The sequence below is a fragment of the Pseudomonas sp. NPDC088885 genome (assembly GCF_044750025.1).
Classification (GTDB): Bacteria; Pseudomonadota; Gammaproteobacteria; order Pseudomonadales; family Pseudomonadaceae; genus Aquipseudomonas; species Aquipseudomonas rustica.
On the sequence record NZ_JBIVJB010000001.1, the window covers coordinates 230,687 to 346,029 of the forward strand.

Annotated in this window: 85 protein-coding genes (2 of these 85 running past the window's edge); 48 read left to right on the forward strand and 37 right to left on the reverse strand. The window is 58.1% G+C overall.

Annotation, left to right across the window (positions count from 1 at the left end; translation table 11 throughout):
* The 12 genes from malQ to ACIP1X_RS00950 all read left to right on the forward strand — a co-directional run.
* Positions 1–1,565 carry the 3' portion of a 4-alpha-glucanotransferase gene (malQ, locus tag ACIP1X_RS00895; RefSeq protein WP_400748432.1) on the forward strand. It extends 514 nt beyond the left edge of the window, so 1,565 of the gene's 2,079 nt are visible here — the last part of the coding sequence; its start codon lies off the left edge, out of view; it ends in the stop codon at positions 1,563–1,565.
* Positions 1,562–4,330: a malto-oligosyltrehalose synthase gene (locus ACIP1X_RS00900; RefSeq protein ID WP_400748435.1), complete on the forward strand. Its 2,769-nt coding sequence runs from the start codon at positions 1,562–1,564 to the stop codon at positions 4,328–4,330. The genes malQ and ACIP1X_RS00900 overlap by 4 nt, the downstream gene beginning before the upstream one ends.
* Before the next feature lie 27 nt (positions 4,331–4,357).
* Complete coding sequence (locus ACIP1X_RS00905) at positions 4,358–4,672, forward strand: DUF2934 domain-containing protein (protein WP_053120574.1); 315 nt, start codon at positions 4,358–4,360, stop codon at positions 4,670–4,672.
* Positions 4,673–4,996: 324 nt separating this feature from the next.
* Positions 4,997–7,156, forward strand: coding sequence for a glycogen debranching protein GlgX (glgX, locus tag ACIP1X_RS00910; RefSeq protein WP_159812411.1), 2,160 nt, complete (start codon positions 4,997–4,999; stop codon positions 7,154–7,156).
* A gap of 1 nt (position 7,157) precedes the next feature.
* Positions 7,158–8,156: an acyl-CoA dehydrogenase gene (locus ACIP1X_RS00915; protein WP_400748439.1), complete on the forward strand. Its 999-nt coding sequence runs from the start codon at positions 7,158–7,160 to the stop codon at positions 8,154–8,156.
* Positions 8,153–8,911, forward strand: a complete 759-nt coding sequence (locus ACIP1X_RS00920; RefSeq protein WP_053120580.1) for a PIG-L deacetylase family protein — start codon at positions 8,153–8,155, stop codon at positions 8,909–8,911. The genes ACIP1X_RS00915 and ACIP1X_RS00920 overlap by 4 nt, the downstream gene beginning before the upstream one ends.
* Positions 8,908–9,507 carry an SAM-dependent methyltransferase gene (locus tag ACIP1X_RS00925; protein ID WP_400748441.1) on the forward strand — a complete coding sequence of 200 codons (600 nt, stop codon included), beginning with the start codon at positions 8,908–8,910 and terminating at the stop codon, positions 9,505–9,507. The genes ACIP1X_RS00920 and ACIP1X_RS00925 overlap by 4 nt, the downstream gene beginning before the upstream one ends.
* Complete coding sequence (locus ACIP1X_RS00930; RefSeq protein ID WP_400748444.1) at positions 9,504–10,163, forward strand: glycosyltransferase; 660 nt, start codon at positions 9,504–9,506, stop codon at positions 10,161–10,163. Before ACIP1X_RS00925 ends, ACIP1X_RS00930 begins: the two co-directional genes overlap by 4 nt.
* A gap of 180 nt (positions 10,164–10,343) precedes the next feature.
* On the forward strand, positions 10,344–11,102 hold the full coding sequence (locus tag ACIP1X_RS00935) for a PIG-L deacetylase family protein (protein WP_400748447.1): 759 nt from the start codon (positions 10,344–10,346) through the stop codon (positions 11,100–11,102).
* Between the two features lie 178 nt (positions 11,103–11,280).
* A complete protein-coding gene (locus tag ACIP1X_RS00940) occupies positions 11,281–12,138 on the forward strand; it encodes an SDR family oxidoreductase (RefSeq protein WP_400748450.1) in 858 nt (285 codons plus the stop codon).
* Positions 12,139–12,300: 162 nt separating this feature from the next.
* Positions 12,301–13,644, forward strand: a complete 1,344-nt coding sequence (locus tag ACIP1X_RS00945; protein WP_400748453.1) for a cation:proton antiporter — start codon at positions 12,301–12,303, stop codon at positions 13,642–13,644.
* Between the two features lie 187 nt (positions 13,645–13,831).
* Positions 13,832–14,128: a hypothetical protein gene (locus ACIP1X_RS00950; RefSeq protein ID WP_053119990.1), complete on the forward strand. Its 297-nt coding sequence runs from the start codon at positions 13,832–13,834 to the stop codon at positions 14,126–14,128.
* Between the two features lie 254 nt (positions 14,129–14,382).
* Here ACIP1X_RS00950 and ACIP1X_RS00955 read toward each other — a convergent pair whose 3' ends face one another.
* The 5 genes from ACIP1X_RS00955 to ACIP1X_RS00975 all read right to left on the reverse strand — a co-directional run bounded on the left by ACIP1X_RS00955 (position 14,383) and on the right by ACIP1X_RS00975 (position 21,988).
* Entirely contained in the window at positions 14,383–14,919 is a 537-nt protein-coding gene (locus ACIP1X_RS00955; RefSeq protein WP_053119988.1) for a hypothetical protein, read from the reverse strand.
* Positions 14,920–14,993: 74 nt separating this feature from the next.
* A complete protein-coding gene (locus ACIP1X_RS00960) occupies positions 14,994–16,913 on the reverse strand; it encodes a PAS domain S-box protein (RefSeq protein ID WP_400748455.1) in 1,920 nt (639 codons plus the stop codon).
* Between the two features lie 89 nt (positions 16,914–17,002).
* Positions 17,003–17,911 (reverse strand): zeta toxin family protein, encoded by a 909-nt coding sequence (locus ACIP1X_RS00965; protein ID WP_400748457.1) that lies wholly within the window; start codon positions 17,909–17,911, stop codon positions 17,003–17,005.
* Between the two features lie 160 nt (positions 17,912–18,071).
* Complete coding sequence (locus tag ACIP1X_RS00970; RefSeq protein ID WP_400748460.1) at positions 18,072–20,339, reverse strand: ATP-dependent DNA helicase; 2,268 nt, start codon at positions 20,337–20,339, stop codon at positions 18,072–18,074.
* Complete coding sequence (locus tag ACIP1X_RS00975) at positions 20,336–21,988, reverse strand: VRR-NUC domain-containing protein (RefSeq protein WP_400748463.1); 1,653 nt, start codon at positions 21,986–21,988, stop codon at positions 20,336–20,338. The genes ACIP1X_RS00970 and ACIP1X_RS00975 overlap by 4 nt, the downstream gene beginning before the upstream one ends.
* Before the next feature lie 195 nt (positions 21,989–22,183).
* Between ACIP1X_RS00975 and ACIP1X_RS00980 the strand changes: the two genes are divergently transcribed.
* Complete coding sequence (locus ACIP1X_RS00980) at positions 22,184–22,408, forward strand: YgdI/YgdR family lipoprotein (protein ID WP_053119977.1); 225 nt, start codon at positions 22,184–22,186, stop codon at positions 22,406–22,408.
* Between the two features lie 115 nt (positions 22,409–22,523).
* Here ACIP1X_RS00980 and ACIP1X_RS00985 read toward each other — a convergent pair whose 3' ends face one another.
* The 15 genes from ACIP1X_RS00985 to ACIP1X_RS01055 all read right to left on the reverse strand — a co-directional run bounded on the left by ACIP1X_RS00985 (position 22,524) and on the right by ACIP1X_RS01055 (position 45,817).
* A complete protein-coding gene (locus ACIP1X_RS00985; protein WP_400748466.1) occupies positions 22,524–22,898 on the reverse strand; it encodes a hypothetical protein in 375 nt (124 codons plus the stop codon).
* 286 nt (positions 22,899–23,184) lie between these two features.
* On the reverse strand, positions 23,185–25,038 hold the full coding sequence (locus ACIP1X_RS00990) for a polyurethanase (protein ID WP_400748965.1): 1,854 nt from the start codon (positions 25,036–25,038) through the stop codon (positions 23,185–23,187).
* Between the two features lie 332 nt (positions 25,039–25,370).
* A complete protein-coding gene (locus ACIP1X_RS00995) occupies positions 25,371–27,059 on the reverse strand; it encodes a polyurethanase (protein ID WP_400748469.1) in 1,689 nt (562 codons plus the stop codon).
* 55 nt (positions 27,060–27,114) lie between these two features.
* Positions 27,115–30,201, reverse strand: a complete 3,087-nt coding sequence (locus tag ACIP1X_RS01000) for an autotransporter domain-containing protein (RefSeq protein ID WP_400748472.1) — start codon at positions 30,199–30,201, stop codon at positions 27,115–27,117.
* A 172-nt stretch (positions 30,202–30,373) separates the two neighbouring features.
* Complete coding sequence (locus tag ACIP1X_RS01005) at positions 30,374–33,325, reverse strand: autotransporter domain-containing protein (RefSeq protein WP_400748474.1); 2,952 nt, start codon at positions 33,323–33,325, stop codon at positions 30,374–30,376.
* Between the two features lie 693 nt (positions 33,326–34,018).
* Complete coding sequence (locus ACIP1X_RS01010; protein WP_400748477.1) at positions 34,019–35,389, reverse strand: TolC family outer membrane protein; 1,371 nt, start codon at positions 35,387–35,389, stop codon at positions 34,019–34,021.
* A gap of 2 nt (positions 35,390–35,391) precedes the next feature.
* Positions 35,392–36,741 (reverse strand): HlyD family type I secretion periplasmic adaptor subunit, encoded by a 1,350-nt coding sequence (locus ACIP1X_RS01015; RefSeq protein ID WP_400748479.1) that lies wholly within the window; start codon positions 36,739–36,741, stop codon positions 35,392–35,394.
* Complete coding sequence (locus tag ACIP1X_RS01020; RefSeq protein WP_400646807.1) at positions 36,738–38,513, reverse strand: type I secretion system permease/ATPase; 1,776 nt, start codon at positions 38,511–38,513, stop codon at positions 36,738–36,740. Before ACIP1X_RS01020 ends, ACIP1X_RS01015 begins: the two co-directional genes overlap by 4 nt.
* A gap of 202 nt (positions 38,514–38,715) precedes the next feature.
* On the reverse strand, positions 38,716–39,138 hold the full coding sequence (locus ACIP1X_RS01025; protein ID WP_400748482.1) for an AprI/Inh family metalloprotease inhibitor: 423 nt from the start codon (positions 39,136–39,138) through the stop codon (positions 38,716–38,718).
* A gap of 92 nt (positions 39,139–39,230) precedes the next feature.
* Positions 39,231–40,697, reverse strand: a complete 1,467-nt coding sequence (locus ACIP1X_RS01030; protein WP_400748485.1) for a serralysin family metalloprotease — start codon at positions 40,695–40,697, stop codon at positions 39,231–39,233.
* Positions 40,698–41,416: 719 nt separating this feature from the next.
* Entirely contained in the window at positions 41,417–41,854 is a 438-nt protein-coding gene (locus ACIP1X_RS01035) for a hypothetical protein (RefSeq protein WP_400748488.1), read from the reverse strand.
* A gap of 160 nt (positions 41,855–42,014) precedes the next feature.
* A complete protein-coding gene (locus ACIP1X_RS01040) occupies positions 42,015–43,100 on the reverse strand; it encodes a polyamine ABC transporter substrate-binding protein (protein WP_053119952.1) in 1,086 nt (361 codons plus the stop codon).
* Positions 43,101–43,155: 55 nt separating this feature from the next.
* Entirely contained in the window at positions 43,156–43,500 is a 345-nt protein-coding gene (locus ACIP1X_RS01045; protein ID WP_212549460.1) for a cupin domain-containing protein, read from the reverse strand.
* A 42-nt stretch (positions 43,501–43,542) separates the two neighbouring features.
* Positions 43,543–44,949 (reverse strand): NAD(P)/FAD-dependent oxidoreductase, encoded by a 1,407-nt coding sequence (locus ACIP1X_RS01050; RefSeq protein WP_400748491.1) that lies wholly within the window; start codon positions 44,947–44,949, stop codon positions 43,543–43,545.
* A 52-nt stretch (positions 44,950–45,001) separates the two neighbouring features.
* A complete protein-coding gene (locus ACIP1X_RS01055; RefSeq protein ID WP_400748494.1) occupies positions 45,002–45,817 on the reverse strand; it encodes a helix-turn-helix domain-containing protein in 816 nt (271 codons plus the stop codon).
* A gap of 264 nt (positions 45,818–46,081) precedes the next feature.
* On the opposite strand from ACIP1X_RS01055, the gene ACIP1X_RS01060 reads away from it, so the two are divergent.
* Positions 46,082–46,354 carry a DUF1652 domain-containing protein gene (locus ACIP1X_RS01060; protein ID WP_053120469.1) on the forward strand — a complete coding sequence of 91 codons (273 nt, stop codon included), beginning with the start codon at positions 46,082–46,084 and terminating at the stop codon, positions 46,352–46,354.
* Between the two features lie 58 nt (positions 46,355–46,412).
* Here the strand turns inward: ACIP1X_RS01060 and ACIP1X_RS01065 are convergent, their stop codons facing one another.
* Positions 46,413–48,887 carry a UvrD-helicase domain-containing protein gene (locus tag ACIP1X_RS01065; RefSeq protein ID WP_400748497.1) on the reverse strand — a complete coding sequence of 825 codons (2,475 nt, stop codon included), beginning with the start codon at positions 48,885–48,887 and terminating at the stop codon, positions 46,413–46,415.
* Positions 48,888–49,123: 236 nt separating this feature from the next.
* Between ACIP1X_RS01065 and ACIP1X_RS01070 the strand changes: the two genes are divergently transcribed.
* A complete protein-coding gene (locus tag ACIP1X_RS01070; protein WP_400748500.1) occupies positions 49,124–49,819 on the forward strand; it encodes a pirin family protein in 696 nt (231 codons plus the stop codon).
* Positions 49,820–50,102: 283 nt separating this feature from the next.
* Here the strand turns inward: ACIP1X_RS01070 and pgm are convergent, their stop codons facing one another.
* From pgm to ACIP1X_RS01090, 4 genes are all read right to left on the reverse strand, one after another.
* On the reverse strand, positions 50,103–51,749 hold the full coding sequence (pgm, locus tag ACIP1X_RS01075; protein ID WP_400748503.1) for a phosphoglucomutase (alpha-D-glucose-1,6-bisphosphate-dependent): 1,647 nt from the start codon (positions 51,747–51,749) through the stop codon (positions 50,103–50,105).
* Between the two features lie 105 nt (positions 51,750–51,854).
* Positions 51,855–53,255, reverse strand: coding sequence for a PLP-dependent aminotransferase family protein (locus tag ACIP1X_RS01080; protein WP_400748506.1), 1,401 nt, complete (start codon positions 53,253–53,255; stop codon positions 51,855–51,857).
* Between the two features lie 49 nt (positions 53,256–53,304).
* Entirely contained in the window at positions 53,305–54,768 is a 1,464-nt protein-coding gene (locus ACIP1X_RS01085) for a hypothetical protein (RefSeq protein ID WP_400748509.1), read from the reverse strand.
* A gap of 544 nt (positions 54,769–55,312) precedes the next feature.
* Positions 55,313–56,335 (reverse strand): zinc-dependent alcohol dehydrogenase family protein, encoded by a 1,023-nt coding sequence (locus tag ACIP1X_RS01090; RefSeq protein WP_053119934.1) that lies wholly within the window; start codon positions 56,333–56,335, stop codon positions 55,313–55,315.
* Positions 56,336–56,605: 270 nt separating this feature from the next.
* On the opposite strand from ACIP1X_RS01090, the gene ACIP1X_RS01095 reads away from it, so the two are divergent.
* The 7 genes from ACIP1X_RS01095 to ACIP1X_RS01125 all read left to right on the forward strand — a co-directional run bounded on the left by ACIP1X_RS01095 (position 56,606) and on the right by ACIP1X_RS01125 (position 67,779).
* Entirely contained in the window at positions 56,606–57,520 is a 915-nt protein-coding gene (locus ACIP1X_RS01095; RefSeq protein ID WP_053119932.1) for a LysR family transcriptional regulator, read from the forward strand.
* Positions 57,521–57,685: 165 nt separating this feature from the next.
* On the forward strand, positions 57,686–58,207 hold the full coding sequence (locus tag ACIP1X_RS01100; protein WP_159811317.1) for a sigma-70 family RNA polymerase sigma factor: 522 nt from the start codon (positions 57,686–57,688) through the stop codon (positions 58,205–58,207).
* Positions 58,204–59,169, forward strand: a complete 966-nt coding sequence (locus ACIP1X_RS01105; protein ID WP_400748512.1) for a FecR domain-containing protein — start codon at positions 58,204–58,206, stop codon at positions 59,167–59,169. The genes ACIP1X_RS01100 and ACIP1X_RS01105 overlap by 4 nt, the downstream gene beginning before the upstream one ends.
* Positions 59,170–59,344: 175 nt before the next feature.
* A complete protein-coding gene (locus tag ACIP1X_RS01110) occupies positions 59,345–61,681 on the forward strand; it encodes a TonB-dependent siderophore receptor (RefSeq protein ID WP_400748968.1) in 2,337 nt (778 codons plus the stop codon).
* Positions 61,682–61,912: 231 nt separating this feature from the next.
* The gene (gene mexE / locus ACIP1X_RS01115) at positions 61,913–63,166 is read left to right on the forward strand and encodes a multidrug efflux RND transporter periplasmic adaptor subunit MexE (RefSeq protein ID WP_053119928.1); all 1,254 of its coding nucleotides are present in this window, start codon (positions 61,913–61,915) and stop codon (positions 63,164–63,166) included.
* A 15-nt stretch (positions 63,167–63,181) separates the two neighbouring features.
* Positions 63,182–66,361, forward strand: a complete 3,180-nt coding sequence (locus tag ACIP1X_RS01120) for an efflux RND transporter permease subunit (protein ID WP_053119927.1) — start codon at positions 63,182–63,184, stop codon at positions 66,359–66,361.
* Positions 66,358–67,779, forward strand: coding sequence for an efflux transporter outer membrane subunit (locus ACIP1X_RS01125; protein ID WP_053119925.1), 1,422 nt, complete (start codon positions 66,358–66,360; stop codon positions 67,777–67,779). The genes ACIP1X_RS01120 and ACIP1X_RS01125 overlap by 4 nt, the downstream gene beginning before the upstream one ends.
* A gap of 190 nt (positions 67,780–67,969) precedes the next feature.
* On the opposite strand, the gene ACIP1X_RS01130 is transcribed toward ACIP1X_RS01125, so the two are convergent.
* Genes ACIP1X_RS01130 through ACIP1X_RS01140 form a run of 3 tightly spaced genes read right to left on the reverse strand, consistent with a single transcriptional unit; the run spans position 67,970 to position 71,259 of the window.
* Positions 67,970–68,917: a biotin/lipoyl-binding protein gene (locus tag ACIP1X_RS01130; RefSeq protein WP_400748516.1), complete on the reverse strand. Its 948-nt coding sequence runs from the start codon at positions 68,915–68,917 to the stop codon at positions 67,970–67,972.
* A gap of 4 nt (positions 68,918–68,921) precedes the next feature.
* On the reverse strand, positions 68,922–69,122 hold the full coding sequence (locus tag ACIP1X_RS01135) for a DUF1656 domain-containing protein (protein WP_400748519.1): 201 nt from the start codon (positions 69,120–69,122) through the stop codon (positions 68,922–68,924).
* Entirely contained in the window at positions 69,112–71,259 is a 2,148-nt protein-coding gene (locus ACIP1X_RS01140; protein WP_400748521.1) for an FUSC family protein, read from the reverse strand. The genes ACIP1X_RS01135 and ACIP1X_RS01140 overlap by 11 nt, the downstream gene beginning before the upstream one ends.
* 161 nt (positions 71,260–71,420) lie before the next feature.
* Between ACIP1X_RS01140 and ACIP1X_RS01145 the strand changes: the two genes are divergently transcribed.
* The 3 genes from ACIP1X_RS01145 (at position 71,421) to ACIP1X_RS01155 (ending at position 75,920) form a co-directional block, all read left to right on the forward strand.
* The gene (locus ACIP1X_RS01145) at positions 71,421–72,476 is read left to right on the forward strand and encodes a tetratricopeptide repeat protein (protein ID WP_400748524.1); all 1,056 of its coding nucleotides are present in this window, start codon (positions 71,421–71,423) and stop codon (positions 72,474–72,476) included.
* Between the two features lie 274 nt (positions 72,477–72,750).
* Positions 72,751–74,253 carry an ATPase domain-containing protein gene (locus tag ACIP1X_RS01150; RefSeq protein ID WP_400748527.1) on the forward strand — a complete coding sequence of 501 codons (1,503 nt, stop codon included), beginning with the start codon at positions 72,751–72,753 and terminating at the stop codon, positions 74,251–74,253.
* A complete protein-coding gene (locus ACIP1X_RS01155) occupies positions 74,250–75,920 on the forward strand; it encodes an ATP-binding protein (RefSeq protein ID WP_400748529.1) in 1,671 nt (556 codons plus the stop codon). The genes ACIP1X_RS01150 and ACIP1X_RS01155 overlap by 4 nt, the downstream gene beginning before the upstream one ends.
* A gap of 16 nt (positions 75,921–75,936) precedes the next feature.
* Here the strand turns inward: ACIP1X_RS01155 and ACIP1X_RS01160 are convergent, their stop codons facing one another.
* The 6 genes from ACIP1X_RS01160 to ACIP1X_RS01185 all read right to left on the reverse strand — a co-directional run bounded on the left by ACIP1X_RS01160 (position 75,937) and on the right by ACIP1X_RS01185 (position 85,569).
* The gene (locus ACIP1X_RS01160) at positions 75,937–78,702 is read right to left on the reverse strand and encodes an RHS repeat-associated core domain-containing protein (RefSeq protein WP_400748531.1); all 2,766 of its coding nucleotides are present in this window, start codon (positions 78,700–78,702) and stop codon (positions 75,937–75,939) included.
* A 322-nt stretch (positions 78,703–79,024) separates the two neighbouring features.
* Positions 79,025–79,402 (reverse strand): response regulator, encoded by a 378-nt coding sequence (locus tag ACIP1X_RS01165; protein ID WP_053119909.1) that lies wholly within the window; start codon positions 79,400–79,402, stop codon positions 79,025–79,027.
* Positions 79,403–79,446: 44 nt separating this feature from the next.
* Positions 79,447–80,661, reverse strand: coding sequence for a hybrid sensor histidine kinase/response regulator (locus ACIP1X_RS01170; RefSeq protein ID WP_159811323.1), 1,215 nt, complete (start codon positions 80,659–80,661; stop codon positions 79,447–79,449).
* Positions 80,655–81,248 (reverse strand): chemotaxis protein CheB, encoded by a 594-nt coding sequence (locus ACIP1X_RS01175; protein WP_400748533.1) that lies wholly within the window; start codon positions 81,246–81,248, stop codon positions 80,655–80,657. The genes ACIP1X_RS01170 and ACIP1X_RS01175 overlap by 7 nt, the downstream gene beginning before the upstream one ends.
* Entirely contained in the window at positions 81,245–82,078 is an 834-nt protein-coding gene (locus ACIP1X_RS01180; RefSeq protein WP_053119903.1) for a protein-glutamate O-methyltransferase CheR, read from the reverse strand. Before ACIP1X_RS01180 ends, ACIP1X_RS01175 begins: the two co-directional genes overlap by 4 nt.
* On the reverse strand, positions 82,078–85,569 hold the full coding sequence (locus tag ACIP1X_RS01185; protein ID WP_400748536.1) for a response regulator: 3,492 nt from the start codon (positions 85,567–85,569) through the stop codon (positions 82,078–82,080). The genes ACIP1X_RS01180 and ACIP1X_RS01185 overlap by 1 nt, the downstream gene beginning before the upstream one ends.
* 252 nt (positions 85,570–85,821) lie before the next feature.
* Here ACIP1X_RS01185 and ACIP1X_RS01190 point away from each other — a divergent pair, with 252 nt between their 5' ends.
* The 13 genes from ACIP1X_RS01190 to ACIP1X_RS01250 all read left to right on the forward strand — a co-directional run bounded on the left by ACIP1X_RS01190 (position 85,822) and on the right by ACIP1X_RS01250 (position 100,341).
* A complete protein-coding gene (locus tag ACIP1X_RS01190) occupies positions 85,822–86,190 on the forward strand; it encodes a response regulator (RefSeq protein WP_282358029.1) in 369 nt (122 codons plus the stop codon).
* Positions 86,191–86,258: 68 nt separating this feature from the next.
* Positions 86,259–87,548 carry a glycosyltransferase gene (locus tag ACIP1X_RS01195; RefSeq protein ID WP_400748539.1) on the forward strand — a complete coding sequence of 430 codons (1,290 nt, stop codon included), beginning with the start codon at positions 86,259–86,261 and terminating at the stop codon, positions 87,546–87,548.
* A gap of 140 nt (positions 87,549–87,688) precedes the next feature.
* Positions 87,689–88,537: a phospholipase gene (locus ACIP1X_RS01200; RefSeq protein ID WP_400748541.1), complete on the forward strand. Its 849-nt coding sequence runs from the start codon at positions 87,689–87,691 to the stop codon at positions 88,535–88,537.
* Between the two features lie 193 nt (positions 88,538–88,730).
* Positions 88,731–89,624 (forward strand): phospholipase, encoded by an 894-nt coding sequence (locus ACIP1X_RS01205; RefSeq protein ID WP_400748544.1) that lies wholly within the window; start codon positions 88,731–88,733, stop codon positions 89,622–89,624.
* 67 nt (positions 89,625–89,691) lie between these two features.
* A complete protein-coding gene (locus tag ACIP1X_RS01210) occupies positions 89,692–90,597 on the forward strand; it encodes an AraC family transcriptional regulator (RefSeq protein ID WP_159811328.1) in 906 nt (301 codons plus the stop codon).
* A gap of 331 nt (positions 90,598–90,928) precedes the next feature.
* Positions 90,929–92,239 (forward strand): sugar ABC transporter substrate-binding protein, encoded by a 1,311-nt coding sequence (locus ACIP1X_RS01215; RefSeq protein ID WP_212549441.1) that lies wholly within the window; start codon positions 90,929–90,931, stop codon positions 92,237–92,239.
* A 153-nt stretch (positions 92,240–92,392) separates the two neighbouring features.
* Positions 92,393–93,319: a carbohydrate ABC transporter permease gene (locus ACIP1X_RS01220; RefSeq protein WP_053119886.1), complete on the forward strand. Its 927-nt coding sequence runs from the start codon at positions 92,393–92,395 to the stop codon at positions 93,317–93,319.
* 8 nt (positions 93,320–93,327) lie between these two features.
* Entirely contained in the window at positions 93,328–94,158 is an 831-nt protein-coding gene (locus ACIP1X_RS01225; protein WP_159811330.1) for a carbohydrate ABC transporter permease, read from the forward strand.
* 165 nt (positions 94,159–94,323) lie between these two features.
* On the forward strand, positions 94,324–95,427 hold the full coding sequence (locus tag ACIP1X_RS01230) for an ABC transporter ATP-binding protein (RefSeq protein ID WP_400646873.1): 1,104 nt from the start codon (positions 94,324–94,326) through the stop codon (positions 95,425–95,427).
* Positions 95,428–95,446: 19 nt separating this feature from the next.
* Complete coding sequence (locus ACIP1X_RS01235) at positions 95,447–96,919, forward strand: mannitol dehydrogenase family protein (protein ID WP_400748547.1); 1,473 nt, start codon at positions 95,447–95,449, stop codon at positions 96,917–96,919.
* Between the two features lie 307 nt (positions 96,920–97,226).
* Positions 97,227–98,723 (forward strand): xylulokinase, encoded by a 1,497-nt coding sequence (xylB, locus tag ACIP1X_RS01240; RefSeq protein ID WP_400748550.1) that lies wholly within the window; start codon positions 97,227–97,229, stop codon positions 98,721–98,723.
* Positions 98,724–98,736: 13 nt separating this feature from the next.
* Positions 98,737–99,675 carry a carbohydrate kinase gene (locus ACIP1X_RS01245; protein ID WP_400748553.1) on the forward strand — a complete coding sequence of 313 codons (939 nt, stop codon included), beginning with the start codon at positions 98,737–98,739 and terminating at the stop codon, positions 99,673–99,675.
* Positions 99,676–99,720: 45 nt separating this feature from the next.
* Positions 99,721–100,341, forward strand: a complete 621-nt coding sequence (locus tag ACIP1X_RS01250; protein WP_400748556.1) for a hypothetical protein — start codon at positions 99,721–99,723, stop codon at positions 100,339–100,341.
* 143 nt (positions 100,342–100,484) lie between these two features.
* Here the strand turns inward: ACIP1X_RS01250 and ACIP1X_RS01255 are convergent, their stop codons facing one another.
* Positions 100,485–101,786 (reverse strand): OprD family porin, encoded by a 1,302-nt coding sequence (locus ACIP1X_RS01255; RefSeq protein ID WP_400748559.1) that lies wholly within the window; start codon positions 101,784–101,786, stop codon positions 100,485–100,487.
* Between the two features lie 376 nt (positions 101,787–102,162).
* On the opposite strand from ACIP1X_RS01255, the gene ACIP1X_RS01260 reads away from it, so the two are divergent.
* The 6 genes from ACIP1X_RS01260 (at position 102,163) to ACIP1X_RS01285 (ending at position 111,552) form a co-directional block, all read left to right on the forward strand.
* Positions 102,163–104,217 carry a type VI secretion system tip protein VgrG gene (locus ACIP1X_RS01260; protein WP_400748562.1) on the forward strand — a complete coding sequence of 685 codons (2,055 nt, stop codon included), beginning with the start codon at positions 102,163–102,165 and terminating at the stop codon, positions 104,215–104,217.
* Positions 104,208–105,071 (forward strand): DUF4123 domain-containing protein, encoded by an 864-nt coding sequence (locus ACIP1X_RS01265; RefSeq protein ID WP_400748565.1) that lies wholly within the window; start codon positions 104,208–104,210, stop codon positions 105,069–105,071. Before ACIP1X_RS01260 ends, ACIP1X_RS01265 begins: the two co-directional genes overlap by 10 nt.
* A gap of 36 nt (positions 105,072–105,107) precedes the next feature.
* Entirely contained in the window at positions 105,108–108,398 is a 3,291-nt protein-coding gene (locus tag ACIP1X_RS01270; RefSeq protein ID WP_400748568.1) for a hypothetical protein, read from the forward strand.
* 11 nt (positions 108,399–108,409) lie between these two features.
* Positions 108,410–109,384, forward strand: a complete 975-nt coding sequence (locus ACIP1X_RS01275) for a tetratricopeptide repeat protein (protein WP_400748571.1) — start codon at positions 108,410–108,412, stop codon at positions 109,382–109,384.
* Between the two features lie 242 nt (positions 109,385–109,626).
* The gene (locus ACIP1X_RS01280) at positions 109,627–109,899 is read left to right on the forward strand and encodes a hypothetical protein (protein WP_400748574.1); all 273 of its coding nucleotides are present in this window, start codon (positions 109,627–109,629) and stop codon (positions 109,897–109,899) included.
* A 612-nt stretch (positions 109,900–110,511) separates the two neighbouring features.
* Positions 110,512–111,552, forward strand: a complete 1,041-nt coding sequence (locus ACIP1X_RS01285) for a tetratricopeptide repeat protein (RefSeq protein ID WP_400748577.1) — start codon at positions 110,512–110,514, stop codon at positions 111,550–111,552.
* Between the two features lie 925 nt (positions 111,553–112,477).
* On the opposite strand, the gene ACIP1X_RS01290 is transcribed toward ACIP1X_RS01285, so the two are convergent.
* Positions 112,478–112,774, reverse strand: coding sequence for a hypothetical protein (locus ACIP1X_RS01290; RefSeq protein WP_053119866.1), 297 nt, complete (start codon positions 112,772–112,774; stop codon positions 112,478–112,480).
* 480 nt (positions 112,775–113,254) lie between these two features.
* Here ACIP1X_RS01290 and ACIP1X_RS01295 point away from each other — a divergent pair, with 480 nt between their 5' ends.
* Positions 113,255–113,524 carry a DUF2790 domain-containing protein gene (locus ACIP1X_RS01295; protein ID WP_053119864.1) on the forward strand — a complete coding sequence of 90 codons (270 nt, stop codon included), beginning with the start codon at positions 113,255–113,257 and terminating at the stop codon, positions 113,522–113,524.
* A gap of 89 nt (positions 113,525–113,613) precedes the next feature.
* Positions 113,614–114,012: a hypothetical protein gene (locus ACIP1X_RS01300; protein ID WP_400748580.1), complete on the forward strand. Its 399-nt coding sequence runs from the start codon at positions 113,614–113,616 to the stop codon at positions 114,010–114,012.
* On the opposite strand, the gene ACIP1X_RS01305 is transcribed toward ACIP1X_RS01300, so the two are convergent.
* Positions 114,009–114,278 carry a DUF1652 domain-containing protein gene (locus tag ACIP1X_RS01305; protein ID WP_053119860.1) on the reverse strand — a complete coding sequence of 90 codons (270 nt, stop codon included), beginning with the start codon at positions 114,276–114,278 and terminating at the stop codon, positions 114,009–114,011. The genes ACIP1X_RS01300 and ACIP1X_RS01305 overlap by 4 nt on opposite strands.
* Before the next feature lie 369 nt (positions 114,279–114,647).
* On the opposite strand from ACIP1X_RS01305, the gene eco reads away from it, so the two are divergent.
* On the forward strand, positions 114,648–115,133 hold the full coding sequence (eco, locus tag ACIP1X_RS01310; RefSeq protein WP_053119858.1) for a serine protease inhibitor ecotin: 486 nt from the start codon (positions 114,648–114,650) through the stop codon (positions 115,131–115,133).
* A 20-nt stretch (positions 115,134–115,153) separates the two neighbouring features.
* Positions 115,154–115,343 carry the 5' portion of an NIPSNAP family protein gene (locus tag ACIP1X_RS01315; protein WP_159811344.1) on the forward strand. Its footprint extends 116 nt past the window's final position, so 190 of the gene's 306 nt are visible here — the first part of the coding sequence; the start codon lies at positions 115,154–115,156; the stop codon falls past the right edge of the window.

Consider the following 115,343-nt stretch of genomic DNA (forward strand, 5'->3'; position numbering starts at 1 on the left):
ATACTCAAGCGCTGGAAGAACTGGCGCGAGTCGCCGGCGAACGCGGTGCCGAAGCCTTGGCGATCAGCCCGTTGCACGCGATGTTCAGCGCCGACACCGGCCGCTACAGCCCTTATTCGCCGTCCAGCCGCTTGTTCCTCAATCCTCTGTACGCCGCGCCCGGTGCGATTCTCGGCGAACGCGCCCTGCGTGATGCCATCGACGCTACCGGTCTGGCCGAGCAATTCGCGCAACTGGAAGACTTGAAACTGGTCGACTGGCCCGCCGCCGCAGATGCCAAGCAGAAACTGCTACAAGCGTTGTACGAAGGCTTCGTTGCTGGCGATCACCCGTTGCACCCGGACTTCGCCAGTTTCCGTCACGCCGGAGGCGAAGCGCTGGAAAATCACTGCCGATTCGAAGCAATTCAGGAAATGCGCGCCGCCCGTGGCGAGAACCTCGACTGGCGGCAATGGCCGGAACACTGGCACGACCCACGCGGCGCTGCGCTCGAAGCGTTCGCCGAAGAATATGCCGATCGCATCGGCTACTTCGCCTTCTGCCAATGGCTGATCCACCGCTGTCTCGAGCGTGCGCAAACCGCCGCTCGCAGCGCCGGCATGGGCATCGGCCTGATCGCTGATCTGGCAGTGGGTGCCGATGGCGCCGGCAGTCAGGCCTGGAGTTTTCAGGATGAGTTGCTCGCCTCGCTGACCGTTGGGGCACCGCCGGACATTCTCAATCGCTCCGGGCAAGGCTGGGGGATTTCTGCGTTTTCGCCGGAAGGCCTGATTCGCAACGGCTTCCGCGCCTTTATCGACATGCTCCGCGCCAACTTCGCCCATGCCGGCGGTTTGCGCATCGACCACGTCATGGGCCTGCAACGTTTATGGGTGATCCCTAACGGCTCGGCACCGGCGGATGGCGCTTACCTGTATTACCCGGTGGATGACCTGCTGCGTTTGCTGACACTGGAGTCCCATCGTCATCAAGCCATCGTCCTTGGCGAAGACCTTGGCACCGTGCCGGACGGCCTGCGCGAAAAACTCATCGCCCGCTCGATGCTCGGCATGCGCGTGCTGCTGTTCGAACAGGACAATACGCATTTCAAACCGATTCTCGACTGGCCGGATAACGCGCTGGCGACCACCAGCACCCACGATCTGCCCACCCTGAATGGCTGGTGGCACGGCCGCGACATCGACTGGAATGCACGCCTTGGATTTGTCGATGCCAACGGCGAAATCGAATGGCGCCAGCATCGTCAACGTGAACGCGAAGGCTTGCGCAGCGCACTGAGCCAGGATCCGCAGAACTTCCGCGAAGAATCCCACGAGGCCGATCAAGTCGTTGATGCCGCCGTACGCTTCCTCGGCCACACCCGTGCGCCGCTGGTATTGCTGCCACTGGAAGATGCGCTGGGCATCAACGAACAGGCGAACCTGCCCGGCACCATCGATACCCACCCTAACTGGTCGCGTCGTTTGCCCGGCCCCAGCGAAGCGTTGCTCGACGGCGTCGATGCTGCACGACGTCTGGAACTGCTGGCTTGCGCGCGTCTTCAGGCTGCCGAGCGTGACCAATGAACCAAACGCTTATCCAGCCACTGCGCGCGACGTTGCGCCTGCAATTCCATAAAGGTTTTACCCTCGAACAAGCGGTGCCACTGGTGCCGTACTTCGCTCAACTGGGCATCAGCCACATTTACGCCTCGCCATTGCTCGCCGCCCGCGCCGGTTCGATGCACGGCTACGACGTGGTCGACCCGACGCAGGTCAACCCGGAACTCGGTGGCGAACCGGCATTGCGGCGTCTGGTCAGCACCCTGCGCGAACACAACATGGGGCTGATCCTCGACATCGTGTCCAACCACATGGCCGTCGGCGGTAACGACAACCCGTGGTGGCTGGACTTGCTGGAGTGGGGCCGCCTCAGCCCGTACGGCGAGTTTTTCGATATCCAATGGCATTCGCCCGATCCGCTGATGGAAGGCCAGTTGTTGCTGCCGTTCCTCGGCAGTGACTACGGCGTGGCCTTGCAGGACGGCACGTTGAAGCTGCATTTCAACGCGCAGACTGGCAGCTTTTTCGTCGAACACTACGACCATCACTTCCCGATCTGCCCGAATGATTACGGCGAGATTCTCAAGCACGAAGAAACGTTGAAGCCGCTCGCTGATCGGTTCAGTGCGCTGAGTTATCAGACCGACGCGCATTCGTTGGCGATTCCCTTGAAGGAAGAATTGCGGCAACTGGCGAGCGATCCGCAGGTGCTGCAAGCGATTGAAAACAACCTCAAGCATTACGACTCGACCACCGAGGAAGGCTTCGACGCGCTGCATCAATTGCTCGAGCGGCAGAGCTATCGCCTGGCCAGTTGGCGCACCGCCGCGGATGACATCAATTGGCGGCGCTTCTTCGACATCAATGAACTCGGGGGTTTGCGCGTCGAGCGTCCGGCAGTCTTTGAAGCGACTCACGGCAAAATCTTCCAGTTGGTCGCTGAAGGTCTGGTCGACGGCTTGCGTATCGACCACATCGACGGCCTCGCCGATCCGCGGGGTTACTGCCGTAAATTGCGCCGGCGTCTTGACCTGATCGCGCCGGATCGACACCTGCCGATCTACGTCGAGAAGATCCTCGGCGCCGGCGAAACCCTGCACCGCGACTGGGCAGTGGACGGCACCACCGGCTACGAATTCATGAATCAACTGTCGCTGCTGCAACACGATCCGGACGGCGAACATGTGCTCGGTGAGCTGTGGCAACGCCGCACGGAACGCCCCGCCGCGTTTATTGAAGAGGCGCAATTGGCGCGTCAGCAGATCCTTAACGGTTCGCTGGCCAGCGATTGCGAAAGCGTTGCGCAAGCGTTGCTGCAAGTCGCCCGCGACGACCTGATGACCCGCGACCTGACCCTCGGTGCCATCCGCCGCGTGTTGCAGGCGCTGATCATACATTTCCCGGTGTACCGCACTTACATCAGCGCGACGGGCCGCTCGGCGCAGGACGATGTGTTTTTCCAGCAAGCCATGGACGGTGCGCGTCCAACGCTCAGCGAAGCCGACTGGCCGGTGCTCGATTGCGTGGCGGCATGGCTTGGTGGCACACCGTGGCGGCGCAAACCGCTTGGCCGTTCGCGGAAAATCCTCAAGCACGCCTGCGTACGCTTTCAACAACTGACTTCGCCGGCAGCGGCGAAAGCCGTGGAAGACACCGCGCTGTATCGCTCGGCGGTGCTGCTGTCGCGCAATGACGTCGGCTACAACACCGAACAATTCAGCGCGCCGGTCAGTGATTTCCACGAGGTCAATCAGCGGCGTCTCGCCGAATTCCCCGACAACCTGCTCGCCACCGCGACCCACGATCACAAACGTGGCGAAGACACCCGCGCGCGTCTGGCCGTGCTCAGCGAACGCAGTCACTGGTACGCCGAGCAAATCGAATTGTGGCGCGCCCTCGCCCGCCCGGTTCGTGTTGACGACCAAGTGCCGTCGGCCGGTGATGAGCTGATCCTTTATCAAGCCTTGCTCGGTAGTTGGCCGCTGGATTTGCGCGACGACGATCAAGACGGTTTCGCCGACTACGCCAAGCGCATCTGGCAGTGGCAACAGAAAGCCTTGCGCGAAGCCAAGCTACAAAGCAGTTGGAGCGCGCCGAACGAAGCCTATGAAAATGCGACCCAGGCCTTCACCGAAAAACTCCTGACCGGTGAAGACGGCGAGTTGCTGCGTGCGGCGCTGGCCAAGACCGTCAGCAGTATCGCTGCTGCCGGCGCGCTCAATGGTTTGGCGCAAACCTTGCTGCGCATGACCGTGCCGGGGGTGCCGGATCTTTATCAAGGGAACGAGTTCTGGGACTTCAGCCTGGTCGATCCGGACAATCGCCGGCCGGTGGATTACGCCGCTCGCGAGCAGGCCCTGCAGGAGCCTCTGCCACCTGTGGAACTGCTGACGCACTGGCGTGACGGGCGCATCAAGCAAGCCTTGATTGCGCAGGTGCTGAACTTGCGCGCCGAGCATGCCGAGCTGTTTCGGCATGGCTCGTACCAGGCCCTGGAGGTGCTGGGCGAGCAGGCGCACAACGTGCTCGCGTTTGCCCGCGAACACGAGGGGAAACACGCCATCGTGATCGTGCCGATCCGTTGCGCGACGCTGCTGGAAAACAGTGCTGTACCTCAGGTCGATGCGCTGCGCTGGGGCGATACCCGGGTGGTTTTACCGTTCGACGCCTCTGACACAAACCTGAAGGGACTTTTTCAAAGCAGCGCAGTCACAAAAAACAGGGAGCTGAAAATCAGCGACGCGCTGGGGGATGTCCCGGTCAATCTCTTTATCCAACACTTAACGTAAGCATGAGTTCAGTTCAGGAGCATTGCGATGAGTACCGACGATAAACGCATTCGCGAATTCGCCTATCAAATCTGGGAATCGGAAGGGAAACCTGAAGGTCATGAGGAGCGCCACTGGGAGATGGCGCGCAAACTGGCTGAAGCTGAAGCCTTGGCACCGAAGAAAGCCCCGAAAGCGGCGGGCAGCAAAACCGCTGGCAAGGACGCTGAAGTGAAAGCACCTGCTGCCAAACCGAAGGCAGCGGCCAAGGCCAAGCCAAGCAGCGCCGCCAAGGTGATTCCACCCGGCGAAAAACCCGCCGAGAAAAAGCCACGAGCGCCGCGCAAGCCTTCGGCGATCTAACGCTTTACCGACGATTGAATTGAACTGAATGACCGTGTGGCGGGCTTGCTCGCCACCGAGGACGCGTTCGTCCTCAAGAAATACACAAAATCCCTTGTTTAAACCGGCTTCTGTGGTGAATGGATTTTTGTGGCGAGGGGATTTATCCCCGTTGGGTTGCGAAGCAGCCCCAAATGCTGCACTTGCGGAGTGTCAGACATACCGCGTGCAATGGTTTTGCGACTGCTGCGCAGCCGAACGGGGATAAATCCCCTCACCACAAAATCTCGCTCCTACCGGGAAGCGGTTTCAACTGAACTGTCCCCGTTTTTTGCAGGAGCAATCATGACCCGTCCAAAAAAAGCCGAGCCCGCCGCGCACGCTGAGCCTTCGAGAATTCGTGAAGGCCTGCCCTTCCCGCTCGGTGCGACCTGGGATGGTCTGGGGGTGAACTTTGCGCTGTTCTCCGCCAACGCCACCAAGGTCGAACTGTGCATCTTCGACGATGCCGGCGAAGTCGAACTCGAACGCATCGAACTGCCGGAATACACCGACGAGATTTACCACGGCTACTTGCCCGATGCGCACCCGGGGCTGATCTACGGCTACCGCGTGTACGGCCCTTACGATCCGGCCAACGGTCACCGCTTCAACCACAACAAACTGCTCATCGACCCGTACGCCAAGCAACTGGTCGGGGAGCTGAAATGGTCGGAAGCGCTGTTCGGCTACACCATCGGCCACCCCGACGCCGACCTCAGTTTCGACGAACGCGACAGCGCGCCGTTCGTGCCCAAGTGCAAAGTCATCGACCCGGCACACACCTGGGGCAACGACCAGCGTGTCAGTGTGCCGTGGGACAAAACCATCATTTACGAAACCCATGTGCGCGGCATCAGCATGCGTCACCCCTCGGTGCCGGAAAACGTGCGAGGCACCTTCGCCGGTCTGATGAATGACGATGTGCTCAAACACATTCGCAGCGTCGGGGTTTCGTCGGTCGAGCTGTTGCCGATCCACGCCTTCGTCAACGACCAGCACCTGCTGCAAAAAGGCATGACCAACTACTGGGGCTATAACAGCATCGCGTTTTTCGCCCCGGATCCGCGTTATCTGGCCAGCGGCAAGATCGCCGAATTCAAGGAGATGGTCGCGCACCTGCACGAGGCCAATCTCGAAGTGATTCTCGACGTGGTCTACAACCACACCGCTGAAGGCAACGAACAGGGCCCGACCCTGTCGATGCGCGGGATCGACAACGCCTCGTACTACCGCTTGATGCCCGATGACAAACGCTACTACATCAACGATTCCGGTACCGGCAACACACTGGATCTGAGCCATCCGTGCGTGCTGCAAATGGTCACCGACTCGCTGCGATACTGGGCCACGGAAATGCACGTCGACGGTTTCCGCTTCGACCTGGCGACGATTCTCGGCCGTTATCACGATGGATTCGACGAACGTCACAGCTTCCTCGTGGCCTGCCGTCAGGATCCGGTGCTGCGTCAGGTGAAAATGATCGCCGAGCCGTGGGACTGCGGCCCCGGTGGCTATCAGGTCGGCAACTTCCCGCCGGGCTGGGTCGAGTGGAACGACAAGTTCCGCGACACCGTGCGTGCCTTCTGGAAAGGCGATGACGGCCAGGTTGCCGATTTCGCCAGTCGCATGACCGCGTCCGGCGAGATGTTCAACCAGCGCGGACGGCGGCCGTATTCGTCGGTGAACTTCATTACCGCGCACGACGGCTTCACCCTCAACGATCTGGTCTCGTACAACGACAAGCACAACGAAGCCAACGACGAGAACAATCAGGACGGCAGCAACAACAACCTGTCGTGGAACCACGGCGTCGAAGGCCCGACTGACGACCCGGAAATCAATGAACTGCGCCATCGGCAGATGCGCAATTTCTTCGCCACGCTGCTGTTGTCGCAAGGCACGCCGATGATCGTCGCCGGCGACGAATTCGCGCGTACGCAAGATGGCAACAACAACGCGTATTGCCAAGACAGCGAGATCGGTTGGGTCAACTGGGATCTGAGCGAAGACGGCAAAGGCTTGCTGAAATTCGTCAAACGCCTGATCAAGCTGCGTCTGGCTTATCCGATTCTGCGCCGCGGACGTTTCCTGGTCGGCGAGTACAACGAGGACATCGGCGTCAAAGACGTCACCTGGCTGGCGCCGGACGCCACCGAGATGACCACCGAGCACTGGCACGATGCACACAATCGTTGCCTCGGCATGTTGCTTGATGGCCGCGCACAGGAAACCGGGATCCGCCGCAAAGGTGCCGATGCGACCTTGCTGCTGGTGGTCAACGCGCACCACGACATCGTCAATTTCACCTTGCCGGAAGTGCCGGACGGCGGTTTCTGGACGTGCATGATCGACACCAATCAGCCTTCGATTCGTGGCCAGGAGCGCTTCGATTTCGGCCATGAATATTCAGTGACCGGCCGTTCGCTGCTGCTGTTTGAACTGCAACACGAAGAAGAAGATTGATATGGATCTGCACTGTTATCTCGCCCGCAAACCGCCGGATTATGCCGACACCCACGCCCTCGGCCAGTGCCTGCGAGCGATGGTCGAGGCCGGGCTAGACCGCTTGCCGTTACCCGGCAGCGGTCTGACGCTGGAGCGCTTTCAGCATTTAGCCGCTGTCGGCGGGCATGATCTGGGTTTGTGCAAACTCTATGAGGGGCACACCGATGCACTGGCGATCATCGAACAACTCGGTGGTACGCCAACGCCCGGCAGCACGTGGGGCATGTGGGCAGCGGAACCGCCGCAAGCCCGGGTGAAGGTCAGTCCGGCCGGGCATATGGTCGCGTTGAATGGACGCAAAGCCTGGTGTTCCGGTGCGGCGGTACTCAGTCACGCATTGCTCACTGCCTGGGACGCCGATGATCAACAGCAATTGGTCGCGGTGGCGCTCGATCAACCGGGTGTGACGGTCACTGGTGAAGGTTGGCGCGCCGTGGGCATGGGCGCGACTGGCAGCGTCGAAGTGTTGTTCGATGGCGCTGAAGCTCAGGCCATCGGCAATCCCGGCGACTACTTGCAACGGCCGGGTTTCTGGCAGGGCGGCATTGGTATTGCCGCCTGTTGGTACGGCGCGGCGCAGCAGATTGCCGAGCGTTTGCGCAAGCAGTGTGGTCAGCGTGAAGAACCACATGCCCTCGCCCATCTCGGCGCCGTTGACAGTGCCTTGCAAGCGGCGGCGGATGTTTTGCGCTTCAGCGCTTTGCATATTGATGCAAATCCTGACGACAACGCCGAACTGCTCGCCCGTCGCGCCCGCGCAGTGGTCGAGCAGTCTGCCGAACAGGTGATCCGTGAAGTCGGCCGGGCAATGGGCGCCGGGCCTTACTGCAAGGATCGCCACTTCGCCCGACTGATCGCTGACCTGCCGGTGTTCCTCCGGCAAAGCCATGCCGAGCGCGACCTCGCCGCCCTCGGCCAACTGATTGCCCAACAACCCGCCGAGGTCTGGTCGCTATGAGAGCTAATCCAATCGTCGGCCAAGGAACGACCCTGCATCAATGGCAAGGCTCGCGGCATTTGGCGGAGCTGCAAAGCATCGACGTGCTGAGCCTGGTACCACCCGGATCGCGCGCGGTGATTATTGCACCGCACCCGGACGATGAAGTGCTGGGTTGCGGCGGTTTGCTGCAACTGCTCGCCGCTGCCGGGCGCCCCTTGCAACTGATTTCGGTCACCGACGGCAGCGCCAGTCATCCCGGTTCCGAACGCTGGCCGGTAGAGCGCTTAAGCGTGATCCGTCCGCAAGAATCCGCTGAAGCGCTGCGCCGCCTCGGCCTGCCGATGCATCGGTTGAAATGGCTTCGCGGTGGGTTCACCGATACTCAAGTGGCCGCTCAGGAACAGCAATTGCGCGCGTTCATCGAAAGCCATCTGCGCCCCAACGACGTGGTGTTTACCACGTGGCGCGAAGACGGCCATTGCGATCACGAAGCCGTCGGCCGTGCCAGTGCCGAAGCCGCGCGCCAGGTCGGCGCGACCTGCCACGAGCTGCCGGTGTGGACGTGGCACTGGGCAACCCCCGAAGACGCCTTTGTGCCGTGGCAACGTGCGCGCAAGATTCTGCTGACGCCGGCGCAAGTCGCGCGCAAACGCCACGCGGTGCACGCTTTTGCCAGTCAATTGGAAGGCGACGCACAAGCCGGGCTCGCACCGGTGTTAGCGCCATACGTGATCGATCGCCTGCTGCAGCCTTTTGAAGTGGTGTTTTTATGAGTGTCGATGATCGCTATTTCGACGGCCTGTTCGCCGGCAACGACGACCCTTGGGCCTTTCGCGAGCGCTGGTACGAGCAGCGCAAACGCGCGATCACTCTCGCCGCCCTGCCGCGTCCGCACTACCGGGCGATCTTTGAACCGGGCTGCGCCAACGGTGAATTGAGCGCTGAACTGGCGAGTCGCTGTGACCGACTGTTGTGCTGCGACACCGCCGACGCAGCGGTGCGTCTGGCGCGAACCCGATTGAGTCTGTTCGACCACGCTGAAGTTCGCCAAAGTCGCCTGCCGGGGGACTGGCCGGAGGAAAAATTCGACCTGATTGTATTTAGCGAAATCGGCTACTACCTCGACCGCGATGATCTGACAGCCGTTGCCCAACGCATGGGCCAGTCCTTGGCTGCAGACGGGCAAGTGCTCGCCTGTCACTGGCGCCCGCCGATTGACGACTGCCCGTTGAATGCACGGCAGGTTCACGATTTGCTCCACGAACATTTGCACCTGCCACGCCTGGTTTTACATCAGGAAGCGGACTTCATTCTGGAAGTGTGGAGCCGCGAACCGCGCTCGGTGGCAACGCTGGAGGGCTTGCGATGATTGGCATCCTGATTCCGGCGCACAACGAAGAAGAACTGCTCGATGAATGTTTGAGCGCCGCTGTGCGCGCCAGCAAGCACGGATTGCTCGCTGGCGAACATGTCGACGTGTTGGTGGTACTGGACAGTTGCACTGACCGTTCAGAACAGATTGTCAGCAAATATCCAGTTTTGAGCTTGAATATACAGGCACGCAATGTCGGTCAGGCCCGGGCGACCGGTGCGCGCATGTTGCTGGAGCGCGGCGCACGCTGGATTTCCTGTTCCGATGCCGACAGCCGCGTCGCTGACGATTGGCTGGTGGCCCAACTGGGATTGGGTGCTGATGCGGTGTGCGGTACGGTGACTGTCGAGCGCTGGCACGATTCGATCGATGCGGCGGCGCAGATTCGTTATCACAGTCACTATCAGGCGTGTGATGACCATCGGCATATCCACGGCGCCAATCTGGGCGTCAGTGCGGACGCTTACCGTCTGGCCGGCGGTTTCGAACCGTTGGCCTGCGATGAGGATGTGCAATTGGTGCGCAATCTTGAACTGACCGGCGCCAATATCGCGTGGAGCCATCGGCCGTTGGTCCACACCAGTGCGCGCCTCGACAGCCGAGCGCGGGGTGGGTTTGCGGACCATTTGCGCAACCTAGTACAGATGACCTAAAAAAAAGCGTATCAATTTGCGAGGTTTCGAGACGTATCGCAGTTCATGAGCAATACTCTGTTGCGCGGCAATCCAGGGTTCGGAGCGTCGTACAGCAATCAACCAGCCTTCAAGGGTCAGTATCGCCGGATTCAAGCGTCGGCGTGCGACTGGGGGCGAAACCAACAAGGACGTCGCAATATGAAACCGTTAACCCTTAGTGAAAACAGCCTGACGGCACAGATCTGGAACAACGCCCCGCAACTCGACAACATTCCTGTCATCAATACCCGCAGCCTGGTGCCCCCTGGCGCCCGTGCGGTGATCATCGCCCCGCATCCCGGCGATGAAGTGGTGATCTGCGGCGGCCTGCTGCAATTACTGTCCAACCTTGGGCATCCCCTGCAATTGCTTTCGATCACCGACGGCAGCGCCAGCCATCCCGGCTCTCGGCAATGGTCGGAAAAACGCCTGAGTGTGTTTCGCCCGCAGGAAAGCGTCGAAGCCCTGCGCCGCCTCGGCTTGCCGATGCACAGCCTGAAATGGGTACGCGGCGGCTTTACCCATAACGCTTTGCTTGACCAGGAACGTCAACTGACCGAGTTCATCGCGCGTTATCTGCGCCCCGGCGACGTGGTGTTCAGCACTTGGCGCGGCGATGGCATCGACGACCATGAAGCGGTCGGTCGCGCTGCGGCCGAGGCGACAGAGCTGGCCGGGGCGACGTTTCATGACGTGCCGGTGTGGGCCTGGCATTGGCCGGAGCGCGAGCAAAAACTGATTCCCTGGGAACGTGCGCGCAAGTTACGTCTGGACACCTGGACCGTGGCCCGCAAAAGCCACGCGACGCACGCCTATGCCAGCCAACTCAAAGGTGAGCCGGCCATCGGTATCACACCGATGTTGCCACCGGTGCTTCTTGAACGCATGCGTCTGCCTTACGAAATCGTCTTCGTCTGAACAGTGAAGGCGCTGCCGCAGGCTGCGATTTTTGGACCTTTTTTTTAAAATCAAAAGATCGCAGCCTGCGGCAGCTCCTACATGAGTTGTGAAACAGCCAGGTGGCAAATCGGATCGAACTCACGGCAAACAGTCCGGGTCAACCGCCCATACCTGCCTGAGACTTCGGAGATTTGTGATGACCGACTATCCAAAACCACCCTTTGCCAAACAAGCCCAAGCCGTGCCCGGTGAGCAGAGCAAAATGCAGCCTTACCCCGATTGCGGCGAGCAGAGTTACGTCGGCTCGGGGCGTCTGGCCGGCAAGATCGCCCTGATCACTGGCGCGGACAGCGGCATCGGTCGCGCGGTAGCAATCGCCTTCGCCCGTGAAGGCGCAGACGTCGCAGTCGCGTACTTGAATGAACATGACGACGCCAAAGAGACTGCGCGCTGGGTCGAGTCGGCCGGGCGTCAATGCCTGTTGCTACCGGGCGATCTCGCGCAGAAATCCCATTGCCAGAGTCTGGTCGACCAGACGGTCGAACGTTTCGGCCACATAGATGTGCTGGTGAACAACGCCGCGTTCCAGATGACCCACGAAACCTTCGAGGAAATCCCCGATGAGGAGTGGGTGATGACGTTCGACGTCAACATCACCGCGATTTTCCGCTTGTGCCAGGCGGCGATCAAACACATGCGCCCAGGTTCGTCGATCATCAACACCAGTTCGATCAACTCGGACATGCCTAAACCCACTCTGCTCGCTTACGCGACCACCAAAGGTGCGATTGCCAACTTCACCGGCGGTCTGGCGCAAATCCTCGGTCCACAGGAAATCCGCGTCAACTGCGTGGCACCGGGACCGATCTGGACGCCGCTGATCGTCTCGACCATGCCTGATGAAGAAGTGCAGAACTTCGGTGCGCAAACCCCGCTTGGCCGTCCAGGTCAACCGGTCGAAGTGGCGCCTATTTATGTGCTGCTGGCCTCCGATGAAGCCAGCTACATCACTGGCCAGCGCTACGGCGTTACGGGCGGCAAACCGATGCTCTGACACACCGACCCCTGTGTAGGAGCTGCCGCAGGCTGCGATCTTTTGATTCTGTTTTTGAAGATCAAAAGATCGCAGCCTGCGGCAGCTCCTACAGTGATAGAGATACATATCCATAAATGCGGTGCGATTGCCGTCATATGAAACATTCGGAGGCGGCACAACATGAGTTTTATCGTGTGGGTCGCGGTGCTCGGCGCCGTGTTACTGACCCTGGCACTCACTTCGTCGTACCTGCGCTGGATGCCGGTGACGACGTCGGCGGTGTGCCTGCTGCTGGGCATCGGGATTGGCCCCAGCGGCCTTGATCTGTTGAAACTGCCTTTGGAAAACGCCTCGCTGTGGATGGAGCACCTGACGGAAGTCGCGGTGCTCTTTTCACTGTTCGTCTGCGGTCTGAAATTACGTCTGCCGCTGCACGATAAACGCTGGCGAATAGCGTTCGGACTCGCCGGGCCGGTGATGGTGTTGACCATTATCGGCGTGTGTCTGCTGCTGCACTTCGCCTTGCAGTTGCCATGGGGGCCTTCATTGTTGATCGGCGCGATTCTGGCGCCGACCGACCCGGTACTGGCGGCGTTGGTGCAGGTTAACGATGCGCGCGATGTCGACAGTGTGCGCTTCGGTCTGTCGGGTGAGGCCGGCTTGAATGACGGCATCGCCTTCCCGTTCGTGATTCTCGGGCTGCTGCTGATCCACGGTGCTGGCGGCGAGGCCGAGTGGCAAGGCTGGGTGCTGCGCAACGTGCTGTGGGCCGTGCCTGCAGGGTTGTTGACTGGTTATTGGATGGGCCGCGGTATCGGGCGCGTGACGCTTTCACTGCGCATTCACAATGACGACAGCACGTTGAGCCCCAATGACTACCTCGCATTGGCGTTGATTGCGCTGGCCTATGTCGTGGCGGAAACCATCGGCGGCTACGGCTTCTTGTCGGTGTTTGCCGCAGGCCTGGGCTTGCGCCAGGTCGAAGTGAAATCTACCGGCGCCGAGCAACCACCCGCCGAGCATCTGGTGCAGCCGGTGGTCGGCCACCAGAACGTCGAACCCCAGCACGCGGTACATGGCGATACCGAACGGCTGAAAAGCAGCCAAGTGGCGGCCGGCATCATGATGGGCGACATGTTGTCGTTCGGCAGTCTGGTCGAGCGCGCCATGGAAGTGTTTCTGGTGACTCTGCTCGGCGTGGTGCTGATCGCGCATTGGGACTGGCGAGCCTTGCTGGTGGGGGGCGTGTTGTTTTGTGTGATTCGTCCGCTCTGCGTCGGGCTGATGCCGTGGGGATCGTTGCTGGAGGGTCGGCAGCGCTTGTTGATCGGTTGGTTTGGCATTCGCGGGATCGGCAGCTTGTTCTATTTGTTTTATGGGCTGAACCATGGCCTGACGGATTCGGTGGCGACGTTGTGTACCGACCTGACGCTGTCGGTCGTGGCGTTGAGCATTTTGCTGCACGGTATTAGCACCCAACCAATCCTGGCGCGTTATGAGCAGCTAAAAAAACAAAAAACCTGATTTTTTCATTTAGGTTCTCCGTGAAAACCCATCGAATATTCTTCTGAAAAAAAATGGACCCCTGCCCGATTGTCGACAGTCACAAGCATAACCCCCCCGCCGGATCCATCCGACGGGGCCCGGCAGGTTCGGTTCCCCTGCGGCATTAAGCCTGTGAAAAGGAATCCCGAAGATTAAGGTTACGGTCATGAAAGAATGCTCGACTCCTGCACAAATCAAAGCTTGCAGAGCGCTGGCTCTGGAACGCAATCGTCAACTGTTCGAAAACGCCCACGCGCTGAATCGAGCGGCGAATGCGTTGCTGGAAGTGGAAAATATGGATTTCGAACAGTTTGAGCACTATCGAGCCTTGCGCAAGAAAGCCGATTTCATGTTTGAAGACGCGATTGATCATCTGTGCGTGCTGAACGAGGATTTCCCGCCGATTCCGATGTCTTCGCAGAATTCGGCGGGGTTGCGTCGGGAGCTTGAGACGGTGGCTTGAGGCTGTAGGTCAAAAGCCCCTCACCCTAGCCCTCTCCCGGAGGGAGAGGGAACTGACCGGGTTGGATGCTCGAGCTATGGCGACCTGAGATATCGAGTCGTACTGAGTCTCTGAACACCACATAGATCTGCTCCCTTCCCCCTCTACCCCTTGGGGGAGAGGGCTGGGGTGAGGGGGATCGATTTCAAAAACACCCCAAATTTCAAGCGTCCACAAAAAAGCCCGGCCTCGTCAGCCGGGCTTTTCGCTGTCACTCATCCACCAGGATTAGTCACCTGAATAAACACCGCATAACTCCCCAACACTATCCAGAACACCGCAAAAATCCACGGCGTACGCACCGAAAACAGGAGCGACTTTCGGTACCCCTTGTGCGTCGACTCCATCTCGCTGAACAACGGCGATTCGTCATACGCCAGCCCCATTACCGGTTCGCTGTGCAGCAAGTGACTCTGCTTGAAATGCCAGTGATCAATGATGTCGTACGCCGCGCGAATCCCCGGCCAGGCGTTGAGTGAACTGAGCAGCCCTAGCAATGCCAGAAACGGTGGCACCACTAGGGTGAACAACTTGCCCCACTCCGGGTTGAGATTGGCCATGCACGAAGCAAAAGCGATCACCAGAAACGATTGCGCCGCCAGATAAGCATCCGTACGGTTCGCCAGAATGCTGGTTTCGTACTGAATTTCCCGGCGGTAGAAGTCCAGCCGCTCCTTGGGTGAGCCAAACATCTTTGCATCGTGTTCGGTCAGGGTTTCTTCAGCAGTTGGGTGAGTCAGTATGCGAGACAAGGACGCACGCTCCGGAGTGGAAAACAGTTAGAAGATCTCCACAGCAGACAAGTTCAGGCGGATCTCCCGACGGGTCATTTCATTGATTGGGCAATGACCTCCAGCAGATTGAGTTGCGTGAACGGTTTCGGCAAACGCGGCAATTGTGCGGCAAAACCCTCCAGACGCTCGGCGTAACCGGTGGCGAGGATGATCGGCAGATCCGGTTTCAACAACCGTACGGCGTGGGCCAGTTGCGCGCCGCTCATGTGTGGCATGGCCATGTCGGTGATCATCAGATCGATCACTTCACCTTGATCGAACAAGGTCAAAGCATGAGCACCAGAGCTGACGCTCAGCACGCGATGGCCAAGGTCCTCAAGCAGCAAAACTGTGCTGGTCAGTACCAGACTGTCGTCGTCCACCACCAATACGCTCAAGCGTGGCACTGAACTGACGGGTTCAATGACCGGCAACGGACTGGCAATGTCCGCATGGGTCGCCACTGGCAGCCAGAGTTCAGCCGTGGTGCCCTGCCCCGGGTCGCTTTTAAGAACGAAACGCCCGCCCAGTTGCTCAATAAAGCCATGCACCATCGACAAGCCCAGCCCGGTGCCCTTGCCCAGACCTTTGGTAGTGAAGAACGGATCCTTGGCCGACGCCAGAGTGTTGGCATCCATGCCGACACCGTTGTCGATGAGACTCAGGCACACGTAATGGCCAGACGCCAAGGTGTGCTGGCCTTGTTCCAGCACCACTTCGTGTTGCGCACTGACAATGACGCTGCCACCGTCGGGCATGGCGTCACGGGCGTTAGTGGCCAGATTGAGAAGCGCCAGTTCCAGTTGATTGGTGTCGGCCAACACGCGCTCAAGTTCAACAGGGAAGCGTGTTTCGATCTTGATGTTCGGCCCCAAGGAACTGCGCAGCAGCCCGGTAATACCCTGCACCAATTGCGGGATATCGACCGGCTCAGTCTTCAATTCCTGCCGGCGAGCAAACGCCAGCATGCGTTGCGTCAGTGACACGCCCCGCAGTGCACCTTGGGTTGCGTTTTCCAGCAAACGGTTGATTTTCGGATCATCGCCGATGCGCTTCTGAACAATTTCGAGATTGCCGAGAATCACCGTCAGCAGGTTATTGAAGTCGTGAGCGATACCACCGCTGAGCTGGCCGATGGCTTGCATCTTCTGCGCCTGGAACAGCGCCTCGCGGGTTTTCTCCAGGTCCTGTTGGGCCTTATGGGCTTCGGTGACGTCACGGGTGATCTTGGCGAAGCCGAGCAACGTGCCGGTATCGCCGCGAATGGCATCGACCACCACGTGCGCGAGGAACCGCGTGCCGTCCTTGCGCACCCGCCAGCTACGGTTTTCAAAGCGGCCTTCACGGGTGGCGATCCCCAAAGCCCGCTGCGGTTCGCCGGCTTCGCGGTCTTCCGGCGTGTAGAACACTGAAAAATGCTGACCGATGATTTCTTCAGGCAGATAGCCTTTGATCCGCTGTGCACCCTGGTTCCAGTTGCTGACCCGACCTTCTGGGCTGAGCATGTAGATTGCGTAATCGGTCACGCCCTGCACCAGCATGCGGAACTGCTGTTCGCTGCGTCTGAGGGTTTCCTCGGCCATCTTGCGGTCGGTCAGGTCGCGGGTGATTTTGGCAAACCCCAGCAACTGGCCATTGGGGTCGATGATCGGATCGATCACCACGTGCGACCAGAAATTGGTGCCGTCCTTGCGTACCCGCCAACCCTCGCCCTCGAAGCGGCCCTCACGGATCGCTGTGTCGAGCGCCCGTTGCGGCAACCCGGCGGCACGGTCGTCGTCGGTGTAAAAACGTGAAAAGTGCTCGCCAAGAATTTCAGCTTCTTCGTAGCCCTTGAAGCGTTTGGCGCCGGAGTTCCAGCTGGTAATGATGCCGTCCGGATCGATCATGTAGATCGCGTAGTCGACCACTGCATCGATGAGAAGCCTGAAACGCATCTCTTCGATCGCAGCGGTCTTGGTGGTTTTGATCATCAGGTACGACTCAAGCACATTTAGTATTGGAGGAGTATGCGTCAAACCAGCGTTTTGGGAAGCGTGGGCGAGTAAAACTCGCCCAACGTTCAGCGCTGTGCGTATTTGAAAATGCGCGAGTAAAGCGCGTCGTACACGTAGTCGGGGATCAGCTCAGCGTACTGGCTGGTCTGCTGCAGCATCCGGTGACACGCTTTGATGAATTCGTGGTGCTCGGCATTGCCGCTGATCGAACTGCTGCTGATGCGCTGGTAGGCGTCGTAGCTGTAAGGCAGATTCGGCGAGGTCACGCTCAATTCGCCCTTCTCGCCTTTGTTGTAAAGACTGCGCGCGCGCAATACGCGATCCTGCAGTGGCCCCATTCCACGTTCGTACAAAAATATTTGCGAGCCATCAGACAACTTTGCCGCGATCTCAAGCGCAAACACCACCGCATGCGCCGTTGCCAGGCTGGACTTCAATTCCGAAGGCCGTACAAACCGTTCCAGTTCATTTTTTTCCAGGCTTTTGAAAGCCCGTTTGAAGCCGGACAGAAACGCGTAGGGCTGATTGCACGCGACAATGTGAACCTCCAGTTGATAACCGGCGCCGACAGCAAACGCGGGCAGGGTCGCAAAGTCGATCGAATCGAAGGCGCACTCCAGGATGATGTTGAGTTTTTCAGCGAAGGCTTTTTCGAAAATTTTGCCGCACAGTTCGCGAATGAACGTTTCGGTCTGCTCATAGGCGTGAAGCACGCCAAGCTTGAGCATGTCTTGGTACTGCGGGTGTTTACTGCGGTATTCGGGCAAGTACAGACGCACATAGTTGTTGTACTGGCCGGAGGGCAGCAAGGTTTTTTCCAGCAGCCAGGTTTTCCCCGAGCTCTGCACACCGGCGGTGATCAATAGTTTGGGTCTGGTTTCAGGAATGATCCCGGCGAACAACGTGGCGCTGATCTCATTGAAGGCTGCACTGAGTTGGGCTGGGGTGTAGTGGTAAGTGGCAGTATGGGTCATGGGTCGATGTCCTTATCGATAATGGGTAGAACCGCTGGAGCGGTCTTATCAATAAAGTCTGCTTTGGTGAAACATACAAATGGCAGTTCAATACGGGATATGTCACTGCTTTAAAAGGACATTTTTCCTACAAGGCCATCGGAATTCTCTTCCAGCAACATCAGAAGGGCGCCTGCTGTAGCGCCCACCATTTCGGCAGTAATTGCTTGATCCGGCTCTCGGCAAAGCGGTCATCGATCAACATCACCACACCGCGATCCTGGCGAGTGCGGATCACCCGGCCTGCCGCCTGCACCACCTTCTGCACCCCCGGAAATAAATAGGTGTAGTCGTAACCGGCGCCGAAAATGGCGGCCATGCGCAGCTTCAACTGCTCATTCACTGGGTTGAGCTGCGCCAGCCCCAACGTCGCAATGAACGCGCCGATCAACCGCGCGCCGGGCAGATCGATGCCCTCGCCAAATGCTCCCCCCAACACCGCGAATCCAACGCCTTGGCTGTCAGCGGTGAACTGATCAAGAAACGCCTGCCGCTGCCCTTCGGCCATGCCCCGCGATTGCTGCCACAGGGTGATCTGCGGGTGCCGTTCGGCGAGCAACGTTGCCACCTGTTGCAGATAATCGAAGCTGCTGAAAAACGCCAGATAGTTACCCGGGCGCTCACTGAACTGCCGCGCGATCAGTTCGACGATGGGTTCCAGCGACGCCTGCCGGTGATTGAAGCGGGTCGAGATGCGACTGATGATCTGCACCTGCAATTGCTCGGCGCTGAACGGTGATTCAACGTCGATCCACACCGTATCGGCCGGCGTGCCGAGCAGGTCGGCGTAATAACGCCGTGGGCTGAGGGTCGCGGAGAACAACACGCTGCTGCGCGCAGACTTCAGGCGCGGGCCAATGAACGCAGCAGGCACCACGTTGCGCAAACACAGCTGTGACAGCGGCCGTTTGCGGTCGAGGTCGCGTTTGCTGATGTCGAACAGGTAATGCTCGTCGTATAGCTCAGCAACCCGGCCAAACTGCAGTAAATCGAAATAGAAGTTCTGCAACGCGCTGTCGAGCCCTTGCGGGTGATCGTTGAGGTAATCACCGATGGCCGAGCAGCACAGGGAGATCGCTTGCAGCAATTTTTCCGGGGCTTTGTCGTAGGCCTGATACGCCGCCAGTTGCGGCGCATGCAGCGCGTTCCATTCACGGTTGACCCTTTGCAGCGATTTTTTCAGCGCTTCGGGGGCGGTTTTGCGCACGCTGCCCAAGGTGAATTGATCGAGGCTGGCGCTGTACATCTGCCGGCCACGCTCGACCAGGTTGTGCGCCTCATCGGCCAATACCGCGACTTTCCATTGATTGAGCTGGGCGAGACCGAACAGCAGCGCGCTGAAGTCGAAGTAATAGTTGTAGTCGGCGACGACCACGTCCACCCAGCGGGCCATTTCCTGGCTCAAGTAATACGGGCATACCGAATGTTGCGCGGCGACTTCACGCATGGCGGCTTGATCAAGCAGATTGATGCGGCTGGCGGCCTCACGGGCGGCGGGCAGACGATCATAAAAGCCTTGCGCCAACGGGCAGGATTCGCCGTGACAGGCTTTGTCCGGGTGTTCGCAAGCCTTGTCCCGGGCAACCATTTCCAGCACACGCAACGGCAACGTCGGCGATTGATCGAACAACACCTGACTGGCGTCCAGCGCGAGTTTGCGCCCGGGGGTTTTAGCGGTGAGGAAGAACACTTTGTCCAGTTGCTGCGGCGCCAGCGCCTTGAGCATCGGGAACAATGTACCGAGGGTTTTGCCAATGCCAGTGGGTGCTTGGGCCATCAGGCAACGACCGGTGCTGATAGCCTTGAACACCGATTCGGCCAGATGCCGTTGACCTGGACGAAAATCCACATGGGGAAAGCGCAACTGCTGCGCCGCCAGATTGCGCGCCTCGCGGTGCGCCATTTCCTGCTCAGCCCAGTACAGAAACAAGCGGCATTGCTGCTCAAAGAACTCGCGCAAGGTGTCGACGCTGAACGCCTCAACCAGACAGGTTTCCTTTTCGCTGACGATGTCGAAATACACCAGCGCCAGATTGATCTTCTGCAAATCCAGTTTGCGGCACATCAACCAGCCGTAGATTTTCGCCTGCGCCCAGTGCAACTGGCGGTGGTTGGCCGGTTGTTTGCTCAGGTCGCCACGGTAGGTTTTGACTTCTTCGAGGCAGTTCTGCGCCGGGTCGTAGCCGTCCGCCCTGCCCTTGACCTTCAACTGCAGGAATTCGCCTTCCAGCGCCACTTCACTTTGGTAATTGTCGCTGCGCCGCGAGGCTACGGTGCGGTGGCCGGCGATGCCTTCCAGCGCGGTGGGTGACGGCGTGAAGCGCAAGTCGAGGTCGCCGGTCTTGGCGGTGAACTCGCACAGTGCCCGCACGGCAATGTTGTAGCTCAAGCGCTCTGCTCCGCCCATTGCACGTAACACACGGCAACCGGCATCTGGTGCTGGTGGCAGAACTCCAGCCAGCGCAACTGGTTGTCCTGCAAGCGGTCGCCGGGGCCTTTGACTTCGATCATTCGATAGGTTTTGTGCTGCGGCCAGAACTGGATCAGGTCGGGCATGCCGGCGCGATTGGCCTTGATGTCGAGCAGCAAACGATTGAACCAGTGTTTGAGGTGCTCCGCGGGCAAGCAGGCCAGCGCCTGCTCCAGCAAGTCCTCATTGAGCGCGCCCCAGAACACAAACGGCGACTGCACACCCCATTTATCCACGAACCGTTGGCGGATCGTGTCGGCATAACGGCCATCATCGAGTTCGGCGAAGCAGGCCTGAAACAGCTCGGCGCGACGCTGCTGGAAATCTTCATTGAGCAGATCGACCGGGCCGCGCTGGAACGGGTGAAAAAACGCCCCGGGCAACGGCGCGAAAATCGCCGGCCAGCAAAGCAAGCCGAACAACGAGTTGATCAGGCTGTTCTCGACGTAATGCACCGGGCCCTCGTCGTCATGCAGATGCGCCTGCACGTAAAACTCCACCGACAGCGCCGGATCGCTGCGTGGCAGGTGCAAATCCAGACGCTCGACGGGTTTTGCCGTTGCGCGCTTGAGCGGCGGGCCGCCGAGTTTGCGTCGCAACCTCGGCATGATGCGTTGCAGGCCTTGCTGCTCAGCGGCGCTTTCCGGGGCTAGTTCGGCCAATAACGCCAGCTCCAGCGCCAGCGCGTATTCGGCGCTGCGCTCCAGCACGCGGATCATCCGCAGCCGCGCACCGGGATAGGCGCAGTCTCGGTAGATACTCAGGGCCAGGGCAAACTCGGTGATGCGCTCGCAATACTGACCAATCTGAAACAGCACTTTGCCGCGCCGCCGCTGCAACCACGGGTTGTCAAAGTGCAGCGCGCTGACCTGTTCAAAGATGGTTTCCAGCGGTTCACCGGCTTCGAAACGCAACTGGCAATTGTGCAGGAACAGGCAGGCGTCGACGTCCGCGCGGCTGCGCAGGCCTCGGGAATCGGCGCAGAATTCGACTTTTTCGTAAGTAAAGATACCGAGGTCGGCCAAGACAAATTCCGACCAATCCTGATAAAGGTTGCCGAAAAACATCAGGCGCAGGCGATCGCACAGATCCATGATGGTCAGACTGAACAGGCGATCATTCAGAGACGGCGCCCAGTCGCGCAGGGTTCGCGGCGTATCGAACTGTTCTGCCAGCAAAGGCAGCCATTCATCTTTGCGGCCCTTGGGTCGATCAATAACGTCACCGAAAGCCTGCAAAATTTCAGCCTTGAGCAACACATCAAAGAGCTCTGCGATCGCCAACGGTGCCTGCTCGTCGAGCCAACCGCGCGCCAGCAACGGCTGTGCGGCTGCAGCGATGTCGCCGATTTCGGCGTAAGTCAGTTTTCCCGCACGAAAATGAATGCCCTTGCGCATCACCATCCGCACCAGCAGACCCTGCGACGCTCGCGGCAGCGCATTGAAGTCGCGAATAAACGCGTGCTCCGTTTCGCTCATCACATCGGCATAGCGAAGCTCAAGCCAATCAAGGACTTGCCGGAAGTTGTTGAGGTAATAAAACGGATCTTCGAGGGAATTGGCAGTCACGGGAATTCAGGACCATGGCGAGCGAGTACTGGTTATGCGTACAGATACCAGCTCAGCCCTACCCCGTGCAAACGGAAAAAGATCAATGGCATTTTTTATCGGTGAACATCGAACTTTTCACGGTGCGATGACACCAACCGCGTTAGAACACCGACAATGATCGGTACTACATCGCATGAGGAGTTTGAGGTGGCTATGAACATCAAGACGCTGGGCCTTCCATTGGCGGTTGCCGCCCTGTTGGCATTGGGCGGTTGCTCAACCCAGACCGTGGTCACGTTGCAGAACGGCACCCAGTATTTGACCAAGGACATGCCGAAGACCGAAACCAAAGACGGCTTTTATGAATTCGAAGATATTTCCGGGGCGAAGGTGAAAGTGCGCGCCGATGAAGTGGCGACCGTGCGCAAGGAGGACTAACACTCTCGTTTCCACGCTCGGCATGGGAATGCCGCAACGGACGCTCCGCGTTCGGCTCTGGAAGGGACGCGGAGCGTCCCGGGATGCATTCCCACGCAGAGCGTGGGAACGATCATTACTCGGGAGTTGGCATGCCAGGGATGCTGTTGTCGCATTTTATATATGACCCGCCGCGTTTGACCAATTCACCCTGCAAACGCTGGCAACGCTGCAGATCCTGCTGCGCCATGCGGTCGATGCTCAAATTGCCGGTGGTTGGCGGCTGCTTGCCGTCACCCAGACGGATCGTCACGAACGGCTGTTCGGGCTGGATTTGAAAACGGCTTTTTTCTTCGACCGGTTTGTCCTCGGCAGTCTTTACCGGGTTCGGCAGTTGGTCGGTGGTGACGCCGTAGCGGCTCAGAATCGAGCTTTGAGGCAGATCGGCGCAGACGTTAGCCGAACACAGCGCCAGCCCGACGAAACCGATATACCCCTTGAAACCTTTCACGTTTGAATCTCCTGTACTCAATGGCAGCTAGCTGTAGAACGTGTGTGCACGTGCTGGCTTTAGGCCGCACTTCCTGTTTTTGCAGGGGTTTGAGTCAGAAACAGGCTTATCAGTCACATACACCATTCATTGTGGCGAGGGGATTTATCCCCGCTGGGTAGCACAGCGACCCCAAAACCTTCAGCCGAACTGTGTCTGACACAGCGCATGCTCAGAATTTGGGGCTGCTGCGCAACCCATCGGGGATAAATCCCCTCGCCACAGGTTTTGGGATAGCCCTAACGAATCAGGCGATCACGATACCGTCGGCATTCAGGCTACTCAGCGCCACGCCCACCAACGTCACCGTATCCGTGCCAAACGTCAGCACCGTGTCCTGCCCGACACTGGAGGCATGCGCACGGAAGTCATCCGCCGGCAAAACACCCTGCACACCGAGAAACACCAGTTTGTCATTCGACGAATAACCCACCACCCGATCCTGCCCGAACGCGCCGTTGAACAGGAACGTATCCGCCCCGCCCCCCGATTCCATCAGGTCATTACCGGCGCCGCCGACAAATACATCGTTGCCCGTACCGCCAATCAGATGATCGTTGCCATCCAGCCCGAATAACCAGTCGCCACTCGCATGTGCCTGGAGCGTATCTACGCCACTGGTGCCTTTCACGCTCGACTCGTAAGCGGTAACGGTGTTGCCCGCTGTCAGGCCATTGACCGTGACGCTGTTGACCACGTCATTCTTGAACACGCCCCAGAGAAACCCCGGTTCCTTGGTCAGAATCGTGCTGATGTCGCGAGTGATGCTGATCCCGCCCTGTGCATCGCGAACGTACAGATTGCCCACGCCGTCGTTGGCGAAATCGAAGTTCTTCACTGAGTTCTGCAAATCCAGTGAATTGTTGCCCTGCCCGCCGAGGATAATGTTGTAACCACCGCTGTCACGGAACGTGTCGTTGCCGGCGCGTCCTTCCAGGTAGTCGTTGCCGCTGCCGCCCAGGATCAGGTCATTACCATCACTGCCGATGATGAAGGTGCTGCCCTTGTGGGTTTCGGCGTTGCGATTGAGATCCTGCACCCAAGTATTGGCGCGTGCCGGGTCGGACAGGTTGGCGACGATGATCGTCGAGTCGTGGCTGGTCAGGTCGTAGAACTTCGACTCGATGACCCGGTTCATGCCATCGCCATACGCGGTCGGCAAGTGCGAGATCCACGTCGGAATATTCAGGATCGAGAATGGCAGCAGATTCCACGCGGTCGAGGCGTAGTGATCGTTGAAGCTGACGATGTTGTCGGTGGTCGATGCGTGCGGCGCGTCATGCACGCCGACCGAGGCGCCGGTGAAGGTCGAGCCGTCGAGGGCGCGGAATACCGGGTCGTTTTCGTAGCCGACGTTGAGCACTTTGTCGGTGCTGCTCTGGGTCGGCGAGGCGTAAGCGATGTAGTTGGAATCGGCGAAGAAACCGCCCCATTTGCCACCGCTCAAATCGGCCATGCTGTTGACCGCGAGGCCGCCGAGGCTGTGGCCGCTGACCAGTACGTCGTTGCCGCTGAGACCGTTGGCCTTGGCGAATGTCACGACGTTATTGAGCAGATTGCCGAAGGCTTCGTCGACGTAATTTTTCGCGTAATCCTTGGGGCCGAATGCCGCGAGCAGATCATTGATCGCGTCGCCGATCGAATCGCCAATGAGGATTTCCCGTGGCCCGCTGGTGCCGCGAAAGGCAATGCCCAGTTCGGTGAGATGGCCTTGGGCGTCGTACTTGCCGAGGATTTCTACCTGAGCGCTGGTGTAGCCGGCCTTCTCGCCGAAGAAGGTGCCACGCGCATCGGTCTTGCCGTCGTAGCCCAGTTGCGAGGCGCTGATCGGTGTCCAACCGGCCTGTTTGACCGCGTCGAGGGCGGCTTTTTCCGAGTCGGGATTCCACGGAATGCCGGGGATGACGCCTTGTGAATCGGTGCCGCCAATCAGCGCTGTGACCAGTGTGGCTGGCAAGCCGAGGCCGAAGCCATTGTGCTGATAACCGGCAGCAAACCCGTTATCGAGGTTGTGATAGGAATACAGCGTGATCGCCATGGCGTCGCTGAACAGCGCCTTGGAATCGGCTGTGCCAAAGTTTTTGTAGTCATACACACCCATTGCCATTGCCTCTCTTTTTGTTGGAATTGTTCAGAGATAGCTCACAGCCAGAGCGCCCCTCGCAGGCCGCCCCGGAGCATTTCATTACTACTTGCACATCACTTGTGTGGAACTGGACTTTTTGCCTCTTTCACCAAGAAAACTTCTGTGTAAACAACCTTCTTTGGATTGATCACTTGTGGCGAGGGGATTTATCCCCGTTGGGTCGCGAAGCGGCCCCAAACCCTTCAGCCGAAGTGTGTCTGACACACCGTATGCTCAGAATTTGGGGCTGCTGCGCAGCCCAACGGGGATAAATCCCCTCGCCACAAAAGCCCGCTCCCACATGGGATCTAAGCGAACAGGAAATTAGCGTCCGACAGGTTAGCCACTCCCACCCCAACCAACGTCACGGCAAAGTCGCCAATCTTCAGCACGGTATCGCCGCCGCTCTGCGACGCGTGCTGTTTGTAGTCGTAACCCTGCCCCGCGCCCTCGACGCCCATGAACAGCAGTTTGTCGCTGCCCTGATAACCACTGATCGCATCAAAACCAAACGCACCGCTGAACAGGAAGGTGTTGTTGCCACCTATCGCATTCATCACGTCGTTGCCGGCGCCACCGACGAAGGTCACGTGGCCCTTGTCGCTGATCAGCGTGTCATCACCGCCCAAGCCAAACAGCCAATCGCCATCCGCCGTGGCGTGTAGCGCATTGCCGTAACCATCGCCGCTCAGGGAATGGTTGTACTGGGTCAGTTCGTTGCCATTACTCAAACCCTTGGCCGTGACGCCCCAGGTGATTTCCTTGCTGCCCCACCACGAGCCCGACTCTTTACTTACCAGCGCGCCGATGTCGCGGGTCATGCTGATGCCGCCGTAGGCGTCGCGCACGTACAGCGTGCCGTCGCCATCATTGGCGAAGCTGAAGTTTTGCAATGGTTTCTGCAGCTCGAACGTGTTGTGGCCTTGGCCGCCGAGCAAAATATTGAAGCCGCCGTCATCGCGGAAACGATCATCACCGCCCAAGCCTTCAAGGAAGTCGTTGCCCACGCCGCCCTTGAGCCAGTCATTGCTCTGCGTGCCAATGATGAAAGTGCTGCCGGTGTGCGGTTCACCGCTGCGGCCGAGATCCTCAACCCAGGTTTTGCCCCGCGAAGACGCCTCCAGATTGGAAATGATGATCGTCGAGTCTTTATGCGTCAGGTTGTAGAACGTCGAGTCGATCAGCCGATTCAAGCCATCGGCATAACCGAGCGAACCGTGCGCCGACCAACTGAGCGGATTGATGATGCTGAACGGCACCAGGTTCTGCGCGGTGGACGCGTAGTTGTCATTGAAGTTGACGATGTTGTCGGTGGTCGAATCTTGCGGTTTGTCGTGTTTGCCCATCGAGGCCGTGCTGAACGTAGTGCCGTCGAGCACGCGGAACACCGGGTCGTTCTCGTAGCCGATGTTCAGCACGTTATTGCCCGTGCTGCTCTGGGTCGGCGAGGCAAACGCGATGTAGTTGGCGTCCTTGAAGAACCCACCCCAATTGTTCGCGCTTAACTCGGCGACACTGTTGACCCCGAGGCCGCCGAGGCTGTGGCCGCTGAATAACACATCCTTCGCAGCAATGCCGTTGGCAATGGCAAACGTGGCGACAGCCTTGAGCAGATTGTCGAAAGCGTTTTTCGCGTATTTGCTCGCATAATCCGACGGCCCGACAGCGGCCAGCAAATTGTTTTTCATGTCGCCGAAGGTGTCGCTGTAACCCAGCCCGCCGGTGCCACGAAAGGCAATGCCGAGGCCGATCAATTTGCCGGCCGCGTCGTACTTGCCGAGCACCTCCGCCTCGGCGCTGGTGAAGCCATCCTGCTCACCGAAGATTGTGCCTTGCGGCCCGACCTTGCCCTGATAACCCAGCGCCGTCGCGGTGACCGGCGCCCAAGCGGTTGCCGGCAAAGGCTTGCCGGTCGGGGTGTAGGCGTACAACGTCAGGGCGATGGCGTCGCTGTACAACGCTTTGCCATCGGCCTTTTTGTAATCGAACAATCCCATGTTGTGCTCTCTCTTCCTTTAAACCGGCAGCCTTTCGCAAGGCTGCCGGTACGCTTTAGAACTGCCAGTCGAGTGTGAGGCCGACACCGTGGTCTTTCTCGTTCGAACCGATCAGCCCGTTGTAATCCAGATTCACCCGCACATCGCGATTGAGCGCCAGACCTGCACGCACGCCGACCACCGCTGCATCACGATCCATCGACACGCTCTGCACGTTGAACGCACTGTTGCCGTTGGCGAAAGCCAAGTGGCTGTCAGCGTCAACGCTGCTCAGGTTGTGCTGCCAGCCGAGGCTCGCACCCAGTTCCAGTTGATGCTGATCCGACAGGGCGAAGCTGCGCTTGGCGCGCACGCCGAGGGTCGACAGCACCACGTCGCGATTGTCTTCACCGCCCTTCAACGCCGCCGCGTCACCCTTCTCGGTGAAGCTGTCAGTGTTGAGATGCACGTACGACAGATTGGCGAACGGTTCCAGGTTCATCGGCTGCAAGCCCAGATCGTAAGCGGCTTCTGTGAACAATTGCGCGGTGGTCGCATCGCGTTTGGTTTTCTGCTTGCCGCTGACATCGCCGATTTGCAGATCACGCTTCGCATCGATGCGGTGCCAGCTGTAAGCGCCGCCAACGGTCAGGCGCAGGGCATCGATTTCATGCCCCAGATACGCACCCAAGTGGTAGCTGTCGACCGAGGCCGACGAATGCGTGCCGCTGCCCATGCTCAAAGAACTGTCGCTATAACCGGTAACGAAACCGAGACGGGTATCTTCAGCAATCAAGCCATCGACACCGGCGAGCAAGCCACCGATCGAGCTGGTGGAATCCGCGTATTTATTGCCGCCATCACTGGTGCCCCACGAGCCCAACACCTTGACCCAGGCGTTGCTGCCCTCGCTTTTCGGTGCATCGGCGTTGAACAGATCGCGTTCACGCAGACGCTCGCCAACCGCTTCACGCAGGTAACGGCTGTCGTTGATCAGCAAGGTGCCAATGGCCGGGTGAATCTCGCCGGACAACTGTTGGAAAGCCTGTTGCGCCGACGCCGCGTTAGGTGACAGCAGCAGGGTTTCGAACAGCGCATTGCCGGCACCGAGACGATCCGCCGCCGCCGCGACTGAACGCTGATTCGGCGTGAGACCGACGCTGGCGAACGACGCGCCATTACGGCCGACCTCAAGCTGAACGCCGTTTGCCGAATAGCCCAACGTACCGCCGAGGAATGCATAGTTCGGCAACACCTGGCCGAACTGGCCGGACACGCCGCCCGCTGCCTGGAGGATGTTGTATTGCGTGCCGAGCAGGCTTTTCACTTCGCTGGTGCTCAGCAATGTCGGGCTGTTTTCCAGCGACAGTGCGACGGTCGCGCCATCAATCTGTGCGGCGCCGCCGGCAACGATGCGGTCGCTGCTGGTCGGCGAGACTTCCACCGCGTAGGTCGAACCGCGTTCAAAGGTCACGTCACCCACCACGTTCAGCGTGCCGATGGAATTGCCCGGCGCCACGGTGCCGCCGCTTTTCGCGGTCAGGGCGCCGATGCGACCGTTGCCGCCGAGGATGCCGCTGTCGTTCACGGTCACTTCAGAAGCCAGCGAACCGTTGATCGCCAGTCGGCCCTGATTGACCAACGTTGGGCCGCTGTAGCTGTTGTTGCCGGTCAGCACCAGGGTGCCGATGCCTTGCTTGGTCAGGCCACCGTGACCGGAGATGTCGTTGCGCCAGGTGTCGAGACCGCAGGTGATGTCGTTGCACACGCGCTCGGTCGGTTTGCCCTTGTCGATGATCGCGCCGATGCCCGGCAAATCCGCGACAAACTGACCGGAACCGTAGGCGCCGTTGACGCGGAATTCCTCGGGAATGTCCTGCTCGGTGACGAACATCGACGGGCCGTCGATACCCTTGCGCAGGTTGATCATGCCCCAGCCGTACAAGGCGTCGATGCCCGGTGCGCCGAGGTCGGTGGCGGTGGTGCGCAGTACCGTCGCGACCTGATCGCCGGTCATGTACGGGAAACGCTCCATCAGCACCGCCATGGAACCGGCCACGTGCGGCGCGGCCATCGAGGTGCCGTTGTAATTTTTGTAGCTGGTGGTGAGGTTATCGGCGTTGGTGCCTTCGATGATCGAGCTGAAGATTTTCGTGCCCGGCGCTGACACGCAGAAACTCGCGGTGTAGCCGCAACGCGACGAGAACGTACTGATGACGTACGGATTGGCGCTGGCCAGATCCGGGTTCTGTTGCAGCGCGGCGACGGTGATCCAGTTCGGCGCGATCTCAGGCACGAAATAGCCGAGGCCGGCGATGGCGTCGGGGTTGTTGAGGTTGTAGTCGTTGCCGGCAGCGAAGATCGTCACGATGCCACTGCGCGCGGCGGCGATTGCGCCGTCATAGGCGCCACCGGGCTTGGTGCCGAGCAGTGTGCGGATTTCGTTGAACTGCACTTGCGCGTCGTTGACGGTGAAATGCGGGTACGCCGGGTCGCGGCCGCCGAGGTCGAAACGGTCGGTGATGCCGATGCCCCAGCTGTTGTTGATGATCCGCGCGCCGCTGGCGATCAGTGCATCCCAACCGGCCTTGTACACCGCGCCGTCGTTGCCACGGACGATGCCATCTTCCGGGCCCGGATCACCGTTGTCGGCGCTGATGATTTGCGCGGCGAACGCGACGCCGTGCATTGGCCCGCCGTCACGACTGCCCGCCGCGATACCGCCGACGTGGGTACCGTGGGCGCCGAGCTTGCCATCGGAACCGACCGAGGGCGAACCGTCATAACGGAACGCATCGCCGGCCTTCACCGGGATGTACGGGTCGGTGTATTCGCGGATGCCGCTGGTGACCAGCGTCACGACTTTGTTGCTGCCGGAAAATTCCGGGTGCGCGGCGTACACCGGCTGGTCGAAGATCCCCAGTTTCACGCCTTTGCCGGTGTAGCCAGCAGCGTAAGCGTGATCGGCACCGATCGCGCCCAGGCCCCAATCGGCTTTGAATTCGGCGCTGCGCCAACTGGACGGATCGCCCGTGCGAGCGTTTTCCACGTAGGGTGCGGCGTGTGCGCTGCCCCAGGTGGTGAGTGCGCAGAGCACCGCGAGATTCAGGGTTTTCAAGGCAAAACGGCCACCCGATTGCGCGGGTGTATTGTTGTTATTCATCCAGCGACCTTCCTTAGTGATGTTGCGAAAAAATCCGTATCTCTTTCGTTTGTGATCGTTCCCACGCTCCGCGTGGAGATGCAGCCCGTGACGCTCCGCGTCACTGGACGCGGAGCGTCCCTAGAGGCATTCCCACGCAGAGCGTGGGAACGATCAGGTGTGCGTCGATCTTTTAGAACTGCCAGTTCAGGCTCAACCCGACGCCATGGCTTTTCTCGCGACTGGCCAGTTGTCCGTTGTAGTCGAGGTTCACCCGCACATCGCGGCTCAGCGCCAGACTCGCCTGCACGCCGACCAGTGCGGCATCACGTACCAGCGCCGAACTCTCCACCGAATATGGCGTGCCACCGCTGGCAAAACGCAGGTGCTGCTCAGCATCGATATCACTCAGGCTGTGCTGCCAGCCAAGATGTCCGCTGACGTCGAGGCTCTGCTGCGCCGACAGGTTGAACGTCTTGATCGCGCGCACACCGAGCGTGCTCAACACCGCATCACGCTGATCGCCAGAGCTTTTCAGCGCCGCCGCATCGCCCTTCTCTTTGAAGCCTTCGGTGTCCAGATGCACGTAAGCCAGATTGGCGAACGGTTCCAGCGCCAACGGTTGCAGGTGCAGTCGATACGCCGCCTCGCCGAACACCTGGGTGGTGGCCGCGTCGACTTTGGCTTTCTGTTTAGCGCTGACGTCGCCGTATTGCAGATCGCGTTTCACGTCAGCGCGATGCCAGCTGTAGGCCGCGCCGGTGCTCAAGCGCCAGGCGCCGATTTCGTGGCCGGCGTAGGCGCCGAGATGGTAGCTGTCGACCTTGGCCGACGAGTGCGTGCCCGAGCCCATGCTCAGCGAACTGTCGCTGTAACCGGTGACCAGACCGATGCGCGTCTGCTCGTCCAGTGCGCCGTCGACACCGGCGAGCAAGCCGCCAATCGAGGTGCTGTAACCCGCCGTGTCGTGGCTGGAATCGGTTGTGCCCCAAGCGCCGAGGGCTTTGATCCAGCCGTTGTTTTGCGTGGCCGACGCATCGTGCAGACGTTCGCCGACCGCGTTGCGCAATTGGCGGCTATCGTTGATCAACAACGAACCGAGAGCCGGGTAGATTTCACCGCTCAATTGTTGGAACGCTTGTTGCGCCGATGCGGCCGATGGCGACAGCAGCAGGCTTTCATACACCGAACTGCCGGCACCGAGACTTTCAACCGCCGCCGCGACGGAACGCTGATTCGGTGTTTGGCCGACGCTGGCGAACGTCGTCGCGTTGCGTTCGATATTCAGTTGAATCGCGTTGGCGGCGTAGTCGAGATTGCCGCCGATAAACAGGTAGTTCGGCACGACTGCCGCGAATTGGCCTTGAACGCCGCCGGCCGCTTGCAGGATGTCGTATTGGCGACCGAGCAAGCTGCGGGTTTCTGTGGCGCTGAGCAGCGTCGGACTGTTTTCCAGTGCAAGGCTGACGGTGGCGCCGGTGACCGTGGCCGTACCGCCGGCGACGATGCGGTCGCTGCTGGTGGGCGATAGCTCCACCGCGTAGGTCGAACCTGGCGCGAGCGTGACGTCCCCCGCTACGCTCAAGGTACCGATGGAGTTGCCCGGTGCGACGCGGGCGCCGCTGTTGGCCGTCAAGGCATTGATCCGCCCGGAACCGCCGAGGGTGCCGCTGTCGTTGACGGTTACCGTCGAAGTCAGCGAACCGTTGACCGTCAGCAAGCCGCCATTAACCTTGGTCGCGCCGCGATAGGTGTTGTCGCCGCTGAGGATTAATTGGCCGCCGCCGGATTTGATCAAACTGCCCTGATAAATGCGGCTCGCCGCTGCTGCATCACGCGCCATTCCCACGGCGTAATCGGTCTGATCCTGCTGACTGGCGCCCGCCGCTACGCCGTTCTGCCAGCCCTTGTCCTGCAACGTTTGCTGCCAGGCGTTGTGCTCGGCGAGGTCTTCACTCTGACGCTGGATCAGCGCTTTATCGGAGATGTCATGGCTCCAGACATCGCGCTGCCCTGCCCCCAGATTCGCATCGAACGTACCGAGCAATTGCCCCGGCCCGCGCATCGCCCGCTCAAGGTTGGCCACGCCCCAGCCGACTCGCTCGGTCGGCGCGTCGGTGACGGAGCCATCCAGTTGCGTGGCGGTGGTCAGCAGCGTTTCCAGCGCTTGCTGGTTGTTCATGTACGGGTAACGTTCCATCACCAGCGCCAATGCACCGGTCGCGTGCGGCGCCGACATCGAGGTGCCGGACTTGATCGCATAACCGCCGCCGGGAATAGTGCTGTCGATCTTCGCCCCCGGCGTGGTGATGCACCAGTATTTGGCGAGGCCGCACTGGTTGTACTTCTGTTGATTGCTTTGATCGAGCCCGGAAACCGCCAGCCAGTGACCTTCGAGATCCGGCTGAAAGTACGGCAGCGCCGAGCGCACGCTGGCATTCGGGTAGCCGCTGTTGCCGGCGCTGAACACGTTGATCACTCCGCGCCGAGAGACGTCGGCAGCGGCATCGAGCCAGGTGCCCTGATTCCAGTGCTGGGCGTATGCGGCGTGCAGATCGGCGAGCGTGCGGTAGCTGACGTCTGGCGGCTGACTGCCCCAGCTGTTGTTGATCGCACGCACGCCGGCGTCGGCCAAAGAGTCGTAAACAGCTTTGAAATAACGCGGATCCGGTTTCGGGCCGAAGAGGAAACTGTCGTTGGCGTTGGTGTTGCCGACGTAGATTTGCGCGTTGTACGCGACGCCGTGCATGCCAGTGCCATCGCGCGAGGCGCCCATGGTGCCGACGACATGGGTGCCGTGGGAATCGTTGTTCGGGTTGAGTGTGCCGTCGACGTTGAATGGGGTGCCGTTTAGGTAACTGCCGTTGGCTTGCACCGGGTGATAGCGGTCAGTGGCGAACTCGGGATGGCTCGCATCGAAACCGGAATCGAGAGCGCCGATTTTTACGCCTTGGCCGGTGATGCCGGCGGCGTAGGCTTGATCGGCCTGCATGCGCGCAAGGCCCCAGTCGCGCTGGAATTCGGCGCTGCGCCAACTGGCGGCGTCGCCGGGTTGGCCGGTTTCCAGGTATTGGGCCTGGGCTTGGGCGGTAGAAATCACCAGCAACAGGGTGCCGACTGATGCCGGTTTGATGCGTACGTCCATGTTCACTCCTCATTTTTTTGTTGTTATGTAGGAGCTGCCGCAGGCTGCGATCTTTTGATCTTGTGGCTTAAAAGATCGCAGCCTTCGGCAGCTCCTACAGAGAATTGCGGTGTTGCTGCCCCTCACCCCAGCCCTCTCCCGAGGGAGAGGGAGCCGATTTGTGGTGCTTTCAAATCCCGCGTTCGGCTCGAACATTCAGGTCGATGCATCGCCCGCAAACAACCCGGTCAGTCCCCTCTCCCTTTGGGAGAGGGTTAGGGTGAGGGCTGTTGCCGCCAGATCCTGTTCGTTCCGCGTCCCCGCGTAGTTTTGCGGTGTTGCTGCCCCTCACCCCAGCCCTCTCCCGAGGGAGAGGGAGCCGACCGAGATGGCCTTGCTTCATTCGCCGACCTGAAACAACCCGTCGACTATGGATTCGCTAAAGCAATCTCAGGACGCCGTATTTCTTGAACATCCCCCAATCAGTCCCCTCTCCCTCCGGGAGAGGGTTAGGGTGAGGGCTGTTGCCGCCAGATCCTGATCGTTCAGCGTCCCCGCGTAGTTTTGCGGTGTTGCTGCCCCTCACCCCAGCCCTCTCCCGAGGGAGAGGGAGCTGATTTGTGGTGCTTTCAAATCTCGAGTTCGACTCGAACATTCAGGTCTATGCATCGCCCGCAAACAACTCGGTCAGTCCCCTCTCCCTCTGGGAGAGGGTTAGGGTGAGGGCTGTTGCGCGACCACAAATGCCTCATCCACCCGCGCCAGATCCTGTTCGTTCAGCGTCCCCGCGTAGTAATGCAATTTCGTCCACGCCATCAGATAGTCGTAGCGCGCCTGCGCCAGGTCGCGGCGGGTGGTGAACAGTTGTTGCTCGGCGTTCAGCGCGTCGAGGTTGGTGCGTTCTCCGCCGAGAATGCTCTGCTTGGTCGACACCACCAGCGCTTCAGCCGAGGACAACGCCTTCGAATACGCACGCAATTTGCTCACCCCCGACAAGCACGCACTGAACTGCCGGCGCAGCTCAATCAACGTCTCGCGGGTCTTGCCATCCAGCTCATACTCAGCCTGTTCCATCGTGCGACTGGCCTGGCGCGTCGATGCCGACACGCCGCCACCGGCATACAACGGCACGCTCACCTCAAAACCAATGGTGTTGGTCTCGTAGCGCTGGTTGTAGGTGTTGCCGCTTTCCGATTCGTTCTGGCGCATCGAGGCGTACGCGTTGACCTTCGGTAGATGGCCGGCGCGGTTACGTTCCACTTCATAACGCGCGACTTCCACGGCCTGACGCTGCGACGCCAGATTGGGGTTATTGCTGATCGCCATTTCGTGCCAGGTGTCGTAGTTGGCCGGCATCAGCGCGAAGGTCTGAAAGTTCTGATCCAGCGGTGCCAGCTCATCGATGTTCACCGCCGCAACGCCCACCAACGCACCGAGTTCACGCAGTGCAGCATCCTGTTCGTTACGCGCTTCGATCTCTTCGGCGGTCGCCAGCTCATAGCGCGACTCGGCTTCAAGAATGTCGGTGCGCGTGCCTTCGCCTTGGCGGAACATGTGTTCGTTCTGCTGGAACTGCTGCTCGTAGGCTTTTTTCTTCGCCTGCGCGATGTCGATCTGATCCTGAGCGAACAAGGCTTTGGTGTAGTTATCCAGCACCCGCACCAACAGTTCCTGGCTCTTGCCGCGGAAGTTTTCATCGGCGAACAACGACTGCGCGACACCCTTGCGATACGCGGCGTAGGCCTCGTAATCGAGCAACGGTTGTTGCACGGTCAGGGTCGAGCCGTAACTGCTGTAATTGCGGTCATCGGTGCGATTGCGCGCGCGTTCATCGAGCGAGGTGGCTTTCGACGAATTGCGGCCCTTGTTGTAGTTGTAACCGACGCGAGGCAACAGGCCGGCGCGGCCAATCACACGGTTTTCCAGGCCGGCGTCACGCTCCTTGATCGCGCCGAGGAACACCGGATCATTGCGCAACGCCTGTTCGTAGATCTCGAACGGCCCCATCGCCGCCACTGCACTGTTGCCGGCCAACAGCGCGAACGCTGCCGCCAGCATCGAAAGCTTATTCATACAGCCGAACATCCTTATTCTTCGGTCAACGCGGAGTTGGCCCGGTCGAGCAACGGTTTGAACAGGTAGTTGAGCAGCGAACGTTCGCCGGTGCGCACGAACATTTCTGCGGGCATGCCGGGCTTGATCACCAGACCGTTGAGTTTCTCCATGGCCTGATCGCTGACACGGGTGCGCAGCACGTAATACGGTGCGCCGGTTTTCTCATCGACCATCTGATCCGCTGAAATCAGGCTGACTTCGCCCGGTACACGCGGGGTTTTGCTCTGGTTGAACGCGGTAAACAAGATGTCCACCGGCAAGTGTGTGCCGACTTTGTCGATCAGGTTGATCGGCAAGTGCCCTTCCACTTCCAGCGTGGTGCCTTGCGGGACGATTTCCAGCAAGGTTTCGCCTTGGCGTACAACGGCGCCTTCGGTGTGCACGCCGAGATTGACCGCCACACCATCGGCGGTGGCGATGATTTCGCTGTGTTGCAGGTCGAAACCGGCAGAGGTGAGTTGCTCGGACAGCGTCACACTTTTCAGCTGCGCGTCGGCCAGTTGCGTGCGAACTTCTTTTTGATATTCCTCGCCGTGCTGCTGCAGTTTCAGGCGCGTTTCAAGGATGCCCTGCTCGACCCGGCCGCTTTCGCCAGTGTTCTCGGCCAGTTGCTGCTGCACTTGCGAGAGTTGGCGCTGATATTCCATCAAACGGTTACGCGGAATGTAGCCGTTGTCGGCCAGTGGCTGCAGGTTGCTCAATTGCTGTTGCAGCGACGCGGCTTGCGCATTGAGGTCGGTGCGTGCGCGACGCATTCCGGCCAGTTGCGCGGTGGCGCCTTCGATGCTTGCGCGCAGTCCGGCCTGCTCGCGATAGAACGCTTCGCGGCGGCTGCTGAACAGTTGACGTTGGCCCTCAAGCACCAGCGCCAGACGCGGATCCGGGTCGTTGCTCAGTTCAGCCGGAAAGGTCACTTGTTTGAGGTTGTCGCGCTCGGCCTGCCAGCGCGCCAGGCTCGCCCACGCCATGCGGTACTGCGCTTGCAGCGATTGCACGTCAGCCGCCACTTGCGTCTGATCGAGACGAAACAGCGGCTGCCCCTGCTTCACGATCTCGCCTTCGCGCACCAGAATCCGGCTGACCACGCCGCTGCTCATCGATTGCACGGCTTTGCGTTTGCCCGAGACGACCACCGTGCCCTGCACCGGAATGCCTTGATCCAGCGGCGCCAACGCCGCCCAGGTAAAGAAGCTGCCTGCGCCGACAATCGCCAGAATCCAGCCCAGGCGCGCGAAGAACTTCGCATCGCGTTCCGGACGCTCGTTGAGGTAGGCGTGTTCCATGTTCGCTTCGTTTTCAGTGTTCATGCTGGCGCTGCTCATACACCCGAATTCCTTGTCGTGGGCTGATACTGCCGGCTCATGCTGAGCCCGCCCGGTGCCTGTGCAGCTTTTTCCCGTTGTTGTTCTTGCTGGCCGGACAGTGCCTTGAGCACGTCCTGACTTGGGCCGAAGGCCTGTAAACGACCGTCATTGAGCACCAACAATTTGTCGGCCTGAGCCAGCACCGAAGAACGATGCGTCACCAACACCACGGTGGTGCCTTGGGATTTGAGTTGCGCGATGGCGCTGGCCAACGCGGCTTCGCCGATGGTGTCGAGGTTGGAATTGGGTTCATCCAGCACCACCAGGCTCGGGTTGCCGTACATCGCCCGCGCCAGTGCCACACGTTGTTTCTGACCACCAGACAGACCGCTGCCGTCCTCGCCCAACTGCGTGTCGTAACCTTGTGGCAGGCGCAGGATCATTTCGTGCACGCCCGCCTGTTGCGCAGCAGCCACCACTTTCTGCGGATCGGCCTCACTGAAGCGCGCAATGTTTTCGGCGATGCTGCCGCTGAACAGCTCGATGTCCTGCGGCAGGTAACCGATGTACGGACCGAGTTGGTCGCGATTCCAGCGATGAATATCCGCGCCGTCCAGCCGCACCGTGCCGCCGAGGGTCGGCCACACGCCGACCAATACGCGGGCCAATGTCGACTTGCCCGAGCCGGAAGCACCGAGCACGCCCAACACTTCACCGGCCGCCAGATTGAAATTGACCATGTGCAGCGTCGCCGCGCGTTGACCCGGCGGGCCAGCACTGACCTGCTCGAAAGTGATCTGGCCTTTCGGTGCTGGCAACGCCATGGCGTCGTCACTCGGCGGGAAGGCTTGCAACAAGGCATCGAGACGACGGTACGCCAGCTTCGCCCCGCTCCACTGCTTCCACACGGCGATCAACTGGTCGATCGGGCTCAGCACGCGGCCCATCAAGATCGAGCCGGCGATCATCATCCCCGCCGTCATGTCGCCCTTTATCACCAGCAATGCGCCGAGGCCGAGCACCAGCGATTGCAGGCACAGACGTAGGGTTTTGCTCAGCGAACTGATCACCGCACCGGTGTCGCTGGCCTGATTCTGCAAACCGAGAAAACGCGAGTGCACGCCAAACCAGCGCTTGCGCAGCGCACCGAGCATGCCCATGGCTTGAATTGTTTCAGCGTTGTGCAGATGGCTGGTCGCCAGTTGGCTGGATTTCTGCGAGAAGCCGGCCGCTTCGCCCAACGGCGTTTTGGTCATGTATTCGTTGAGGCAGGCCAATGCGATCAACAGCAATGCCCCGGCGGTGGCGAGTACGCCGAGCCAGACGTTGAACAGGTAAATCACCAACAGATACACCGGGAACCACGGCGCATCGAAGAACGCGAACAGCGCGGGCCCGGTGACGAATTGGCGGATGTGCGTCAAGTCGCCCAGCGATTGCCCGGCGTTGCCCTCGCCCTTGAACAGGTTGCGCTCGAACGCGGCTTGATAGACACGCAGGTTGAAACGGCGCTCCAACTGGCTGCCGATGCGGATCACGATAAAACTGCGCACCACCTCTAGCAGACCGATAAAGGCAAAGAAGCCGACGACCATCAGCGACAACATCGCCAGTGTGGTTTCGTTCTGCGACGACAGCACCCGGTCATACACCTGGAGCATGTAGATGGAGGGCACCAGCATCAGCACGTTAATCAGCGCGGTAAAGCAGCCGACGCTGATCAGAATGCTTTTATAGTCAGCCAATGCCTTGAATAAGGGAGCGGTGGCTGGGGCCTTCGCCATCTTCATTGATTCTTCCTGGAAATATTCCCGCCACTCGTTGGCAGGACTTTTATTAATTATTGGCACTTCACCGAGGTGTGCTGTTTAAGTGACCGCTTACACTTTCATAACAACTACCGACGAATATTACGGCGCAGTTGTTCATCGAGGCGTTGCTGATAGCCCGCCCGTGGCGCTTTATATAAAAACGCTGTCGTAAATTTGATAGTTACGGCTGTTGCGCCGCACGTTCGAGCGTAATGATCAGGCCCGACTTTAAAGTCGTCTGATATTGCCCATTACGTTGTCTGCTGAAAAACTGAATCCTTGAACCTTCTTTGCCGGTGATCGACAAGCCATCGGGATCGGGAAACCAGCCCACTGGTACTTCTTCCAGCCATGCGCCCAGACACTCGGAAATCAATGTTTTGTTCGCTGCCAGTTCAACACCACAGGTGTTTGACGGTTTGTCCTGGAGCTTTTGCGCATCCGCTGCATCTTCGCGAGCCGACAACGTTGCTTGCCAATGGCCGGCGAATGCCGAGGGTTCTTCGAGTCTGAGGCTGCTTGCCATGCTTGTTTCTCCAGAAATCATGAAGAGCGATGCCGTAAACCACGCCACTGCCTTGTAGGTAAAAGCCTTACTGACCATGGGAATATTCGCTCCGGCACGTAGCCTTGCCCACTGAATCATTCGATGCAAGTAAAGAAAGCGACGCTCGCACGCCGCTTTCCCCGGCTACATCACGCCACGATGTCGCTGGTCGCTGCCTGGCCAACCGTGCTGACGATGAAGTCAGCCACGCCGTGCCCGGAGAAGTCCACCGACAGCAAGCTGTTGCCGCCCGACGAGGTCAGCACTGCGTCGCCCACCGCACCGGTGAAGTTGCTGACGAAGTGCAGGCCTGCACCGTTGGTGATCCCGGTCAGGTCGATTTTGTCGAGACCGCTGACAAAATCGAGGATCTGATCCACCGCACCCGGTTTGGAATCCGAGCTGGCAGCGAACACAAAGGTGTCCGAACCGGCGCCGCCCCACAGTTTGTCGGCACCACCGGCGCCCCAGATGATGTCGTTGCCGGCACCGCCCTTCAACTCGTTGGACACACTGTTGCCAATCAACAGATCGTTGCCCGAACCGCCAATGGCATTCTCGATGATCGCGCCTTTGGCAATGGACACGTTACCGATCATGCCGCCAACGTCAGAGAACGAGGCATCATTGAGGTTGATCTTCTGGTTTTGGGTAAAACCAGAGAAGTCCAGGGTGTCCTTGCCGCCCGCATCCCACACCGAGAACACCAACTTGTCGCTCGACGACGAGGCGCTGAGGAAATCGCGACCGGCGTTGGAGTTGAAGCCGTAAGTGGTGTCGCCGGTACGGATATTGGTGTTGGCACCGTAGAGTTTCTGGATGGCCGCGATATCGTCCATCAGCGGGCCAGACGCATAGGCTTCGACGCCGCCCTTGCTGAAGTTCTGGTTGGTGTTGCTCTCGCTCCAGTAACTCATGAGGCTGTAGCCGCGGGTGTCTTGCCCGTAGGAAGCGTCGTTGTAAGTCGGGTTGCCATTGCCGGCGTTGTAGTCGCCCGGGTGGGCCAGACCGAGGCTGTGGCCGATCTCGTGGGTCAGGGTCTGACGGCCGTAGTTGTTCAGATCCGGGTTCTTGTTTTGCGTGTAGCCACTGTTGATCAGGTACCACGATGTGCCGTCGTAACCGGCGCCGGTGCCTGGCAGATAGGCGAACGCTGCCGCGCCGTCCTGGCCACCGCTGTAGTTACCGAAGGTCATGTGGCCGTCACCGCCCGAGGCTTTCTCGGTGAAGGTCACGTTGGCGGCGTCGGCCCAGGATTGCATGGCGAGCGCTGCCTGAGCTTTTTGCTGGGTGCTGAACTGGCTGAACCCGCTGATCCCGTGTTTGTTCATCGTGCTCGACGACGCAGAAGTCAGGAACGTGTAGGTAAGTTCGATCTTGCCGCTGCCGTCCTTGTCCTGGTAGGCAGCACCGTCGCGCAGCAACTGGGTGGCGGCCTGGTCGACGGAGAAGGAGGGTTTGCCATTGACCGTGAGGTTGCCGCCACGATCGTATTGATGGCTGAAACTATTGATCTGGTTCCAGGCCGAACTGGCGGCTGCCAGTGACTGAACGGCACCGACCGGCTGGAAAGCCTGTTCGGCAGCATCAATAGCTTTGGTTTTAACTTTCGACATAAACACACTTCCTTGTTTAGCAATGGAACAGTTTTTGTCCGATAGCGGCGATCCCTGGCGAGATCGTCCTATCACTCGCCCCATTGAGGGCGAAAGAAAACTGACACAATTTGAAATCTGCCGTAAAGGATTTTTTTGGAATGAAATCTGAGTGTTTCTGAAAACTGCCGTAAACAAAGCGCGCGAGGTCTAAAGAATGTTTAAAGTTGCGGGCTTTCGCCTAATTGTCTGACGATTTTATATTTAATTATTAAATATCGGTAAGTTGTGTTTTGTTAGCTGCGTCTCACTTTCCGCACTTCAACAGTGCAGTGCCAGTGTATTGATATCAATTATTCAAATCACCGAATTACAAATGTGGGAGCGGGCTTGCTCGCGAAAGCGTCGGATCAGTCAACATTGATGTTGAATGACACATTGCATTCGCGAGCAAGCCCGCTCCCACAGATTTTGTATTTTCGATCGAATCCGTGCGCCCACCAAGTGGACCGTCGTCCGTGCCATCGATAGCAGAACAACGTCGTATTTTCGCGAGCCCCAGAATTTGGTCATGAAATTGAGCATCCCATTGATGGACAATGGGTTGACTTGGCACTAGTAAACGACAGAGATCAGCGATCAAAAACCTGTCATACCTGACATTTTTTTAAACGCTTGGGAATGAGGATAGATGGTTAGATCCATCCTCTTTTGTTTGCCGTAAACGATCAGTTCGGGATTTAAGGCGCATCTGCCACGAAAATTACCGTGACATGGTATTGATCATTTGCCAGCGTTTCGGTCTCGAACTCAAGTTTCCCGTTAATCTTCTTATCCGGATGGTGCTGAAACTTCACAGTTCCAGATTTCGCGGTGTATCGCGTGCTTGGGTTGCTTCTCCCATAGCGAAGTGTTCGAATTTCCGGAGCGTTGTAAGGAAAATCCCCCGAAGGTTGCTCAGAATTTTTGAATTGAAGGGCTATAGAAGCCTCCCCTCCTTCCGCTTCCGGATCAGGAATTTCAGCGTAAACAGTCAAAAAACCATCATCATTATTTCTCCAGACTTCCTCAGTATTGAACTCATAACTCTTATTGCTCAGGAGGTTCTTCACCTCACCCTTAAAAGTGCCTTTAACCGAATTAGTTTTCACCCGTTTGAAATTCTGTTCCTTTGACATGTGCAACCTTCCTTATGCGTGGAATCGACGCGATTCCGGTAAAGACATTAGAAAGGAAAATGACCGCACCGTAACCTGTCAAATCTGACAGGTATAAAAACATAAATTCTTATCGCAACAATACAGAAATCGCCGGGCATTCCGCCCGGCGCTACCTGTTTCAACTACCCGTTCTAATCTTGTTCCAAACCCGCGTACGAATCCGGTCGATATTCAGCGGCATCGCCTCCAGTGCAAACAACTTGCCCATCATTTCCGGACTCGGATACACCTTGGTGTCGTTTTTGATGGCCGGGTCGATGAGGCTGTCGGCCTGTTCGTTGCCGTTGGCGTAGTGCACGTAGTTGCTGATGCCGGCCATGACGTCCGGGCGCAGCAGGTAGTTCATGAACGCGTACCCGGCCTTCTCGTCCGGTGCATCGACCGGCATGGCGACCATGTCGAACCAGATCGCCGCGCCTTCCTTGGGAATGTTGTAACCGATGTCGACACCGTTCTTGGCTTCCTTGGCGCGGTTTTCCGCTTGCAGAATGTCGCCAGAGAAACCGACTGCCACGCAGATATCGCCGTTGGCCAGGTCGCTGGTGTATTTCGAGGAATGGAAGTAGCTGACGTACGGCCGCACTTTCATCAGCAGCGCTTCAGCCTTTTTGTAGTCTTCGGGATTTTTGCTGTGGTGCGGCAAGCCCAAATAATTGAGCGCTGCCGGGAGCAATTCCGGGCCGTTGTCGAGGATGGCCACGCCGCACTTCTGCAGTTTTTCCATGTTCTCGGGTTTGAAGATCAGATCCCAGGAATCCACCGGTGCATCGTCGCCCAGCACGGCTTTGACCTTGGCGATGTTGTAGCCGATGCCGGTGCTGCCCCACAAATACGGGAAGCCGTGTTCGTTGTTCGGGTCGTTGACCTGCAACGCCTTGAGTAGCACCGGGTTGAGGTTTTTCCAGTTAGGCAACTGGCTCTTGTCGAGTTTCTTCAGCGCCCCGCCCTGAATCTGCCGCGCCATGAAGTGGTTGGACGGAAACACCACGTCGTAACCGGATTTGCCGGTCATCAACTTGCCGTCGAGGGTTTCGTTACTGTCGTAGACGTCATAGGTAACGCCAACGCCGGTTTCTTTTTGGAAATTCTTGGTGGTGTCTGGCGCGATGTAGTCGGACCAGTTGTACACCTTGACCGTGTCCGCCGCCTGAGCGAGGGAAACGGCCAGCATCAGCGGTGCCAGAGCGAGGGTCTTGCGGATCATGGGTCGATTCCTGTGTAGGTTTTTTTGTTGGCAGGCAATCAAAGGGATCAAACGATCAGAAAATCAGGACATAGGTCTTGCGCACGGTCTCTTCGATGTCCCAGATACCGAGCGTGTTGGCCGGCAACATCAGTGCGTCGCCACCTTGTATGTGCAGGGTTTCGCCGCCACCGTCCGGGGTGAACGTGCAACGCCCGGAGATGAAATGGCAGAACTCTTGCGCGGTGATCTGCCGGCGCCAGCGGCCCGGGGTGCATTCCCAGACGCCGGTTTCGACGCCGTCGTCGCGCTCGACGCTGGTGGTCGAAGCGATAGCAATTGGTTCGCCAAGAGGAACGGCCACCGGGTTGGATTCGTCGAGGTGCAATGTCGCGGTGTTTTTGAACTGGGTAATGCTCATGGTCTGACCTGTCTTTTGGGCGTTCTTAAAATCAATCGACGTTTAGTGCATGAAACCTTCCATGAAACCGGCCACTTGGCTGGCGAGTTTGCGCCGCCATGGCGCGGTCGCCGGATTGGCCAGGGTCTGGTCTTCATGGACGAAGCTTTTGATGATCGCGTTGTAACCGAGCCAGCGGCACGGCTCCGGTTCCCAGGCGCGCAGCGCATGAATGCCGCCGTCCGGCAGTACCCACGGCTGATGCACCAGTTCGCTGTCGCGTTCAAGAATCAGGTCCGCCAGGGTGCGGCCGCCGAGGTTGCTGGCGCCGACGCCCTCCCCGCCATAACCGCCGGACAGCGCGATGCCATTGGCACGATCGCAGAGCATGTGCGGCTTGAAGTGTCGCGACATGCCGAGGTTGCCGCCCCAGGCGTGAGTGATTTGCACGTTTTTCAGTTGCGGGAACAGTTCGCCGAACAGATAACGGCGCAGTTCGACCTCATCGCGGGTCAGATCGAAGTTGTGGCGCAGCTTGCCGGCGAACTGATAACCGCCACGGGCACCGAAGATCAGGCGGTTGTCGGCACTGCGCTGACCGTAAGTGACCTGACGGCTGAATTCGCTGAAGGCCTGGCCGCGATTGAGGCCAATCTCATCCCAAGTGGCGGCGGACAACGGTTCGGTGGCGACAATCAGGCTTTGCACCGGCAATTGATAACGGCCGAGCGGCGGCAAGGTCACCGAATAACCTTCAACGGCCGGGACGATCCAGCGACTGCGCACGCTGGCCTTGGCGGTACGCAAGCTGCCGGACTGCCAATGCGTGACCGGACTGTTTTCGTAGATCTTCACACCCATGCTTTGCACGGTTCGCGCGAGACCACGCACCAGTTTCGCCGGGTGAATGGTCGCCACGTGCGGTGCGTAGATGCCACCGTAAGGTTTGGCCACGCGAATCTGCTGCGCCAATTGCTCGGGGCTGAGCCAGCGGTAGTCGTTGTCGTTCAGGCCTTGGGCGTGCAGTTTCGCCAGGTATTCACGCAGCGTGGCTTCCTGCTCCGGATAACGCGCCGCGCAATACAACACGCCGCCCTTGCGATAATCGCAGTCGATGCCTTCGCGTTCGAGGACGACTTCAACTTCATCGGGAATGCTGTGCAGCAGATCAAACGAGGCGCGGCGCTGATCCGGTGACAGTCCGGCGAGCAAGCGATCTTCACCGAGCAGATTGCCCATCAGCCAACCGCCGTTGCGACCCGACGCGCCAAACCCGGCGGTTTGCGCCTCGACGATGGCAATGTCCAGACCGGGGGCGAGTTTCTTCAGGTAGTACGCCGTCCACAGCCCGGTGTAACCGGCGCCGATGATCGCCACGTCAACGTCGAGATCCTGCGTCAGCTCGGGCCGCGCGGTCAGCGGCTCGTCGAGTTGATCCATCCACAAACTGATAGTGCGCCACGCCGGCATGCAAGACTCCGCCACTGAAAACCTTCGATGGCGTCGATCCTAGTGCGTGGGCTTAAGCGTTGTCTTGCGCGCGTGTCCGCAAAGAAATTTGTTTGACGTAGGCCTTCGGTGACTGGCCGGTGTGCTGACGGAAACAGCTGTAAAACGCCGAGACCGAGTTGAATCCGGCAGCAAATGCTAATTCATCAATGCGCACGGGGGGCGTGGCGCCATCCAGCGAGCGCAACAAATGCTGCAACCGCGCTTGGTTTACGTAGCGATAGAAGCTTTGCCCCAACACCTGATTGAGCAGGTAAGAAATCTGATTGCGGCTGTACCCGCACTCCTTCGCCACTCGCTGCAGGTCGAGTGCGGGATCGAGATACGGTTGCTGTTTTTCGAAGTATTGCTGCAGATCTTCGGCCATAAAGCTCAGTTGCCGTGGCGACAAGCCCAGACGACTGACCGCCGGGCGCTGATTCGACGCCGAAGTACCGCCTGCCTGCGCACGCACCAGTGAGGCGTATTCGTTGACGCGCCAGATCAGTCCGTCCTTGACCGTGATCGCTTCACTGGAGCGGAACGACACCAAACCGTCGCCGCCGCGCAATGTCACTTCGTATTGAATGAACGCGGTGTTGCCGTCGACGCGAATGCGGTCGCAATGCTCGAGCGCTTCGTCGGATTCTCGCGGCATGCTGACACGCACGTACTCGCGCAGGTCGTCGAGGCCGAGCACGCGGTTCTGGAAAAAGTCGTTGTATTCGATGTCCGGGTGATACAGCGCCATGACGGCGTCCAGATCGCGGTGTTTCCAGCTCAGGTGATAGCGCATGACCGTGGCGGCCGTGGCCTCGGTCTGTTTTGGGCCGTCGTCGTCGGCGTGCATAAAAGGCTCGGCGAAAAGAAACCGAGCTTGCCCAACTTCGCCTCGGGCAGCAATGGCCAATCGATAGTGGCCATTTGGCGATAAGTGCATTTGGCGTGACGCACATCAAAAAACCGGTCGCAATCGCCAAATGAACTGAAAAATCTCACAGAAAATTCACATCCGGATGCTACTTTTAAGTCCTGACACTGGTTGAGCCAATGAAGGCTCTTCCCACCTACCATGAGCAAAAGGAAACGCTCGATGATGAAGGCGGGCAACAACATGAATAAAGGGTCAAGCAAAGTCACGTTCCCCAACGCTTGCCAGCTGATGCGCTGGCATTTTCATCCCATGGGTTTCGAGGCCACGATGGACGCGCCGGGCAGCATGGTCGCGCGTCTGTTTGATCGCGCCAGCGGCGAAACCCTGATCGCCATCGCCGGCATCCCGTGTGCAACGGTGATGAATGCGGCGGATGTCGAGCGGATGATTGAAGCGGTGGAGGATGAGCTGGAAGCTTTCATACCGCCTGAATCTCTCAGGAGTTACGCATAAGTTTCTGATTAACAAATAAAAGCCCGCCGTTAAGCGGGCTTTTTTGTGGGCGAAGGTTTCAGGCGGTCTGGCTTTCTGCGCGGTGATCGACAAAGAACGCCTTGCCTTTGGCCACCCGCTCGGACGCTCGCGGCATATTCACCGCTTGGCTTTCCTGTGGTTCGACGTACCAATAGCAATGGCTGACGGCACGGGTGATGCCGACATAAGCCAGGCGCAGGATTTCGTCTTTTTGCGCGCTGTCGTAAGGCTCGCTGTCGCCGCTTTTGCCTAGACCGGCCATGCGGTAAACCTGATTCTTGTACGGCGAGCTGGTCAGGTGCTGACAATCGCCGAGCAAAAATACCGCATCTGCCTGCAAGCCTTTGGCGCTGTGATAGGTCAGTTGTTTAAGGCGCCGAGCTTCGTATGGCAAGCTCGAATCCACATTAACTACAGACTGAATGTGCTGCTCTATCAATAACTTATCGCTGCTTTTTCGATAGAGCATCAAGATCGAATGGCCCTGACGGTAGTGTTCGGCGAGGCGCTGACCAAGACCTTGGTCATCGCGCTCCAGCACATTAACCGGTTGCAGTGGTTTGGGCTCGCCGCTGGACTTGGCTTTCTTGCCGGGGATCGCCGGCGCTGCGCGAACGATGTGCTCGGCGGCGTCGATGATGTGCTGGTGGCTGCGATAGTTGTCGCTGAGCATGACCCGCGTGGTGCTCGGCGACGGGAATTCCTTGTTGAATTCCATGAAATAACTCGGCGAACTGCCTCGCCAGCCGTAAATCGACTGCCAGTCATCACCCACACACAGCAACGACGAGCGTTGCGCACCCCGCCCGACATGCATGGCCGGGCCTCGGCTGCGAATCTCCGTGAGGCTCGCGCGAATCCACGAGACGATCTGCGGCGAGACGTCCTGAAACTCGTCGATCATCAGGTGCGACATCGGTCGCAGCAGCTCATCGCTGAGCAACTTGAGGTTCTCCGGTGAGTGTTCGCTGAACAGCGCAAACATGCGGTTGTAGGTCATCACCGGCGGTTTCTGATCCAGCAGATGATCTTCCAGCGCACGCCAGAACAGGCTCAAGGCCTCGAAAAAGAACCGATCCGGGTCTTCCTTGGCGAAACTCATGCGGCCTACGGCGTCCGGCACGTCCAGTCCCAGGTTCTCGATAAAGCCTGCGGCGGCGACGAAACAATCGAGTAGCGGCGCGGAAGCGAGTTCGCCTTTGACCTTGTAATCAAAGCCCGGACCCGCGCTGGCATCACCGGCCAACGTGGCCAATACGCGCCTCGATGTTTCATAGGAATCTATCCATATCAATGGCTTACGACAGAAAGCTTGAAACAGAGTGCGCTTAACCGCCCATTCTGCGCGGATAGAGAGTTTGGCGTTTGGCCGACAGATCTGGGCGTTTTCACGCGGATCAAAGCCCAGTACCACCCACGCGTCGAGGCTTGGAATGTAGCCATGGGCATGGAATTTAGCGCCATTGATGTCGAAGGTCTGGCGGTTCGGTTCGATGCCTTTGATGGGCCAGGCGCCCGCGCGAAACCATAGATCCTCGATGGCGTCGCAGAGTTCTTCGTCGCGCTTGGCCGCCAGCTCGGTTACCGCCACGCGTTTCTGCACGTCCGGGTGATCGCGTTCCAGCTCTTTAAGCTGCATCGCGGCGCGAGACAGCGGCTGGATCAATTCGCGAAAACGTTCATCGCGAGTAAACAATCGGTGATAACAGGCATTGAGCTGCTGACGCTGGGCGTCGTTGATGCGCAGGTCGAAAGGGTTGCTGTCGACGTCCTCATCGCCACCCTGCGGGCGATTGCTGAGGTTTTCGAAGGCTTGCAGGCGTTCGAACCCCGGCAGGCTGCGCACCATCGGCAAAATGCGCGAGTGAAAGGTGCGCACCAGTTCGCGCGCCTGTTTCGGGCTCAAAGTCTGACCCCAGAGCGCGAACATTTCCATCAGCTTATTGATGAAGTCTTTGCGCGACTCTCGGGTGAAGGTCACCACGGTCATCGAATCCAGCTCAAAACCCAGATAGTGCGTGAGCAGCAGAATGCGCAGCACCAGCGTGGTCGACTTGCCTGCCCCGGCGCCGGCAACCACTGAAGTGGACGGCGTCTCGCTGAAAATCATTTTCCATTGCGCGGCACTCGGTTGCGCCTTTTCCGGCAGCAGACGGGCGACATCGGCTTTGATGCGTTTCTTCAGATCGGCGGTCAGTGGCAAACGCCAATCATCGAACAAGTGGTTGTCGATGCTCGGCGGTCGATGCTCGGTGTTGCGGCTGTCGCGAATCAGCAGAACCTGACGGCCTTCCTCCAACCCTTCAAGCTTGCCTTCGTTAAAACCGTATTCGACGCCAGCGGTGTGCCCGCTGCGAAAGCCGTCGGCCTGGCCATGCAGCCACGACGCGCGGTGTTGAGCGCGTAAACGGGTCAGGCCGTGGCCGAAGAAACGCGCGGCCAAACGCTTGAACCAAGGCATCTCGGCCAGAGGACGAAGTTCGGGAGGTAGATCGGGGGTGTGTTGCGCCACGCTGACGGACTCCAGGGTGTGAGGCTGTTGACTCTATGGTGTCTGCATTTGCCGTCGAGTTCTAGCGAAATGCTTGCAGGTCATTGGTTTAGGCGATGAATTGAAGGTAGCGCTTAATCATTTTTACGCTTTTTTCTATCGACTGATTCGATGGTAATGCCGCAGTTTTTACGCTTTTTATCGATGTTTGGCTGATGGATGATGGCCGTCATAAACCACGTTTTCAGGAGACGATCATGCTCGAACTCAGACCCTTCAGCTCGCTGGGCGGCGCCCATCACGGCTGGTTGGATGCCCATCACCATTTTTCGTTCGCCGAATACTACGATCCGCAACGCATGAATTGGGGCAACCTGCGGGTGTGGAACGACGACGTGATCGCCGCTGGCACAGGCTTCCCGCAGCACCCGCATCGCGACATGGAAATCATCACCTATGTGCGTGAAGGTGCGATTACCCACCAGGACAATCTGGGCAACAAGGGCCGCACCGAGGCTGGCGACGTGCAGGTGATGAGCGCTGGCACCGGTATTGCGCACAGCGAATACAACCTGGAGGCGCGTGACACCAAGATCTTTCAGATCTGGATTTTGCCGACCGAGACTGGCGCACCGCCGTCGTGGGGTGCGAAGCCGTTCCCGAAAGGCCAGCGCGAAGGTTTTGTGACGCTGGCGAGCGGTAAGGACGGCGATGATCAGAGCCTGCGGATTCGCGCCGATGCGCGTTTGGTAGCAGCGAATATAAAGGCTGGGGAAACGGCGGAGTATCGACTGGATGAAGGCCGCCGGGCATATCTGGTACCCGCGACTGGCGTGATTGAGGTCAATGGCTTGCGGGCAGAAGCGCGGGACGGTGTGGCGGTTGCGCAAGAGCGAGTGTTGACGGTCACGGCGATTGAAGACAGCGAGATTGTGCTGGTTGATCTGGCTTAAGTGGCAGGCATGAAAAAGGGGTGACCATTTTGGTCACCCCTTTTTTGCATCTGACATACGGCCCTGTGGCTGAGTGTCTTAGTGGTGAGGGGATTTATCTGTGGCGAGGGGATTTATCCCCGTTGGGCTGCGCAGCAGCCCCCAGCAATTTAAAAAGCGAGGGTCGCTTCGCAACCCAACGGGGATAAATCCCCTCGCCACATTTAAATCGCTACACCCAGTTAAGTCGCTGCACCACAGTTAAATAGCTAAAACACCACAACAGGCGTTGTGGTGATTGCCACTATTTCGTGGAAATCGCCCCATCCACCAACGTCTGCGCCTCTGCCACCAGTTGCTTGAGGTGGTCGTCGCCAATAAAGCTTTCAGCGTAGATCTTGTAGATGTCCTCAGTGCCCGACGGACGCGCCGCGAACCAGCCGTTCTCGGTCATCACTTTCAAACCACCGATCGCCTGATCATTGCCCGGCGCATGACTCAGAATGCTCTGAATCTTCTCGCCCGCCAGTTCAGTCGACGTCACTTGCGTCGGCGACAACTTGCTCAGCAAAGCCTTTTGTTCCGGATTCGCCTTGGCGTCTACGCGCACGGAGAACGGTTCGCCCAGTTCATCGGTCAATGCACGGTAAGCCTGACTCGGGTCGCGACCGGTACGGGCAGTCATTTCCGCTGCCAACAGGGCCGGGATCAGACCGTCCTTGTCAGTGCTCCAAACGCCGCCATCCTTACGCAGGAACGATGCACCGGCGCTCTCCTCACCGCCAAAACCCAGCGAGCCGTCGAACAGACCGTCGGCGAACCATTTGAAGCCGACCGGCACTTCGTACAGACGACGACCCAGACGCTTGGCCACGCGATCGATCAAGCCACTGCTGACCACGGTTTTACCCACGCCAGCATCGGCGCGCCATTGCGGACGGTTCTGGAACAGGTAATCGATGGACACGGCGAGGTAGTTGTTCGGCGCCAGCAAACCACCGGACGGCGTGACGATGCCGTGGCGGTCGTGATCCGGATCGCAGGCGAAAGCCACGTCGAAACGCTCTTTCAGACCGATCAGACCTTGCATCGCATGGCTGGACGATGGATCCATGCGAATCTGACCATCCCAGTCGACGGTCATGAAACGGAAGGTCGCATCGACCTCTTTGTTGACCACTTCCAGATCCAGACGATAGTGCTCGGCAATCGCCGACCAGTAGCGCACCCCTGCTCCGCCCAACGGATCCACGCCCAGACGCAGTTTGGCGTCACGAATGGCGTCGAAGTCGATCACGTTGATCAGGTCGGCGACGTAGGTGTTGAGGTAATCATGGCGGTGCGTGGTGCTGGCCTTGAGCGCTTGCTCGTAGCTGATGCGATTTACGCCCGCCAGTTTGTTCGCCAGCAACTCGTTGGCCTTGGCTTCGATCCACTTGGTGATGTGGGTATCGGCCGGGCCGCCGTTGGTTGGGTTGTATTTGTAGCCGCCGCTTTGTGGCGGGTTGTGCGATGGCGTAATAACCACGCCGTCCGCCAGGCCAGTGGTACGGCCACGGTTGTAGCAAAGAATCGCGTGGGAGATCGCCGGCGTTGGTGTGTATTCATCACCTTCGGCGATCATGACGGTCACGCCGTTGGCGGCCAGTACTTCCAGCGCGCTCGCCCCGGCCGGGGTCGACAATGCGTGAGTGTCGATGCCGACAAACAGCGGGCCGGTGATGCCCTGGGCTTCGCGGTACAGGCAGATTGCCTGGCTGATGGCCAGAACGTGCCATTCATTGAAACTCAAATCAAAGGAACTGCCCCGGTGCCCGGACGTGCCGAACGCCACGCGCTGGGTCGAAATCGATGCATCAGGCTGGCCGGTGTAATAGGCCGTTACCAGTCGCGGGATATCGACCAACAATTCTGCCGGTGCCGGTTTGCCCGCAAAAGGACTGAGTGTCATGCAAAACCTCTGAGATCGAGTGGTTCAGGAAATACAGCGCAGTTTACTGGCAGTTTGACCGCAGTGCGATGGGATGTATCCGACGCTCTCAGAAGTTTTCTAACGTTACTCGGTGGGCGCAAGGCGCAAGGCGTCACCGACAAGCCCGACGACGCTGGCCAGGTCGTGATCGCTATGACTGACCGAACTCAATCGCAAGTGCTGCGCATGGTGACGATGCAGGCTGAACAACTCGCCGGGGGCAATCACGATCTGTTGCCTGAGCAAGTGATGAAAAACCTCAGTCATGTTCACCGAACGCACCGAACGGATCCACACCGTCGCACCGCCCTGCGGCTCGACAATCTCCACCGCATCGCCCAACCGCTCACGCAACAGCTGAATCAAATGCGTTCGGCGCTCCTTAAGCAGGCGCCTTAACACCAACAGGTGCTGATCGATGCGTCCGCTCGCATACAGCCGAGCAATGGCTTTTTGCCGAGTCGCCGACAAGCGAAACGAACGCAGCAGAAAATGCCGCTGCAATTCGCTGCGCCACTGACGCGAAAGGACAAAACCGTAGGGCGCCTCGCTGCCAATGATCTTGTCGAAGGCCGAGAACACCAGTAAGCGATCAGGATCGAGCCAGTCGCGCAGATGCTGACCATCGTGCGCATCCAGCAACTCGCAGCAACAGTCATTCTCCAGCACCCAAGTGCCCTGCTCCGCGAGCAATTGCGCGATCAATTGCCGATTGGCTGATGGCCCTGCGCTGCCGTGCGGCAGGTTCAGTGCCGAAGACAGCACAATCAGCCGTACTGGCTCGGTCTTGAGTAGCGACGCCAATAATTGCGGATCCAGCGCTCCGTCTATCTGCAACGGTAACTCGACGACCCGCACCTCGGCCGCTTCCAACAGCCGCAAGATCACCCAGTCGCAAGGCGACTCGACCAGCACCGTGGCCTGGCGCAATTCCAGCACGGCGATGAGTATTTCCAGCACCGCGCGCAGATCGGCGCCGATGTAGACGTCATCGGCGTGCCAACAATGTGTCGGCGATGTGGTGTAGCGAGCCGCCAAAACGGTGCGCAACTCCGGTTCACCGCAGGGTTGCAGCACCCATTGCGGCTGGCGCGGATACTGCCGCAGCAACTCCCTTTCAAGCATCAGCAACGGACTGTCCAGTGGTTGCAGCGAAGCCGGCTCATCGGTGCTCAACACACACACGCCCGGCCGGCGAGCGTTTACATAGACGGCCTCAAGCAGATCACCGCCATTCGCGGACGGCACTATCAGCGACGGCGCCTTTGCGTAATAGCCGGATTTGGCTATCGAATACACCCGCCCTTCCTTCTCCAGCAAGGAATACGCATATTGGATGGTCGAGATCGACACCTTCAAGCGATCCGCCAGTTGGCGCAATGACGGCAAACGCATTGCGCCAGCGGCGTCTGACTCGTTGATAACCGACGTCAGGTATCGATACACCGCCTGATAAGCGAAGTCATTTTCACGCAAGACCTTCATGAGCCTTCGTCCATAGGCATTGGCACAACCCGAGCCAAAAGGCTCAAGCTCAACCTTCTGCCGACCGGTCGTTCGAAATGCCCCCCGCCTGGATGGAATCAGAACCCTTGCCTGATGCTGCGATCGATTCAGGCATATGAATTGATCCCATCGCGTACAAACGGGTGATCAGCTTGACCGGCAATCCGCTGACGTCGGTCATCCACTTCATGACCTGCTCCGGCGCACTCGAGCCTTGCATGGCACGGTGCAGATCAGGCAATGCCACCAGCATTCCCGGGTGGCACTTGCGCAAAAACCGCTCGAGCCCGGCGCCTTGCGCAATGAAGGGTGAAAACAACAGGCACGTCAGCTGCGTTTCACTGATCGCGAACGTTGCCTGCAAGTGATTGGCGGCCTGTATGCGCCGCTGATCAAGATCCAGCAAGTTGCCGAATGCGGCGAGTAACTGCTCGCAGAGCGGCTCCGGAACCTGCTTGAGGCGCATCGTCAACAGGCTTTCCTGCAAATATTCGCTGATGCCGGCCTCGTACGTCCGCCCCTCGATCACGCTTGCCTGCAATCCTTGAAGGTGCGCGGCAAGCAGTGGCTCAACGTAGTCGTTGTCGCTGTGATACAGCGCAAGATCGTCGGCCTGGAACCCGAGAAAATCACTGAGCAAAGGCCAGCGCTCTTCAAGTTTTCCGACAACCATGTCGTTGATACCGATAAAACTGGTGCGACGACAGGCTTCGAATTTGCCTTCCGGGCGCCACTGCACGTGATCACCGTCCGCATGGAAATGACGGTAATAGTCGGAGCCCAACCCATCGAGCAACGAGAATAACGCTTCAAAACCGCCGTGCTCGGCTGGCAACCCACCGATCCCCGCCTTGAGCGCGGCACGATTGAGCCCTTCGAGAAACTGCTGTTGCCGACGTGGCGTTTCAGCACCAATCATCGCGTCGACGCCATTGTTCCAGCGGGCGATCTGGCTATAGAACTCCGCCGTGGCCAGATAGGCGTCATCCCACAGCTCCAGGGGCTCATCCCAAGTACGGCGATGGCCGACCATCAACAGATTGACGCGGCTGGCTTCACGACTGTCCTCACTCACGGGCGTCTGATAATCGAACGGCAGCACCTCGCGATGATCAACCATCAACAGCTCAACCCTGGGATCGTCATACAGAAACAGTGCGCTGTAGCTGCGGTGCATGTTTTGCAAAGCTGAATGACTGGTGCCGTTCCAGCGCAGGTTGGCCACGCGCAACTGGAACGTCGCCGGAGAACGACCGGCAAGGCTCAACTGCGCAGCCCGCAACAACGCCAGCGTGTAACAGCTGTCCCGCGAGCCCGACTGGACGACCAGCACCTTGAAATGACCGATGTTTTCCATGCCGCCAGCGGCCACCAGCAGTCGCTGCATCAATAGCTGCAACGCCGTACGTTCTGCGCGTGAGAAGAAGCTCAGCAAACGCTGCAGGACTTGCTGGTAGACATAATTCATTGCCTGATCATGGATCGTGCTCATCGGTATTTACCCGGTATCAATAGTTTCATGCTGCGCAGACTGAATGCTCGGTCGCACGACAATTCATCAATAAGTAATAGACGCTCAAATGCTAACACTTACGCAATGGTAGTTATTTGAAACACTTGAGCCGTTAAGAGCCTACACAGTCGCGCCGCAGGCCATCAAACCCTTGAAAACGCTGATGATTTTTTCGATGAAAAATCGCCTAGGAAACTTCCGACAACGTCCCACGCCAATTGAGTACAAGAAAAGAGGACGCAACTTAGGAATAGCCCTACAACAATTAAACAAAAATTGACGCGTTCGGCAGAAGTAGCCGTTTGATATTGCACAGGGCAAATAGAATGCACAGCCATGGCTCATTCCTTGAGATGAAAGTAATCATTCAATTATCAGGGCTTATATAGCGATTAGAAGATACAGATCGAGAGCAAAAACCAGTTCAGTTGCTGAACCGGCCCGCACGTATTACGTACAGGCAGTCTCTTTTTGGGGGATAAACACAAAGAGTCCGTGGGGCCACGGACTCTGTTCAGCAGTGTCAGGCCGGTTCGACCTGCAGGGCGACCCGTTCGCGACATGGGCATTCATCCATGTAGCGGTGTGCTTCGACAAACTCATCGAACGGGAACACCCGGGTCTTGAGCGGCAGCAGCACACGATCAGCGGTCAACTGGTTGATGTCACGCAAGGCACGTTGCAGCGCCACGGAATCCTGCGTGATGCCCAGCTCCGGTTTGCCAGTGAAGTTGCCGATGCAGTGCACAAAGAACTGAATGTTCTTCTGGAACGCTGCACACGCCGGGAATGGTGTCTGGTTGCCACCTTGCAGACCGTACAACACCAGGCTGCCACGCGGGGCGAGAACGTCACCGAGCAACGACATCTGCGGGCCACCCAGGCCATCGAACACTACGTCAACGCCGCGGTTGTCGGTGATCTTGTTGATCCGCATCAGCAGATCTTCTTCCTCGGTGACGATGACTTTCTCGGCACCCAGCGACAGCAGGTATTCACGCTCTTCCGCGGTTTTGGTCGCGGCAATCACGCGTACACCCAAAGCTTTGCCCAGTTGTACAAAGGACGGCCCGGCGCAGTGGCTGGCGTCAGTGACCAAGGCGAATTGCCCCGGTTTGACCCGCGCCAGATCGGCGTAGGCAAAATAGGCAATCAGCAGCGGCGTGTAATGCACGCTGGCTTCGATCGGGCTGAGGACGTCTGGATAACGGGTCAGCGCGGTACGCGGCAGCAAGATCTGCTCGCCGTAAACCGGGTAATCGTTGGCGCTCTCGGCCGGAAAACTGGCAACTTTGTCGCCTACCGACAAGTCATCGACACCGTCACCGACGGCGGTGACCACACCGGCCATCTCGTGACCGAGACCTGCAGGCAAACGTGCCTGAGACGAGGCCAGGTTCTGACGCCAGAGCGTGTCATACCAGCTGATGCCGATCGCTTCGACACGTACCTGCACTTCGCCAGGACCTGGCTGAGCGGCCGCATGCTCTTCGCATTTGAGCACCTCGGCGGGACCAAACTTGTGAAAACGGATCGTGCGGGACATCGCAAACCTCGTCAAAGTAACCTCTAATGCCATGAACTCTATCTGGGCTTTTAACCCAAGACTATCAGTGGCTATTAATAGTCGACATGCCTGTCATTGATTCCGCAGTATGGGCGGCATTGGCACAATCCAGCAAAAAATCACTGCCACCGGCTCGGTAAAGCTGAATTTTCCGGTGCAGAGTACCAGCCTTTCCCCGTAAGATTCATGCCGGCCATTGTTCTCATATGGCCGCTCTCGTCAAGCTTGATGACTCTGCCAGGACTCCAGATGAATCGTAATGACCTGCGTCGTGTCGACCTGAACCTGTTGATCGTATTCGAAACATTGATGCACGAACGCAGCGTGACCCGGGCGGCGGAAAAGCTGTTTCTCGGTCAACCGGCGATCAGTGCGGCGCTCTCGCGCCTGCGTAGCCTGTTCGATGACCCGTTATTTGTACGCACCGGGCGCAGCATGGAGCCGTCTGCCCGCGCGGTGGAAATCTTCGCCCTGCTCTCGCCTGCCCTCGATTCGATTTCCACGGCCGTCAGCCGCGCGGCAGAATTCGATCCGGCGACCAGCACCTCGGTGTTCCGCATCGGTTTATCCGATGACGTCGAGTTCGCCCTCCTGCCGATGCTGCTTAAACGCCTGCGCGCTGAAGCACCCGGCATCGTCTTGGTGATTCGTCGCGTCAACTACATATTGATGCCAGGCCTGTTGGCTTCCGGCGAGATCTCCATTGGCGTCAGCTACACCACCGACCTGCCGGCCAACGCCAAACGCAAGGTTTTGCGTCGCAGCGCGCCTAAATTGCTGCGCGCCGATACCGTGCCGGGGCCGTTGAGTCTGGATGATTACTGCGCGCGCCCGCATGCGCTGGTGTCGTTTGCCGGCGACCTCAGTGGCTTTATTGATGAAGAACTGGAAAAGCTTGGCCGCAAACGGCATGTGGTGCTGGCCGTGCCGCAGTTCAACGGGCTCAGCACGTTGCTCGCGGGCACTGACATCGTCGCGACCGTGCCGGATTACACGGCGGAAGCGCTGACGGCGGCTGGCGGGGTTCGTGCGGAAGATCCGCCGTTGCCGACGCGCACGTTTGAGCTGCACATGGCTTGGCGTGGGTCGCAGGATAATGATCCGGGCGAGCGTTGGTTGAGGTCGCGGATTCAGATGTTCTTTGGTGATCCGGACAGCCTCTAGAACCCACCGTCGATGGTGACGTCGTCGCTGACACCTCAGCGACGTTAGCCTCTTTGCGCAAACCCTCCTGCGAAAATTCCTACGCACACTTCTTGCCGCCACACCCAGCCGATATATATGATAAGGATTATCATTTGTACCATCCTTATCCGGCGCCCTCCTACGATGCTTCCATCTCCACAAACCAGTTTCTGCGATGTCGCTGTGCTCTATCGCCAGCAGCACGGTTGGTTACAGAACTGGCTACGGCGTCGGCTCAATTGCTCGCAGAGTGCGGCGGATCTGGCGCAAGACACGTTCATGCGCCTGCTGGCCAAGGAACAAGTGCCGGAACTACACGCCCCGCGCACCTTTCTGGCGAAGGTGGCGCAGAGTGTTCTGTGCAATCACTACCGCCGACAAAAACTCGAACGCGCCTACCTTGAAGCACTGGCAGCGATGCCCGAGCAGGTCGCGCCGAGCCTGGAAACTCAGGCCATTCTGCTGGAAACCCTGATCGCCCTCGACGCTGCGCTCGAAGGTCTTGAGCGCCCGGTGCGCGAGGCGTTTCTGCTGTCGCAAATGGACGGTTTGAGTCACGGTGAAATCGCCGCGCGGCTCGACGTTTCGATCACCACGGTCAAGCGCTACATCATCAAGGCCGGGGCGATGTGCATCATGCTCGACGATAGCCTCGACCTGCCATGAACCGCGAAGACACTTTGGCGATTTCCGGCGACGTCGCCGAGCAGGCCATGCACTGGCACCTTGAGTTGCAGGAGCCCGAGGTCAGCGAAGCGACGCTCGCGGCGTGGATGCGCTGGCGTCAGGCGCACCCGGTGCACGAGCACGCCTGGCAACGGGCGGAAGTGTTCGCGCGACGCATGCGCGACCTGCGCAGCCCCGACCAGCGTCCCCTCGCCCACGCCGCCCTGCGACCCACGCTGTCACGGCGTTCGGCGCTCAAGCAGTTGAGCGTTTTGTTTGCGGCCGGTGCCGGTGCGTGGGCCATGAAAGACACGGCGTTGGTGCAAGACTGGCGCGCGGATTACTACAGCCAGGTTGGCGAGCAAAAGAGCTTTACGCTGGCCGATAACACGCAAATCCAGCTCAACACCGACAGTGCAATCAATGTGGTTTTTGAACGGGAATCGCGGCGCATCAAATTGCTGCGCGGCGAGCTGCTGGTCACCCGCGCCGATGGCCGATTGTTGTCGGTGGACACCGCTCAGGGTCGACTGGAATCCGCACTCGCGCGCTTCAGCGTCAGACAGCGCGCCGGTTTCACTCAGGTCAGCGTTTATCAGGGCACGTTGGCGATCAACCCTTCCCGTCTGCCGCATCAGCCCATCGCACTCAAGGCCGGCGAACAAATCAGTTTCAGCGCCGGGGAGATTTTCAGCAGGCAAGCCATTGCACTTACCGCGCCGGCCTGGAGTCAGGGCATGCTGGTCGCGCAGGGCCAGCGTCTGGCCGACTTCCTCGAAGACCTGAGCCGTTATCGCCAGGGCCATCTGGCCTGCGATCCGCGTTTGGCCGACCTGCGGGTTTCCGGCACCTTCCCCCTCGGCAACACCGAGAAAATCATCTTCGCCGTCGCCGACACTTTGCAGCTCGATGTGCAGCAATTCACTCGCTATTGGGTGACGTTGAAACCGCGCACCGCCTGATACTGAAAAATATTCGCATTTGGGTGGTCTGATTTCGATTCTCGCGAGACTTAAACCCCAGACATTCAATTCAATGGGGAAGTAACTCGTGAATCTCACCGCACGCAAACGCCAGGGCTGGCAATTCTCGATCAAACAGAAACTGGCCGGCGCCGTGGTTCAAGGCATCGCTTGCATGACTGTGACCACACCACTGCTGATCGCGCCGAACTGGGCCGCCGCCGAGCAAACGCAAGAAGATTTCGATATCCCCGCTGGCCCGCTCGCACCGGCGTTGACGCGTTTTGGCCAGACTGCGCACATCCTGTTGTCCTACTCCACATCGCTGACCGAGGGGCGCAGCACGCCCGGCCTTAAAGGTCGTTACGACGTCGACCAAGGTCTGGCGATTCTGCTGGCCGGCTCCGGGCTTGAAGCCAGTCGCGGCGCCAACGGCAATTATTCGCTGCAGGCCAGCACCGGTGATGCGCTGGAGCTGGGCGCGGTGTCGATTTCCGGCAAGGCGCCGGGTTCGACCACTGAAGGCACCGGGCTCTACACCACGTATTCCTCCAGCAGCTCGACGCGGCTGAACCTGACCCCGCGCGAGACTCCGCAATCGATGACGGTGATGACCCGTCAGCGTCTCGATGACCAGCGCCTGACCAACCTGACCGATGCCCTCGAAGCCACGCCGGGCATCACCGTGGTGCGCGACGGTCTCGGTTCGGAAAGCGATTCCTATTGGTCGCGCGGTTTCGCGATTCAGAACTACGAGGTCGACGGCGTTCCCACCAACACGCGCCTCGACAACTATTCGCAAAGCATGGCGATGTACGACCGCATCGAAGTCGTGCGCGGTGCCACCGGTTTGATCAGTGGCATGGGCAACCCGTCCGCGACGATCAACCTGATCCGCAAGCGCCCGACTGCCGAAGCGCAGGCCAGCATCACCGGTGAGGCCGGCAACTGGGATCGCTACGGCACCGGATTTGATGTGTCGGGGCCACTGACGGAAACCGGCAATGTGCGCGGACGCTTTGTCGCCGATTACAAAACCGAGAAAGCCTGGATCGATCGCTACAACCAGCAATCGCAACTGATCTACGGCATCACCGAATTCGACCTGACTGAAGACACCCTGCTGACCATGGGCTTCAGTTATCTGCGCAGCGACATTGATTCGCCGCTGCGCTCCGGCCTGCCGACGCGTTTCAGCACCGGCCAGCGCACTGACCTGCAACGATCGTTGAATGCCGCGCCGGACTGGTCGTACAACGATCACGAACAGACCAGTTTCTTCACCTCCATCGAGCAGCAACTGGGCAACGGCTGGAGCGGCAAGATCGAACTGACCCACGCCGAAAACAAGTTCGACGAACTGTTCAACTTCGCCATGGGTGAGCTGAATACCGACGGCAGCGGTCTGTCGCAACTGCCGGTGCGTTTCTCGGGCACGCCGCGTCAGGACAACCTCGATGTGTACCTCACCGGCCCATTCAGCCTGTTCGGGCGCGAACACCAGTTGATTACCGGCATGACCCTCTCACAGTACAAAGAAAGCACGCCGAGCTGGGGCGGTTGGCGTTATGACTACAACGGCTCGCCGGCGGGCGCTATCGACAACCTGTTCACCTGGGACGGCAACTCGGCCAAACCGGACTTCGCCGTCAGCGGCAAATCGTCGATCGACGAAGACCAATACGCGGCGTACCTGACCTCGCGTTTCAGCGTCAGCGATGACTTGAGCCTGATTCTCGGCAGCCGCGTGATCAACTGGAAACGCGACACCTCGGATCGCCCGTATGGCGGCGAAGAAACCGAAGTCAATCGCGAAGAAAACGGCGTGTTCATTCCGTACGCCGGCGTCGTTTACGACCTCAACGAGACCTGGTCGCTGTACGCCAGCTACACCAAGATCTTCAACCCGCAAGCCTCGTGGGTCACCGACGAAGACAACAAACCGCTCGACCCGATGGAAGGCAAAGGCTACGAGATCGGCATCAAGGGCACGCACCTCGATGGCAAGCTCAACTCCAGCCTGGCCGTGTTCAAACTGGAGCAGGACAACCTGGCGATCTGGCAACACGACAACGTCTACAGCGCCGAGCAGGACACCACCTCCAAAGGCATCGAGATGGAGCTGAACGGTGAACTGGCCGAAGGCTGGCAGGCCTCCGCCGGCTACGCATATTCGGTGACCACTAATGCCGACGACGAGCGCATCAACACCAACCTGCCGCGCAACAGCTTCAAGACCTTCACCAGCTATCGCCTGCACGGCCCGCTGGACAAAGTCACGATTGGCGGCGGCGTGAATTGGCAGAGCAAAGTCGGCGCCGACCTGCATACGTTCAGCCAGGGCAGCTACGCGGTGACCAACCTGATGGCCAAGTACGACATCAGCCACAACCTCAGCGCTTCGGTGAATCTGAACAACGTGTTTGATCGCGAGTACTACAGCCAGTCCGGTCTGTACGGGGTTTACGGCGCACCGCGCAATATCATGACGAGCTTCAAGTACAACTTCTGATCCGCTCTGAAGTGGCGCGCCCTCTTTATGGGTGCGCCATGCGCCGGCAGCCCTCTCGCATGAAACTTTCATTAAGGATATTGATAGCACCCTAACGAAAGGTGCATGCTAGAGGGCTCGCTGCGGTCTTATATCATTCCGAATGATAGTTACCTTTGCTTCATTCGATTCGTGCCATCACAGCCTGCCGAGCATCATCCGCCCGTCTTCAATACATTGGCGGATGCATCCATGGAACAGTCACTCAAACATTTGCGCTTCCCGTTGGCCATGCTGGCCATCCTGGTGATGAGCGCCTGCGGCAAGACTCCGGAGACTGCCGCCACCCAGCCTGCTGCCAAAGTCAGCGTGGCCAAGGTGATCGAACAACCGGTCAACGAATGGGACGAATTTACCGGCCGCCTCGAAGCACCGGAAACCGTTGAAATCCGTCCACGGGTGTCCGGCCAGATCGACGAAGTCGCTTTCACTGAAGGCGCCCTGGTCAAGAAAGGCGACCTGCTGTTCCAGATCGATCCGCGTCCGTTCCAGGCCGAGGTTCGCCGCCTCGAAGCCCTTGTCGCCCAATCCCGCGCCAACGCCACCCGCAGTGAAAACGAAGCTGGCCGTGGTGAACGTCTGCGTGCCAGCAACGCGATCTCTGCCGAACTGGCTGACTCGCGCACCAGCGCTGCTCAAGAAGCCCGCGCCGCCGTCGGTGCCCTGCAAGCGCAACTGGATCTGGCCAAACTCAACCTCAGCTTCACCCGCGTGACCGCGCCGATCACTGGCCGCGTCAGCCGTGCCGAGATCACCGCCGGTAACCTGGTGACCGCCGACACCACGCCGCTGACCAGCGTGGTTTCCACTGATCGCGTTTACGCCTACTTCGATGCCGACGAGCGTGTGTTCCTCAAATACACCCAACTCGCCCGCAACGGTCAGCGCGGCGCGACCACCCCGGTGTACATGGGCCTATCCAATGAAGACGGCAACCCGCACCTCGGTCAGATGAACTTCGTCGACAACCAGGTCAACCCGAAAACCGGCACCATCCGTGGTCGCGCAGTGTTCGACAACAGCGACGGCACCTACACCCCGGGCCTTTACGCTCGCTTGAAACTGGTCGGCAGCGGCACCTACAACGCGATGTTGATCAACGACGAAGCCGTCGGCACCGACCTTGGCAAGAAGTTCGTGCTGGTAATGGATGCGGACAACAACACCGTGTACCGCGCCGTCGAACTCGGCCCGAAAATCGAAGGCCTGCGCATCGTCCGCACCGGCCTGAACAAGGACGACACGATCATCGTCAAGGGTCTGCAACGGGTTCGCCCTGGCTCGCCGGTCACCCCGGAAGTGGTGCCGATGGCCAGCGAACAGACCATCGCGGCACTCGCTCAACAACGTCAAGCGCTGGAAGCCAGCAACCTGCCCAAAGTCGCCCCTGCCAAGGGTGCGTCCGGTGCGGTTGTGAAGCTGGCCGCCACGACCCCACGCGGTTAAGGGACGACAACTCCGATGAATTTTTCCCAATTCTTCATTTCACGGCCGATCTTCGCAGCGGTGCTGTCGTTGCTGATCCTGATCGCCGGCGCGATCTCGCTGTTCCAGCTGCCGATCAGCGAATACCCGGAAGTCGTGCCACCGACCGTGGTGGTGCGTGCGAACTTCCCGGGCGCCAACCCCAAAGTCATCGGTGAAACCGTGGCGGCTCCATTGGAGCAAGCCATCACCGGCGTCGAGAACATGCTGTACATGTCCTCGCAGTCGACCGCCGACGGCAAGATCACCCTGACCATCACCTTCGCCCTGGGCACTGACCTCGACAACGCGCAGGTGCAGGTGCAAAACCGGGTGACCCGAACCGAGCCAAAACTTCCCGAGGAAGTGACGCGCATCGGTATCACCGTCGACAAGGCCTCGCCCGACCTGACCATGGTTGTGCACTTGACCTCGCCGGACAAACGCTATGACATGCTTTATCTTTCGAACTACGCGATCCTCAATATCAAGGATGAGCTGGCGCGTCTGAACGGCGTCGGTGACGTGCAACTGTTCGGTATGGGCGACTACTCGCTACGTGTATGGCTCGATCCGAACAAAACCGCTTCGCGCAATCTGACCGCGACCGATGTGGTTACCGCGATTCGTGAACAGAACCGTCAAGTGGCTGCCGGTCAATTGGGCGCGCCCCCTGCCCCGAATGCCCAGAGCTTCCAGCTGTCGGTCAACACTCAGGGCCGTCTGGTCACTGAGGAAGAGTTCGAGAACATCATCATTCGCGCTGGCGACAATGGTGAAATCACTCGCCTCAAAGACATCGCTCGCGTCGAACTGGGTTCCAGCCAATACGCCCTGCGCTCGTTGCTGAACAACCAGCCGGCCGTGGCGATCCCGATCTTCCAGCGCCCTGGTTCCAACGCCATCGACATCTCGAACGAAGTTCGCGGCAAGATGGACGAGCTGAAGAAAAGCTTCCCGCAAGGCATGGACTACAGCATCGTCTATGACCCGACGATCTTCGTGCGCGGCTCGATCGAAGCGGTGGTTCACACCCTCTTCGAAGCACTGATCCTCGTGGTGCTGGTGGTGATTCTGTTCCTGCAAACCTGGCGCGCCTCGATCATTCCGTTGGTGGCGGTGCCGGTATCGTTGATCGGTACGTTTGCGGTGATGCATCTGTTTGGCTTCTCGCTGAACGCGCTGTCGCTGTTCGGTCTGGTACTGGCCATCGGTATCGTGGTCGACGACGCCATCGTGGTGGTGGAGAACGTTGAACGAAACATCGGACTCGGCCTGACGCCGGTCGAAGCGACCAAACGGGCGATGCGTGAAGTGACCGGCCCGATCATTGCCACGGCGCTGGTGCTGTGTGCGGTGTTCATTCCGGCGGCGTTTATTTCCGGCCTCACCGGGCAGTTCTACAAGCAGTTCGCACTGACCATTGCCATCTCGACCGTGATCTCGGCGTTCAACTCGCTGACCCTGTCGCCAGCGCTGGCCGCTGTGTTGCTGAAAAGCCACGACGCACCGAAAGACCGCTTCTCGAAAGTGCTCGACAAGATCTTCGGTGGCTGGCTGTTCCGTCCGTTCAACCGCTTCTTTGACCGGGCCAGCCATGGCTACGTCGGCACGGTGGGCCGGGTTATCCGCAGCAGCGGCATCGCCCTTCTGCTGTACGCAGGCCTGATGGTGTTGACCTTCTTCGGTTTCTCCAGCACCCCGACCGGTTTCGTACCCGGCCAGGACAAGCAATACCTGGTGGCTTTCGCGCAACTGCCGGACGCTTCGAGCCTGGATCGCACCGAAGACGTGATCAAACGCATGTCCGACCTCGCGCTGAAACAGCCAGGCGTGGAAAGCGCTGTAGCGTTCCCGGGCCTGTCGATCAACGGCTTCACCAACAGTCCGAACGCCGGCATCGTCTTCGTGACCCTGAAGCCGTTCGACGAACGTAAAGACGCGAGCATGTCCGCCGGTGCGATCGCCGGTGCCTTGAACGGCCAGTTCGCCAACATTCAAGAGGCGTACATGGCGATCTTCCCGCCACCGCCGGTACAAGGTCTGGGCACCATTGGTGGTTTCCGTCTGCAAATCGAAGACCGGGGCAACCTGGGCTACGACGAGCTGTACAAAGAAACCATGAACATCATCAACAAGAGCCACAACGTGCCGGAACTGGCAGGCCTGTTCACCAGCTACACCGTGAACGTGCCGCAGGTCGATGCCGCCATCGACCGTGAAAAAGCCAAGACCCACGGCGTGGCCGTCAGCGACATCTTCGACACCCTGCAGATTTACCTGGGTTCGCTGTATGCCAACGACTTCAACCGCTTCGGGCGCACCTATCAGGTCAACGTTCAGGCCGAGCAGCAGTTCCGCCTCGAATCCGATCAGATCGGCCAGCTGAAAGTGCGTAACAACAAAGGCGAAATGATCCCGCTGGCGACCTTCATCAAGGTCAGCGACACCTCGGGCCCGGATCGCGTGATGCACTACAACGGCTTCATCACCGCTGAAATCAACGGTGCCGCAGCCCCAGGCTACAGCTCCGGCCAGGCCGAAAAAGCCATCGAGAAACTGCTCAAGGAAGAACTTCCGAACGGCATGACCTACGAATGGACCGACTTGACCTACCAGCAGATTCTGTCCGGCAACACCGCGCTGTTCGTGTTCCCGCTCTGCGTACTGCTGGCATTCCTCGTACTCGCAGCGCAATACGAAAGCTGGAGCCTGCCGCTGGCGGTGATCCTGATCGTACCGATGACCCTGCTGTCGGCCATCACCGGCGTGATCATCTCGGGCGGTGACAACAACATCTTCACCCAGATCGGTTTGATCGTACTGGTCGGATTGGCGTGTAAGAACGCGATTCTGATCGTCGAGTTCGCCAAGGATAAACAGGAAGAAGGCCTCAACCCGCTCGCCGCAGTACTGGAAGCTTGCCGTCTGCGTCTGCGGCCGATCCTGATGACCTCCTTCGCGTTCATCATGGGTGTAGTGCCACTGGTGTTCTCCAGCGGTGCCGGTGCCGAGATGCGTCATGCCATGGGCGTGGCGGTGTTCTCCGGGATGCTTGGGGTGACCTTCTTCGGTCTGTTGCTGACGCCAGTGTTCTACGTACTGATCCGTAACTTTGTCGAACGCGGTGAAGCCCGCAAAGCGGCCAAGGCCCTCAAACTGGAGGCGCAACAATGAGTCTGAAAGTCTTCCTGCCGAGCCTGCTGGTGCTGGCCCTCAGCGCCTGCGCCGTCGGCCCCGACTACAAGACCCCAGCCACGGAGGCGGCCAACATCACGGCCGTCACCGACGGCGCCGCCGGGCAAAAGAACTTCGACCGTTCGAAATTCGAAGGCATCTGGTGGCAGCAATTCGACGATCCGACCCTCAACCAGTTGGTGACCCAATCGCTGCAAGGCAACCGTGAACTGCGCGTGGCGTTCGCCCGCTGGAAAGCCGCTCGGGCAATCCGCGACGATGCCAGCAACGATGCAATGCCGACCATCACCAGCCGCGTCAGCAGTGATCTGGCCAAGGGGCAAATCCCCGGCCAGACCACCGACCGGGTCAACAGCGAACGCTATGATCTCGGTCTGGACATGGCCTGGGAGCTTGATCTGTTCGGGCGCATCCAGCGCAATCTGGAAGCCAGCGACGCCGATCAAGAGGCCGCCAAAGCCGATCTGTACCAACTGCAAGTCACCATGATTGCCGAACTGGTCGACGCTTACGGTCAACTGCGCGGCGCTCAGTTGCGGGAAAAGATCGCCGTGGCCAACCTGAACAACCAGCAGGAGTCGCGCAAGATCACCATCAGCCTGCGTGACGCCGGCGTTGGTGATCAGCTCGACGTCGAACGTGCCGATGCGCGTCTGGCTTCGGTAGAAGCCAGCGTGCCGCAATTGCAGGCCGAACAGGTTCGGCAGAAAAACCGCATCGCCACCCTGCTGGGTGAGCGTCCGGACAAGCTGACCGTCGACCTCAGTCCGAAAGACTTGCCGGCGATTGCCAAGGCCTTGCCGATTGGCGATCCGGGTGAACTGCTGCAACGTCGCCCGGACATTCTCAGCGCAGAACGCAACCTGGCTTCGGCCACAGCGCGCATCGGCGTGGCGAAAGCCGATCTGTTCCCACGGGTCAGCCTCAGCGGTTTCCTTGGCTGGACGGCCGGGCGTGGTTCGCAAATCGGTTCCTCGGCGGCCAACGCCTGGGCACTCGGCCCGAGCATCACCTGGGCTGCGTTCGACCTTGGCAGCGTGCGAGCGCGTTTGCGCGGCGCCGATGCCGAAGCCGAAGGCGCACTGGCGACTTACGAGCAGCAAGTGCTGCTGGCCCTGGAAGAATCGGAAAACGCCTTCAGCGATTACGGCAAACGTCAGCAACGGCTGATCTCGCTGATTCGTCAGAGTGAGTCGAGCCGCAAGGCTGCTGACCTCGCCGAGATCCGCTATCGCGAAGGCACTACCGACTTCCTCGTGCTGCTTGATGCTCAGCGTGAACGTCTGAACGCTGAAGACACCCAGGCGCAGGCCGAAGTCGATTTGTATCGCGGCATTGTCGCGATCTACAAAGCCCTTGGCGGCGGCTGGCAACCGGAGACTGTTGCCAGCAAGTAATCGATTGTTAAAGAGCTCCTTTGGTTGGCCGCAACCAACCAAATTTTTTGCCCCGCGTATCATTCGGTCGCGGGGTTTTTTTGTGCCTGCCGAATGACCCGACTTCATGTAGGAGCTGCCGAAGGCTGCGATCTTTTGATTTTTAGTAGCAAGATCAAAAGATCGCAGCCTTCGGCAGCTCCTACAGGGGTTAGGGTGATTCCAGGATCGTGACGGTGGCGGTTGTGCCCGCACGCAAGCGGTTCTTGCCAGCGTAATCCGCGTCAATCTCAATCCGCACCGGTACCCGTTGCGCGAGTTTCACCCAGGTGTAACTCGGGTTGATGTTGGCCAATAGGCGGCTGCCCGGAGCGTTTTCGCGGTCGGCGATGGCGTAGGCGATGCTCTGCACCGTGCCACCGAAGGTTTCGCCGCTCATCAACTGCACTTTGACCCGGTCACCCTCTTCGATCCTCGGCAGTTTGGTTTCTTCGAAATAACCGCTGATGTAAAAAGAATCACTGTCGACCAGCGCCAACAGCGCGCCACCGGCCACGGCGTAATCACCCTGCCGGGTCAGTAAATTGGTGACGAAACCGCTGACCGGGGATTCAACGCGGGTGCGCTGCAAATCCAGTTCCGCTTGGCTCAGTGCAGCAATAGCCAATTGCACATTGGCCTCGGCCAGCCCGAGATTGGCCTGATTGCGCAACAGATCGGCCTGCGCCACCGCGACGTCGGTGCTGGACTTCTCCCACTCCTCCCCGGAAATGGCAAAACCCTGTTTCAACGTGCGCCGCCGACGTTCTTCGCTTTGACGCTGTTTGAGCAGCGCCTCACTGGCAACAATCGAGGCTTTCGATTGGCCCAGCGTGGCTTTGGACACCTCGACCTCACGTCGCGCATGTTCCACCGCCAGTTTGTAGCGCGCCGGATCGATCTCCATCAGCAATTGGCCTTTATCAACGTGCTGGTTGTCCTGCACCGCCAGACTGACGATGCGCCCGGACACATCGGCCGACAATGTCACCACATCCGCCCTCACCCGGGCATCCCGTGTCCACGGCGCGCGGGTGTAATACTCCCAGGCGAACCAGCCGAGAACGATCGCCAATATCACCACCGCCACGGTCATCATTCTTGCCAACAACATTTTCAAGGGTTCAGGCTCCCATCAACAGAATCAGCGTGGCACAGACACAGGCATACAAGGCGCCTTCGAACAGGGCTTCATGCCAGACCAGGCGCAATACGCCCAGACGACGCAGCACCCAATCCAGCAGCAGGAATATCGGAACGGCGAGTAACAGCGCCTGGGCAATGGGCGGCAGGTAGACGCCGCCAGCTTCGAAATCAATGGGCAAGGATCGGTTCTCCTTCAACGGTTCCTGCTTGCAGATATTCGCCATGACGTTGCAGGAATGACACGACGATCAGCAACGCCACACGCATACGGAACACCGACCCTAGATGTTCGTGACTGGCGACGTGCAATTCGTCCAGCTCATCGCCTAATGCGTGAAGTCGTTCCAGCAATGGCGCCAGTTGCACATCATCACGCGCGGCGACAAACCGCCCGGTGTGGCGCAACGCTGAAGACAAATGCTGGCTGAACGCAGGCGTCACCAGCGTGTTGTTCTGTGCTTGCAGCCGTAGTTGCTGCATCGCCACCCCCAGCGCCAGACACGCCAGCGTCACTTCGTAGAGTTGCGGCATCGCTCGGTCATTCACCGCCGGCAACAGCCCTTGCATGCTGGTCAGGCGATCGACCATGCGGCTTTCGAAAGCGAATTGCTGTTCATCGGTGGCCGGCAGTTTGGTCAGTTGATAGACCTGCTCGCGCGCTTCGTTATAGAGGCGACGCAGGCGCCACGCCGGACGAAACGGGAAAATCCACGCGTAGACAATCAGCGCCAGCATCGCCGCGCTGACGTAAGCGCCGGCGAACTCAAACCATTGAATTGCGGTGTTCTGCCCGGTACCAGCGTTCTGCGGGCCGAGCATCAGAAAACTCGACAAACCCAACCCCATCGCGATGCCCGCCGTGGCCGGGCTGGATAACCCCACCGCGATCACATAGAGCAACGGCGCGAGCACCAACGCCAGCATCTCGAAGTTGCTGATCGCCGGCACGATCATGAATTGATAAAGCGCCGAGACCAGCAACGCCACGCCCAAGCCACGCGCATAACTTTGCGCGGCCATCAGCGGCCGCGGGAACGTCGCCATCAGTGAACACAGGATGCCGACCAGAATCATCCCGCCGCGCGCACCATCCCACGCCGTTTCGATCCAGATCAGCCCGGCCACCAGCAAAGCGGTAAACGCTCGAATTGCGTTCATCGAAGCCAGGGTGAAATCCAGATGCAGCGGGCTCTGCTGACCGCGAAACATGCAACTGGCCTCACGCCCTTCCTGGATCGCATCGCTGAGTTCAAGAATTTGCTCCAGTTGTTGCATCAACCGCGCTTGCTCCCAGCGCAGCGCCCACGCCAGTGAACGCAGAGTGGCGCTCATGTCCTCTGTCAATTGCTCGGCCTTGTAGGCCATTTCGTCGAACTGTTGCTGCAACGTGACGAAGTGGTGCCGGGCCTCCTCAGGCATTGCACGGCCCTGCTGCGCCAACTGATCGAGAAACGCCAGTTCATCGGCGCGTAATCGCTGGATATCCAGCGGTAGATCACCCTCCCAACGCTCGGTGAGCAATTGCCGCTGGTGACGCAGTGCGGTCAGCCGCGACGTTAGCAACATCAGTTGATTGCCCAATAACAGCACCAGATTGTTAGCGCTGCGCAGGCGCGGTGCATCGAAGTACAAATGCCGGCGCAGGCCTTCCAGCGCACTGATTTCAGCGAGCACCTGCATTTGCCGACGCTGAAAATCGTCTTCGCTTTCTTCCGTGCGAATCACGGCAGCGGCATGGCCGGCGACCAGTTTGATCACTTGATCAACCTTGGCGAAATAACCCTTGGCCACCGCTTCGGGCCTCGCCGTCAGCAGGCTGACCACACAGACGCAGGCTACCGCCAATAACGTTTCAGTGACGCGGGTGACGGCCAGCAGAAACGTCCCGTCCGGTTCGGGAATCGCCAACAACGCCACCACCACCGCTGTATACCCGCTGAGCACGAATGCCTGCGAACTGGTGTAACGCAACAACGTGCCGCCCGCCGTACACAGTGCCAACCACAACGCGAGCGTTGTAATGAATGGCAGCGGTGCCTGAGGGAAGATCGCCATGATCAGCACCGCCACCGTCGCACCCAGCGTGGTGCCGATCACCTGGCCAAAACTGCGTGCCAGCGCCATCCCCGCCAGCGGCTGACTGACAATCACCACCGCCATGATCGACCACTTCGGCTGGTCAAGATCGAACAAAAACGCCAGATATAACGTCAGCAACCCGGCGGCGATGGTGCGCAGGCCAAACAGCAGCACAGCCTGACCCGGGTGGATCACCGCTTTGAAATAATTGAACAGGGCTTGCATGGGCACACTCATTAAAAGCAACTCCTGCAAGCGTAGACACTGCATCGCAAGCCGGACGAGTAATGCATTCGACGCGTGTTGTAGGACGTTTCACAAGGACAAGGTTTGACTCCCGCGCCGAGCTGACCGAAGCTTGCCGCTCTGCTCAAGTCAGCACGTTTCCGGATACCTGCATGCCCCAGTCCCGCCGCTACCTGCTCATCAGCCTTGGCCTCGTATTAATGGTGATCGTCGCCTGGTTGTCACTGCGCAGCACCACTCCGGTTGTCCCCGAAGCGATCAAGCATGGCTACAGCGAAGCTTTGTCGGCGGCGCGTGCCGGTCAGCCGGGGGCGGCGCGGCAGTTGTATCAGCAATTGGGGCGGCCTGATCTGTCGGTGAAACGCCGCGTGTGGCTGCATGCGGAATTGCCCAATTATCCAAGCCCGCAGGCATTGAAACTGGCCGATGCTGATTTGCAGAGCGAAGCGGCCGATGTTCGCCTGGCGGCGATCAAAAGTGTCGTGGGCCTGGTACCCGGCGGCCAGCGCAGCCTATTGCTCGGGCCGCTGCTGGATGACGAAGATCAATCTGTACGCTTTGCCGCAATCAACGCCCTGCTCGGTTTGACCCCGGATGAGCTGGGGTTGTACTTCGCGCCGCTGGAGCAAGCGATCGACGGCTGGGAGCAAGTCCTCAAGGAGCAACCGCCGAGCGCTGCGACCTACGCGCAACTGGCGCGCCTGCACTTGCACAATGCCGAACTCAAGCAAGCGCAAGACGCGCTGGAAAACACTTTGCGCCTGGAGCAGGGCAACTTGCCGGCGCTGGTCATGCAGATTGATGTGCTCGACCGTCAGGGCCAGAGCGACGCTGCCCGACAATTGCTTGCGCAGCAGCTCAAAGCCCAGCCCGATTCGGCGTATCTGCAACATGCTCTCGGCCTATGGCTGCTGCACCATGATCAGCTCGAATTTGCTTTGCTCGGCTTATCCAAAGCCGTCGAACTTGAACCCGACAACAAGGATTATCGCTACGACCTCGCGACCACCCTGCACAGCGCCGAAGAACTGGAAGCCGCGCAGAATCAGTTGCAGGAAATCGTTCAGCGCCATCCTGCCGACCGCAAGGCGCGGGTGTTGCTGATCAATTACTGGAAAGAAAGCGGTCAATTGCAGAACGTGCAGGTTTTGCTGGCACAACTGGAACAGCTCAATCCGGATGATCCTGCTTTGCAACAGGGCCTTTAAACCTCAAGCACCCTGACCGAATTCACCACTGCCTGTGGCGAGGGGATTTATCCCCGTTGGGTCGCGCAGCGGCCCCTCTTCACCAAAAGCAGGGCCTGCTGCGCACGCCAACGGGGATTTATCCCCTCGCCACAAAATCCTGCCTCAGCTTTTTGTGTTCGCCGTAAACTTTCAAGAAGAAAGAGCGGAACTGCCATCACGGCCCAAGGTCAAGTAATCAGGCAGCTCAATCGAGTCAGCTGCCTCGCTTCCCCTAGTCATGAGAGGGCATTTTTTGTCTACATCTAACGAGTTGATCAGTGCAAAAGCCGCCACCGGCATTGTGGGCCTGGATGACATCCTGGCCGGTGGCTTATCGCGCGGGCATGTTTTCCTGCTGGAAGGAGAACCCGGAACCGGTAAAACCACGGTCGCTTTGCATTTTCTAATGGCCGGCGCGAAAGCCGGCGAACGCTCGTTGTACATCACGCTGTCGGAAACCGAGAATGAATTGCGCCAGGGTGCGCTCTCCCACGGCTGGGAACTGGACGACAACATTGCAATATTCGAGCTGACCCCACCGGAAAGCCTGCTTAATGCTGAACACCAGCAGAGCCTGCTGTACTCCTCGGACCTGGAGTTGGGTGAAGCGACCAAGCAGATTTTCGAAGCGGTCGAACGCTTCAAACCCACACGAGTCGTGCTCGACAGTCTGTCGGAGATCCGCCTGCTGGCGCAAAGCTCCCTGCGCTATCGCCGGCAGATTCTGGCGATCAAGCACTACTTCGTGCGTTATAACGCCACCGTTTTGCTGCTCGACGACTTGACCACCGAGTCCCTCGACAAAACCGTACACAGCGTGGCCCACGGCGTGATTCGTCTGGAAGAGCTGACACCCAATTATGGCGCCGAGCGGCGTCGCGTCCGTGTGGTCAAGTACCGCGGGCAGAAGTATCGCGGCGGTTTCCACGACTTCACCATCATGGGCGACGGCGTGCATGTGTTCCCGCGGCTGGTAGCAGCCGAACATCGCGGAGAATATGCACGCCTGCAGCTCACCAGCGGCATCGGCGAACTGGACGCCTTGCTCGGCGGCGGCATCGAAACCGGTTCCAGCACACTGATTCTCGGCCCGGCCGGTACCGGTAAATCGCTGATTTCGATGATCTTCGCCGCCGCTGCAGTAATGCGTGGCGAGAAAGCCGCGCTGTTCATCTTCGACGAAGAGTTGGGCCTGCTGTTCGAACGCATGAAAAACATCGGCATCGACCTCAAAGCCCTGCAAGTGACCGGCAATCTGTTGATCGAACAGGTAGACGCCGCGGAACTGTCGCCGGGCGAGTTCTCCCACCGCGTGCGACGCTGCGTCGATGAAGGCGAAATCAAAACCGTGGTGATCGACAGCATCAACGGCTATCAAGCCGCGATGCCGGAAGAAAATGCCCTGGTGCTGCACATGCACGAGTTGCTGCTGTACCTTAACCGCAAAGGCGCGGCGACGTTCATGACCGTCGCCCAACATGGTCTGGTCGGCGATATGCAAGCGCCGGTCGACATCACTTACCTGGCCGACACGGTGATTCTGTTGCGTTACTTCGAAGCCCTCGGCAAAGTCCGCCGGGCGATTTCCATCATCAAGAAACGCACCGGCAGCCACGAATCAACCATTCGTGAATACCGCATTTCCAACAAAGGCATGACCATCGGCGAACCACTGGAAGCCTTCCAGGGCGTGCTTCGTGGCGTACCGACTTACCTCGGCGCGAGTAAACCGCTGTTGCAGGAAGATACTTTGTGATGGTGGCGACGCCGTTGGCCGAACGGGCGCTGATTCTGGCGCCCGTGGGTCGCGACAGCCAGATTGCGCTGATGATTCTCAACGAGGCCGGTTTTGAAGGACTGATCACACCGGATCTGGCAACCCTGTGCGCGCAATTGGAGCCCGGTGCCGGCCTGCTGTTGATTGCCGCCGAAGCCCTGCGCGGCCCGGAAATGGAAGCGTTGTTCCAGCACCTGGAACATCAGCCGGCGTGGTCGGATCTGCCGATCGTGTTGCTCACCCATCACGGCGGGCAGGAACAAGGTCCCTCCTCCCAACTTAGCAACTTGCTGGGCAACGTATCGTTCCTTGAGCGCCCGTTTCACCCGGCGACGCTGGTCAGTATGGTCTCGGCTGCCCTGCGCGGTCGACGACGACAATATGAAGCCCGCGACCGCTTGATCGATCTGAGTGAAAGCGAACGGCGTCTGCAATCGACGCTGGAAACCCTCGAGCAACAGGTCGAGGAACGCACCGCGCAACTTCGCCACAACGAAGAAGCGTTGCGCCAATCGCAGAAGATGGAAGCGGTCGGCCAGCTCACCGGCGGCATCGCCCACGACTTCAACAACATGCTCACCGGGATCATCGGCAGCCTGGAGTTGCTACGCCGGCGACTTGCGCGTGGGCGTCTGGATGACCTCGACAGTCTGATCGATCTGGGCGTGACCTCTGCCAACCGCGCTGCCGGCCTGACCCATCGGCTGTTGGCGTTTTCTCGTCGGCAGTCGCTTGATTCCAAAGCCGTACAGATGAATACCCTTGTGCTGTCGATGGGCGAGCTGCTGCAACGCAGCCTCAACGAAAGCATCCAGCTGGACATGCGCCTGAACGACAAATTGTGGGTCGCCGAGGCCGATCCGAATCAACTGGAAAGCGCCCTGCTCAACCTGGTGATCAACGCCCGCGATGCCATGCCCGAGGGTGGCAAATTGATCGTCGAAACCAGCAATCAGGTGCTGCATCGCGAATTCACCGAGGCCTACAGCAACCTTGAGCCCGGCGATTACGTGATGCTCAGCGTCACCGACAATGGCAGCGGCATGCCGCAGAGCGTGATCAACCGCGCGTTCGATCCGTTTTTCACCACCAAACCAATCGGCCAAGGCACCGGGCTCGGCCTGTCGATGATTTACGGCTTCAGCAAACAGTCACGCGGGCATGTTTCGATCGACAGTGAAATCGATCAAGGCACCACCGTCAGACTGTATCTGCCGCGCTTCCGTGGCGAAGAGCTGGAACAACCCGATACCGATATTCAGCAAGCGCCGGATGCAATCAACGGTGAAACGGTGCTGATCGTCGAAGATGACCCAGCCGTTCGCGTGCTGGTCAGCGCGGTTTTAAGCGAGTTGGGTTATGCCTTCGTCGAGGCTGGAGACGCCGATGGCGCTGTGCCGATTTTGAATTCGGCGCAGCGCATCGATCTGCTGATCAGTGACGTCGGCCTGCCGGGCATGAATGGCCGGCAGTTGGCCGAGATCGGCCGGCAATATCGTCCGGGGTTGAAGGTGCTGTTTATCACCGGATACGCGGAACACGCGGCCGTGCGCGGCGGATTCCTCGATCCGGGAATGCAGATGATCACCAAGCCGTTTACCTTTGACCTTCTGACGGCGAAGGTCAGGGAGATGATCCGGCAGTGACGTTTTATCTACCTGATCAGACCATGGAAGTCCTCAAAGGCGCCCTTTCAGCAGAGTTGCGGCGCACGGAAGTTCGTTGACGAGTTTGCCTGTCAGCAGCAGCCTGCATGTTCTTTTCTGAATCCGCGCTGGGTGTCGTGACAGTCGAAACGGCACTCACGCCAGTCCAGCCAATACCCTTCAAGACATACTCACCGCCCAATGCATTGGCCTCACTAACGACTTGAAGATTGTAAAGACCGGCCTTTAAAGCACCCGGCAAATTTTCACTTCCGAGTTTGATGAATCCTTCGTTGATAAGGGCGTTACCCTCATTGGTTATGACGCCCACGGCGAGGTCGTGCCCAATTGCTTTCAATCCGTTAGGAAGATCCTTCCAGTGTGCGACGAGGTCTCCATGTTTGCTTCCGTAATAACTGGCTGGAACTATCGACGTAGCGAGTACGCTCGTAGTGATGAAGCCTTTGATCGCGCCATTGACCATGGGAAATACCCCTTCCGGCAAACTATCGGCCAAAACATTCTCTAACACGCCCTCGACTACATTGTTGATCACACTGCCGCCGCTATCGACGAGTTGCGATACAACCGTGGCGTCTCCGTTATATTGAATCTTGGGACCAATGGGGCTGAACAACCTTGTGCCGAGCTCGCCGGAAAAATCTTTGGAAACACCAACCAATACGGCTAAAGGGTCGGAAAATAGAGCGGTTGAATAACCAATTGCGAAGCCAGGTAAGGCGCCTGACGCGAAGGCAACGGCCCGACCGAGACTGGTACCAGAATCGGGATAATAAGAATCATACGCCAGCTTTGCGAGTGAACCTCCCGAGTAAGCCCAAGCCAAGCCGTTAAAATTCGCTGCGAGAGGCATCAAGACGCTTTTCGAAGCGCCACTTAATACAGCGCCTGCTGCCTTGCCGGCACCGTACCTTATTAGCCCTTTTACCGCCCCGCGCGCGCCCGCAGTCAACGCGGCCCTACCATATTCAGACCCGGTAACCGGGTGGGTGACAGGCGTTTCCTCCAGTCCTTGAGCGTCGACGAACCCGATCGGATTACCCCCCACCATCCGATACAGATTCAACCCATCGCTCACACCTGCCGGATCCGCACTCAGCCAACGCTGTCGCCACGGCATGTAATAACGAAATCCGTAGTAATACAGGCCCGTCGCATCCCGCTCCTGCCCGGAATAACGCACCGTCCGGTAACTCGCTTCGACTTTGTCGCGCCCGGCGTACCAGGCGGTACCGCCGTAAGGATAGTAACTTTCCTGGCTGATAAGCCGAGCATCGGCATCAAGCTCCAGACTGTTGGAGTAGAGATGATTCGTCAGAATGTAGCGAGCTTGATCGTCGGGAATGCCCACCGGTCGACCTTTTTCCCAATGCAGAATTTGCACATTGCAACGCCCTGCCACCACGCTTATGACGTGCAGGGTTTCCTCCGGCGTTGTACGAATTTCCACACCGGGCAAGTAGCGGGTTTCGTGGGTATGGGTGCGGCGAGAGCTGTAAGCCGTGCGAATTTTTCGCACGCGTTGACCACCGCCATCATAGATATAGCGCTCCGCGTCGTTGGGTTCTGCATCGCGAATCACTTGATCGACCTGGCGTAACTGATCCCGTCTGTTCCACAACAGGTTCTGACCTTTTTGCAGGACATTGAGATTGCCATTGCCGTCGTATCCTGCAGCGATATCCCCCTCTCCCGGACGCACATCGGCCGCGGTATACGGCAAACTGCGGTTGCTATAGGCGGCGATAGCGGTGCGCTCTGTGCGTTGACCACTGTCAGCAATGTGCTGCAGCGTCAGCAGATTGCCGCCGCTGTCATAATCGAACGTCTGCTGATAGTTTTCCAGCCGGGTTGAATCCCGTGTCGATATGAATTCCGGTAACTGTGGCCCGCCCGGTGCGTTGACGCATTGCCGGCCAGTGGCCGCGATCAATTCATAAAGCGTGTTATAGCGGTAGGTATTGAGAGGAGCGACACGCTGATTGCGGAAATAACGGATCGGCTGGGCAGCATCGCTGATGCTGAGCAGATTGCCCACCGCATCATAGGCGTAGGTCAACTGCTGTAGCGGCGGCTTGCTGGCAACTTGCGCGATCAAACTGATGATTTGTCCACTTTGAGCGTCAAAAGCACTGCGCGTTACGACCCCGTTTCCCGCGGTTTGCTGTTCGATCTGGCCGGTGGCGCTGTAGCAAATGTCGCTCACCAATGAGGTATACCCGCCAGCTCCAGACAACCTCAAACAGGTTTCAAATAACTCCCCTGCCCGGGTTTGACGTAGTAATTGTTCATTGCCCAACGCATCAATATGGCGGATCTGCTCACCCGCCGCGTTATAACCGTTACGCGTGGTTGCGCGTTCAACTTCTAACAAGGCTTCGCGCTCGGCGAGATCTTCCGGCCAATCCGGCAGATCCAGTTCCTTTAAAAATCGCCGGGATTGCTCGAGGGGCGAACCGAACAAGCTGCATTCGTCGAGCGACTGTGTGCCGCCGGTGTCGTCATGGCGAATCAACTGGCCACAAAGGTTGTGCAATGCTGATGCGTCGCTGGCGTCGGCATAGGAATAACCTTCGCTGCGTCGAGCCTCCTCGCCCGCCACCTGCTCAAACATAAACGCTGGGCGCAGCCACTGGTCGTAAGTGACACGGCGGTGATTGCGTTTTTGATCCCAATTTTCCAGCGGCTGACCGCAGGCGCTCGAGAGATTCAAACGCCAACCGGCATCGCTGTTGATGGACAGCAGCAATGCGCCCGACATGCTGGTCACGCTGGTTTGATTGGCAGGGGTTGCGGGGTCATCTTGAGAAAGTGCGAACAGGCGTGGGTCGCGGCTATGGCTGCTACGACTGTGCCGGTCATGAATCGTTTGGGTAATTCGTGCCTGAGGCGCCTCCGACGCCGACTGCCGACAATAGGCAATCGCGCGGACGGCGGAACCGCAAGGGTCCGACACAACCAGCGTTGGTGTACCACGATCCATGAAAATCAACCCCGAAACGGATTTCGAGGTCTATATCGATCTAATACGCCGATGGCGTCAACTGTCAGAAATTACAGGTACACCGCCAAGTGCCCTGTTTTCAGGCCAAAAGCTCCTGAATCTTTTCCTGCAGCACATCCAGATCGAATGGCTTTTCCAGAATCGGCGCCTTGCGCGTGATCGGGCTGCCGGTTTCGCGGATCTCCTGCGGATAGCCGCTGATGAAGATCACCTTAAGATCCGGTCGCAATTTGACGGCAGGCTCGGCGATCTGCACGCCGGAAATACCGCCAGGCAGACGGAAATCAGTGATCAGGACATCCAGATGCGGCTTGCTCGCCAGAATCTCGAACGCCTGCTCGCCGCTTTCCGCTTGCAACACGCGGTAACCCTGGCCCGACAGGTAATCGGTCAGGACCATCAAGATAACCGGTTCGTCCTCGACGACGAGTACTACATCTTGTGCATCTACGCTCATGGGAAGCCTTTGTTCGGTCAATAGCTGCTGATACGACCGTGCGGTCAATCAGAGGTTGCGTCAGATTTGCCGTTTTCCTCGATCGGCAGACAAACGCGAAACAGGGCGCCCTCGTTGATTTCACTCTCGACGACGATGGAGCCGCCATGGGCGGCGACGATCTGCTCGGAAATGAACAGACCCAGCCCGAGCCCGGCGACTACCGTCTTGGCGGACACCCGTTCGAACTGTTGGAAAATTCGCTTCTGATTCTCGGCGCTGATGCCGATGCCATTGTCCTCGACCTCGATGCGCGCCTCATCGCCTTCGCGGTAAACACGTACCTTGACCGGGCTGCGACCGCCGTAACGCAAGGCATTGGTGATCAGGTTCGACACCACTTGCTCGATGCGGAACTCGTCCCAGTGACCTTCGACCGGCTCTGGCGCCGTGAACGATACTTCGGTTTCCGCCGCGTCAATCTGTTGCGCAAAATTCTGCAACAGATTGCTCACTAACTGCACCAGATCGAAACGGTTCGGCCGGATCGACAGCTTGCCGGTGCGGATGCGCGAAACATCGAGCATGTCTTCGATCAAGCGGATCAGGCTTTTGATCTGCCGCTCGTCGCGATCGACCATGGCGTGCATCTTGTCGAGGGTGAACGCCGACGCGTTGTCCCGAGCCAGGTGCATCTTGCGCAGCTGCGTTTCGAGTATCAGGCCATTGAGCGGCGTACGCACTTCGTGGGCGACGATTGACATGAAGTCATCGCGCATCCGCACCGCCTGCTCCAACTCCGACTGAGTGCTCTGCAACTGTTGCAACAGCGCTTCCTGCTCCCGACGGGCCTGCTCCAGCGCTTCGACCTGCTGCTTCATCGCCTTGCTCTGGCGGTACAGATCGACGAAGACGTTGACCTTGCTTTTCACCGCATGGATATCCAGCGGCTTGTGCAGGAAGTCGACCGCGCCGCTCTCGTAACCCTTGAACGCGTAGTTCAATTCACGACCGGCGGCGCTGACGAAGATAATCGGGATGTTCTTGGTTTTCTCGGTGCCGCGCATCAACTCGGCGAGTTCGAAACCGTTCATCCCCGGCATCTGCACGTCGAGGATGGCCATGGCGAATTCGTGCTGCAGCAGCAACGACAACGCTTCGTCCGCCGACAACGCTTTGTAGACGGTGCGGTCTTCGCGTTTGATCAAGGCTTCGAGCGCCAGCAGGTTTTCCGGCAGATCGTCGACGATCAGCAATTTGGCTTGAATATTACTCAGCATGCGATTCGTTCCAGCTCGACAAGCAGACGGCCGATGCCGTTAAGGGTTAGGACATGATCGGGCTGCTGAATGTTCAGCGCAGCCTGAGGCATGGTGGCGACTTGCGCCTCTTGCGGATCCTGGACAATGGTCAGGCCTCCGCGACGTTTGACTTGCGCCAGCCCGCGCGCACCGTCGTGATTGGCGCCGGTCAGCAATACAGCGGCCAGCTTCGAGCCGTAGGCATCAGCGGCGGACTCGAACAGGTAATCAATCGAAGGCCGCGAGTAATGCACACGATCCTCAAGGCTCAACGACAGGCTGCGATCCTGCTCCACCGACAGGTGATAGCCCGACGTGGCGAAATACACGGTACCAGCGGCAATGTCCTGCTTGTCGATCGCCTCGTGCACCGGCATGTCCAGACGCCGCGCGAAGACTTCGGCCAATTGGCTGCGACGCTCTTCGGGCAGGTGCAGCACAACGATAATCGGCAGCACAAACCCGCTGCGCAGTGGGCCGAGCACGCTCAGCAACGCCTCAACGCCACCGGCGGAAGCACCGACCACAATCGCCTCGACGCGAGGTAAAGCCACGGCCTCGTTCATGTTTTGCGGTAAATCCGTTCTTGTTTGACCAACGGCTCGAACTGATTGGCATAGCTGGAAAAATCCAGCGTCTCTTTACTGCCGAGCACCAGAAAACCACGATGGCACAGCGATTCATGGAACAGCCCGAAGGCGCGATCCTGCAACTTCTTGTTGAAATAGATCAGCACATTGCGGCAAGAAATCAGCTGGGTTTCGGAGAACACGCTGTCGGTCGCCAGGCTGTGGTCGGCAAACGTCACGTTCTCGCACAGCGTTTTGTCGAATATCGCGTAGCCATACGCGGCAGTGTAGTACTCGGCAAATGAACGCTGACCGCCGGCCTGCTGGTAGTTGGCGGTATAGGCACGGACGTTCTCCATCGAGAAAATGCCCTGCTTGGCCTTGTCCAGCGAGCGCGGATTGATGTCCGTGGCGTAAATGATCGTGCGATCGAGCAGGCCTTCTTCGCGCAGCAGTATCGCCATCGAATAGACCTCCTCACCCGTGCTGCAACCGGCGATCCAGATTTTGATCGACGGATAGGTGCGCAGCAACGGCACCACTTCCTTGCGAATCGCGAGGAAGTGCGAAGGATCGCGAAACATTTCGCTGACCGGGATCGTCAGCAGTTGCAGCAACTGCATGAACGCGGTTGGGTCGTGCAGAACCTTTTCCTGCAACGCCGAAATGGTCGCGCACTCGAACTGGCTCAACGCGTGCTGCACCCGGCGCTTGATCGAAGCGCCAGAGTAATCGCGAAAATCGTAGCTGTACTTGAGGTAGATCGCCTCAATCAGCAAACGTAATTCGATTTCGCTGTTTCGTTCGGCTGGACTGCTGCCTTCCACTAAATACGTTCCATCTTCGGTAACCACACACGAATCAGCGAGAACAGGCGATCCAGGTCAATGGGCTTGGCCAGATAATCGTTGGAACCCGCTTGCAGGCAGCGCTCCTGATCGTCCTTCATGGCCTTGGCCGTCACCGCAATGATTGGCAGCTTGCGCCAGCGCGGATCCTTGCGGATTTCAATGGTGGCTTCGAAACCATCCATTTCCGGCATCATCACGTCCATCAACACCAGATCGATGTCCTCGACTTCATTCAGTTTTTCAATCGCTTCGCGGCCATTACGGCCGATCACCACGACTGCGCCTTTTGTTTCCAGAGCACTGGTCAGGGCGAAAATGTTGCGTACATCGTCGTCCACCAGCAGGATCTTGCGACCCTCGAAGACCTTGTCGCGGCTGCGCGCGGTCTTGAGCATCTTCTGCCGTTCATGGGACAACTGCGATTCGACTTTGTGCAAAAAGAGTGTGACCTCGTCGAGCAAACGCTCAGGCGAACGCGCACCCTTGATGATGATCGAGCGCGAATACTTGCGCAGATCGGCCTCTTCATCGCGGGTCAGGTTGCGACCGGTGTAAACGATCACCGGCGGGAACGAGCAAATATCCTCAGTGGCCATGCGTTTGAGCAGATCGTTGCCAAGCATGTCTGGCAGCTTCAAGTCGATGATCATGCAGTCGTAAACCGTCTCGCGCAGCCGCTCCAGGGCGTCTTGCGCCAGACCGACGGCGGTGATTTCGATGTCCTCGTCGCCAATCAATCGCGCGATGCTTTCGCGCTGCAAATCGTCGTCTTCAACCAACAGCACGCGTTTGACCTTTTGCGTCAGCTTCGCTTCGAGACGCGCGAACACGTCTTTCAGCTCTTCACGAGTGGTCGGTTTGACCGCGTAACCGATGGCGCCCATGTGCATCGCGGCTTCAACGCGGTCTTCGACCGAAATCACGTGCACCGGGATGTGGCGGGTTTCGGCGCGTTCTTTCAGACGCTGCAACACGGTGAGACCCGAGTGATCGGGCAGGCGCATGTCGAGGAGGATGGCGTCGGGAATAAATTCCTTCGCCAAGTCATAGCCTTCATCCGCGCCGTGAGCAACCAGGCACTGATAGCCCAACTCGTGGGCCAGGTCATAAAGGATATGGGCGAAATTCGGCTCGTCTTCCACCACCAGAATGCAGCGTGTGGCGAACGGAGCTTTGTCGCGGTCATCGGCAAAACGCGGAATATGCACCGGGGCCAATGGCGAGACGATCGGCGCCAAAAGTACAGGCGCGGTCGGCGCTGGCGGCGTAACCGTTAAAGGTGCAGTCGAGATTTCGCCTGATTCACTGTACTGCAGCGGCAGCAACAGGGTGAACACACTGCCCTGCCCCGGCGTGCTGCTGACGCTGATCGAACCGCCGAGCAACGTTGCCAGATCGCGGGAAATCGACAGGCCCAACCCGGTGCCGCCGTACTTGCGGTTAGTGGTGCCGTCGGCCTGACGGAACGCTTCGAAAATGCTTTCCTGCTGATCCGCCGCGATGCCGATCCCCGAATCACGCACAACAAACGCGATCTGGTCATTCGGCTGGCCGGCAATGGTCAGGCTGACCGCACCTTTCTCGGTGAACTTGACGGCGTTGGACAACAGGTTTTTGATCACCTGTTCCAGACGCTGCCGGTCGGTGAACATCATGCCTGGCGTGCCCGGCTGCAAATCGACGGTGAAGGTCAGCTGTTTGTCTTTGGCCATCGGCTCGAACACGCCACGCAGGCCATCGGCCAGACGCGCAACACTGGTGTTCTCCGGGATCACTTCAAGCTTGCCGGCCTCGACCTTGGAAATATCCAGAATGTCGTTGATCAGGTTGAGCAGATCGTTGCCGGCCGAATAGATCGACTCGGCGAACTTGACCTGTTCGGCGCTGAGATTGTCTTGCGGGTTTTCCGCCAGCAGCTTGGCCAGGATCAACGAACTGTTCAGCGGCGTGCGCAGTTCGTGGGACATGTTGGCGAGGAATTCGGATTTGTATTTGCTTGAACGCTGCAACTCTTCGGCGCGCTCTTCGAGCTGAACCTGCGCCTGATTGAGGGCGGTGTTCTTCTCATCCATGGCGTCGCGCTGCTCGGCCAGGGTCTGCGCCTGTTCGGCGAGCTGCTCGTTGGTCTGCTCCAGCTCGACTTGCTGGGTTTCCAGATGCGCCTGGGATTCCTTGAGAATCCGCGATTGTTCTTCCAGCTCTTCGTTGGCGGTTTTCAGCTCTTCCTGCTGCACCTGCAACTCTTCGTTGAGCTGCTGGGTCTCGGCCAGCACTTCCTGCAAACGCTGACGGTAACGCGCGGCCTCGATGGAGGTACCAATGTTGCCGGCGATCAACTCCAGCAATTCGATGTCGCGGTCATTGAGCGGGCGCAGGAAACCGAGTTCGATCACGCCATTGACCCGATCATCATCGCTGGTCGGCACCACCAGCACACTGTGCGGCAAACCCTCACCCAGCCCGGAGCTGACTTTGAAATAGTCGACCGGCACTGAATCCAGACGGATCAGACGCGACGTTTGTGCCACTTGGCCGACGATGCCTTCGCCGCTGTAAATCGATTGATCCTGTTCTTCCTGCTCGCGGGAGAAGCCGTAAGTGGCCACGCGTTTGAGCCCGCCGTGTTCTTCACGGACATAAAGAGCGGCTACGGCGGTACCGAGGTATTGCGCGCAGAACTGCAGAATGTTGCGGCCCAGCAGATTGAGGGTCAGTTGCCCCAGCACTTGCTCGGCCAGTTCGGTCTGACCGTTGCGCAGCCATGCCTGCTGCTCCAGACGTTCGGCGCTGGCCTGTTGTGCGGCGAGATTGGCGCTGTAGTTTCCCGACAACGTCATCAGGTCACGACGGCCAATGTAGGCCAGCAAACCACTGATACCGGCGATAAACAGCAGGTACAGGCTGATGCTCCAGATCGTCGTACGGCGCACGTCCTCATTACGCGTAGTGCGCAGGACTTGCTCGGTTTCAATCACGTCTTCGAATTGCTTACGGATTTCGTCGGTCAGGCGCTTGCCCCGCCCAGCCTTCACCGCGCCCCGATAATCGCCGCTGGATCGCTGCAGATCGATCATCGATTGCGCGTAATTGGCCCATTCGGTCTGTAAGGCCTCCAGCCTGCGCAAACGATCGGTTTGCACCGGGTTGTCGATGGTCAGTTCGGTCAGGGTTTTCAGCGCTACGGCAATGCGCGGCTTGGCCGTCTCGTACGGATCAAGGAAATGCTCGTCACCGCTAAGCAGGAAGCCGCGCATGCCGGTTTCCAGGTCAACGGTGAGTTTCACCGCTTCGTTGGCGTTATTGATCACCCGGTCGGTGTGTTCCACCCACTGGATGACCGACAGCAAATAAGTGATCAGCGACACGAAAAACACGGCACTGAGCACACCGACGCCCAGCGGCAGACCGATGTTGCGGCTCAGAAGTTTGCGAAACCGTTGCTCATCAACCGAAGACGGAGTGGACATGGGGCAGCCTTGTCGAACTGTTGAAAACCCGAGAGTTTGCCCCAAAACCCCAGCATGGATCCATTTTTCTCATCGTTTTTGGCGCATTTTTCTACATTTGCCAGCGCTATCACAGCGACCAACCGGTATCCTTGCCGCTATTCTTTTTTGTATCCGTTCGGGAACTTGTGGCTATGCGCCACTTACTCATGCAAGAGCCCGGCATTTTTGATCGACCGGCGCCCCCGAATTCACCCCTTGAGAGCCTTTATTATGCCCGCCACCTCCGCCACCATCCTTGTCGTAGAAGACGACGACATCGTGCGCATGCTCATCGTCGATGTGTTGGAGGAACTGGAATTCAGTGTGCTCGAGGCGGACGGCAGCGAGCAGGCGCTGGAGAAACTCGCGGATAGCGGTCAGCACATTGATCTGATGATGACCGACGTTGGTTTGCCCGGCATGGACGGCAAGCAACTGGCCACTGAAGCGCGCAAACTGCGCCCTGCTCTACCGATCCTGTTCGCCAGCGGCTACGCCGAAACCATCGAGGTCCCTGCGGACATGCACGTGATCGGCAAACCCTTCTCCATCGATCAACTGCGCGACAAGGTCAAGGCTGTCCTTAACCCGGGCAACTAAGACCCTGGCTGGCTGTGGTTTAATTGCACCCCGTTTTTGGCCACAGCCCGCCTCAAGGAAATACCCGCATGCACCAGCCCCACCCCACCAAAGTCCTGGTTATTGGCTACGTCTGGCCGGAACCACGCTCTTCGGCTGCCAGTGGGCACGTCATGCAAATCCTTGAAACGTTTTTGCAGCAAGGTTGGGAGATCACCTTCAGCAGCCCTGCCGGCCCTGGCGAGCACAAGGCTGATCTGGCCGAACTGGGCATTCGCGAAGTGCCTATCGAGCTAAACAGCAGCACATTCGATACCTTTATTACTGAGCTCGCGCCGGATATCGTCCTGTTTGACCAGTTCATGATGGAAGAACAGTTCGGCTGGCGTGTTGAAAAGCACTGCCCTGATGCCTTGCGCGTACTCGAGACCTCCGATCTGCAGAGCTTGCGGCATGCCCGTCATCAGCGTCTTAAAGATCGCCTGAAGGCCAGCGGCGACGAAAACGACTTCAGCGAACTGTTCGCGCCGGCGCTGCGCGAAGAATTCGATCTGATGGCCAACACCGATCTGGCCAAACGGGAAATCGCCGCGCTGTATCGCTGCGACCTCAACCTGATGATCTCCGAAGTGGAGATCCAGCTGCTGCAAGACCAGTTCGGCTTGCCGGCAGATTTGCTGCACTGGTGTCCGCTGATGATCGATCCGCCGACTGCCACACCTCGGACTTTCGATGATCGCGAACACTTCCTGAGCATTGGCAACTTCCGTCACGCGCCCAACTGGGACGCGGTGCTCTGGATGAAGTCGACCGTCTGGCCCTTGATCCGCGCGCAATTGCCCAAGGCGCAACTACACCTCTATGGCGCCTACACGCCGCCGAAAGCCACGGCGCTGCACAATCCTGCGCAAGGCTTTCATGTGATGAACTGGGCAGAGGATGCGTTGCAAGTGATGTCCGAGGCCCGCGTATGCCTGGCGCCGCTGCGTTTCGGTGCCGGGATCAAGGGCAAACTGGTCGATGCAATGCTCTGTGGTACGCCAAGCGTAACCACGCCGATTGGAGCGGAAGCCATGCACGGCGATCATTCGTGGCCAGGGGCGGTCAGTGTTTCGGCGCAAGCACTGGCGGATGAAGCGGTTCGGCTTTACCGCGATGAGGCGCACTGGCAGAAGGCGCAATCGGCGGGATACCTATTATTAGCGGATCGTTATCAACACGCTGTGCACGGCCCGGCGCTGATCAACAAGTTACTGCATTGCACAAACAACTTATCGCAACTTAGAACCAACAATTTCACTGGCAGCATGTTGCGCCACCACTTGCACAAGAGCACTCAATACATGTCGCAGTGGATTGAAGCAAAGAACTCGAAATAACCGCAACTCACACACTTCGCATTACTCCGACGCTTGGCGCAGCCTGCGCCAAGCCTTATAAAAACCCTGCACTTTTCGCACTAATGCAACCAGCATTAATGTGCGACTTAAATAACCCACCGATGCAGGGACGCAAACACATGGACAATTACCCAAACAAAAACTGGATGACTGCAACACGAGAAGTTGATCGACTCACGCTTAGCGAGTTGACGCTACCCGGTACTCACAACGCCGGTTGTGACTGGCAAGCATCCTATGCACTGATACCGGGAAAACACTGGCTTGCCTGTCAACACCAGTCTTTCGCCAGCCAGCTGAATCACGGTTCCCGGGCGCTGGATGTGCGCTTGTGTTACGACGCCGGGGCCAAGGAGGGATTTGATCGTTTCCGCTTTCACCATAACGAATATCTGTCGTCGCGCACCCTGGAAAACCTCGTCGTAGAAGTCCGGGACTTTCTGTCCGTCAATCCTGACGAGTTTATTATTCTCGACTTCAAAAACTTCAAAAATGGCAAAGGCGCGTTTGATTTCGCCTTGTTCAACAGACTGATCGTGCAAGCGCTGGGGCCGCGCATGATTCCTGCCCGTAACAAGCACCTCACGCTTGGCGATCTGAAGAGAATCAGCCCGCTGCAACGTGTGCTGGTCTGCGCCCCTCGATACAGCGAGCTCGACGCCAGCCTGTTTCATGACGAAGTGCAAAGTAAATGGTCTGGGCTGTCCACCCCGAATGTCAGTGACCTACGCAATTTCATCACTGACGTGATGAGCAATCCGCCTGGCAATTACAATAACTGGACACTTTCCGCCACCTGTTACAGCGGTACGGGCGGCCCTGTTGATATACACAAAGACCTGGATTTAATGTTTGACCCGCAGACAAGTGTCTGGGCGCGAAAGTGCAACATCATTAATGTCGACTTCATTGAAGAATCACAGATCGTCAACTTCTGCCGAGTCGTCAATCTGCTCAAGGGACGTTGAGCGCTATCCGAGTAATATTAAATCGCTATATTTGTGCAGATATGTCAAACGCTGGCAAAAGTACTGACAGGTTCTACGCTGGTTCATGAAATCCGGTAACCACCGGGAAACAGCGGATGTGCAACACCGTCACATCCGCATCATGAATGTATTGCGCCATGGAATGGTGTGATAACAACGACAAGGATGGCTCATGAACAGCATTGCAACAGGCGTACTCGACAAAAACACCTGGATGGGCAACGTACTGGATGTCGGGCGGCTGAGGTTGACCGATATTGTCTGGCCCGGCACACATAACAGCGGCATGGATCGCAAAGCCCCTGATTACGACAGCGTATTCGGCAACTGGACAACCTGCCAGAACGATTCCTTTGCCTGGCAATTGGCCAATGGCGCAAGAGCGTTTGACCTTCGCCTCGGCTACACCGCTCACTGGCAACAGCCGCAGTTCTACTGCCACCACAACGGCTATTCATCCGGTCGCACCCTCGATGAACTGATGACGGCGCTCACCACGTTCCTTGATCGGAATCGCGATGAATTCATCGTGCTTGATTTTCATGAATTGGGCGACGCTGAAAAGCCGTTCGATTTCCAGCGCTTCAATGACGTGATTATGGCGCGCCTCGGCTCGCGCGCCATATCGCCCTCGGACAGCCTGCTAACCATTGACCAGTTGAAACGCAACAGCACGCAACGCCGCATCATCATGGCGGCACCTGCCAAACGTGAACTGGACGAGGACTACTTCTGGTTCCGGATCAAACACAAATGGAGCGGCAAACGCTTCACCGATACCACCGATCTGCAAACCCACATCCGCACGTCGCTGGAAGGCGCGCCCTATCCCCTGTCACTCTGGTCGCTATCGGCGACCAGCTATTCGATGCTCGGCGGCCCGCAGCGCATCAAGAACCACATCAACGACTGGTTTGACACCACGCGAGACTGGGTCACCCGTTGCAGCATCATCAGCACTGATTTTTTCGAGGAGTCAGACATCGTCCGCCTGTGCTGGAGCGCCACCAGCATGAAAGCGGTCTACGGCGAGGCACTGCATTCCAGAATCCAGGCAAATCCATGACACGGGTAGTAGAACCCGGGCAGAAAGGGGCATGATTGGCGTGCGATAACAAAAAAAGCGCCCAGCCATGTCCCGAACAGCCCGAGTGACCGACCCCTCTTACGAGTTGATGGATGACCACAACGGGTTGTCCATCATCTACCGCCAGCACGGTTTCCCTTGCCCATTGGTGCGTTGGCATTTTCACAAGGAATACGAACTGCACCTGATTGTTGCCAGTTCCGGCAAGGTGTTCATTGGCGACTACATCGGTAACTTTTACCCGGAAACGCTGTTTCTCACCGGCCCGAATCTGCCGCACAACTGGATCAGCCAGGTCGCGGAGGATGAAGTCGTGGAGAAGCGTGACATGCTGGTCAACTTCACAGACGATCTGTTCGAAAGCGGCAATCAGATTTTCGCCGAGCTGAAAACTCTGGCGCCGTTGCTGGAGCGTGCGCAGTACGGCATCGAATTCCGCTGCAAACGCACCATTCGTCAAGCCATGACATTGATGCAACGAATCGCTGACACCAAAGGCATCACGCGGCTCGGGCATTTTTTCATTCTGATGGAGCTGCTGGCAGCCAGTGATGACTTTCAGTTGCTGTCCGGCGCGACGACCCCGCAACTGGCTGACGAACACAACATTGATCGCACCAACCGCGCAGTCGATTACATCTTCACGCACTACGCCCGCGAGATAACACTGGAAGAAGTCGCCGAGCATCTGAACATGAAGCCGACCTACTTCAGCCGGGTGTTCAAACAGGCGACGGGGCGTAATTTCATCGAATTCGTCAATCGGCTGCGCATCAGTAAATCGTGCGAGTTGCTGGCCGATGGCGATAAGCCGGTGACCGAGGTGTGTTTCGAATCGGGGTTCAACAATATCTCCAACTTCAACCGGCGTTTTCAGCAACTCAAAGGCATGACGCCGTCGCACTATCGCCGCCTGGCGGTGCAGCGCCTGACCGAGCAAAACCACGGCTGACATGCTTTCCCCCTGTGGGAGCGGGCTTGCTCGCGAAAGCGTCGTGTCAGCCAACCTATATGGCACTGACCCACCGCATTCGCGAGCAAGCCCGCTCCCACACAATCCATACAAACCTGTACACATCCGATCGCCTCACACCGCTGAAAACCCCTTCCCTGCGTTTACCCCTTCAAACCCCAGTGCAAAAAAGTATCGATTCCAGTGCTAGGGATGATTTGTCAGCCCGGCCATTGAAGGCTGTAATCAGTGCACATTCTTCCTGCAGTCGGAAGACACAAAAACAATAACTGTCCTTCTGCCCCCGCCGGGCGCAGAAAAGGAGTGCACGATGCAACCCACTGCAAAAGCTCTGCTTGCCCTCACCTGCATGACCCTCAGCAGCGTCAGCCTTGGCGCCCAGACCCTGACCATCGCCACCGTCAACAACAGCGACATGATCCGCATGCAGAAGCTCTCGAAAACCTTCGAGACCGAGCATCCCGACATCAAGCTCAATTGGGTGGTGCTCGAAGAAAACGTCTTGCGTCAACGCCTGACCACCGACATCGCCACCCAGGGCGGCCAGTTCGACGTGCTGACCATCGGCATGTACGAAGCTGCACTCTGGGGCGCAAAAGGCTGGCTGGAGCCGATGAAAGATCTGCCGGCCAGTTACGCCCTCGACGATGTGTTCCCGTCGGTGCGTGAAGGTTTGTCGGTCAAGGGTTCGCTGTACGCCCTGCCGTTCTACGCCGAAAGCTCGATCACCTACTACCGCACCGACCTGTTCAAGGACGCCGGGCTGACCATGCCGGAGCGGCCGACCTGGGAAGAGATCGCCGGCTTCGCGGAAAAACTCACCAACAAAGATAAAGAGCAGTACGGCATCTGCCTGCGCGGCAAGGCCGGTTGGGGCGAGAACATGGCGCTGATCAGCACCGTCGCCAACGCTTACGGCGCGCGCTGGTTCGATGAGAAGTGGCAGCCGGAATTCAATGGCCCCGAATGGAAAAACGCGCTGAACTTCTACGTCGACACCATGAAGAAGTCCGGCCCGCCGGGCGCTACAAGTAATGGTTTCAACGAAAACCTCGCCCTGTTCAACAGCGGCAAGTGTGCGATCTGGGTTGATGCCAGCGTCGCCGGCTCGTTCGTGACCGACAAGACTCAAAGCAAAGTGGCTGATCACGTCGGTTTCACTTTCGCCCCGCATCAGGTCACCGACAAAGGCTCGGCGTGGCTGTATTCGTGGGCACTGGCCATTCCGACCAGTTCCAAGGCGAAAGACGCCGCGAAAGAATTCAGCGCTTGGGCGACATCCAAAGAGTACGGCGAACTGGTCGCCAAGACCGATGGCATCGCCAACGTTCCACCGGGTACTCGCGCCTCGACCTACAGCGATGCGTACATGAGCGCCGCGCCGTTCGCCAAGATCACGCTGGAATCGCTGAAGGCTGTCGATCCGAGCAAACCGACGCTGAAACCGGTGCCGTACATCGGCATTCAACTGGTGACCATTCCTGAATTCCAGGCGGTGGGCACCCAGGTCGGCAAGCTGTTCTCGGCAGCGCTGATCGGCCAGACCACGGTGGATCAAGCCCTCGCTGCCGCGCAGCAATCCACTGAACGCGAGATGAAGCGCGCCGGTTATCCAAAGTAACCCGCACCGTTCGCTCCTGCCTCCTGTGGGAGCGGGCTTGCTCGCGAAAGCGTCGTGTCAGCCAATACACATGACACTGACCCACCGTATTCGCGAGCAAGCCCGCGCCCACATGGGATCTCCATAGGTCTGTATGACTCGGTTGTGATCGCCATGAATACATCAACTGCCAAAGCCCACATCGACTTGTCCCAGCCCCAGCGCAAAGTGCGCGTGCGCAATCCCGGCTGGTTTCTGGTCAGCCCTTCGGTGGCCCTGTTGCTGCTGTGGATGATCGTGCCGCTGGGCATGACCATTTACTTCTCGCTGATCCGCTACAACCTGCTCTACCCCGGTGAAAACGAATTCGTCGGGCTGGAGAATTTCACTTACTTCCTGACGGATTCGGGGTTCATGCCCGGTGCGACCAACACCTTGTTGCTGGTCGGCAGTGTGTTGCTGATCAGCGTGGTGCTCGGCGTGCTTATCAGTGCGCTATTGGAAGCGAGCGAATTTCTCGGTCGCGGCATCGTGCGGGTCATGCTGATTTCGCCGTTCTTCATCATGCCCACGGTCGGTGCGCTGATCTGGAAGAACCTGATTTTCCACCCGGTCTCGGGGATCCTCGCCTACATCTGGAAACTGTTCGGCGCGCAACCGGTGGACTGGCTCGCCCACTACCCGTTGCTGTCGATCATCATTATTGTCTCGTGGCAATGGCTGCCCTTCGCGATCCTGATTCTGATGACCGCTATGCAGTCCCTCGACCAGGAACAAAAGGAAGCCGCGCGCCTCGACGGTGCCGGGCCGATCGCAATCTTCTGGCACCTCACGCTGCCGCATCTGGCCCGACCGATTGCCGTGGTGGTGATGATCGAAACGATCTTCCTGCTGTCGGTGTTCGCCGAGATTTTCACCACCACCAACGGCGGCCCCGGCTATGCCTCGACCAACCTCGCTTACCTCATTTACAACCAGGCGCTGGTGCAGTTCGACGTCGGCATGGCTTCGGCGGGTGGCTTGATTGCCGTGGTCATCGCCAACATCGCCGCGATCATTCTGGTGCGGATGATCGGCAAAAACCTGACTGACAAAGCCTGAGGCCTGCCATGACTCTCCAACAATCCCGCCGGCTGCAAAGCCTGCTGCTCGGCACCCTGGCCTGGGCCATCGCGATCGTGATTTTCTTCCCGATCTTCTGGATGGTGATGACCAGTTTCAAAACCGAAATCGACGCGTTCGCGACGCCGCCGCAGTTCATCTTCACGCCGACGCTGGAGAACTACCTGCACATCAACGAACGCAGCGACTACTTCAGTTTCGCCTGGAACTCAGTGGTGATTTCCTTCAGCGCCACCGCGCTGTGCCTGTTGATCGCGGTGCCGGCGGCGTACTCGATGGCGTTCTACGAAACCCAGCGCACCAAAGGTACGCTGCTGTGGATGCTCTCGACGAAAATGCTGCCGCCGGTGGGCGTGCTGATGCCGATTTACCTGTTGGCCAAAACGTTCGGCCTGCTCGACACGCGCATCGCACTGATCGTGATCTACACGCTGATCAACCTGCCGATCGTGGTCTGGATGGTTTACACCTACTTCAAGGACATCCCCAAAGACATCCTCGAAGCCGCCCGTCTCGACGGCGCCACGTTATGGCAGGAAATGGTGCGTGTGCTGCTGCCGATCGCCAAGGGTGGCCTCGCCTCCACTGTGTTGCTGTCGCTGATTCTGTGCTGGAACGAGGCGTTTTGGTCGCTGAACCTGACCTCGTCGAAAGCCGCGCCACTGACCGCGTTGATCGCCTCGTACTCGAGCCCCGAAGGCTTGTTCTGGGCCAAGTTGTCGGCGGTGTCGACGCTGGCCTGTGCGCCGATTCTGATCTTCGGCTGGATCAGCCAGAAACAACTGGTGCGCGGCCTCTCCTTCGGCGCCGTGAAATGAAGATCCTCAATCTAATGCGATCCCCTGTGGGAGCGAGCCTGCTCGCGAAGAGGCCGTATCAGTTCGCATTAATGGTGACTGACACACCGCTTTCACGAGCAGGCTCGCTCCCACAGAAAAGCCGATCTGGTTTAACCCAATAATAAATGGCGGAGGCCCATCATCATGGCCAACCTGAAAATCAAGAATCTGCAAAAAGGCTTCGAAGGTTTTTCCATCATCAAAGGCATCGACCTTGAGGTGAACGACAAGGAATTCGTGGTCTTCGTCGGCCCGTCCGGTTGCGGCAAATCCACCCTGCTGCGCCTGATCGCCGGGCTGGAAGAAGTCAGCGGCGGCACCATCGAACTCGATGGCCGCGACATCACCGAAGTCAGCCCGGCCAAGCGCGATCTGGCTATGGTGTTCCAGACCTACGCGCTGTACCCGCACATGACCGTGAAAAAGAACATGTCGTTCGCCCTAGATCTGGCCGGCGTCCCGAAAGCCGAAGTCGAGAAGAAAGTCGGCGAAGCCGCGCGCATCCTCGAACTCGGGCCGATGCTTGAGCGCAAACCGAAACAGCTCTCCGGCGGCCAGCGTCAACGTGTCGCGATTGGCCGCGCCATCGTGCGCAATCCGAAAATCTTCCTCTTCGACGAACCGCTGTCCAACCTCGACGCCGCCCTGCGTGTGCAAATGCGTCTGGAACTGCTGCGTCTGCACAAAGACCTGCAAGCGACGATGATTTACGTGACCCACGATCAGGTGGAAGCGATGACCATGGCCGACAAAGTCGTGGTACTCAATGGCGGCAAGATCGAGCAGGTCGGCTCGCCGTTGGATCTCTATCACCAACCGGCCAACCTGTTCGTCGCGGGCTTCCTCGGCACACCGAAAATGGGTTTCCTCAAAGGCAAGATTGCCCGTGTCGATGCGCAAAGCTGCGAAGTCTCGCTGGACGCCGGCACCCGCGTCACCTTGCCGTTCAACGCCGCCAACCTCAGCGTCGGCAGCGCCGTGACCCTCGGCATTCGCCCGGAACATCTGGAACTCGCACAACCGGGCGACTGCACCCTGCCAGTCACCGCCGACGTCAGCGAACGCTTGGGCAGCGACACCTTCTGCCACGTCACCACCAGCGCCGGCGAAGCCCTGACCATGCGCGTGCGCGGTGATCTGGCCAGCCGTTACGGCGAGCAACTGAGCCTGCACCTCGACGCCGCCCACTGCCATTTATTCGATGCCGAAGGCGTGGCGCTGACCCGTCCCCTGCGCGCTGCAGCCTGATTTTCAAGAGACTTGCCCAATGAAACTCAACCAACAGAATCTCCACGGCCTGGCGCCCGAAGTAAAACTGCCGGCCTACAACCTCAGCGACACCCGCCAGGGCATCGCCCACATTGGCGTCGGCGGTTTCCATCGCGCGCATCAGGCGTACTACACCGATGCGTTGATGAACACTGGCGAAGCCCTCGACTGGGCGATTTGCGGCGTCGGCTTGCGCGGTGAAGACCAGCGCGCCCGCGACGACCTAAAAGAGCAGGATTACCTGTTCACCCTGTTCGAACTGGGTGACAGCGACGACACCGAAGTGCGGGTGATCGGCTCGATCCGCGACATGTTACTGGCCCAAGACAGTGCTCAGGCGCTGATCAACAAACTCGCCGATCCAGCGATTCGTATCGTCTCGTTGACCATCACCGAGGGCGGTTACTGCATCGACGACAGCAACGGCGAATTCATGGCACATCTGCCGCAGATTCAGCACGATCTGGCGAATCCGCAATCGCCGAAAACCGTGTTCGGTTTCCTCTGCGCGGCGCTGTCCAAACGCCGTGGGGCGGGTACTGCGGCGTTTACCGTGATGTCTTGCGATAACCTGCCGCACAACGGCGCCGTCACCCGCAAGGCACTGCTGGCCTTTGCTGGTTTACTCGACGCGAATCTGTGTGAGTGGATCGATCAGAACGTCAGTTTCCCCAACGCCATGGTCGACCGCATCACGCCGATGACCAGCACCGCGCATCGCCTGCAACTGGCCGACAAACACGGGGTGGACGATGCCTGGCCGGTGGTTTGCGAACCGTTTGTGCAGTGGGTGCTGGAGGACAAATTCGTCAACGGTCGGCCCGCGTGGGAAAAGGTGGGCGTGCAGTTCACCGACGACGTTTCGCCGTACGAAGAGATGAAGATCAAATTGCTCAACGGCAGTCATCTGGCGCTGACGTATCTGGGGTTTTTGAAGGGTTATCGGTTTGTCCACGAGACCATGAACGACCCGCTGTTCGTGCGTTATATGCGCGCTTATATGGATCTGGACGTCACCCCGCAACTGGCGCCAGTGCCGGGCATTGATCTGAGTGAATACAAGGACACGCTGGTCGCGCGGTTTTCCAATCAGGCGATTGCCGATCAGCTTGAGCGAGTGTGTTCGGATGGCTCGTCGAAGTTTCCCAAGTTCACCATTCCGACGATTAACCGGTTGATTGCCGATGGTCGCGAGACCAAACGTGCGGCGCTGGTGGTGGCGGCCTGGGCGCTGTATTTGAAGGGGGTCGATGAGAATGGGGATACGTATTCGATTCCTGATCCACGGGCGACGTTTTGTCAGGCGTTGGTGGCGGATGATGGGTTGATGACTGAGCGGTTGTTGGCGGTGGAGGAGATTTTTGGCACGGCGATACCGCGTTCGACGGCGTTTGTGGCGGCGTTTGAGTGGTGCTGTGAGAGTTTGCGGGAAGTGGGCGTGACGCGGACTTTGCAGCGGATTCTGGACTGAAAAGCCCCTCACCCTAACCCTCTCCCGGAGGGAGAGGGGACTGACCGAGTGGTTTGTAAAAGCTCCGTCGACCTGAAAGTCCGGAGTCGAACTCAAGCTTTGAACAGCCTCTGAGTGAGATATCCGGAGTCGACCTTGCATCTGAACAGCCCCCGATCGGCTCCCTTTCCATTAAAAGATGGATCCGGAGTCGACCTTGCTTCCGAAAAGCCCCCGATCGGCTCCCTTTCCCCTCGCCCCCTTGGGGGAGAGGGCTGGGGTGAGGGGGTAAGCTCTTGATCTTCACCACACCCCGAGTGGTTCACACATGACAACCCAAAACCTCTTCCTCGGCATCGACTGCGGCACCCAAGGCAGCAAAGCCATCATCCTCGACGCCGCCAGCGGTCAAGTCCTCGGCCAGGGCGCCGCCAATCACACGATGATCAGTGGCGCCAACGGCCGCCGCGAGCAGCACACCGATCAATGGCTGGAAGCCTTCGCCCTCGCCACCCGCCGCGCACTCCTCGCGGCAAACGTCGATGGCCAATCAATCCTCGGCATCGGCGTCTCCGGCCAACAACACGGTCTGGTGCTGCTCGACGACCAAGGCCAGGTTCTGCGCCCGGCCAAACTCTGGTGTGACACCGAAACCAGCGCCGAAAACGATCGCCTGCTCAAACATCTGGGCGGAGAAAAAGGCTCGCTGGAACGCCTCGGCGTGGTCATCGCGCCGGGCTACACCGTGTCTAAATTGCTCTGGACCAAGGAACAGCATCCCGACGTGTTCGCCCGTATCGCACGCATCCTGCTGCCCCACGATTACCTCAACTTCTGGCTCACCGGCCGCGCGTGCAGCGAATACGGCGACGCGTCCGGTACCGGCTATTTCAACGTGCGCACCCGTCAGTGGGATTTGCAGTTGCTGCGCGACATCGACTCCAGCGGCCGCTTGCAAGCAGCGTTGCCCGAACTGATTGACGCCCACCAAGTCGTCGGCACCATCCTGCCGTCGATTGCTGAGCGCTTGGGCATCAACCCCGCTGCATTGGTCGCAAGCGGCGGCGGCGACAACATGATGGGCGCCATCGGCACCGGCAATATTCAGCCCGGCGCGATCACCATGAGCCTCGGTTCATCCGGCACGGTGTACGCCTATTCCGACGTCCCGAAAGTCAGCCCCGACGCCTCCGTCGCCACCTTCTGTTCCTCCAGCGGCGGCTGGTTGCCGCTGATCTGCACCATGAACCTGACCAACGCCACCGGCGCGATACGCGAGCTGTTCGACCTTGATCTCGAACGCTTCAACGACCTCGTCGCCCAAGCCCCGATCGGCGCCGACGGGGTGAGCATGCTGCCGTTCCTCAACGGCGAACGCGTCCCCGCCCTGCCCCACGCCACCGGCAGCCTGCACGGTTTGACCATGGACAACCTGACCCAGGCCAATCTGTGCCGCGCCGCCGTCGAAGGCACGACCTTCGGTTTGCGTTACGGGCTGGATTTGCTACGGCAGAATGGTTTACAAAGCCGCAGCATTTGCCTGATTGGCGGCGGCTCGAAAAGCGCGGTGTGGCGACAGATCGTCGCCAACATCATGAACACCCCGGTGATCTGCACCGAACACAGCGAAGCCGCTGCCCTTGGCGCAGCGATTCAGGCGGCGTGGTGCAAATCCTGGTCGAACGGCCACGAAGAAACGTTGGCCGATCTGTGCCAGCGTTGCGTCAAACTCGATCCGAGCAGTGAAACCCTGCCGATCGCCGCCAACGTCGCGGCGTTTCAGCAGGTCTATGAACGCTATCAACAGCATGTCGCAACCCTATAAAGAGCAAACAATTATGTATTTGGTGTGTGGCGAAGCCCTGTTTGATTTCTTCAGCGAAGACGATGCCAGCGGTCTGGTCTCGAAAGTGAATTTCAAGGCGATTGCCGGCGGCTCGCCGTTCAACGTCGCCGTGGGTTTGCGCCGTTTGGGCGTGGACTCGGCGCTGTTCGGCGGTCTGTCCACCGACTACCTTGGCCGCCGTTTGCAGCAAGTGTTGCAGGACGAAGGCGTGCGCCCGGATTACCTGGTGGATTTCGCCGCGCCGACCACCCTGGCGATGGTCGCCGTCGGTACCAACGGTTCGCCGCATTACAGCTTCCGTGGCGAAGGTTGCGCGGATCGGCAACTGAGCCTCGCGCATCTGCCGACGCTGGGCCCGGAAGTGCGCGGCCTGCACATCGGCTCGTTCTCCTTGGTGGTGCAGCCGATTGCCGACACCCTATTGGCACTCGTCCAGCGTGAAAGCGGTAAACGCCTGATCAGCCTCGATCCGAACGTGCGTCTCAACCCGGAACCGAACATCGAGTTGTGGCGCGAGCGCATTGCCACGCTGGTGCGACTGGCCGATCTGATCAAAGTCAGCGACGAAGATTTGAGCCTGCTGTACCCCGAGCAGGATCCGCAGCGGGTGATCGAAAGCTGGCTGGAGCATCGCTGCCAAATCGTCTTTCTCACCCGTGGCGGTGAAGGCGCAACGGTGTTCAGTCGCGCGCATGGTTCGTGGTCAGTACCGGCCTGTTCGGTGAAAATCGCCGACACCGTTGGCGCTGGCGACACTTTCCAGGCCGCGCTGATTACCTGGCTGACTGAGCACGGTCTGGACTCTGTAGAAGGCGTGCAGCAACTGACGCGCGAGCAGATCGACGCGATGCTGAAATTCGCCGTGCAAGCCGCCGCGCTGACGTGCAGCAAAACCGGCCCAGACTTGCCTTATCGTCATCAACTGTCCTGAACGCGTAGACTGTCGCCTTTTTTGCGCATGACGGGATAACGGCTTTTGAATTACGGAAAGACGCTTGGACTACTGACACTCGCAGGGTTATTGACCGGTTGCGGCACTTCACCGCCGCGTTCGCCGGAAAATCTCTGCGATATCTTTCGTGAAAAAAGCGACTGGTACGACGCGGCGCAAGTCACGCAAAAACGCTGGGGGGTGCCGATTCAGGTGCCCTTCGCGATCATGTACCAAGAGTCCGGCTACCGTTACGACGCCAAAACCCCGCGCAAATATCTGCTATGGGTGATTCCGTGGGGCCGCGTGACCACCGCCTCGGGTTATGCGCAGGCGAAAGATGAAGTCTGGTCGGACTACCAGAAAAGCACCGGCCGCAACTGGGCCGATCGTGAAGACTTCGACGACGCCATCGACTTCATCGGCTGGTACATGGACAAGACCACCACTATTAATGGCGTCTACAAGTACGACGCTTACAACCAGTACCTCAACTACCACGAGGGCTGGGGTGGTTACCGCAACAAGACTTATGCGAGCAAAGCCTGGCTACTGCCGACGGCGCGCAAGGTGCAGGCCCGCTCGAATATGTATGCCCAGCAATATGCCGGGTGTAAGGAAGAGCTGAATCGCGGGTTCTGGAGCCGGTTCTGGCATTGGTTGTAGTGGTGATCTAACGGACGCCTTCGCGAGCAAGCCCGCTCCCACATTGGACTTCTGTCGTACAGAAAAACCGAATTCACTGAAGATCAAATGTGGGAGCGGGCTTGCTCGCGAAAGCGCCCGATCAGGCACTACAAATCCCAGCCCTACAACACCGAAAAGCTATAACTCACAATCACCCGCGTCTCATCCACATCCCGCGCAAACTGCTCGTAGTTCGTGCGATACGTCGCATTCCTCAACCGCACGCTGACATCCTTGAACGTCCCTTCCTGAATCACATACTTCAACTCGCTGTCACGTTCCCACTCTTTGCCTTCCTGATCACTGCCCAGCACTTTGATGTGATCACCGTTAACGTAACGGGTCAGGAAGCTCAAACCATTAATGCCAATCGCCTTGAAGTCATAGTCATAACGCAACTGCCACGAGCGCTCTTGCGCCGCGGCAAAATCGTTAACCTGAACGTAGTTGACCAGATAAGGATTACTGCCATCGAGGTACGGCATCGAGTTATCACCGTTCATACGCTGCCAACCCGCGCTGAACGTATGACCGCTGTGTGCGAAAGACAGCAAACCGCTCAACGCACGGTTATCGATGGAACCGGCCTTCGCATCGCCGCTGTCAGCACTCTTGAGCAAGCGCAGATCAGCCTTTAATACACCACCCGCCAACGGCTGATTGGCCAACAACCCGACAAAGTGCTGACGGTAGATGTCTTCCAGTTCCGCGTAGTGATATTGACCGGTCAGACGATCATTGATCTTGTAATCGAAGCCGTACATGTCGAAATGATCGGCCGTGGTGTTACATGCGTAACGCTTGTTCTTGCAGTGCACGCGGATGTCTTGCGAATCGGTGGAATCGCGGGCGGTGTACTGATCCAGACGCGCCGCCATAAAGGTTAGATCCTTCACCTCTTTCGAAGTCAGCATCGCGCCGTTGAACATCGTCGGCAGCAGTCGCCCGTCGTTGTACTTGAGCAGCGGCAGATCCGGCCGCAATGCGCCGTACTTCAACACCGAATCAGAAACGCGCACTTTGGCGGTCAGGCCCATCTTCGCGTACTGATCTTTCGAACCGCGCGGATCCTGACCGCTCGATGGCAGCAAACCACTGTTGCTGCTGTCAGCACTGGAATCGAGTTTGAAACCGAGCATGCCCAGCGCATCAATACCAAAGCCCACCGTACCCTCGGTGTAACCCGATTGCAGATCGAGAATAAAACCCTGAGCCGACTCTTCACGCTTCGACGCGTCCTGCTCGTTGGAAGTGTGCCCATCACGGAAGTCGCGGTTGAAGTACACCGTGCGCGATTCGATTTTCGCCGTGCTGTCTTCGAGAAAACCGCTGGCCTGAACCGGCGCGGTAAAACCGGCGCACAGCACAAAGGCTCCGAAGCCAAACGACTGGCGCGGGGTGATGAGGGGAAATGGGGGACGCATGAAAAACTCCAACACTGCAGCGTTTGCGCAAGCGCGCAATAAGCCAGAAATAGCTCCCGATCCGGGTCAGAAAACCGAGCCGGACAGAAGTGGAAACACGGGGGTGAACGACAATGATGGCAGATGGCTTTGACGGGCCAAAGACGACTTTAGTCTGAATCTGAGCGACGATTTCCTGTGCGTCCGGTCGGATAGATGCCCTCGCCGCACGCGCTTTTCAGTGCAGCGAAGCGCCCGGTTTTATTGAGCGAAAGCCCCCAACTAAGGGTTTCCCCCATACCAACAAGGGCCAACGTCTACGGCATTTGCGCCTTGAACGAGGCGGTTGAATGCTGCACCATCCGGGCTCTGCTTATTCAAGGACGGAATTCAAGGCATGTTGGACGCCAACGCAACCCACATTACCCTCACGCTCGAAGGCGCCTCCGCTGACCTGCAAGTACTCAGCTTCACCGGTCGCGAAGCCCTCAATCAGCCCTTCCGTTTTGACCTCGAACTGGTCAGCGCCCGCCCTGACCTGAAACTCGAAGAGCTGCTGCACAAACCCGGCGTTCTGACCTTCGGCGCCACCGGCGAAGGCATCATCCACGGCCTGGTCTATCGCATCGAGCAAGGCGATTCCGGCAAGACGCTGACCCGCTACAGCATCAGCCTGGTGCCGCAACTCGCCTACCTGCGCCACAACCACGATCAGCAAATCTTTCAGAACCTGACCGTGCCGAAAATCATCGGTCAGGTGCTCGAAGCACGCGGCATTCTTGCCGACGCTTATAGCTTCCAGCTCGGCGCCGAATACCCGCAACGCGAATACTGCGTGCAGTACGACGAGTCCGACCTGCACTTTATTCAGCGTCTGTGCGAAGAAGAAGGCATCCACTTCCACTTCCAGCACAGCAGCAGCGGCCACAAACTGGTGTTTGGCGACGATCAGACCGTATTCCGCAAACTGAAAGCCGTCAGCTACCAGCAAGACTCCGGCATGGCCGCGGAAAAACCAGTGATCAAGCGCTTCAACCTGCGCCTGGAAACCCGCACCACCCGCGTCAGCCGCCGCGATTACGACTTCGAGAAACCGAAGATCCTCCCCGAGGCCGCGAACAAAACCGAGTTCAGCCCGGATCTCGAAGACTACGATTACCCCGGCCGCTTCACCACCCGCGAGCGCGGCAAATTCCTCACCACCCGCGCCCTCGAACGCCATCGCAGCGACTACAAACTCGCCGACGGCAAAGGTGACGAGCCAACCCTCACCAGCGGCCATTTCCTGACCCTCGCCGAACACCCGCGCGCCGAATGGAACGACCTGTGGCTGCTGCTGGAAGTCTTCCACGAAGGCAAACAACCGCAAGTGCTCGGCGAAAACGTCACCAGCGACGTCACCGACCACAAAAGCGATTTCCACCAGGGCTACCGCAACAGCTTCCTTGCGACCCCGTGGGACGCGCACTACCGCCCTGCCCTCGAACACCCGAAACCGAAAGTCCTCGGCAGCCAGACCGCCGTCGTCACCGGCCCCAAAGGTGAAGAAATCCACTGCGACCAATACGGCCGCATCAAAGTGCAATTCCACTGGGATCGCGAAGGCCAGTCCGACGACAACACCTCCTGCTGGATGCGCGTCGCCAGCGGCTGGGCCGGCGCAGCCTATGGCGGCATCGCCATCCCGCGCATCGGCATGGAAGTCCTCGTCACCTTCCTTGAAGGCGACCCCGACCAGCCCTTGGTCACCGGGTGCCTGTACCACAAGGAAAACGTCGTCCCCTACGACCTGCCCGCGAACAAAACCCGCAGCACCTTCAAAACCCTCAGCTCCCCGGGCGGCAAGGGCTACAACGAATTCCGCATCGAAGACAAAAAAGGTGCCGAACAGATCTACCTGCACGCCCAGCGCGACTGGGACGAAAACATCGAACACGACCAGAAAATCCGCGTCGGCAACGAACGCCACGACACCGTCGAAGCCAACACCTACAGCGAATTCAAAGTCGAAGAACACCGCATCACCCACCTCGACCGCAAAAGCGAAATGCGCGCGAACGACCACCTGACGGTTGCGGTGACTCAGCACGTCAAGGTTGGCACGGCGCAGTTTGTTGAGGCCGGGACGGAGATTCACTACAACGCTGGCGAGAAAGTTGTGATGGAAGGCGGCATGGAACTCACGGCCAAGGCTGGCGGGAGTTTTGTGAAGGTGGATGCCGGGGGTGTGACGATTAGCGGTGCCGAGGTGAAGGTGAACTCTGGCGGTGGGCCGGGTGCGGGTACGCCGGCGGCGCCGTTGTTGCCGGGGCCGATGAAAGTGGCGGATGCGGATAAGGCGGGGAAAGTCCTCGTGCCGCTGCCGAAACGCTTGAGCGAGTCCGGTATCACACCGTTGTGCGGCAAACAAAACAACGGCGCTTGCAGCCGTAAGGATTGCACATGCATGTAAAAGCGCTGAGCGCCCTCCTCGAAGCCCCGCGCCATTCGTTCGAGCAATTGCCACGTGAAAGCTCCGGCCAGAGCCTGTGCTTCATCATCGACCGCGCCCGTCAACCTGAGGCCATGAGCCGCCTCTACCGCATCGGCGAACCGATGAACTCGCAAGGCCTGTTCATCAGCACCGACTTCGCTGAAATTGCCGCTGACGGCCCGCTGTGGCTGACCGCACCATGGGGCAGCCGCCTCGCCCATGAAGCGGCAAAACTCTGCGAAGAAAACTACGCCGGCATCGCGCTCACCACCGCCGACCCGGACAAAGCACTAGCCCACGCCCGCTGGCTGCTGCGCGCCAATGACGGTTCCGGCGGCCAAAGCCTGCTGAGCTACCACAAACCGAGCCTGTGGGCCGCGCTGGCTTACACCGCCGTGGAAAACTCACAGCAACTGTTCGGCCCGTGGCAACACGTCTACACCCCAGCGCCAGTCCACTTCGGCCGTAACCGTGGTCACTGGCTGAGCTGGCGCTCCGTCTCGGAACTCGAATGGCTCGGCGACGTCTCAGCGTTCAACCTGCCATCGGACGCGCCGAAGGTTCAGGAACATTTGGGTTGGATCTACTGGACGGACGCGCAATACGCCGCCTACGGCGAGCCGACCGATGAGGAACTGCCCAACCTCGTGGCAAACCTCAACGTGCTGGTGGCCCACAACATTTACGAAGGTCGCCATTTACTGAAACTGGGCCAGATCACTAACGGTCCGCTGCTCGAAACGCAGCCCCAGGCAATGGCCATCCTGCAATCCAGGGAAGAGTCGTTCATCAAGGTTCAGCAGTTGCAGCAGCTGGCTAGTAGCGCCGCTTGATGACCCCCGTCCGCGTAAAGAATGAATGGAATCGAAATGGAAACTGATCTCTCAGAAGCACCCAAGGTAGAACTCAACGGCCCAGCTGCCACCGCATCGACCCCTGCCGCACCGGTCGAGACCAAACCGACTCTGGAACTTGATCCCCAACCTGAAGCGCCTGCCAGTTGCTCCAACGCGTTCGACAAAGTCAAAACAGCTTGCTCGACGTCCTACGGCGAAGTGATCTACGCCACCAAAGAAAAGATGTTCTATCTGTTGCCTGAGCGCGCGGCCAGCTCGATCAAAGAAGCAATGAGCGAGCTTGAGCAACACATCAGCGCAAGCAAGTCACCAGAAGAACGCCTCAAGGGCATGAACAGCGCAGGACTGCTGGAGTATTTCCTGGAGCCCAAGCTCTCTAACTTCCTGCAAGGCGAACAAAAAAGCCGAATGCTCGAAATCGAGGCTCAAGAACCTGATATCGCTCAACCGACAATGGCCATGCGCCTTAAAGCTGTTGGTAGAGAAGCCCGAAACAGTGCTGCGCTGGACAAATTGCCGGATCAAAGCGAGTACGCCCGCAATCGGGAATTGGCCAACCAACAACAAGCTAGCTTGCTTGAAGCCAACTCCGAAGGGCAAAAGCTGCAGCGGCTCTACAGCGAGTGGAAGAAGCTGAAGACCGTCGCCATCGCTCAGGCCAAGATCGCCGGTTACACCTACGAAAGCGGTAATCTGTTTTCCCCCGGTGCACTTGAAGCAAGAAGTCGCGTACAGACTTACTTGAAGGCGCGTGCAGCACTTACAGCCAGCGGCAAGCTCACCACGCTGAAAGAGGAAGACTTCCAGAAAAACAAGAAGGCCTATCTCGACGCCACAAACTGCGTCATCGACGGCAAAGCCCGGATGTGTGGTTATTTGGCGGATGTCGCCAGTGAGCGCAAAAAAGTCGAAAAAGACTTCGCCGCCTATATCGATTCGATCTTGAAGGTCGCCGATTACGGTCTCGCTGTCCCGGAATTCGCACTCATTCCAGACACTGGCAACATCAGCGCCGGGGTTGAGAAGTTCAAGGCCTACCTTGAAATGGAGCAACGGCAGATCACGCTCAGTGAGCAGATCCGCACAAAATACAAAGCATGGATTGATGCCAGCGGACAAAACGTCGCGCCGCCGGCCGGTATCGTCGAGGTCGAGCGAGCCGAATGGCATCGCATTCAACAAGACCGCATCAAGCTGCGCGATGATGCGGAGGCCGCCGTAGCCGCCGCTCTGCCACTGCGGCACCTGCTCTGGGAACCTGAACAGTTCCAGCCAAAACCCGAAGAGCGCCTGGTCAAAGCAGGATTTCCGCTGCGTGAAGTCGCGCTTTTCAACAGCCCCAACAGCCCCGTCAAACACCTGAGCATGCTCAATCTCGAGGGCATCACCAAAGTATTGAAAAAAGACGCCAGTGAAATCGGCGCCTCAATGGCCAAAGATGCGCAGAAGCTCCCCGGCAACAGCAGTGGTCAGGCCGCGACGGACACAGACGACAACCCTTTCCATGAATGGTTACGGCGCGAAGGCGCCATCGCCATCAAAGACCAGCAAAGTGACTGGTTTGATGAGAAAGGCTGGTTTGACGTAGAACTCTTTCACGCTTATCTGAAATCGAAAAATTACAAAGTCGACACTTTTGAGGATGCCGGTGCCCGCAAAGATTGGGGCCTTCGCTTGCGTCAGTTGCTGTTCAAAGAAGAAGTCAGAAGCTCGCTGCGCCTGTTCGACAACAGCCCGCAAGCACAACTCGTTCGTGCACTGACACCGTCGCAATCATCGATTCACACCGGCACGAAAGTGACCGGACCGGCATTCAGCGTGACCGACAACTTCAAAGCTTCCGCCAAAGCCGAGGTCAGCTTGGGTATCGACCTCGCCCGTGGCGAAGTTGAACTGATGAAAATGGATCTGCCGGGTAGAGATCAGGCGAAAGACATCCTTATTCCCTACCTCGATTACGAGAAAAACCGCAAAAACCTCAACCTCGGTCGATTCTCGATCCATTTGGGCGCACGCGCCTGGGGTTATACCGGCGCCACCCTCCTCCTTTCATCCAGCGTTCAATTGGGTCGCGCAAACGTGCAGGGCGGACTAAACCTTCCGGAAATCACCGATGCAAAACGTCCGGACACGACTAATGCAACCGCTGCAACCGTAAGAAGCGAACCGGTACTGGAAGGCAACGCCGCCAAGGTTCGGGTAGAAGATGGTGCCAAAGCCCAATTCAACCTCTTTGCGGGAGTGCAGGCAGGTATTCTGCTGACAGGCGCCTTGAATTGGGCGCCACCAAAGGAGATCGCCGCGTTACGCACTGCGCCAACACCGGGGATGGGCAACAGCGTCAACAGTACAAAAGCCAGCGAATGGTCGAGCTTGGCCAGACTTACCGCAGGCTTTACCGCCGCGTACGGCCTCGGTACAAGCGCCGACATCGGCATTTCACTGCATGAAGGTCGCTTCATCATGCGGTTCAAAGCATCCGTAATTGTCGGAGCAGGCGCTGGTGGCGAATTCCAGTTTGAAGTGGGGTATGACGGGGTGACTGACCTGATTAACCTGTTGCGTCGCGAAATGCATAAAAATCAGGACAAGTCTCTGATGTTTGTGACTGACGATGCCGCTGACTATATCGACAAGCTGAACTTCCTCGGGGCTGCAGGTATGGAAGTGGCGATGGCGTATATGCAGGGCATTGATGTGGTAATGTCTTTGTATGAAGCGCTGACTAAAGGTGGTCGTGGAGGAACGGTTGCTCATACCATTATGACAACTCGCAACCAAACTGAACTTGAGCAGTGGTTTGTATCCGCTACGCCCGGCGCGCTTGGCCCTATGCTAATGACACTTACAAGCTCAGCGAGCGCATTTAAAATCCCTGTAAAGCTATCCGAATCAAGTCAAGAGACCGAATACAGCCACGACCAAGCTTATTTACTTCAGCAGAAAGCAGTTGAGCGCGTTCTTGGATGGATCGTAAAAAACGCCGAAAAAGACTGTACTTTACCAAGAGCAAAAAGCCAATTCGAGGAAGCATGCATGTGCATGAACAAATTTGGCATTAAAGAAAAAAACTTCAGCCAAGCATACTGTGAAAATCGTCTACAAATGGACAACTTCATGGCAGAAGCCGTCATGCGAATTCAGGATCGCAGTAGTGATGACGTAAGGTACCGTTACAAATCGCATGTAAAGACCCTTGGTGAGCGTTTAGACGGATATTGCTCCCGCGTGCAATTTCATGGAAGGAATTATCTACCGGGAGGAAAAGCGACATATATCGGACCAGACAACATCTTCAATTAATGAGACCAATCATGCTCAACAATTCATTCATCACCACCATTTTAATTTGTTTGGCTTTTATATCGCAAAATGCAGCGGCTCTTACAGACGAGCAGTTATCAGCAAAAACAAAGGGAATAACGCTTTACAATCAATACAAACCTGCAGAATCGGAATTACGTATCGCTGCCGAAGCGGGAGATGGAGAGGCACAATTTTACTTGGCAGAAGAACTCCGTCAAAAAAGCCAATACCTTACGCCGGAAGCAAAAAAATGGCTGGAATTAGCGAGTTCAACGGGAAATTTTTACGCAATGCTCAGACTCGCGCGATCAGACGATGATCTTTGTAAAAGTCTGAACAATTGCCCTCCAGGACAGAAAACTCCGGCCGAATGGTTGATTACTGTTAAAGAAGAAGCAACGCAAAAAGCTAACAACGGTGATGCCGAGGCAGCTTACATCATGTATTTAGCTTCTGGGCAATTGGACTGGCTGGAAAAGTCTGCAGAGTCCGGTTTCGCTGAAGGCCAATGGTTGCTTTCTACTCGGTATAAAGAGGGGAAAGGGTCATTTATCCTTCCATGGAAGCGGTCAGAAGCAGCAGAGCGATGGGCGCAAGCATCTGCCAAAGGAGGAAACCCAAAAGGAATGATGGAGTACGCCGCAATCCTCTATGAAAATGGTGATGTAAAAGGATTTCGACATTGGAATGAGCAAGCTGCATCAATCAGCTTTGCTACAACAGTCTATGGTTACGGTTCGGATCTTGCCCATGAACCTGACACCTATGGTTATCCATATGATGTTGTGAAGGGATATGCGTTAGTTTCTTTGCTGAAAGAACTAAATGGTGGAGGGGGCTTGGATACGAGTGTAGCCGACAAGCTTCCAAAAATTGCAGAGAAAATGACCGCCACTCAAATCGAACAAGCTAAAAAATATGCTATTGAGTGGAAGGCGTCGCATCCTCCCCTGTCCTTTTACCCAGAAAAACTAGGCCTCTAGTTTTGAATCAGCGACTTCAAGATAATATAAAACATTTGATGGTAGGTTTTTTAATAGCGTTTTTTTCATCTGATTTACTGGCGCTTACTGGCTCAAAGATTGCAATAAAATCTCGCGGTATAATTTTTTACAATCAGTTGAAGCTCGACGTCGCCATTCAACAATTAACGGTCGAGGCAGCAAACGGCGAGACCGACTCATAACACTACCTCGCCGAGGCGATAAGGAAGAAAAATCGTTATATGTCCCCTGAAGCACAGCATTGGTATGAATCCGCAGCGGAGAAAGGTGATGTATATGCGATGATTCAGCTTGGGCGAATAAAAAATGACCTTTTCCAAAAAATTGGCAACTGCCCTCCTAGTAAAAAAACACAAGCAGAATTGTTGGAGCGAGCAAAAGAAGTGACGCAACCGAAAGCGCGTTCGGGCGACCCTGAATCTCTATATTTAATGTATGAAATAACCTTGGATCGCGAATGGTTAGAAAAATCCGCAGTGGCCGGATTAAAGTGAACGCCAGGGCGAAGGTTTTTTTCTCATTCCAGGCAAGCGCGAGGCATCTGTTCGAAAATGGCTGTTACTCTGGAAGTCCTGCTCATAGAAGGTGACATGACGAGCATTCGCCACTGGCTTGAGTTAGCAACTGAAACCGGAGACCAAAGCGCAGTGAGTAATTACGGCGCATATATTTCACATACACCTGACAAAGTTGGGTACCCCCCAGACCTAGTCAAGGGTTATGCGCTGTTCTCCCTCCGGAAAGAACTTGACGGAGGCGGAGGAATAAAAAGATACGTCGAAAAAAACTTGACTTAATAGCTGAAAAGATGGCACCGGAGCAAATTGAGCAATCACAAATTGTGGCAAAAGAATGGAAGGCTAACCATCCGCCAATTTCTTTTTTTCCCGACAAATTGAGTGACTAGCCATCATTTTCTTGATTGTTATGGGGGGGGGGTGAGCGAGGCGCTGAGTTTCACTCTCTCTCCGTGAAAATACCGTGATACTCATGCGACTATTGAATACTAGAACCAAGTTAACTAAAAGCACGGGCGCTGGAAGCCACTATGACAGTGACCGCCGCCAATTAAACGCCCCTTACGTCTAACCGCGAAGAGTTTTTAATTGTTGCCCGCCAAAATCTTCCGTCAAACACCTAGCTCAAGCGAGCGATCCAAGTTGAAAATTAAAAATTTTACCTCTGTATTATTTTACATTTTTTCTCTGCTTTTCTGCAGTATTTCGAACGCCGAACTCACAGCACAGCAGGAAATAGCAAAACAAAAGGGCATTGAGCTTTACAATCAATACAAAGCCATTTCTGCTATCGACTTTTTAAAGATCGCCGCAGAGGGCAAAGATGATGAAGCACTTTATTATTTGGGTGAAGCGACTAGAAAAAATAATAGGTACATGACCCCGGAAGCGCACAAAGCGTACGAAGAGTCCGCTAAAAAAGGTAATATTTATTCAATGATTCGACTTGGTAGCGCTGATGAAGATTTGTGTGCAACCATGAAAAACTGTGATCAGGGAGAAACGTCGCCCACAGAGTGGCTAAGTAAAGCCAAACAATTAGCGAGTGAACAGGCTTCAAAAGGCGACGCTGAGTCAATGTATCTAATGTGGAACATAACAGGGGACGATGATTGGTTAGATAAATCAGCAGAAAATGGTTTTCCTGTTGCTCAGTTTCGTCTTGCGACTAAATACCAAGAAGGTGGTGGATCATTTCTACTTCCGTCGAGACGTAAAGATGCTATTGAACGATGGATGAAAGCATCCGCTGAAAATGGTTATCCTCCAGCAATGATGGGGATGGCGGCAGTTACTATCGAAAAAAACGACTTACCTGCTTTTAGGGATTGGAATGAAAAAGCAGCAACATCTAGCTACGTAGCTGGAGTTTTTGGCTACGCCTCTTACATTGGAGAGAAAGAGTCAAAATATGGATTCCCATTAGATCTAGTGAAGTCATACGCCCTACTTACAAATCTGCTAGAACTCGACGGCGGGGGAAATATGATCAGGTACGTAAACGACACATTACCGGATATTGAAAAGAACATGTCAAAGAAGCAGATATCAGAAGCGAAAGAACTTGCGAAGACTTGGAAGTCCACCCATCCGCCGCTTTCATTTTTTCCAGACAAGTTAGGATATTAACATCAGTGATGGGTATGCCGAAGTTCTTTAGGGGCGATAGCTTTTATTTGTACAATATTCACCTCTGCGTCGCCCCTCACAAAAGAATCCTTTCCGGACAAAAATCAGCACAACCAGATAGCAACAAACACCTCAACCAATCAACGGCAAACCAAAACCGAAAGCAGAAGTACAATATTAGTCGGGCAGAGCACGACTCCTGGTATCGTTTTATACAATCAACTGAACCTTGACGCTGCCGTCCTCACATTAAAAGAGGAAGCCTACGCAGGTATTGTGGATTCGCAATATTATTTAGGGGAGGCTCTACGAAAACGCAATCGTTCTATGACGCCCGACGCCCGCATTGGTATGAAGCGGCAGCAGAGAGCGGAAGCGTATACGCAATGATTCGTTTGGGCCGAAGCGGATTTTTCTTACCTTGGAAACGTTCGGAGGTTGTAGAAAATCTGTTCGAGGCCTCCGCGAAAGGTGGGAATCCACAGGCCATGATGGAAATTGGAGCTATCCGATATGAATAAGGTGACCTTGAAGGATTTCGTTACTGGAACGAGCAGGCTGCACTGGCTGGTTATGCAACGGCCGTTTACGGTCATGGTTCAGATCTTGCCCACGAACCGGACGCCTATGGTTTCACCTACGACATCGTTAAAGGCTATGCTCTTATTTATTCACTGAAGGAGTTGGACGGTGGTGGTGGCATACAGTCAATAGTTGATAGCAAGCTGCCAAGAATTGAAGCCAAAATGACTCCGCAGCAAATATATGTAGCAAAAGAGTTTTCTGCCCAATGGAAAGCTAGTCACCCACCCTTGAGCTTTTTTCCAGACAAGCTAAGCCGCTAGGTGAAAGAGGCTCTTTAGCCAGCAGCAGTGAATCAGCCTACATTTATCAGCCATTCACTCCTGCCAAATTACCTACCCCATCAAACCGGCGCCTTCCAGCTCACCATCTGTTGCTGCGCGACCTGCAGCAAATCATTGCCATCCTGCGCCAGCAGATACAGCGCATGGGTAATGTGCGGAATGTCTTCCACGTCGGCTTGCTTGAAGCACAGACAGTGCAATGTTTCGAGCAGGTCGCTGCACGCGCGGATGCGCTGGACAGCTGCTTCAAGGATGTCTTTGGGGTTGGCTTCGGTATCGATGAGCAGTGTCGGGCTTTCGGTGATGTTGCTGTTTAGAGGGTGATAACGGTTTGGCAGCGGATTCAGTATCGGCATAGAGATAACTCCAATTGGGTAAGTAACCCGCCGACACCGTGACCAAACGAGGGAGGCGGACTGTATGCAAGCTTGGTCAACTGAATACCCAATCAGCTCGCCCGAAGGCAATCCTGCACACAGCCGCCACAGCAATGCACTCCGAAGACATAAGTGTCCGCGGCGCGAATGATGGCACATGTACGAGTATTCAGGTGACCAAACCCGAGCCGCTGATTTTGCAGCGACACCCGACAATACCCGCCCCGCTCCAGACCCCGAAAGCAGACAAAGCAGCAGCTTCTGTAGGAATTCGCCAAACCGCGCGAAGAAAACCGCCTCACTCCCTGACAGCCGGCGTTCAGCCGGGTTAACCATCGCTTAACGTCGTGGTCGAAAACTGTACTGAACCGCACGCCCTCAGCCGTTGGCTGACGCCCAGTGCGGCAGGTTCGGTTTGTATTGCACCGAACTCTCTTTCCGTCGCACGGGAGTCTTTTCATGAACATTCGTCCGTTTCTGCTCACCACTGCCCTCGCCTGCGCGGCTTTTGCCGGGTTGGCGCAGGCCAATGACACGTCGGCCACATCGAAAGCGGTGCCTTATGAGTACGGCATGCCGCTGCATGTGGCGAAGGTGATTTCGTTGACTGAGCCGGCCACTCAGCAATGCAAGGTGATTACGGCTGATATGAAGTACATCGATAACGCCGGCAAGCCTGAGGAGATCAGTTATCGAAAAATGTCTGACGCGTGCAGTTTCCAAAACTGACAGAACGTTCTGATTTTTGGCGTTGCGGTAGGCGTGGGGTGTTTCGGGGGTTATGCTCGGGGCCCTCCTCACTGCCGCAAGGATTAGCCATGCAGTTGTCGTTTCGCGCGTTGTCGGGCATTACCTCTTCGTTGTGTTTTTTGCTGGCGTTGGCCTGGGGCTTTTTCCCCGAGGTGTTGCTGGCGATCTGGAGCATTGAGTATTCGACCGCAGTCGGGTTTGTCGCGCGGCGCAGCGCGGTATTGTTTGCGGCGTTGGGGGTGATGTTTTTTCTGGTGCGCAATGCACCGCCGTCGGTGGCGCGCAGTGCGCTGAGCGACGGCTTTATCGTCGGTTGTTTTGGCTTGGCTGTGCTGGGCTTTGGCGAATGGCTGAACGGCCATGCCGGCCCCGGCATTTTGCTGGCGGTGCTGGTCGAGCTCGCGCTGGGCCTTGGTTTTGTGCAGGCCCGGCGCGTGACGGTCGAACTGGCTGAAACAGTGGGTTAAACGGCTCTGGATCGCGGACTGTAGTGGTGCGGTGTACTTTGCTTGTTCAGATCCGAACGCAGCCCTGCGATCAGTTCATTGATCTCGCGACAGCCGTTGAGGTGGCTGGCGTCGATGTCACGAACCATTAGATCGACCTGATCAGTCTGGTGATCGCCAAACACTTTGACGGTCATCAGCAAGTCCGGCGACAGCGTGCACTGGCAGCGCTTTGGCAGGAAACTGCTTTCAACGATGTTACGAAGTTCCAAGGCAGACAGAAACATGGCGAACCCTCTCCTTACTGTGAGATTGCCAATCAAGTATTCACGCTGACCTTTGCTGCGCCTGCACGGGTGTGTCCCCGCTGTTTCCATGGTGCGGCAAACGGTGGTACGGCGAAATGCCCATTGGAGTGTAGGCGCCCAAACCCGGTGCGCCGCACTGAAAAGACGCATAAAGCGTGCCTTTCATCGGGTCATTCTGACCCACATAAAAATCAATCACTTGGCGCAAAGGCCAGTATTTTGCTACGTGCAAAATGCCGGTTGAGCCCTTTTGCGCGTTGCATTTTGCAATCTGTTGCGGGTTTGCATTCATCACCCATGACGGTAAGAATGCTTGTCAAACCACCCTACACCCGCAAGGAGGCATCCATGGGTTCTTTACGCGCTTACGCGACCACCGGGCTGATTATCGCCAGCCTGTCCACCCTCGCCCACGCGGCGAAACTTGAAGACGTCGCACCTTACCCGAAGGCTGAGGCGGGCTTTACCCGTCAGGTCATTCATTTGCCGAAGCAAGAGAATGAAGAAAACTTCCAGGTCGAGATTCTTGCCGGCAAGACCCTTGAGGTGGACTGCAATCGTCCGAAGCTCGGCGGCGTGCTCGACGAGAAAAATCTGCAAGGCTGGGGCTATCCGTATTATCGCCTCGAGAAAGTCATTGGCCCGATGAGCACGCTGATGGCCTGCCCGCCCGGCAGCAAGAAGAAGCGCGCGTTCGTGCCGGTCGTCGGTGATGGTTTCACCGTGCGTTACAACAGCAAATTGCCGATCGTGGTCTACGCCCCAACGGACGTCGAAGTGCGCTACCGCATCTGGTCGGCCTCGGACAAGGTCAACACAGCCATTCAGGAATAACCGGGCAAGGAGCACGTGCAGTGATTACTTGCCACGTCAGATACGTGATCGACCCGTACCAACTGACCGAGTTCGAGGCTTACGCCAAGGCCTGGCTCGGTATCGTTGAACGCTTAGGCGGCAGCCATCATGGCTATTTTTTGCCATCGGAGGGTGCGAGCAACATTGCGTATTGCCTGTTCAGTTTTCCGTCGTTGGCGGATTACGAAA

Coding starts and splice junctions, on each gene's coding strand:
- ACIP1X_RS00900 (WP_400748435.1), top strand. CDS start 1,562: ATGAACCAAACGCTTATCCAGCCACTGCGCGCGACGTTGCGCCTGCAA.
- ACIP1X_RS00905 (WP_053120574.1), top strand. CDS start 4,358: ATGAGTACCGACGATAAACGCATTCGCGAATTCGCCTATCAAATCTGG.
- glgX (WP_159812411.1), top strand. CDS start 4,997: ATGACCCGTCCAAAAAAAGCCGAGCCCGCCGCGCACGCTGAGCCTTCG.
- ACIP1X_RS00915 (WP_400748439.1), top strand. CDS start 7,158: ATGGATCTGCACTGTTATCTCGCCCGCAAACCGCCGGATTATGCCGAC.
- ACIP1X_RS00920 (WP_053120580.1), top strand. CDS start 8,153: ATGAGAGCTAATCCAATCGTCGGCCAAGGAACGACCCTGCATCAATGG.
- ACIP1X_RS00925 (WP_400748441.1), top strand. CDS start 8,908: ATGAGTGTCGATGATCGCTATTTCGACGGCCTGTTCGCCGGCAACGAC.
- ACIP1X_RS00930 (WP_400748444.1), top strand. CDS start 9,504: ATGATTGGCATCCTGATTCCGGCGCACAACGAAGAAGAACTGCTCGAT.
- ACIP1X_RS00935 (WP_400748447.1), top strand. CDS start 10,344: ATGAAACCGTTAACCCTTAGTGAAAACAGCCTGACGGCACAGATCTGG.
- ACIP1X_RS00940 (WP_400748450.1), top strand. CDS start 11,281: ATGACCGACTATCCAAAACCACCCTTTGCCAAACAAGCCCAAGCCGTG.
- ACIP1X_RS00945 (WP_400748453.1), top strand. CDS start 12,301: ATGAGTTTTATCGTGTGGGTCGCGGTGCTCGGCGCCGTGTTACTGACC.
- ACIP1X_RS00950 (WP_053119990.1), top strand. CDS start 13,832: ATGAAAGAATGCTCGACTCCTGCACAAATCAAAGCTTGCAGAGCGCTG.
- ACIP1X_RS00960 (WP_400748455.1), bottom strand. CDS start 16,913: ATGATCAAAACCACCAAGACCGCTGCGATCGAAGAGATGCGTTTCAGG.
- ACIP1X_RS00965 (WP_400748457.1), bottom strand. CDS start 17,911: ATGACCCATACTGCCACTTACCACTACACCCCAGCCCAACTCAGTGCA.
- ACIP1X_RS00980 (WP_053119977.1), top strand. CDS start 22,184: ATGAACATCAAGACGCTGGGCCTTCCATTGGCGGTTGCCGCCCTGTTG.
- ACIP1X_RS00990 (WP_400748965.1), bottom strand. CDS start 25,038: ATGGGTGTGTATGACTACAAAAACTTTGGCACAGCCGATTCCAAGGCG.
- ACIP1X_RS00995 (WP_400748469.1), bottom strand. CDS start 27,059: ATGGGATTGTTCGATTACAAAAAGGCCGATGGCAAAGCGTTGTACAGC.
- ACIP1X_RS01000 (WP_400748472.1), bottom strand. CDS start 30,201: ATGAATAACAACAATACACCCGCGCAATCGGGTGGCCGTTTTGCCTTG.
- ACIP1X_RS01005 (WP_400748474.1), bottom strand. CDS start 33,325: ATGGACGTACGCATCAAACCGGCATCAGTCGGCACCCTGTTGCTGGTG.
- ACIP1X_RS01010 (WP_400748477.1), bottom strand. CDS start 35,389: ATGTTCGGCTGTATGAATAAGCTTTCGATGCTGGCGGCAGCGTTCGCG.
- ACIP1X_RS01015 (WP_400748479.1), bottom strand. CDS start 36,741: ATGAGCAGCGCCAGCATGAACACTGAAAACGAAGCGAACATGGAACAC.
- ACIP1X_RS01020 (WP_400646807.1), bottom strand. CDS start 38,513: ATGAAGATGGCGAAGGCCCCAGCCACCGCTCCCTTATTCAAGGCATTG.
- ACIP1X_RS01025 (WP_400748482.1), bottom strand. CDS start 39,138: ATGGTCAGTAAGGCTTTTACCTACAAGGCAGTGGCGTGGTTTACGGCA.
- ACIP1X_RS01030 (WP_400748485.1), bottom strand. CDS start 40,697: ATGTCGAAAGTTAAAACCAAAGCTATTGATGCTGCCGAACAGGCTTTC.
- ACIP1X_RS01035 (WP_400748488.1), bottom strand. CDS start 41,854: ATGTCAAAGGAACAGAATTTCAAACGGGTGAAAACTAATTCGGTTAAA.
- ACIP1X_RS01040 (WP_053119952.1), bottom strand. CDS start 43,100: ATGATCCGCAAGACCCTCGCTCTGGCACCGCTGATGCTGGCCGTTTCC.
- ACIP1X_RS01045 (WP_212549460.1), bottom strand. CDS start 43,500: ATGAGCATTACCCAGTTCAAAAACACCGCGACATTGCACCTCGACGAA.
- ACIP1X_RS01050 (WP_400748491.1), bottom strand. CDS start 44,949: ATGCCGGCGTGGCGCACTATCAGTTTGTGGATGGATCAACTCGACGAG.
- ACIP1X_RS01055 (WP_400748494.1), bottom strand. CDS start 45,817: ATGCACGCCGACGACGACGGCCCAAAACAGACCGAGGCCACGGCCGCC.
- ACIP1X_RS01060 (WP_053120469.1), top strand. CDS start 46,082: ATGAATAAAGGGTCAAGCAAAGTCACGTTCCCCAACGCTTGCCAGCTG.
- ACIP1X_RS01070 (WP_400748500.1), top strand. CDS start 49,124: ATGCTCGAACTCAGACCCTTCAGCTCGCTGGGCGGCGCCCATCACGGC.
- pgm (WP_400748503.1), bottom strand. CDS start 51,749: ATGACACTCAGTCCTTTTGCGGGCAAACCGGCACCGGCAGAATTGTTG.
- ACIP1X_RS01080 (WP_400748506.1), bottom strand. CDS start 53,255: ATGAAGGTCTTGCGTGAAAATGACTTCGCTTATCAGGCGGTGTATCGA.
- ACIP1X_RS01085 (WP_400748509.1), bottom strand. CDS start 54,768: ATGAGCACGATCCATGATCAGGCAATGAATTATGTCTACCAGCAAGTC.
- ACIP1X_RS01090 (WP_053119934.1), bottom strand. CDS start 56,335: ATGTCCCGCACGATCCGTTTTCACAAGTTTGGTCCCGCCGAGGTGCTC.
- ACIP1X_RS01095 (WP_053119932.1), top strand. CDS start 56,606: ATGAATCGTAATGACCTGCGTCGTGTCGACCTGAACCTGTTGATCGTA.
- ACIP1X_RS01100 (WP_159811317.1), top strand. CDS start 57,686: ATGCTTCCATCTCCACAAACCAGTTTCTGCGATGTCGCTGTGCTCTAT.
- ACIP1X_RS01105 (WP_400748512.1), top strand. CDS start 58,204: ATGAACCGCGAAGACACTTTGGCGATTTCCGGCGACGTCGCCGAGCAG.
- ACIP1X_RS01110 (WP_400748968.1), top strand. CDS start 59,345: ATGACTGTGACCACACCACTGCTGATCGCGCCGAACTGGGCCGCCGCC.
- mexE (WP_053119928.1), top strand. CDS start 61,913: ATGGAACAGTCACTCAAACATTTGCGCTTCCCGTTGGCCATGCTGGCC.
- ACIP1X_RS01120 (WP_053119927.1), top strand. CDS start 63,182: ATGAATTTTTCCCAATTCTTCATTTCACGGCCGATCTTCGCAGCGGTG.
- ACIP1X_RS01125 (WP_053119925.1), top strand. CDS start 66,358: ATGAGTCTGAAAGTCTTCCTGCCGAGCCTGCTGGTGCTGGCCCTCAGC.
- ACIP1X_RS01140 (WP_400748521.1), bottom strand. CDS start 71,259: ATGAGTGTGCCCATGCAAGCCCTGTTCAATTATTTCAAAGCGGTGATC.
- ACIP1X_RS01145 (WP_400748524.1), top strand. CDS start 71,421: ATGCCCCAGTCCCGCCGCTACCTGCTCATCAGCCTTGGCCTCGTATTA.
- ACIP1X_RS01160 (WP_400748531.1), bottom strand. CDS start 78,702: ATGTCGGGCGCATTGCTGCTGTCCATCAACAGCGATGCCGGTTGGCGT.
- ACIP1X_RS01165 (WP_053119909.1), bottom strand. CDS start 79,402: ATGAGCGTAGATGCACAAGATGTAGTACTCGTCGTCGAGGACGAACCG.
- ACIP1X_RS01170 (WP_159811323.1), bottom strand. CDS start 80,661: ATGCTGAGTAATATTCAAGCCAAATTGCTGATCGTCGACGATCTGCCG.
- ACIP1X_RS01175 (WP_400748533.1), bottom strand. CDS start 81,248: ATGAACGAGGCCGTGGCTTTACCTCGCGTCGAGGCGATTGTGGTCGGT.
- ACIP1X_RS01185 (WP_400748536.1), bottom strand. CDS start 85,569: ATGTCCACTCCGTCTTCGGTTGATGAGCAACGGTTTCGCAAACTTCTG.
- ACIP1X_RS01190 (WP_282358029.1), top strand. CDS start 85,822: ATGCCCGCCACCTCCGCCACCATCCTTGTCGTAGAAGACGACGACATC.
- ACIP1X_RS01195 (WP_400748539.1), top strand. CDS start 86,259: ATGCACCAGCCCCACCCCACCAAAGTCCTGGTTATTGGCTACGTCTGG.
- ACIP1X_RS01200 (WP_400748541.1), top strand. CDS start 87,689: ATGGACAATTACCCAAACAAAAACTGGATGACTGCAACACGAGAAGTT.
- ACIP1X_RS01205 (WP_400748544.1), top strand. CDS start 88,731: ATGAACAGCATTGCAACAGGCGTACTCGACAAAAACACCTGGATGGGC.
- ACIP1X_RS01210 (WP_159811328.1), top strand. CDS start 89,692: ATGTCCCGAACAGCCCGAGTGACCGACCCCTCTTACGAGTTGATGGAT.
- ACIP1X_RS01215 (WP_212549441.1), top strand. CDS start 90,929: ATGCAACCCACTGCAAAAGCTCTGCTTGCCCTCACCTGCATGACCCTC.
- ACIP1X_RS01220 (WP_053119886.1), top strand. CDS start 92,393: ATGAATACATCAACTGCCAAAGCCCACATCGACTTGTCCCAGCCCCAG.
- ACIP1X_RS01225 (WP_159811330.1), top strand. CDS start 93,328: ATGACTCTCCAACAATCCCGCCGGCTGCAAAGCCTGCTGCTCGGCACC.
- ACIP1X_RS01230 (WP_400646873.1), top strand. CDS start 94,324: ATGGCCAACCTGAAAATCAAGAATCTGCAAAAAGGCTTCGAAGGTTTT.
- ACIP1X_RS01235 (WP_400748547.1), top strand. CDS start 95,447: ATGAAACTCAACCAACAGAATCTCCACGGCCTGGCGCCCGAAGTAAAA.
- xylB (WP_400748550.1), top strand. CDS start 97,227: ATGACAACCCAAAACCTCTTCCTCGGCATCGACTGCGGCACCCAAGGC.
- ACIP1X_RS01245 (WP_400748553.1), top strand. CDS start 98,737: ATGTATTTGGTGTGTGGCGAAGCCCTGTTTGATTTCTTCAGCGAAGAC.
- ACIP1X_RS01255 (WP_400748559.1), bottom strand. CDS start 101,786: ATGCGTCCCCCATTTCCCCTCATCACCCCGCGCCAGTCGTTTGGCTTC.
- ACIP1X_RS01260 (WP_400748562.1), top strand. CDS start 102,163: ATGTTGGACGCCAACGCAACCCACATTACCCTCACGCTCGAAGGCGCC.
- ACIP1X_RS01265 (WP_400748565.1), top strand. CDS start 104,208: ATGCATGTAAAAGCGCTGAGCGCCCTCCTCGAAGCCCCGCGCCATTCG.
- ACIP1X_RS01270 (WP_400748568.1), top strand. CDS start 105,108: ATGGAAACTGATCTCTCAGAAGCACCCAAGGTAGAACTCAACGGCCCA.
- ACIP1X_RS01275 (WP_400748571.1), top strand. CDS start 108,410: ATGCTCAACAATTCATTCATCACCACCATTTTAATTTGTTTGGCTTTT.
- ACIP1X_RS01280 (WP_400748574.1), top strand. CDS start 109,627: ATGTCCCCTGAAGCACAGCATTGGTATGAATCCGCAGCGGAGAAAGGT.
- ACIP1X_RS01290 (WP_053119866.1), bottom strand. CDS start 112,774: ATGCCGATACTGAATCCGCTGCCAAACCGTTATCACCCTCTAAACAGC.
- ACIP1X_RS01295 (WP_053119864.1), top strand. CDS start 113,255: ATGAACATTCGTCCGTTTCTGCTCACCACTGCCCTCGCCTGCGCGGCT.
- ACIP1X_RS01300 (WP_400748580.1), top strand. CDS start 113,614: ATGCAGTTGTCGTTTCGCGCGTTGTCGGGCATTACCTCTTCGTTGTGT.
- ACIP1X_RS01305 (WP_053119860.1), bottom strand. CDS start 114,278: ATGTTTCTGTCTGCCTTGGAACTTCGTAACATCGTTGAAAGCAGTTTC.
- eco (WP_053119858.1), top strand. CDS start 114,648: ATGGGTTCTTTACGCGCTTACGCGACCACCGGGCTGATTATCGCCAGC.